We start from the raw sequence: 113026 nt of genomic DNA on the forward strand, positions 1-113026 counted from the left end.
ATTGATGAGCATCGACCTGACAGGCAAAATCGCACTGGTGACCGGTGCCTCGCGCGGCATCGGCTATTTTACGGCGCTTGCGCTTGCAAAAGCCGGCGCGCATGTGATTGCCTGCGCCCGCACGGTGGGCGGTCTCGAGGAACTCGACGACCAGATCCAGGCGGCCGGCGGCACGGCGACGCTCGTTCCCTTCGACCTCACCGACATGCAGGCCATCGACCGGCTCGGTGCCTCGATCTATGAGCGCTGGGGCAAACTCGACATTCTGGTGGCCAATGCCGGCATTCTGGGCGTCATTTCGCCGGTCGGCCATATCGAGGCGAAAGTTTTCGACAAGGTGATGCTGACCAATGTGACGGCCACCTGGCGACTGATCCGCTCGGTCGAACCGCTGCTGCAAAAATCCGATGCCGGACGCGCGCTTCTGCTTTCCTCCGGCGTGGCAACCGATGCCCGCCCCTTCTGGGGCGCCTATGCCGCCTCCAAGGCGGCTGTCGAAATGCTGGGCCGCACCTGGGCCGCCGAAACGCAGCAGACGAGACTGCGCGTCATCAATGTCAATCCGGGTGCGACCCGCACCGCCATGCGGGCTCAGGCGATGCCGGGCGAAGACCCCGCCACCCTGCCGCACCCGTCCGAAGTCGCCGAAAAACTCCTGCCGCTCTGTTCGCCGGAGATGACGGAAACCGGAAGGCTCTATGTCGTGCGGCAGAACCGGTTCGTTGATTACCGCCTGCCGGAATAACAACCGGCCCGTTCAAAGCTTTCCCCATGCGCCTTCGCGATCTTGCTGCCTATCTGTTCCTTGCCATTGCCTGGGGCTTTTCCTTCCTGCTTCTGCTGAAGGTGGTCGCCGCCTTTGGCTGGGTGGGGGCGGTCACCTTCCGCTGTTTCATCGCGGCCGCCATCCTGATCCTGATGGCGCGGCTGACGCGGCGCAGGCTTGCCTTCCCTGCCCGCGTCGCGCCGCTGGCCGTGGTGGGCGCCACCACGGTTGCCGGCCAGCTGATCGGGCTTTCCTATGCGACGCCGCGCATCGGCACGGCAATGGCGGCGATCTTCGTTGCCTCCATCCCGCTGTTTTCCATGGTGATTTCGAGGCTCTGGGGGCTGGAGGCCATCTCACCCGCCCGCGTGCTGGGCCTGATGCTCGGCACGATCGGTCTCGTGATGCTCGTCGGTTTCCCCGCCGTTCCGGTGACGCCGACCTTTCTGCTCGGCTGTGCCGCCATGCTGTTTTCCACCTTCTCCGCCGCCTTCGGCAGCAATTATGCGAGCCGCCACCTCGCCGGCACAGGGCCCTGGGAGGTCACCATCGGCGCATTTCTCTCCGGCGGCATCATTGCCCTGCCGCTGATTGCGGTCGTGCCGGTTCCGGGCGTGCCGCAGGCTGTCGATTACCTTTATCTCGTCGCGCTCGCCGGCCTGATGAGTGCGCTCACCTATGTGCTCTATTTCGGCCTTGTCTCGTCAATCGGTGCAACGCGGGCAATCAGCGTCGAATTTGCCGTCACGGTGGTCGCCGTTCTGGTGGGCGCACTGCTACTGGACGAACCCTTGAGCCTGATGCAGATCGCCGGCGGTGCGGTGATCATCGCCGGCTGCGCGCTGGTGCTGGGGCTGATGCCGGCAAAGGCAAAAATCCCGCTGCAGCCATAGACCTGTTTACCGCCCGTCCGAGGCAGTATGAATATTTCGCCAGCCACCGGATGAGCGAACATTTCGGCCTTGCCCTCCCCTTGACCACATGCCGGTTCGGGGCCATAAGCTTTGCCCCATGAACACGGCCCTCTGCACCATCTGCGGGATCATTATTCGCTAGCATTCGCTGGCCGGCCGTTCTCGTCTCTCGAAAACCACAAGAAGACACAGAACCGGTCCGGCCGGTTCCAGTCCGTTTCGGGAGACGATATCGATGAGCCACACGCTCAAGCTCTACAACACGCTGACCCGCGAAAAGGCGGTGTTCCAGCCGCTCGACCCGAACAATGTGCGCATGTATGTCTGCGGCCCGACCGTCTATGACTATGCCCATATCGGCAATGCGCGCCCCGTCATTGTTTTCGATGTGCTTTTCCGCCTGCTGCGGCATGTCTATGGCGATGCCCATGTCACCTATGCCCGCAACATCACCGACGTGGACGACAAGATCAATGCGCGGGCGCTGCGGGATTTCGGATCCAAGATCGCCGATGGCTCGATGAGCCTGAACGAGGCGATCCGGGCCGTGACCGGCAAGACGGAAAGCCAGTTCCAGGCGGATGTGAAGGCGCTCGGCTGCCTGGAGCCCACGCATCAGCCGCGCGCGACCGACAATATTCCCCAGATGATCGAGATCATCCAGCGCCTGCTGACCCAGGGCCATGCCTATGTGGCATCGGGCCCGGAAGGCCACGAGGTTCTGTTTGCCACCGCTTCCATGGCCGATTACGGCCAGCTCTCCAAGCGCCGACTTGAGGACCAGCAAGCCGGCGCGCGCGTGGCCGTGGAAGCCCACAAGATGAACCCCGGCGATTTCGTGCTGTGGAAACAGTCCGCCGATACCGAACCCGGCTGGGCCGCCAGTTTCGTGTTCGAAGGCAAGAGCTTTGCCATTTATGGCCGGCCGGGCTGGCATATCGAATGCTCGGCCATGTCCAACCGCTATCTGTGGGAAGAGATCAAGGACAGGCTTTCGCCGCAGGGCAAGGCCCGCCCGCACCAGTTCGACATCCATGGCGGCGGCCTCGACCTGATCTTCCCCCACCACGAAAACGAGATCGCTCAGTCCTGCTGCGCCTACGACACCGACGTGATGGCGACGGTGTGGATGCACAACGGCTTCGTGCAGGTGGAAGGCCGCAAGATGTCGAAGTCGGAGGGCAATTTCGTCACCATCAACGAGCTTCTGGAGACCGAGAAGTTCGGCGGCCGGAAATGGCCGGGCGAAGTGCTGCGGCTTGCCATGCTGATGACGCATTACCGCGAGCCGATCGATTTTTCGGTTAAGCGGCTGGAAGAGGCGGAGCGGCTGCTGGCGAAATGGCCGGTGGCCGAGGCTAGTGGCGCTGAACCGGACGAGAGCGTGCTCGAGGCGCTTTCGGACGATCTCAACACGGTCGCCGCCATCCAGGCGCTGCATGCCCTGGCCCAGGCCTCGCACAGCGATCCAGACGCCAAAGCCCGGTTCGCCGCCTCGGCCGATCTGCTTGGCCTCTTGCCGAAGCCCGTGGAGGTGGATGAAGCCATTGCCGCCGGCATCGATGCGCTGGTGGAGATGCGGCTTGAACTGCTCAAAGCCAAAAACTTCGCCGAAGCCGACCGCATCCGCAACGAGTTGGCGGAAAAGGGTATCCAGTTGAAGGACGGCAAGGATCCCGTAACAGGCCAGCGGGTGACGACCTGGGAGTTGAAGCGCTAACATGGCTCTTTCGCCGCGCCATACCCCCCTCTGCCCTGCCGGGCATCTCCCCCTCAAGGGGGGAGATCGGGATGCCGCGCGCGCGCTGCCTCAATCAAGGGCGCATCAGACTGGCGAGCACCTGGCACACGTTTCTGGCTGCTGGCCAACGAAAATGGGGTCGAAATCTCCGAGATTTGTTCGGGGCAAAGCCTCTGCCGTTCTGCCGATCTCCCCCCTTGAGGGGGAGATGTCCGGCAGGACAGAGGAGGGTACCCCACCCACCAACAGGAGGCCCGCATGAGCGAGATCCACACCGGCGGCTGCCAGTGCGGCGCGATCCGTTTTCGCATGGAGGGGGCGCCGAAGGATGTGTCGGTCTGCCACTGTCGCATGTGCCAGAAGGCATTTGGCGCCTACTATGCGCCGCTGGTGGCGGTCGGCACCGCGAAGGTGACGTGGACGCGCGGCGAGCCGAAACGCTTTGCCTCCTCGAATTTCGTCCTGCGCGGTTTCTGCGAGAATTGCGGCACGCCGCTGAGCTATGAGGCGCCGGATGGGCTGTCGCTCGCGGCAGGCGCCTTTGACGATCCGGCCCGCCTGCCGCCGACGATCCAGTTCGGCATCGAATGCAAGCTCGCCTTTGCCGATGACATTCCCTCGCTGCCGGCACGCGCCACGCTGGATGATCTCGACGACGCGCCCTTCCTGCCGGATGTCGTCTCCTACCAGCATCCGGATCACGACACCGCCGACTGGCCAGAGGAGAGGCGGTGATGACGGAGCCCAACCCCAATACGAAGATGCCGAAATGGCTGCTCTACGGCCTGATCGCCAAGGGCGTTCTGGTGGCCGCCATCACCATCGGCATCGTTCTTTACGTCAGCCTGAGATAGGAGAGCGGCATGGACAGCATCATGACCGGCGGATGCCAGTGCGGCGCGGTTCGGTTTCGGGCGGAAAAGCTCGGGCGGCCGTCGATCTGCCATTGCCGCATGTGCCAGAAGGCGTTCGGCAGCTTCTTCGGCGCGCTCGTCTCTGCCGATCAGGCACATCTGACCTGGACACGCGGCCAGCCGAGCCTCTTCCGCTCCTCTGCCAAAGTGAAACGCGGCTTCTGCAACAAATGCGGTACGCCGCTGACCTATCATCATCCGGGCGGCGTGGAACTGGCGATCGGCGCCTTCGATCACCCCGAGCAGTTGGAGCCGCAGGTGCAGGTGAACCATCACCAGCGCCTGCCCTGGATCGACACGCTGTTTCAAAAACCCGCCGTCACCAGCCCGGAGATGGAGGCCTTCTTCGCCGCCGTCGAGAGTTACCAGCATCCCGATCACGATACGGATCAGTGGCCACCGGAGGAAGCATGAGCGCGTTTCTCTCCGGCGGCTGCCAGTGCGGCGCGGTGCGCTATCGCATCCGGGGCGTGCCGGCCAATCCGCATCTCTGCCACTGCCGCATGTGCCAGAAGGCATCCGGCAACTATTTTCTGCCGCTCGGCTGGGTGGCGCGCGCGGATTTTGCCCTGACACGCGGCGAACCCTCCTGGTTCCACTCCTCCGCAATGGTGCGACGGGGCTTCTGCAGCGCCTGCGGCACGCCGCTGTTCTTCGAGCCGCTGGGGGCCGACGGGCTGAATGTGGTGCTTGGCGGACTGGACGAACCGGAACGGGCCAAACCGGCCTTGCAATCCGGCCAGAACTCCCGCCTCTCCTTCTTTCATGCGCTGGCGGACCTGCCTGAAGAGGCGGAAGCGGTTTCAGCGGACTGGCTGGCGGCGGTGGCACAGAAGACCTTCCAGCATCCCGATCACGATACGGCGGAATGGCCGCCCAAGGACGACTGACATGAGCGAACTGCGCAGCTATTATCCCGAGATCGAGCCCTACGAAACGGGCATGCTGGATGTCGGCGACGGCCATAACATCTACTGGGAGCGGGTCGGCACGAAGGGCGCGAAACCCGTCGTTTTCCTGCATGGCGGCCCGGGCGGCGGCTGCAATCCGAACCAGCGCCGCGTCTTCGATCCGGCACTCTATGACGTGCTGCTGTTCGACCAGCGCGGCTGTGGCCGCTCGACGCCGCATGCCTCGCTCGAGGCCAACACCACCTGGCATCTGGTCGATGACATCGAGCGGCTGCGGCAGATGATCGGCGTTGAACGCTGGATGGTGTTCGGCGGCTCCTGGGGGTCGACGCTGGCGCTCGCCTATTCGGAAAGCCATCCAGAGCGCGTCACCGAACTTGTCGTGCGCGGCATCTATACGCTGACGAAAGCGGAACTCGACTGGTATTATCAATTCGGCGTCTCGGAAATGTATCCGGACCGCTGGGAAAAGTTCATCGAACCGGTACCGGAAGCCGAGCGGCACGACATGATGGCCGCCTATCACCGCCGCCTGACCGGCAGCGACGAGGCGGAAAAGCTCAGGTTTGCCAAGGCCTGGAGCCGCTGGGAGGGCTCGACCATCTCGCTCATCCCCGACCTGGCGCAGATCGACAGTTTCGGCGAGGATCATTACGCCATCGCCTTTGCCCGCATCGAAAACCACTATTTCATGCATGCCGGCTGGCTGGAGGAAGGGCAATTGCTGCGCGATGCACACAAGCTTCAAGGCATTCCGGGCGTCATCGTGCATGGTCGCTACGATATGCCCTGCCCGCTCAAATATGCCTGGGAGCTGTCCAAGCACTGGACGGATGCGGAACTGAAGATCGTCGAGGGCGCCGGCCACGCGCTGACCGATCCCGGCATTCTCGACCAGCTGATCCGGGCGACGGACAGGTTTGCGGGAAAGAGCTGAGGACTTGAATACCCCCCTCTGGCCTGCCGGCCATCTCCCCCACAAGGGGGGAGACCGGCAGAACGGCTGCTGCCTCACCCAGCCACGTCTCCTGGATGTGGCCCCTTCAAACTGGGCAGGACAGCGCCGCAATGGGTCTCCCCCCTTGTGGGGGAGATGGCGGCAGCCAGAGGGGGTCTTGCCGTCTGCAATCGCCGTCGGAAGGTGGCGGCAGCCGGGTGAGGGGTATGGAAGGATGACGACATGCCAGGGAGCGGCACGGACATGACACGCGAAAAAATCACACTCTTCGACACCACGTTGCGCGACGGGCAGCAGACGCCCGGCGTGGATTTTTCCGTCGAGGACAAGATTGCCATCACCAAGCTGCTCGACGACTTCGGCATTGATTACATCGAGGGCGGTTATCCCGGCGCCAATCCGACCGACACCGCCTTCTTCGGCCAGAAGCGCACGCGGGCCGCAAAATTCGTGGCCTTCGGCATGACGAAGCGCGCCGGCGTCTCGGCCGCAAACGATCCGGGGCTTGCAGCACTTTTGCAGTCGAAGAGCGACGTGATCTGTCTTGTGGCGAAAAGCTGGGATTATCATGTGCGCGTGGCGCTCGGCTGTTCGAACGAGGAGAATCTCGAATCGATCCGCGACAGCGTCGAGGCGGTGATCGCCGCCGGCCGCGAGGCGATGATCGATTGCGAGCATTTCTTCGACGGCTACAAGGCCAATCCGGACTATGCGCTGGCCTGCGCCAAAGCGGCTTACGAGGCCGGCGCCCGCTGGGTGGTTTTGTGCGACACCAATGGCGGCAGCCAGCCAGCGGAAGTGCGGGAGATCGTCTCCGCCGTCATCGCCGCCGGCATTCCGGGCGATCATCTCGGCATCCATGCACATGACGATACCGGCCAGGCGATTGCCAATTCGCTGGCCGCCGTGGAAGCCGGCGTGCGGCAGATCCAGGGCACGCTGAACGGCATCGGCGAGCGCTGCGGCAATGCCAATCTCGTGACGATCATCCCGACGCTGGCTCTGAAACCCGCCTATAACGAGCGTTTCGAAACGAGCATCGATCGCGAGCGCCTGACCGGGCTGACGGGCCTCTCGCATGCCTTCGATGAATTGCTGAACCGCTCGCCCAACCATCAGAGCCCTTACGTCGGAGCGTCCGCCTTCGCCACCAAGGCCGGCATCCACGCGTCTGCCCTGCTGAAAGACCCGCGCACCTATGAGCATGTGGAACCGGAATCGGTCGGCAACCTGCGCAAGGTCATGGTCTCGGACCAGGGCGGCAAGTCGAATTTCCTCAACGAGTTGAAGCGCCGCGGCATCGAGGTTGCCAAGGATGACCCGCGCCTCGACAAGCTGATCACCATCGTCAAGGAGCGCGAGGCGGAAGGGTATGCCTATGAGGGTGCGGATGCGAGCTTCGAGCTTCTGGCCCGCCGCACGCTCGGCTCCATTCCCTCCTTCTTCGAGATCGACGGTTTTCGCGTCATGGTCGAGCGCCGTTTCGATGCAAACGGGCAGCTGAAGACGGTGTCGGAAGCCGTGGTGCGGCTGGTGATCGATGGCCATCGCATCATGTCGGTGGCCGAAGGCGATGGCCCGGTCAACGCACTCGATCTTGCGCTGCGCAAGGATCTCGGCAAGTTCAACCGGGAGATCGAGGATCTCGAACTGGTGGATTACAAGGTGCGCATCCTCAACGGCGGCACTGAGGCGATCACCCGCGTCCTGATCGAATCCATGGATGGCGACGGCACCCGCTGGTGGACGGTCGGCGTGTCGGAAAACATCATCGACGCCTCCTTCCAGGCGCTGATCGATTCGATCGTCTACAAGCTGATGAAGAACCGTCACATGGCGGGACGTCTGGCAGCGGAATAATCAGAGCATGTCGAAGGAGAGGCCCCAGCCCTCCTCGCCATACCATTCCTGCGTTCCGGGGCTGCCGCCCCAGCGCAGGCTGCGGATTTTTGCGTGCCCTCCGCTGCGGAAGGCACGCATCAGCCCCTCGTGGCGGCCCGGCACCTCGTTGAGCCCCTCGGCCCAGACGAAGCTGACGCCTTGCAGGAAACGGGCCTCGAAACCCGCCGTCCGGCGTTCGATCATCAGCATGCCGGCACGGGCCGTCACGCCGGTGCGGCCGCCTGCGGCATCCATAGCCGGGACGCCGAAGGGAAAGATCAGCCGACCGTTGAGATAGAGGTTTTCCACCCAGCGCGCCGGCGGATGATCGAGCGCGAAGTTGACGTAGATGACGTCCGCCTTCGCCGCAGACCTGGCCGGCGGCCAGTCGAAGGCGCTGCCATGCACCACCTGCACCTGGTCGTAGGGTTTGAGCGCCGCCCGCGCCATCTCGGCCAGTTTCGCGTCATATTCCACCGCCGTCACCTGGCCGGAGGGACCGACGAGTTCGGCAAGGATCGCCGAATAATAGCCGCTGCCGGCCCCCAGATGCACGACATGCTCACCCTCTTGGATACCCGCCTTGTGCAGGAGACAGACATGCAGGGCCGGGCTGCCATTGTTGACGGCGCGCGCCATGTCGAGCCCGACCAGCACATCCTGGTAAAGCACCAGCGGATCGTTGGAGGGCATTGCGCGGTACCCTTCCTGATCACGGATGTACCAGGGCGGCGGACCGGCAAAATCCTCGCGCGGCACGCGGGCAAAGGCGGCCATCAGCCGCTCGTCCCGTTCGACGAAAGCCCGCGCCAGCATCTGCTGGGCATAAAGGCGGCGATGGATGGGGCTGTCGCTCATGTACCTGGCTCCTGGCTCCCGGCTGGGCTTCGAAAACCCCGGCAAGCCTGTCGAATGAACGCCATTGATGCAAGCACCAAACGAATGAATTGGCGACGACCGTTGTTTCGGCCTATGAGGGCGCCGTAACAGGGAAAGGTTCATCCGCATGGCAACTGACACGGCATCGCCCGCACCGCAGCAGACCGGCGACACGCCGCAGGGCTTTGCCTATGCGCTGGCGGCCTATGGAATCTGGGGCTTTCTGCCGCTTTACCTGAAGGCGCTCGGGCACATCTCCCCCTTCGAGGTACTGGCGCACCGGGTGGTCTGGTCTCTGCCCTTTGCCGCGCTGATCCTGCTTGTGACCCGCCGCTTCGGCGATATCCGCGCCGCCCTGCATTCGCCGCGCACCATGGTGATGGCAACCGTGACCGCCAGCCTGATCACCATCAACTGGTGCACCTATGTCTATGCCGTCGGCTCCGGTCATGCGATCGAAGGCGCGCTCGGCTACTTCATCAATCCGCTGTTCAGCATCCTGCTCGGCTCGATCCTGCTGAAGGAACGGCTGGCGCCGGCGCAGATGGCGGCGATCGCGCTTGCCTTCGTTGCCGTCGGCATTCTCACCTGGGATGCCGGGCGCCTGCCCTGGATCTCGCTGACGCTGACGTTCAGCTGGGGCATCTACGCGCTGTTGCGCAAGACGCTGCCGATTGGCCCCAACCAGGGCTTCTTCCTGGAGGTGGCGATCCTCAGCTTCGCCGCCCTGCCCTACATCCTGTGGCTGGAAGCCAGCGGCACCGGCCATTTCACCCACGGTACCAGCACTGATACCTGGCTGCTGGCCGCCGCCGGCATTGCAACGGCAGTGCCGCTGATGATCTATGCCAACGCGGCCAAGCTGCTGCGCCTCTCGACCATCGGCATCATGCAGTACATCACCCCGACGATCATCTTCCTGATCGCCGTCTTCGTGTTCCACGAGCCGATGAACCCGGTGAAACTCTCGGCCTTCGTGCTGATCTGGTCGGCGCTGGCGCTCTACACCCTGTCCATGCTGAGAGCCTATCGCGCCCGCTGAGGCCGCACCCAAGGGACGTTCCCATGCGCATGTCAGATATTCCCTTCGGCACCACCGATTGGGAGGGGATCGAGCGGACCGAACACAGTGGCGAGACCGGCAGCGCCACATGGCGCACGCAGCATTTCGGGGACATCCGTGTTCGCATGGTCGAATATACGCCAGGCTATCTCGCCGACCACTGGTGCGAGAAAGGTCACATCCTGCTCTGCCTGGAGGGAGAACTGCTGACGGAGCTTGCCGATGGCCGCAGCTTTCTGCTGACACCGGGCATGAGTTACCAGGTGGCCGATGGCGCCGAACCGCACCGGTCTTCGACGAAGACCGGTGCAAGACTGTTCATCGTCGATTAAAGCTTGGCGATCACGGCCTCGTTGCCGTCATCGACGGCTTCGTCGCCCCAGGCATCCATGATGGCCGGCACGATGTCCTCCACCCGATCGATGACCAGCGGCTTGACCAGATTGGCGTTGTGGATAAAACCCTGCGCCTTCATGTGGTCGATCAGTTCCAGCATCGGGTTCCAGAAGCCGCCGACATTGGCGAACACCATCGGCTTGCCGTGCCGGCCGAGCTGCGCCCAGGTCATGATCTCGACGATCTCCTCCAGCGTGCCAATGCCGCCGGGCAGCGTCACGAAGGCATCGGCGCGTTCGAACATCTTGTGTTTGCGCTCGTGCATATCCTTGGTGATGATCAGCTCGTTCAACTGTCCGAGAGAATGGCGGGTTGCCTCCATGTCGACAAGAAATTCGGGGATGATGCCGGTCACCTCACCGCCATGAGACAGCACGCCGGAGGCCACGGCGCCCATGATGCCCTTGGTGCCGCCGCCATAAACGAGTCGCAGACCATGGGCGGCGATGGATTTTCCCAGCGTCCGGCCTGCCGCGACATAGGCGGGATCACGGCCGGGTTGCGAGCCGCAGTAAGCACAAATGGATCGAATTGGCACAGGAATCTCCGTATTACAGCATGGGTTCGGGCAAATCAGACGCCCGAGCCGGAAAAGTGACGGGAAATCAAGCCCCGGGCAAGCGCAAAAGGACGGCGAAACCTTGTTAACCGGGTATGAAAGCTGTAATTCCGTAGCATGTGGCGGGTATCCGTCTGGAGAGGGAAAAGAATGAAGAACCGCGCCGTCTGGCTGGCTGTTTCCGTAGTTGCGATCGCGACCCTGCTGATGGTCTTCGTCATCATGCCGCGGCTGTCGACGGATGACCAACCGGTCGGCCAGGCGATCAACAATGCCGGGCGCGAGGTGAAGGAAGCCGTGACGCAGGGCGGTGATGCCGCCCGTGCGCTGGTGGATCCGACCCCGGACAAGGCACCGGCGGCGAGCGCCGCGGGCGACCTTCTGCCGAACACCAAGCCGCCGGCCGCGCCCGCCGAGACCGCCAAAGCAGAGCGCCCCCTGATCATCCCGACCTTCGACGTGCTGCGCGTGGAAACGGACGGCTCCGCGGTGATTGCCGGCCGCGCCGAGCCGGAAGCCCGCCTCGACGTCAATGACCAGACCGAGACCGTCGCCTCGACCGGCGTCGACAAGGCCGGCGAATTCGTCGCCGTGCTGGACAAGCCGCTGGCACCGGGCGACCACCAGCTGCTGCTCAAGGCCACCACCAAGGATGGCCGCACGGTGATCTCGGAAGAAATTGCCACCGTTTCCGTGCCGCAGGCCAAGGGCGGCGAGCTGCTGGCCATGGTCACCAAGCCGGGCGAAGCCAGCCGCCTGATCACCGTTCCGAATATCAACGAGGCCGCCAAGACCGAGCGCGTCGCGCTCTCCGGGGGGGAAAGCCCCGTGCCGCCCCAGCCCTCGGCAACCGGTGCGGCTCCGGCGCCTGCCGACCCGGCCAAGGCCGCGGATGCGCCGGCCGCGCAACAGGTTGCCTCCGCTCCGGCAACTGCAGAAAAGCCCGATGCGACGCAGCCGACGGCAAAGCCCGAGCTGCAGGTCAGCGCCGTCGAGATCGAGGGCGACCGCATCTTCGTCGCCGGCATCAGCCGCGCCGGCGCCCGGCTCAAGGCCTATGCGGACGGCAAGCTGATCGGCGACGGCACGGCGGGTGGCGACGGCCATTTCGTTATCGACGGCATCATGCCCCTGTCGATCGGCGAGCATCGCATCGCCGTCGACCAGCTGGGGGCAGATGGCAAGGTTCTGGTGCGCGTCGAAGTTCCCTTCATCCGCCCGGCGGGCGACCAGGTCGCAGCCGTCGCAACGCCGCAGGCGAGCAGCACCGAGCTGACGCCGATCGATGACGGCGCCTTCGACAAGTTGCGCAACGAGGTGTCGCGCGCCTTCCAGCTGCTGCAGAACCTCTATGCCCATGGCGCGACACCAAGCGACGAACAGGTGGCAGCGGCCCGTTCCGCCACCTCCATTTCGCTGCGCTCGCTTTCCGAATACCGCCTGCCCGCCGATGCGGACGCCAATGCCAAGCTGATCGCGCAGAATACGGTAAAGGACGCCGCCGCCGCGCTGAAGGCGCTCGATGGCCTGCCGCGCGACGTTTCCTCCGTCGGCAAGGGCCTGGGCTCAATCGGCGAGATGATTGCCCGCGCCGTCGGGCCGGTGCTGCCGAACGGCAAGGTGGCGCCGCTGCCGCCTTCCGTTGCCGAGGCACAGCTGGTGCCGGGCGCCCGCACCATTGCCCAGGCGCCGCTGACCCAGAGCGACGCGGCCTCCGTCATCATCCGCCGCGGCGACACGCTCTGGCAGATCTCGCGGCGAGTCTATGGCCAGGGCGTGCGTTACACCACGATCTATCTGGCCAATCAGGACCAGATCGCCAATCCGGACGTGATCCAGCCCGGCCAGATCTTTGGCGTGCCGAAGGATGCCATGCCGGATGTGGAGGCGGAAAAGATCCACCGCGACCACATGCGCAAGAGCGAACAGCCACCCCAGACGATCCGCTGATGCCACGCCGCAGCCCATGCTTTGCATTGCAAAGCGCGGGCGGTCGTCCTATGTGAAGGCCTCCCTCCGGAGGCATCCATGGCACAGAAAAAGAAGACCGTTTCGGCGGATTCGGGCAATCCGCTCGGCACGCTCGTGAACCTCTGGCCCTATATGTGGCCAAGCGGCAGGCCGGACCTGAAGGCCCGTGTCATCTGGGCCACCGTTTTTCTGTTTGTCGCCAAATTCGTGCTGCTGGCCGTGCCCTATTTCTTCAAATGGGCAACGGACGCGCTGAACGGCAAACTGGACATGGCGGGCGTCCTTCCCGCCCTGCTGCTCGGCGCCGTGGCGCTGGTGATTGCCTATAACCTCACCCGCCTCATCCAGCTCGGCCTCAACCAGCTGCGCGATTCGCTGTTTGCCAGCGTCGGTCAGCATGCGGTGCGCCAGCTGGCCTACAAGACCTTCGTGCACATGCACCAGCTGTCGTTGCGTTTCCATCTGGAGCGCAAGACGGGCGGTCTGTCGCGCATCATCGAGCGCGGCACCAAGGGCATCGAAACGATCGTCCGCTTCACGATCCTCAATTCCGTGCCGACGCTGGTCGAGTTCCTGCTGACCGCCATCATCTTCTGGTATTCCTACGGCGTTTCCTATGTGCTGGTGACGGCCGTCACCGTCTGGGCGTATATCTGGTTCACGGTGAAAGCTTCCGACTGGCGCATCGCCATCCGTCGCTCGATGAATGCCAGCGACACCGAGGCCAATACCAAGGCGATCGATTCGCTCCTCAATTTCGAGACGGTCAAATATTTCGGCAACGAGGAGATGGAAGCCAAGCGCTTCGATGCCTCGATGGCGCGCTACGAAAAATCCGCGACCCAGGTCTGGACCTCGCTTGGCTGGCTGAACTTCGGCCAGGGCGTGATCTTCGGGCTGGGCACCACCGTGATGATGGTGATGTCGGCGCTTGCCGTGCAGCGCGGCGAGCAGACGATCGGCGATTTCGTTTTCGTCAACGCGCTTTTGATCCAGCTCTCCGTACCGCTCAACTTCATCGGTTTCGTCTACCGCGAAATCCGCCAGGGCCTGACCGATATCGAGCAGATGTTCGAGCTTCTCGAGGTGGAGGCCGAAGTGGTGGACAGGCCGGACGCCAGACCGCTTGCCATCGAAAACGGCCGCATCACCTTCCGCGACGTGCATTTTGCCTATGACCCAGAACGGCCGATCCTGAAGGGCGTCTCCTTCGAAGTGCCGGCCGGCAAGACGGTGGCAATCGTCGGCCCCTCGGGTGCCGGCAAATCCACCATTTCCCGCCTGCTCTACCGGTTCTACGACATCCAGTCCGGCGCCATCGAGATCGACGGGCAGGATGTGCGCAACGTGACGCAGACGAGCCTGCGCGCCGTGATCGGCATGGTGCCGCAGGATACGGTGCTGTTCAACGACACGATTGCCTACAACATCCGCTACGGTCGTCTGACTGCCACGGATGACGAACTGCTGGCGGCGGCCGATGTGGCGCAGATCGGCCATTTCATCACCAGCCTGCCGGATGGTTTCAAGACCATGGTCGGCGAGCGGGGCTTGAAGCTCTCCGGCGGCGAAAAACAGCGCGTGGCGATTGCCCGTACCATCCTGAAGGCACCGCCGATTCTCATCCTCGACGAAGCGACCTCGGCGCTCGACACGACGACCGAACAGGAGATTCAGGCCGCCCTCGACGTGGTGTCGAAGAACCGCACGACGCTCGTCATCGCCCATCGCCTCTCCACCGTCATCAATGCCGACGAGATCATCGTGCTGCGCGCCGGCGAGATCGCCGAACGCGGCACGCATGCCGCCCTTCTCGAACAGAACGGCCTCTACGCCTCGATGTGGAACCGCCAGCGCGAAGCAACACAGGCGGAAGAAAATCTGCGGAAAGTGCGCGAAAGCGACGATCTGGGCGTGGTGGTCCGCAAGGAACCGGCGGTGTGAGCACCTTGCGCGGGGACGGCGACCTCAGCCGCCCCCGCCGCACCGGGCCAGAATATCGTCGACAACCTCGGCCAGCGGCCGCGTGGCATCGATGACCATGCCTTGCCGGGGAATATCTTCCCCGCTTTCATGCAGGCGCAATACGAAGTCCCGCTCTTCGGGCCTTCCGCCGAACTCATCGTCAGGCCGGTTCTCCAGCCGCTTGCGAAGCGTCTGCCGATCCACCTCGAGAACGAACACCGCATCGAACAGGTGGATGAACTGGTGAGAGTTGCGGGAGCCCCCGCAGAAGAAGGTGGCTTGATGGCTCTTGTCCGCCATCAGCGCGCGGACCTTCTCCACGGGCCACACATGATGCCTGTGCCCGAAGGTGAAGTCTGCCCTACCCTTTATGATGCTCGCCTGATCCAGGGGCTCTCCGGTCTGCGGATCGCCCTTGCAGGCCAGTTCCCGGTCGCCGTGAATGACATGAAAGCCGCGCTTCTGAAGCTCGATTGCAACAGAGGTCTTGCCCGTGCCGGACACGCCTTCGATCAGATAGTTGCTGGTTCCCATCTCGAATTCCCTACCGATCGAGCCGCAGATCGCTGAGGTCTATGGCAGAAGCACTTGTCAGATTTTCGGCGTCGTGATGCGGGCTGCATCCACAAGCCGGCATCTCCGCATTCCCTCCCTCGCCGGAACCGCATTGCTCCCAAATCCGTTTGCCTGTAGTCAGCTAGGTTTGAAACCAACGCTCGGCATCCTGGAGACCTCCCGTTGTCCAACCTGTTCGACACCATCCGCAACACGCTCGTTCCGATCCACAAGGAAGGCTATATCTTCGTCATCGCCTTTTTCGTGGCTTCGCTGGTGCTGGGGCTCATCGCCAAGCCGCTGTTCTGGATCGGGCTCATCCTGACGCTCTGGTGCGCCTATTTCTTCCGCGATCCGGAACGGGTCGTGCCGCAGGATGACGATCTGATCATTTCGCCGGCCGATGGACGCGTATCCTCGGTGCAGATGGTGGTGCCGCCTGCGGAACTGGAACTGGGCAACACGCCGCTGCTGCGCATTTCGGTGTTCATGAACGTGTTCGACTGCCACGTGAACCGTGCGCCGGCCCGCGGCCGCATCTCCAGGATCGTCTATCGCCCCGGCCAGTTCGTGAATGCCGAGCTGGACAAGGCCAGCACCGACAACGAGCGCAACGGTCTCGTGATCGAAACCAAGCATGGAAAGCTCGGCGTGGTGCAGATCGCCGGCCTCGTTGCCCGGCGCATCCTCTGCTTCGTGCACGAAAACGAGCCGGTCGATGCCGGCGAGCGCTTCGGCCTCATCCGTTTCGGTTCGCGCCTCGATATCTATGTGCCTGCGGGCGGTGAGCCGCGCGTCTCGCTCGGCCAACGCTGCGTGTGCGGTGAAACCGTGATCGCCGAATTCGGTTCGACCAAGGGCCCGACGCTCAGCCGCCGCAGCTAAACCAACCCGGAGAACACCATGCAGCCGAACATCAGCCCGGAGCCCAGTGACGACGATGCCGCCCGCGGCCCGCGCCTTCGGGAAATCCCGCTTCGGCTGATGGTGCCGAACCTGATCACGGTGCTGGCGATCTGCGCCGGCCTCACCGGCATCCGTCTTGCCTTCGAGAATCGGTTCGAACTGGCGGTCGCCATGGTGCTGCTCGCCGCCTTTCTGGATGGCATCGACGGTCGCGTGGCGCGCGCCCTGAAGGCCACCTCGAAATTCGGCGTGCAGATGGATTCGCTGGCCGACATCATCAATTTCGGCGTGGCGCCGGCGCTGGTGCTTTACGTCTTCATACTCGATCAGGCCGGCTCCATCGGCTGGATTGCCGCGCTGATCTATGCGATTGCCGCCGGGCTTCGGCTTGCGCGCTTCAACGTGATGGCGGAGCGCGAATACAAGGCGAAATGGCAGAGCGAGTTCTTTGTCGGCGTTCCGGCGCCGATGGGCGCGCTCCTCGTGATGCTGCCGGTCTATCTCGGCTTCCTCGGCCTGGAAAGCGACCGCACCATTGCCTATGGCGCCACCGCCTACACCGTGCTGATCGGCTACCTGCTGGTCAGCCGCCTGCCGGTGTGGTCCGGGAAATCCGAGACCCGCGTGCGCCGCGACCTGATGCTGCCGCTGCTGCTCGGGGTCGTGCTCTATGTCGCGCTGCTGATGAGCTATACGTGGCAGGTGCTGGTGGTGACCACACTCGCCTATCTGTGCATTCTGCCCTTCAGCGCGCGCGCCTGGAAGAAGCGTTACGGCACGCTGACCATCGAAGACGACCACGCCAACGTCTGACGGGCAGGCAGCGGCGCATCGCCGATGCTGCGATACAACAATAGCTTGCAACACAAACGATCTGAGTCTTTTCGACAACAGCGCGGAAATCTGCGCTGCGGATCATGTGGATCCGGCAAAAGCGCCTTGAATTCCGCCGTATTTCCGCCCTGATTTACCCTGAGAGGCGCGTCCACGCCAAATGGCAACGGATTCGCATTCTTGAGGAGATCATCATGAGCCAGGAAAAGCCAGCCCCGCAACCCAAGCAGGAGTTGCATGCCCCTCTGCGCCCGCTCGGCCTGAAGGCCGTTGTCGCGGCAGCCCTGATGCTGAAGCGCAAGACGCTGAAATCCGCCTGAAACGGCGCTGACGCTGCGAGGCGCCCGGCCGGCGGCATCGGAACGGATCAGAACAGCGAAAGCTGGCCGCCCCCTTCAGGCGGCGCAGGTTTCTTCTTTTCCGGCAGAGCCGCCACGGGCGTTACCGGCACCTGCAGGTCCGGCCCCATGTTGGAGACCTTGTTGACGAGGTCGGACACGGGGATGGCCTCGAACAGATCCGGCTCGGCCGGTTTCAGCAGATCGGCAACGTCGCGCGGTTCGCCGACCTTGCAATCCAGCCAGCGCTCGAAATCCTCCGGCGCGATCACCACCGGCATGCGGTCATGGATCGATGCGATGGCCGCATTGGCCCGGGTGGTCAGGATGGCGGCCGTATCGACCTCGGAACCATCGGCGGAGGACCAGGTCTCCATCAGGCCGGCAAAGGCAACGATGCCGCCCCGCTTCGGGCGGATCCAGTAGGCCTGCGCCTTGGCTCCCTCCTCCTTCTGCGGGCGATGCCATTCATAAAAGCCGGAGGCCGGCACCAGCACGCGGCGATGGCGCATGGCGGCGCGGAAGGATGCCTTTTCGGCCGCCGTCTCGGCCCGCGCATTGATCAACAGTGGAAAATCCTTCGGGTCCTTCACCCAGCCGGGCAGAAAGCCCCAGCGGGCCAGCATCGCCTGCTGAACCGGCAGGTTGCTGCCCGGCGCCTGTCTCTCGCCGGCGCTGACGATGAGAATCGGCTGCGTCGGCGCGATGTTGTAGCGCTTCGGAAAATCGTCGATCGAGATGACGCTGAGGAATTCGATAATATCCTCCGGCGTCGCGGTCAGGGCGTAGCGTCCACACATGCGGCTGTGATCGCATTGCCGGCGGACGGGGTCAAGCATCGGAGGGTGTCTCCCGCACCAGCCCGCCGCCCGCAACAGGCCGGAAGCAGGCCGGCGAGGAGCGGCAAAAGGGCTTCGGACTTTTCCGCCACATGCGTTATGCTGGCTGCCATGACCATAGCAGCGACGCCATCCTCCCCGCCTCCCGCTTCCGGCCCCTCATGGCCGCAGGCAGCCTCCTCCGCCATTCTGGAACGCGAGGGACGCCTTCTGCTGATCCGCCGGCGCAACCCGCCTTCAGCCGATCTCTACGCCTTTCCGGGCGGTCGGGCGGAGCCGGGCGAAACGCCGGCGCAAACGGCGCTGCGCGAATTCTGCGAGGAAACCGGCATTGCCGCACGCGACCCGGCGCTTTTCGCCACCTACGATCTCGAAACACGCGATGCGGCCGGCACGCTGCAGAGCCACTTCTTCCTGTCGGTCTTTCTCGTCAGCGCCGATGCGGCAACGCCCGCGATTGCCGCGGATGACGCGGCCGATGCAGGCTGGTTCACGCTGGAGGAGATCCGCCGCCTGCCGGTGCCGCCGAGCGTGCTGGAATGCGCCGAACGACTGATGGCGCAGCGATGAGGCGTGACCCGATGCGGCCGCTGCAGGCCACCTCCCCGGCTGCGCGAAAAAAGACCGGCAACGCCTTGTCCTTTCAGGGCTTTCTTGTCGTCGTCCTGACATTTTGCACAGTGCCCGGCGCACTCGCCCAGAAGGCCGCTGGGCCGAGCGTGCCGACTGCGCCGCAAGCTGCACGGCCGGAGCCGGAAAAGCCTGCACCCTATGATGGCCAGCTTTTGCGACTTGCGGAAATTCTCGGCTCCGTTCAATACCTGCGCTCGCTTTGCGGTGACGATTCGGCCGGCTGGCGTGCCTCAATGCAGGCGCTGCTGGAGGCCGAGGCGGCAAACGAACCGGCACGGCGCGAACGCCTGACGGCCTCCTTCAACCGGGGCTACAGGGCCTTTGCGGCGGTGCATGCGAGCTGCACGCCGGCGGCTCGTATTGCCGAAGAAAACTACCGTAACGAAGGTGCAACACTGGCAGCCGAAATCGCCGCCCGCTACGGAAATTAGAGGTTTATTTACCTCTTTCGCCATGGGGGCGTGTTGTTTTGATAAAAGGCTGCTAGTCTTGTTAACGTGCCGGTAACAACAGGCATCCCTTGAAAGAGGAATACACATGCAGACAGCGCGCAACGACATCGACGACATGATTGTGCACGAGAAGATGCAGGCGGCGCTCGAATATCAGAACGAAGCCTGGGCAGACGGTCGTGCAGACGGCATCGAACCGGAGATCATCGCCGACGCTGCCATCGCACTGGCCATGCGCGAGACAATCCGCATTCATGGCGAGGAAGGCGCGGAAGCCATGCTGGAATCCCTGCGTGCCCGCATGCTGGCCGGCGAGTTTTCGCCGGAACGGACGCTGCAGTAACAAGATCCGGAGCCTTTCATGCTGACGCTTGCGGCGACTGAGGCTCGCCACCGTTCCTTCGCTCGGCTTCTGGCCGCCGGCTGTTTTCTCTTTTCCGCCACCGTGTCCAGCCAGAGCGCCCTTGCGCTCGGCGGTGACGTGACGGCTCCCACTGCCGAGACATCGGGCGAGACAATGCCCGGCCAGACGCTGCCGGCCACCCGCAGCGTCGGTACGCCCGCGCCACTGTTCGGCCAGGCGGCCGAAACGCCGACGGCTCCCGTCACGGCAACCGAGCCCGAGGCTGGCAGCGCTCCTGTCGAGATCATCCGCGACATCAATGCCCTGCCCGAACCGGTGCACGCGATGCGCGAAAAGATCATCGAGGCAGCCAGTTCCGGAGATTTCGAACGCCTGCGACCGCTGCTGAGCTTCGATCCCGACCAGATGCGCCAGCTGGGCATGGCAGGCGACGACACGCTGGAGGCGCTGAAGAGCCTTTCCGGCGATCAGGAAGGTCTCGAAATTCTCGCTATCATGCTGGACCTGCTGCAGACGGGTGCGGCGCGGCTGAACCCCGGCACGCCGGACGAGATCTATGTCTGGCCGTATTTCGTCGGCAAGCCGCTCGACACCCTGACGCCGCCCGAGCGGGTGGAACTGCTGCGCATCATTACCGCCGGCGATCTGATCGCCATGGAAGAGAACAACAACTACAATTTCTACCGCCTCGGCATCAGCCCGGACGGCAAGTGGAAGATGTTCAGCGGCGGGGATTGATCCCCCGCCCCGACTTGCCGCGCTTGCGCCTCAACGGGCCTGCGCCTATGTCTGGGTGCCAAGGAGCATGTCCGGCGAAAACAGAATCACGGAAATGCTCTCTCCTTGTTTTGATGCAGTTCCGGCACGGCCACAACGCGCCCTTGCGGGAATTGCTTTCACCGGACAGCCTGCCATGACCCATGCTCTGCTTGAGAACCGCAGCCTGATCAGGATCGAGGGCGCCGATGCGCAATCCTTCCTTCACGGCATCATCACCACCGATGTGGAGGGCCTGCCGGCCGGCGAGGCACGGCCGGGTGCGCTTCTGACGCCGCAGGGCAAGATCCTGTTCGATTTCCTGATCTGGCGGGACGGCGACGGCTTTCTGATGGAATGCGATGACGATCAGCGCGCAGCGCTGATGAAGCGCCTGACGCTCTACAAGCTGCGCGCCGCCGTGACGCTGGCGGAGGCGGATACGGGCGTGAGCGTAACCTGGGGCGACGAGGCCGCATCGGCCACCGGTATTGTCGACGGCGCCTTCCTGAAGGCAGGGTTCCCGCTCCGGCGCCGCCCGGGCATGGAAGCCGGCGCGACGGGCAACGCCGGCCGGGAGGCCTATGATGCGCTGCGCATCGAGGCCGGGCTCGTCGAGGCGGGCCGGGACTATGCGCTGCAGGATGCCTTCCCGCATGATGTGCTGCTCGATCTCGATGGAGGGCTCTCCTTCCGCAAGGGCTGCTATGTCGGCCAGGAGGTGGTGTCACGCATGCAGCATCGCGGCACGGCACGCCGGCGCGTCGTGCAGGTGTTCGCCGAGACCGCCCTGCCCGCCTCCGGCACGGAAATTTCGGCCGGCAGCAAGCCGGTCGGCACGCTCGGCACGGTGGTCGGCACGCGTGGGCTGGCGATCGTCAGAACCGACCGTGTCGGCGAGGCCATCGCCAGCGGCACGGCCCTGCTTGCCGGCGATTGCCCGGTGACGCTGGCACTGCCGGCCTGGACGGGCCTCTCCTTCCCGACGGGAGCCAGCGAGGCCGAGGCGTGAGCACGCTTGCCTCAAGCCGCGCCTGGCAGCGCATGCTGTCCGGTCGCCGCCTCGACCTTCTCGACCCCTCACCGCTCGATGTGGAAATCACCGATATCGCGCACGGGCTGGCCCGCGTCGCCCGCTGGAACGGCCAGACGCGCGGCGACCATGCCTTTTCCGTGGCGCAGCACTGCCTCGTCGTCGAGGAGATCTTTCGCCTGACGCATCCGTCCGCCTCCGCGACGGAACTCGCCATGACCCTGCTGCATGACGCACCGGAATATGTGATCGGCGACATGATTTCGCCGTTCAAGGCGGTGGTCGGCGGTGGCTACAAGGCGGTGGAGAAGCGGCTGGAGGCGGCGGTGCATCTGCGCTTCGGCCTGCCGCCGCACCCCTCGCGCGAGCTGAAAACCCGCATCAAGAAGGCCGATACGGTGGCTGCCTATTTCGAGGCAACGGAACTGGCCGGCTTCTCGCACGAGGAGGCGAAGAAGTTCTTCGGCCTGCCGCGCGGCATTACGCGCGACATGCTGCCGATGGCGCCCATGGCGGCCATCGAGGCGCAGCGGCTGTTCCTTGCCCGCTTCCATGACCTCGATCGCGCCCGGCAGGAGATCGCCGCGAAATGACCGCCATCCTCGTCTGCCCGCTGGACAAGATCGCCGAGCTTGCCGTGCGCCACCGCGCCCGCGAAATGGTGAGCCTCGTGGCCGACGGCCAGGATTTCCATCGTCCCGGCGTCATCCGCGCCGAGCGGCACCTGATGCTCAGGATGAACGACATCGCCTTTCCCGGCACCGGCAATCTGGTGGCGCCGGGCGAAGAGCATGTGGCCCGCCTGATCGATTTTGCCAGAAGCTGGGATCGCACGGCGCCGCTTCTCATCCACTGCTGGATGGGCGTATCCCGCTCGCCGGCCGCAGCGATCATCGCGGCACTGGCCATCGATCCCGATCAGGACGACGAGGCGCTGGCAATCCGCCTGCGGCAGGTGGCCCCGCATGCCACCCCGAACACCCGCCTCATCGAATTCGGCGACCGGGCGCTGAACCGCAAGGGCCGCCTGATCGCCGCGATCAAGGCGATCGGCCGCGGCGCCGAGGCGGACGGACGGGCAAGCTTCGTGCTGCCATTGGCATTTCCCGCCCCCTCTTGATCCCACCAGCGCCTGCGCCAGTTAGGACCTCCTGAAGAACAGGAAGGAGCCTCGCCCGCATGGAAGATCAGGCGTCGGATTTCGTCGTTGCGACCCAGGCAGCCCTTGCCCAGTTGACGGCGCTGGCCGTGCAATATTCGTTCTCGATCCTCGGCGCTGTCGTGCTGCTTGCCATCGGCTGGTTCGCCTCCGGGCTTCTCAGCCGCTGGGCCAGACAGGGCCTGTCGCGCATTCACGGCATCGATGCGACGCTGGCGCAATTCTTTTCCAATGCCATTCGTTATGCGGTTCTCGTCATCGTGCTGGTCATGGTACTCGGCCAGTTCGGCGTCCAGACGGCTTCGATCCTCGCCGCCCTTGGCGCCATTGGCCTGGCGATCGGTCTGGCGCTGCAGGGCACGCTGCAGAACATCGCCGCCGGCATCATGCTGCTCGTGCTGCGGCCCTTCCGGGTGGGCGAATACATCGATACCGGCAGCGTCAACGGCATCGTGCAGGATATCGGCCTGTTTGCGACCGAACTGAAGACCTATGACGGGCTTTATCGCCTGGCGCCGAATTCGCTGCTGTGGAACGTGCCGGTCACCAATTACAGCCGCCTCTCCACCCGCATGCATGATTTCAAGGTGGGCATTGCCTATGAGGACGATATCGAGAAGGCGATCGCGATCCTGCTCGAGCTTGCCAACAAAGACGAGCGCGTGCTGCAGGATCCCGCCCCTTCCGCCTTCGTCATGGATCTGGGCGACAATGCGGTGATCCTGGCCCTGCGTTATTGGGCGAACAGCAGCGTCTGGTGGATGACCTCGCGCGACATGACGAAACGCACCAAGGAAGCCTTCGATGCGGCGGGCATTTCCATTCCCTTCCCGCAGGTCACCTATCATGCCGCGCCGAAGGAGGATGAGAGCAGAGACCCGCCGCTCAAACTGGTGTGAGCGGCGGCCGGAACGGTGTCTACTGTGCCATCGTCGAGCGATGCGCCCAGCCGGTCATGCGCTTTTCGAGCCAGGCCATCAGGGCGTACATGGCAATGCCCTCGATCGCCAGCATCAGCAGGCCGGCAAACACCAGCGGCACGTTGAACTGGCTCTGCGCCGAACTCATCATGTTGCCGAGGCCATAATTGGACGCGACCGTTTCCGAGACGACCGACCCGACGAAGGCGAGCGTGATCGCCACCTTCAGCGAACCGAAGAAATACGGCATGGAGCGCGGGATGCCGACCTTCAGCATGATGTCCATCTTCTTGGCACCGAGCGCGCGCAAAACATCCTCGGTTTCCGGCTCGATGGTGGCAAGCCCCGTCGCCACGTTCACGACGATCGGGAAGAAGGAGATGAGGAAGGCGGTGAGCACCGCCGGCACCGTGCCGATACCGAACCAGATGACGAGGATCGGCACCAGCGCCACCTTGGGGATGGCGTTGAAGCCGATCATCAGCGGATAAAGCCCGGCATAGATGGTCTTCGACCAGCCGATGAAGAGGCCGATCGCCAGCCCCGCCACCACGGCGATCGCAAAGCCCATGGTGGTGGTGTAGAGCGTCTGCAGCGAGTTCTTCCAGATCGGCGACCAGTATTTGGCAATCGCGGCGAATACGTCGGTCGGCGCGGGCAGGATGGTCGGCGGCATGTCGAGCGCGATCACCAGCAGTTCCCAGAGGGCAAACAGCGCGATCGTATAAAGCCAGGGGGCGGCCTTCACCCAGTTGATGCGGGCCATCAGCGGTTTAGCGGGTGCGGCCGCCGATGTCGCAGTCTCGGTCATCGCGCTCATGCCACCACCCTCGCCTTGGCGATTTCCCCGTGCAGTTCGTGCACCATGTCGTTGAATGTCGATTGATACATGACTTCCAGATCGCGCGGCCGCTCGAACGGCACCCGGTGCTCCTTCAGGATGCGGCCGGGACGCGCGCTCATGACGAAAATCTTGTCGGCGAGGAAAACCGCCTCGCGCAGATCGTGCGTCACGAGGATGATCGTCACGCCTTGGGCTGCGTGCAGGTCGCGAATGACGCACCACAATTCTTCACGGGTAAAGGCATCGAGCGCGCCGAACGGCTCGTCGAGCATCAGAAGATCCGGTTCGTGGATCAGCGCACGACAGAGATTGGCGCGCTGCTGCATGCCGCCAGAGAGCTGCCAGGGGAATTTCGAACCAAACCCCTTCAGCCCGACGATCTCCAGCAGATTTTCCGCCTTCTCGACATATTCCTTCTTGTTGGCACGCAGCCGATGCCGGTGTTTTTCGACGATTTCGAGCGGCAGGAGGATGTTTTCGAGCGTCGTGCGCCAGGGGAGCATGGTGGGGTTCTGGAAGGCCATGCCGACGATGGAGACCGGTTTCGTCACCTGTTCGCCGGCAACGATCACCACACCCGTCTGCGGAATGTGCAGGCCGGTGACCAGCTTCATGAGCGTGGACTTGCCGCAGCCGGACGGCCCGACGACGGCGGCAAACTCGCCCTTGTCGACCCGCATGGTGAGGCCGGAGACAGCAAGCGTGCCCGCGGCACCGCCATAACGCATGTCGACATTGTCGATGGAAACGAGGTGGGACATCGGTTCTCCGTCCGTGATCACGCGAAGGGGCAGCAAGACCCCCTCTGGCCTGCCGGCCATCTCCCCCACAAGGGGGGAGAAGACTTGTGGCACCCGCATAACCAGATCAACATGACTGGGCGCCAGCTATGTGCGAGGCCGTGCTGCGGGTTAAGCCCCTCCCCCTTGTGGTGAGGGGTTGGGGAGGGGTCTTGCCGTTACGGCAGCATGCGCTCCGCCTTCGGCGGCAGGTAGCTGGCGTCGAACACCTGATCGGCCTTCACCGCGCCCTTCAGGCCCATGGAGATCTTCAGCGTATCGATGGAGGCGCCGAGACGGGTCATGTCGACGCCGCCGAAGCCGTTTTCGACCACGTAGGGCGTCTTGATGTTCATGGCGTTGGCCATCTTCAGGCGCTCGAGTTCGATGGCGCTGTCCAGCGTCTCGTTGCGCTTCAGAACAGCGGCGACGCCCTCTTCCGGCTTGGCGACGGCATCGGCAAAGCCCTTGGCCAGCGCCTTGACGAAACCCTTGACCGCAGCCGGGTTCTTCTCGGCGAAATCCTTATTCACCAGCACGGCATTGCCATAGAGGTTCAGGCCATGCTCGGCCATCAGGATGGTGGCGATGTCCTCGTCCTTGATGCCCTGCTTCTTGAGGTTCAGGATGACCGAGAAGGCAAAGCCGAAGACCGCATCCACATCGCCCTTGGCGAGCATGGGTTCACGCACCGGAAAACCGATCGATTCGATCTTGATCTTGCTGTCGTCGATCTTCGCGACCTGCTTGAAGGCCTTCCACTGGGCAAAGGCGCCATCCGGCGGCGGGGCGCCGAGTTTCTTGCCTTCCAGCGACTTCGGATCGGTGGTGATGCCGAGCGACTTGCGGCCGACGACCGCAAAGGTCGGGCGCTCATAGACCATCATCACGGCCTTGATCTTCTGGCTCGGATCCTCGTCGAGGAACTTGATCACCGAATTGATGTCACCGAAGCCCATCTGATAAGCGCCGGTCGCCACACGCGGAATGGCTTCCACTGAACCGTTGCCGGTGTCGATCGTCACATCCAGGCCCTCGGCCTTGAAGTAACCCTTGTCAAGCGCCAGCAGGAAACCGGCAGCCGGACCTTCGAACTTCCAGTCGAGCGTGAATTTCACAGCCGTATCGGCAAAGGCAGGCGCGGAAAAACCGGTGGCAAGCGCAAGCGCGGCAACAGCCGGAAGCTTGGCGAAGAGGCGACGTGTCAACATGTCTTCTGTTTCCCCCTGGATATTCTTGAGACAAAGCTCATCAAAGCCATTCTTGCCGCCGCTTGCAAGTCGAAATTGCACATTATGTGACCACATATTCGAGATTGCCTACACATTGAGCGAAGGCCTTGTAAAAATGCATGATCTGCCGCGAGTTTCATCACATTCGATCGCCCGCCATCACCAACTTCTGCTCGAGGCGCCGTTTCCTTTGCAGGTCTGGGGCGATATAACCGGGTTCCAAACATCTTGGCGGGGCCTTCATGCTGGAACTCATTCTGATCGCTTTGCTTTTTGCGCTGCTGTTTTGGCAGCTCCAGCTTTCGCAGCGCCTGAGGACGCTGGAAAACGAGGTCAAAGCCCTTAAGAAGACTCTGGCACCGTTCCTCTCCATACCCGCACCGGCGGCGCCTGAACCGGTCATACAAACCCCGATCGAGACAGCGAAAGCTCTGCCATCTGCCGACATCAAGACAGCAGCGCCCCAGAGCATGGAGCCGAAACCGCAGAAAGCGCCCCTCCCCGCAGCGTCACTGCCGAAACCGGCACCAAAACCGACACCAAAACCGACACCAAAACCGATAAGCCACAAACCGGGCGAAAGCTTCGAAAGCCGGCTTGGGGCGCGCTGGACCGTGTGGGTCGGCGGGCTGGCACTGGCACTCGGCGGCGTGTTCCTCGTGCGTTATTCGATCGAAAGCGGCCTGCTTGGCCCTGGCACGCGGCTTGTGCTGGCAGTCCTCTTCGGCCTCCTGCTGGCGGGTGCCGGCGAGATTCTGCGCCGCCGGGCACTGCCGAACCTGCCAGCCATCTATACGAATGCCATGGTGCCGGGCATGCTGACGGCCGCGGCCAGCGTGACGCTGCTGGCCAGTCTTTATACGGCGCATGCTTCCTATGGCTTTATCGGCACGACGCATGTCTTTCTTCTTCTGGCGCTGGTATCTCTTTCAACCATCGCATTATCGCTTCTGCATGGACAGGCGCTGGCCGGGCTTGGCCTCATCGGTTCGCTGATCACGCCGGCGCTGGTCACGTCGGATGCGCCCAATATCGGTGCCCTGTTCGGCTTTCTGTCACTGGTCTGGCTGGCCAGCAATGGCGCCGCCCGCATCCGCCGCTGGTTGCTGGTGCCCGCGCTTGCCAATCTCGGCCTGCTTGTCTGGGTGGTTGCCTATTCGGTGAATGCCGACGTGGTGGATAGCGTGCCGCCCGGCCTGTCGCTGCTTGTCATGCTGGCGAGCACCGCGTTGCTCTGGCCAGGCCGCGCCTTCGAGGACACGGGCGAAGCGCCAAGGACGCCGGCCGGCGCCCTACGACACCTGTTTGGACTTCTCGGACGCCGACCGCGCCGCATCATGATATCGGCCTCGCTGGCAGCTATGCTGAGCGCGCTGACGCTGCTGCTTGTCGATGCACCGGCCCGCACCCATCCGGTCCTGATCTTCGTGGCAGTGACCGGGCTTCTGGCAGGTCTCGGCGCAGGACGCCGCGCCGGCGCCTGGCCGGCACTGCTTGCCAGCACTGCGGCCATCTGGGGTGTGGGGCTGACGGCGCTGTTTGGCGTGTCGGACCTGTCACCGACGCCAGCCGAGACCCAAGGCCTGCTCGCCGCCATGGGGCCGGACGTACTGGGCGCACTGGTTCTTGGCGCCATCTTCACCGCCTGCGGCCTGCTTTTCCTGCGCCGCAAAGGCCAAAACGATCCGGATATGGCCATGCTCTGGGCCATTCTCGCCGCCGCCGTGCCGGTGACGCTGGCCAGCATAACCTTCCTGAATTACGGCACCTTCGGGCGCGACTGGCTGCATGGCACTTATGCTCTGGCGATTGGCGCAGCCCTGCGGTTTGTCGCCTTCCGGCTTGCAAAGGCAGACGAAGATCCTGCCACCCCGAACCTTGTCCGCGACCTGCTGCTCATCGGCTCGTTTGCCGCCTTTACCTTCAGCCTGCACGCGCTGACCCATGGCCTTGCAACGACGATTGGCGTGTCCCTCCTCGGCTTCGCCTATGTGGCGCTGACGCGATCCAGACCCTGGCGGGGCCTGCCCTGGGTGATGGTTGCCGCCACGCTTGTGCTGTTCTTCCGCATCGGGTGGGACCCCACAATCGTCGGACCCGACCGGCTGGGCAAAACACCGTTCTTCAACGCGCTTTTGCCCGGCTATGGCATCCCGGCAGTATTGCTGATTGCCTCTGCCTGGTTGCTGCGCCACTGGCCGGGACGGCGGGTGCTGAATGCATTGCAGGGGCTGGCGGCGCTGATGGGGCTTCTCACCCTTGCCATCCTCGTGCGCCATGCCATGAGCGGCGGCGTGCTGGACGACCGCGCGCTGACGCTTGGCGAACAGTCGATCTATACGCTGCTGACCGTCGGTCTTTCGGGCGTGCTGATGACGCTCGATCTCAAAAGCCCGAGCCCGGTCTTCCGACATGGTTCGATCCTTGCCGGCGTGATCGCCACCATCAATGTGCTGGTGCTGCATCTGGGCAAACTGAACCCTTATTTTTCAGGCGAACTCATCGGCAACTGGCCAATCCTCAACCTGCTCCTGCCGGGCTATCTCCTGCCGGCATTCGCCTATGCAGGCCTTGCCCTGTATGCGCGCAACAAGCGTCCCGGCCCTTACATGATACTGCTGGCGCTGACGGCTGCCCTGCTCGGCTTCGCCTGGGCGACACTTTCAGTGCGCGGCGTCTGGCAGGGCAGTAACATTGCCGATTGGAAGGGCTTCCTGGAGGGTGAAACCTATACCTATTCCGTGGTCTGGCTGGCGATCGGCGTCGGGCTGCTTGCGCTCGGCTCCCGACTCGATGCACGCAGTCTGCGTCTCGCATCCGCGGGACTGGTGCTGATCTCCGTCTGCAAGGTCTTCCTGATCGACATGGCGAACCTGGAAGGCATTCTGCGCGCCCTCTCCTTCATCGGACTTGGCGGCGTGCTGATCGGCATCGGATTGTTTTACCAGCGCATTCTGGCGCGTTCCAACGAGGCGGCACCGCCCGCCGGAGACTGACCGTGACTGATAACGACATCGCCGCCGGCTTTCACCCTTTCGAGGCGCTGGCCGAAACACTTCTGCCGCATGCCGTGGAGGGTGATGACGGGGCGCATGACGTGGCCCACCTGCTGCGCGTCTTCCACAATGCCCAGCGCATCCAGGCGGCAGAAGGCGGGGATGAAAAGGTGATTGCCGCCGCCGTGCTTCTGCATGACTGCGTCTCGCTGCCGAAGAACCATCCGCAGCGGGCGCAATCCTCCGGGCTTGCGGCGGAAAAGGCCTCGGGGATCCTCACCGGGCTCGGCTGGACGGCGGAGACGGTCGAAGCGGTTGCCCATGCCATTCTCACCCACAGCTTTTCCGCCGGGCTTCTGCCGGAGACCCTGGAGGCGAAAATCCTGCAGGATGCCGACCGGCTGGATTCGCTCGGCGCAATCGGCATTGCCCGCACCTTCTACACGGCGGGACGCATGGGATCGAAACTTTGTCATGCGACCGATCCGCAAGCCGCCTCGCGTGACCTTGACGACCGGACCTATGCCATCGATCACTTTGAGGCGAAGCTGCTGAAACTGGCGGACGGCTTCCAGACCGCGACCGGCAGGCAACTTGCCGTCGAACGGCACCGCCGGCTGGCGGAGTTTCGCGACCTGTTTTTTGATGAGCTCTGAGGGATTTTTATGCGCATCGCCGGCCTCAACATCTTTCCCTTGAAAAGTGCGCGCGGCATTGCGCTCAACGAAAGCCCGATCGACGCGATGGGGCTTTCCGGCGACCGGCGCTGGATGCTGACCAATCCGGACGGTTATTTCATCACCCAGCGGGAGATGCCGGCGCTGGCCCGCCTCCTGGTCAACCCGACTGATACGGGACTTTCGCTCTCGATGGACGGCGAGGGTCTGACCGCCGCCTTTCCGGCACCCGACAGCCGCCAGCAGGTGGTGGTGTGGAAGTCCTCCGTCGATGCGGCGCTCGCCGATGATGCGGTCAATGCGACGCTGTCGAAATGGCTGGAGCGGGACGTGCGGCTTGTCTTCTTCGACACACAGGCACGCCGCACGGCGAGCGCCGAATGGGCCGGCAGCGGCTCACCCGTTGCCTTCGGCGACGGTTACCAGGTGCTCGTCACCACCACCGGATCGCTCGCCGCGCTCAATGCCGACATGGCAGCCCATGGCGAGGTGCCGGTCGGCATGGATCGTTTTCGTGCCAACATCGTTCTCGACCACGACGAGGCTTTTGCCGAGGACGGCTGGACTTCCATCTCGATCGGGGACGTCGTGCTCGATCTCGTCAAACCCTGTGCCCGCTGCATCATGACGACGCAGGATCAGGAGACCGGGTCGCGCGAGGGCGCAAACCCGATGCCGGCCATGGGCCGCATCCGCATGTCGGCGGATCGCCGGGTGCCGGGTCCCCTCTTCGGCTGGAATGCGGTGCCGCGTGGTGCTGGCCTGTTGCGGGTCGGCGATGCGGTCCGCGTGCTCGACCGGCGGGAACCCTGGGCGATCAAGCGCCGTTGACGCAGGCTGCCCCGCGCGACCGAACCGGCTGCGGGGCAGCCTTCCCTTCCTTCCTCCATCGCGCCCGGTGGCGGAGCAGCCCCGACAGAGATGTTCATGACCGGAAAAACTCGCGGCCTCGTCTTTGCCCTGTCCGCCGTCACCATTTTTGCCGGGCAGGACGTGATCTCCAAGCACCTCGGGACGCTCTATCCGCCGATCTTCGTCACCATGATCCGCTACTGGGCCTTTGCCATCTCCGTGCTGATGCTGACGGCCCGCACGCGGGGCGGCATTGCCGCAGCGGCAAGAACACGGCGGCCACTGCTGCAGATCGCTCGCGGCATCATCCTGGTGGTGCAGATCGTCATTGCCGTCTACTCCTTTGCGCTGGTCGGCCTGTCACACACCCAGTCGATCTTTGCCGCCACCCCGCTCTTCGTCGCCGCCATGTCCGTGCCGCTGCTCGGCGAAAAAGTCGGCTGGCGGCGCTGGACGGCGATCTGCGTCGGCCTGTTCGGCGTGCTGATGATCATCAACCCGACCACGGCCTCCCTGAAACTGGAACTGCTGCTGCCGATTGCCGGCTCCTCGATCTTCGCGCTCTATGCCATCACCACCCGCCTTGCCAGCCGGGAGGATTCCTCGACAACCAGCTTCTTCTACACCGGCATTGCCGGTGCGATCGCCATCAGCTTCGTCGGTCCCTTCTTCTGGACCGGGCTTGCGCCGCAGGACTGGATCTGGATGGCGGCGCTCTGCTGTACCGGCATGAGCGGCCATTACCTGCTGATCCGGGCCTATGACCTGGTGGATGCCGTCACCGTGCAACAGATCGGTTACGTCCAGGTGGTGTTGGTGTGCATTCTCGGCGTGGTGATCTATGGCGAGGTGGTGACGCTGAACATGATCCTGGGCGCGGCCCTCGTGATCGGCGCCGGCTTCTTCACCATCTGGCGCGAGAGCCGGCTGGCACGGGCCCGGCTTGCACAGGAGTGATGGTGCCGGCCATGCGGCGCCTGCCCCATCCGCCCGCGCCGGAAAACCATATCCTCCGCCAGGACAGTAACTCGCACTACGGGTTTAAGTGACCATTAAGGTTACTTGTGCATCAATATGAACATCACGACGTTATCGTTCCATTAACCTTGTCGCAATGGTCGTTAACATTCTGACTGTTTGCGTACGAGTACAGTAGAGCCCTGGTATGACGAGTATCATCACGAATACAGGTGCCATGGTGGCCCTGAAGACCCTGCGCGACGTCAGCAGGCAGCTGGAGGTAACCCAGGACCGGATGGCAAGCGGCCTGCGGGTCGGGCAGTCGTCGCAGAACGCCGCCTACTGGTCGATCGCCGCCACCATGCGTTCCGACGACAAGGCGCTCGCCGCAGTGCAGGATGCCATGAATCTCGGCGCCGCCACGGCCGATACCGCCTATGCCGGCCTCGATTCCTCGATCGACGTGGTGGACGAGATCAAATCCAAGCTGATCGCCGCCCGCGAGCCCGGCGTTGACAAGGACAAGGTGAACAAGGAAATCGACCAGCTGAAGCAGCAGCTTGTCTCGATCACCGATGCGGCAAGCTTCAACGGCGTCAACTGGCTGAAGATCAGCGACGGCTCCGACACCACCGCCAAGGTCGCCGCCTCCTTCTACCGCAGCGTCGATCGCAGCGTGTTCATGGAAACCATCACGCTCGATCTGGTCTCCAGCGACGGCACGGTGACAGCGCTCGTCGACAACCGCTCCACCAGCACCAATGGCGGCGGCGGAATCTTCACCAGCACGCAGTTCGCCACCAATGTGGGCGCCGCCAGCAATTACGTTCTCGTCGCCAACCAGAGCAATACCAGCGCATCGGCCGTGGAAATCGCCATTGGCGAGGCAACGACGGCCGACCAGCTGGATGACATGATCGCCGTGGTGGACGAGATGCTGCAGATGATGGCCGATGCCGGCGCCAATATCGGTTCGGTGCAGTCGCGCGTCGATCTGCAGCTCGATTACGTCTACAAGCTTCGCGACTGGATGAAGGGCGGCATCAGCACGCTGGTGGATGCCGACATGGACGAGGAAGCCACCCGCCTGAAGGCGCTGACCACACAGGAGCAGCTGGCAACACAGGCGCTTTCCATTGCCAATACCGAGCAGCAGAACATTCTGTCGCTGTTCCGCTAGAAGCGTGCGTCTTCAAGGGCATGAGCAAGGGGGCAGAAGCCCCCCTGCCCGGAGATGCCCTCACCCCGGCCGGTACGTCACGTTCGGCGTCTGGCTGTTGGACGTGAAGACAAGCCCGGTGTCGTCCGCCTGGGTGATCTGATAGGCGCCCGGCTGACGGGCCGACCCCACAAATTTCCCTGCCGAAAGGCGGAAATTGTCGTGACCATTCCGATCGCACTGGTCAGGCGAAGCGTCGATCTCGACGGCATCCCCGTTCTGCACCCGAACACCGCCGTGGTAGAGCGGCGCGACATTGTGATTTCTGAAGCAAATCTGGACCCGAACCATCCTTGGTTCTCCGTTTTGTGTGGGTGGATCCGCCCGCTGTGTTTATGTCATCGACATCAATCATAAAAAGCATAAATTAATACATCTCTTTAAAGTTGCACCCGCCTGTATCCATCAATTTCCCTCATCGATGAAACAGCAAAACGCTCTTGGCTTGCAGGCTGTCCGGGTTATGCTCGCGACACGAACGGGGGAGACGCACCATGTCCGCGAAGACCGCACCAACCATGCCGTGGCTGATCATTACGAGCGGCTCGCTGATCGTTCTGCTGGTTTTCGGGCCCCGCTCAGCCATGGGCTTCTTCCAGTTGCCGATGCTGATGGAAACCGGCTGGGATCGCTCCACCTTCGGGCTCGCCATGGCCCTGCAGAACCTTTTCTGGGGCCTGAGCCAGCCCTTCTTCGGTGCGCTCGCCGACAAATATGGCACCAGCCGGGTGCTGGTCCTGTCCGGCCTGCTCTATGCCGCCGGCCTGTTTCTGATGGCGCATGCCGCAGCGCCGCTCTGGCTGCATGTCGGCGGCGGCCTTCTGGTCGGCATGGCCGTCGGCGCCGGCTCCTTCAGCGTGGTGCTGTCGGCCTTTGCGCGCCACGTGACACCGCAGCAGCGCTCCATGGCCTTCGGCATCGGCACTGCGGCCGGCTCTGCCGGCATGTTTCTCTTCGCACCGATCAGCCAGGCGCTGATCACCCTTTACGGCTGGTCCGACAGTCTGGTCGTCATGGGCGCGATGATGCTGCTCGTGCCGTTGCTGGCCTTTCCGCTGCGCGGCAACGCCGCCTCCGGCACGCAGGCGCAGGGTCAGTTCCAGCAGAGCGTCGGCGCGGCCCTGCGCGAGGCGCTCAGCCACCAAAGCTATCTGCTGCTGACCAGCGGCTTCTTCGTGTGCGGCTTCCAGGTGGCCTTCATCACCGCGCATTTTCCAGCCTATCTCGGCGATATCGGCATCGATGCGCGCTATGCGGTGATTGCCATGGCCTGTATCGGCTTCTTCAACATCATCGGCTCGCTGGCGGCCGGCGTCATCGGCCAGCGCTATTCGAAACCCTATTTCCTGGCACTGATCTATATCGGCCGCTCGATCGCCGTTACCGCCTTCCTGCTTCTTCCGCAGACGCCGGCCTCGGTGATCGCCTTTGCCGTGGTGATGGGCCTGCTGTGGCTCTCCACGGTGCCGCCCACCAATGCGCTCGTCGCCATCATGTTCGGCACGCGCCATCTCGGCATGCTGGGCGGCGTGGTCTTCCTCTCGCACCAGATCGGCTCCTTCCTCGGCGTCTGGATGGGCGGCTATCTCTACGACCATTTCGGAACCTACAATCCCGTCTGGTGGCTGGGCGTCGCGCTGGGCCTGTTTGCCGCCACCGTGCACTGGCCGATCCGGGAGCGCCCGGTGGAGCGGCCGCTCCCCGCCTGAGGTCGGCCCCTTACGAGGACGTCTCTTCTCCCCCTGCGGGGGGCTCCAACCTGTCGAGAGCCTTCAGCGCCGCCTGCACGAAACCGTCGCGGGCGGCGTTTTCGCTGATGCCGCGTGGTTCGTAGACGTGGCGGTTGAGAAAGAAGCCGCTGAGGCGGAAGGCGGCGATCAGCGTGTCGCGATCGAGCCGGCGCGATGTCGGCGCCACCAGAAAGGCCGGCAGCGCCAGCAGCCGGTCGGCATAGGGCGCCCCGGCGGCACGGCAGACGGCGCGACCGCTTTTCGGCGACACATAGATCAGCTCCTCCGACGTTCCCGTCGCGGCGCAGGCAGTGAGATCGAGACCGAAGCCGAGGTCGTTCAGCACGGCAAGTTCGAATCGCACGAAGAGTTCGCCGGCGCCGGCCGGATCGTCCATATGGTCGAGGATGACGTCCAGCGCCTCGAAGAGATGCGGATGCGGATCGCGCTCGGGCAGCAGGCGCAGCAGCGCGCCCATGGCCTGCACGCCATAGACGGAGGTGGCATTCTCCATCAGCCGTGCGGCACGCAGATGCAACGGTTCCAGCCGGAAGTCGCCGAGATGCTCGTCGAGCCGCGCGCGCCAGACGGCCTCCACCCGGTTGCCGGGCTGCAGCAGCGGCTGCATGCTGCGCGAGCGTCCACCGCGCACAAGGCCCATGTGGCGGCCACGCTGGCGCGTCATCAGTTCCGCCACCACGCTGGTTTCGCCGTGGCGCCGCACCCCGATGATGATGCCTTCGTCCTGCCATTGCATGGGCGGATCGTCGTCCTGTCTGCTGCCTGATGCCGGCGGGCCGGCGCGTGAAAGCCATGGGGCGGCACGCCCCGCAAACGCGAGGCGGAGCCGGCAGGCCGCCGCGACTCGCGCCGCTCCTGTTTCTATATCATCCGCAACCGCGCTGGCGATGGAACCGATCCGCCGTCTTGCGGGTTGCTGGGCGCAGAGCCAATTCGGGAGAAGCCATGCGACACGTCCTGCTTGCCACCGCCCTTGCCACCCTGCCCGTCACGGGCCTTGCCGCATCGCCGGCCGCTGCCCAGTCGCCGGAACTGGAGCAGGCCTGCGTGACGGTTGCCCGCAACTTCCTGCTGTCGCCGAACCTCAAGACCGGCGTGGTGCAGTCCTTTCCGGAACTCGATCCGCCCGGCGCGCGTCTGACCTATTCGACCCGGCAGAACCCGGATCCGACCGATTTCACCGACGAGATCGAATGCACCTTCGAAAGCGCCACGCCACCCTTCGGGCTGACGCGCTTCTGCGTGTCCGAGACCTGCTATTCCGCGACGGAGGAGGAACCGGACAATCGCCGTCGCTTCGAGGAGATGAAGGCGCTGCTGGCGCGGCAGAAATAACCGCGTCCCGGCAGCAGCCATCTGCAGCCGGGACTTAGCCCTTGGGGAATTCCAGGCCCATCTCGCGGAACCGCTCGGGATCGTCGCCCCAGTTCTCCCGCACCTTGACGAACAGGAAGAGGTGCACGGGCTGTTCGAGGATCTCCGACAGTTCCTTGCGGGACGCCGTCGAAATGGCCTTGATGGCTTCGCCGCCCTTCCCGAGCGCGATCTTCTTCTGGCTGTCGCGCTCCACATAGATCACCTGTTCGATGCGCACGGAGCCATCCTTGCGCTCCTCCCATTTTTCCGTTTCCACATGGGAGGAATAGGGCAGTTCCTGATGCAGGCGCAGGAACAGTTTTTCGCGGGTGATCTCGGCGGCCAGCTGGCGCATCGGCAGGTCGGAAATCTGATCCTCCGGATAATACCAGGGGCCTTCCGGCAGTTCGGCAGCCAGATAGTCGAGCAGATCGGTGCAGCCGGAGCCGGTGGTCGCCGAAATCATGAAGGTGCGTTCGAAGGCGACCGCCTCGTTTGCCTGCGCGGCAAGCTTCAAGAGATCCTCCGGATTGACCCGGTCGATCTTGTTGAGCACGAGGATCTTCGGCTGGTGAACATCCTTCAGCCCCTCGAGGATCGCTTCTGCATCACCACGGAGGCCGCGCTCGCTGTCGATGAGCAGCATGATGCGGTCGGCATCCTTGGCGCCGCCCCAGGCAGACGTCACCATGGCGCGGTCGAGGCGGCGGCGCGGCTTGAAGATGCCGGGCGTATCCATGAACACGATCTGCGCATTCTGATGGATCGCGATGCCGCGCACGATGGCGCGCGTCGTCTGCACCTTGTGGCTGACGATCGACACCTTGGCGCCCACCAGCCGGTTCACCAGCGTCGATTTGCCGGCATTGGTCGCACCGATCAGGGCCACGAAGCCGGATCGTGTCGCAGATACCGCCTCGGATGCGCCGGCCATGTTGTCGTCTTCAGTCATAAAGGTCCTTCAATCGGCTGCGGGCTTCGGCCACACGCCTTCACGTTCAAGCAGTTTCGTCGCGGCCACCTGTTCGGCGGCGCGCTTGGAGCGATCGACGCCGGTTTCGGGCGCAACCCCTTCCACTTCCACCGTCACGGTGAAGCGCGGGTCGTGGTCGGGGCCGGAGCGGTCATCCACCCGATAGACGGGCGTGGTGCCGAAACGGGCATGCGACCATTCCTGCAGCTCGGTCTTGGCGTCACGGCGGGCTGCATCGGCATGTGTAGCACGCTTTTCCCAATGGCGCAGGATGAAGCGACGCGCGACATCCAGTCCCGCATCGAGATAAAGCGCGGCGATCAGGCTTTCCACCACGTCGGCGCGCACGTTCATCATGCGCTTGCCGGTCAGCTTCTTCACATCGGCGCCGGTGCGGATGAACTGGTGCAGGCCAAGCTCGTCGGCAATGCCGGCGCAGCTTTCGGCGCTGACCAGCTGGTTGAGGCGCACGGAAAGCTCGCCCTCCGTCGCGTTGCGGAAGGTGCTGAACAGCAGCTCGGCCACGCACAGGCCGAGCACCCGATCGCCCAGAAACTCCAGGCGCTCGTAATTGGCATTCTTGGCGCTGCCGGTGCTGGCATGGGTCAGCGCCCTGTCGAGCCACTGCTTGTCCGAGAACACATGCCCGATCACGGCTTCAAGCCGACCGCGCTCGTCTGCGGATAGCGTTGCGGGCTTCATCAGTCGACCACCTTGAACAGGCGATCCCAACGCATGTTGGCCGGCCACTTCCAGATTTCCCGGAAGGAGGTGTCGTTGCCGAGCGAGAAGAAGATCACGCTGGCGCGGCCGACGATGTTTTCCGCCGGCACGTAACCGACGTCGAAACGGCTGTCGAGCGAGTTGTCGCGGTTGTCGCCCATGAAGAAATAATGGCCTTCCGGCACGATGAATTCGCGGGTGTTGTCGCCGCGCGAAACGGGCGACTGGTCCAGCGTGTCATAGGTCTTGCCGTTGTCGAGCGTTTCGCGGAACACCGGCACGTCGGAGCCCGGATCGAGGCGGTAGTCCGAGGTGAAGCTGCCATCGGCAACCTTCGGCACCGGCTGGCCATTGATGTGCAGCACGCCGTCGATCATCTGCACGCGGTCACCCGGCAGGCCGATCAGGCGCTTGATGTAATCGACATCCGGATCGCTCGGCAGGCGGAAGACGATGACATCGCCGCGCTTGGGTTCGGAAAACTCCAGAATGCGGCCGGAAAACAGGTTCGGCGACAGCGGCAGCGAATACTTGGAAAAGCCGTAGGCGAACTTGTTGACGAAGATGTAGTCCCCGACGAGCAGCGTCGGCATCATCGAGCCGGACGGGATGGTGAAGGGCTGGAACAGCACGGTGCGGATGACCATGGCCAGCAGCAGTGCCTGAATGATGACCTTGATGTTTTCCCAGAGGGCATTCGGCTTCTTGTCGACTTGTTCGGACACGTGCACGTCTTTCGTTTCCCGCGTTTTGCGCTTCTCTAAACTCTTCCCCGGACCTCGGCAATGGCCTTAGCCGCCAGCGCCCGCCGGCGCCGGCGCAAGCGGCCGTGCCTCGATGACCACGAAGGCCTGCGCATAGGGGAATTCGTCGGTGATGGTGAGGTGAATGACGGGTTCATGACCTGGCGGCATCAGCATCTTCAGCCGCTCGCCGGCACCGCCGGTCAACACCATGATGGGCTTGCCGCCGGGCAGGTTGACGACACCCATGTCCTTCCAGAACACGCCCTTAGCCAGCCCGGTGCCAAGCGCCTTGGAACAGGCCTCCTTGGCGGCGAAACGCTTGGCATAGGAGGCGGCGCGCATCTTGCGCCCGTCGGACTTGCGCCGCTCGATATCGGTGAAACAGCGATGCGTGAACCGCTCGCCGAAACGCTCGATCGATTTCTCGACCCGCCGGATGTCGATCAGGTCACTGCCCATGCCTATGATCATGCCGTTCCTCTTCGTTGGTCGACACACTCTGTGTCAGACCCGGCTGCCCTTGTCGACCGGCGCGAGGACGGGACGACGCGCCGCCAGCCTCATCTTCCGGGCAGCGCGATATCTCCTGATGCCGACAAACGTGGCGACATAACAGCAAAGGCCGGTCACGATTGCGGGAGGAAGGGCGCCGAGCGTCAGCGGTTCGAACAGCGGATGCCAGAGTTCGGCAACGTGCAGCCCCTCCAGCTGGCGCACCAGGGCTGCGGCGGTCGCGTCGGAATTCGGCGTGCGGCCAAGCATCTGATGGCCGATCTGCCAGGTGATCGGCAGGATGAAGGGAATTGTCAGCGGATTGCTGAAGGCGGTTCCGAGCGTCGCGGCGATCAGGCTGCCGCGCAGCAGAAAGGCGGCAGCAAGCGCAATCGCGATGTGGAAACCGAAAAAGGGCGTCCAGGCGGACATCAGCCCGATGGCAAAACCGATGGCCACCGAATGCGGTGACCCCGTCAGCCTCACGGCCCTTGCCCTCATGTAGCGCAGGGAGCGCGCGGGGCTCCTGCGTCTCCTGTGCCTCAGCCCGCGCCGTGTGGCGGGACGAGCATGTCGTGCGGAAAACAGGCGTGTCAACTCCATGACGGCGACCTACCGGCCTTCCGGCGCGCAGCCGCGCGCAATGCGCGGATGTCTGCGCGGATCAGATGCTCTTGCGGAACAGGCCGCGATCAACCTGGCGCATGCGGTATTCGAGCTCGATGGCATCATGCGATTCATTCAGATAGGCCATTTCACGTTCCTGAAGGGTCGGAGCGCGAAGGGCGCGGGCGATGTTGCGAAGCGGCTTGAACATTGTTGCCTCCTAATGTTGCGATGCACAAGATATAGTGCAGGCAACGTCTCGGCACCAACGCAGGCTTTCCCTGTCAGCTATGCACTGGATGCAAGGCGGCAGAAAAGTTCCCGCCGCCATGCTTAACAAATGTTCAATCGTAGAGGCGCTTGACCGTGGAGATGCAGTCCAGTTCCTTCAGCTGGGCGAGCAGCTGGTTCAGCTGGCGCAGATCCCAGACCTCCACTTCGAGCTGAAGTTCGGAGAAATCGGTCGCCACCCGCCCCATGGTCAGCATGCGGATATTGATGTCGAGGCGGGCAATGGTCTGGGCGACCGTTGCCAGTGTCCCCGGTTCATTGAGGGCATTGATCAGCATCTTGGCGGCAAAGCGGGATTTGTTGGCCTCGTCCAGGTCCCAGCGTACGTCGATCCAGCGTTCCGGCTGGTCGTCGAACTTCTGCAGCGCCGACGCCTGGATCGGATAGATGGTGATGCCCTTGCCCTCTTCCATGATGCCGACGATGCGATCGCCAGGCACCGCGCCGGAGGGCGAGAAGCGCACTTCCAGATTGCTGCTGAGGCCACGGATCGGCAGCGGCTCCGGACCGCCCGTCTCACGGGTCGGCCTCGCAGCCCCCTTCTCGCCGCCCGGCAGGCGGAACATCATGCCGGAGGCGGTCGGCATGTTGAACCAGCCCTGATCGGCGGCCGGCTTGACGGTGGTGCGCTCGTCCTTGAAATCCGGGAAGACGGCCTTCAGCACGTCGAGCGAGGACAACTCGCCCCGGCCGACGGCGGCAATCGCATCCTCGACCTCCTTCTGGCCAAGGCGAAACAGCGCCGGCTTCAGGATATCGCGCGAAAACTCCTTGCCGGCCCGCTCGAAGGTCCGCTCCAGAATGCGGTGGCCAAGGCCGGCATACTGCTTGCGGATCGCCATGCGGGTGGCGCGGCGAATGGCGGCGCGCGCCTTGCCGGTCACGACGATCTCTTCCCAGGCAGCCGGCGGCACCTGCACGCCGGAACGGATGATCTCCACCTCGTCGCCATTGCTGAGCCGGGTGACGAGCGGCATGATCCGCCCGTTGATCTTGGCGCCGACCGTGGTGTCGCCGATATTGGTGTGGACGGCATAGGCGAAATCGATGGGGGTTGCGCCTCTCGGCAGCGCGATCAGCTTGCCCTTCGGCGTGAAGCAGAACACCTGGTCCTGGAACAGTTCGAGCTTGGTATGCTCGAGGAACTCTTCCGGGCTGTCTCCCTCGGCCAGTGCCTCGATGGTGTGGCGCAGCCAGGAATAGGCATTGCTTTCCTTCGACAGCAGCTCGCCACCCTCGCCGTTCTCGCCATCCTTGTAGAGGCTGTGCGCGGCGATCCCGTATTCGGCGATCTCGTGCATGCGCCTCGTGCGGATCTGCAGCTCGATGCGCTGGCGCGACGGGCCGACGATGGTGGTGTGGATCGAACGATAGTCGTTCTGCTTCGGCGTGGAGATGTAGTCCTTGAAGCGGCCCGGCACGACGCGCCAGCGGGTGTGAACGATGCCAAGCGCCCGGTAGCAGGCGGGAATATCGTCGACGATGATGCGGAAGCCGTAGACGTCGGACAGCTGCTCGAAGGAGAGCGACTTCGACTGCATCTTGCGGAAAACGGAATAGGGCTTCTTCTGGCGCCCCTTGACGGCGGCGTTCAGCAGGCCATTGGCCACCAGAAGGTCGCGCAGTTCGTCCTCGATCTTGGTGATCAGGTTCTCGTTGCGCGCCGAAAGCTCCGCCAGCCGCTTGGTGACGGTCTCGTAGGCCTCCGGGTTCATGTAGCGGAAGGACAGATCCTCCAGCTCCTCGCGCATGTCCTGCATGCCCATGCGGCCGGCCAGCGGCGCATAGATTTCCATCGTCTCCTCGGAAATGCGCGCCCGCTTGTCGTCGCGCATGTGCTCGAGGGTGCGCATGTTGTGCAGCCGGTCGGCCAGCTTGACCAGCAGAACCCGCACGTCGTCGGAAATGGCGAGCAGCAGCTTGCGCAGGTTTTCGGCCTGCTTGGCCTTCTTCGAGACGAGATCGAGACGCTTGAGCTTGGTCAGACCCTCGACCAGGCGACCGATATCCTCGCCGAACAGTTCATCGATCTCGGCGCGGGTGGCCGTGGTATCCTCGATCGTATCGTGCAGCAGCGCCACCGCGATGGTCGATTCGTCGAGATGCATTTCGGTGAGGATGGCGGCCACTTCCAGCGGATGGGAAATATAGGGGTCGCCGCTGGCGCGCTTCTGCTGGCCATGCTTCTGCATGGCATAGACATAAGCCTTGTTGAGCAGAGCTTCATTCGCGTCGGGCTTGTACTTCTGAACCCGCTCGACGAGCTCGTATTGCCGCATCATGCTTCCGAAGACCCTTCCAACACCCAGAAAACGAAAAGGAGCGCCAACCCGGAGATTGACGCTGCCGATATATGAGACACAAGGTCTTTAAGAGGAGAGCATTGACGATTGGTAATCGTCAGTAGTCGTCGCTCTTTTCCGGCGGCACCAGACCTTCGATACCGGCCAGCAGTTCCTCTTCCGACATCTGGTCGAATGTGAGGGTTTCCGGCAGGTCGTCCTCGTCGAGAACCTTCTCCGCGCTGGCGGTCGCGCCGGCATTGGCGGCAATCAGCGTCGACGGATCGGGCTCCGGCTCGTCCACTTCCACATGCTTCTGCAGCGAGTGGATCAGGTCTTCCTTCAGGTCGTCGGGCGAAAGCGTCTCGTCGGCGATTTCGCGCAGGGCAACGACGGGGTTCTTGTCGTTATCGCGGTCGACCGTGATCGCGGCACCCTGCGAGATCTGGCGGGCGCGATGGCTGGCAAGCAGGACCAGCTCGAAACGGTTATCGACTTTGTCGATGCAATCTTCTACTGTGACACGGGCCATTGCCTGTCCTTTACGATCGGTATTTCGAGGATTAGAACGCCCGATACAGGCAAAGGGGCGGGAATTCAAGTTTTTCCTCACCCGGCCTTGTCGACGGCGCCCTCTACGACCAATTCTCTAGGGAAAACGCTGCCAAACCGCTTGGAGTTGAATCGATCGTGCATTAAACAGTTAATATATGAATATATGATGAAATACGACAACCTGCCGCATATGCAGGCGGGGTTCCCGGGAGGGGAGGAAACCGGGAAACCACACATTTTCAGAATGGATGGAGGAATCAGTGTTTGATCCACGCGAAAAAATTGCCCTTTTCATTGATGGCGCCAATCTCTACGCCGCATCGAAAAGCCTCGGCTTCGATATCGACTACCGCAAGCTGCTGAAGGCCTTTCAGAAGCGCGGCTACCTGCTGCGCGCCTATTATTATACCGCCCTGATCGAGGATCAGGAATATTCCTCGATCCGGCCGCTGATCGACTGGCTGGACTACAACGGCTACAAGGTCGTGACCAAGCCGGCGAAGGAATTCACCGACTCCATGGGCCGCCGCAAGGTGAAGGGCAACATGGACATCGAACTGGCCATCGACGCGATGGAACAGTCCGAAACGGTGGACCATCTGGTGCTGTTTTCCGGCGACGGCGACTTCACCACGCTGGTGGAAGCCCTGCAGCGCAAGGGTCGCAAGGTTTCCGTCGTCTCCACCATGGCGACCCAGCCGCCGATGATCGCCGACGACCTGCGTCGCCAGTCGGACCATTTCATCGATCTCATCTCGCTGAAGGCGGAAATCGGCCGCGACCCGTCCGAACGCGTCCAGCGCGTGGTCGAGCCGACCCCCGATCCGGCCGAGGCCTGAGACAGGTGCGCGCGGCATCGCCGGGAGGTTGGGAGGCCTTTCGCGGTGCCGCTCGCACAATTCGGGGCGAATGAAATACACGCCCGTTTTTCGGCGCCGTGAGCGGCAGACACGCGCTATGGTCTTCCCATGCTGACCACACGCCCTTCCGACGACACGCTCTATCAGGCCCTTCTCGACCGCGATGCGGCCTATGACGGGTTCGCCTATGTCTGCGTCACCTCGACGCGCATCTTCTGCCGCTTCACCTGTCCGGCGCGCAAGCCGCGCCGGGAGAATTGCCGTTTCGAATCCACCATCGCCGAATGCCTGGAAGCGGGTTACCGCCCCTGCAAGCGCTGCACGCCGATGCTGCGCTATGGCGAGGGCGATGCGACGGTGGCGCCCCTGCTTGCCGCGCTGGAAGCCGAACCGGAGCGGCGCTGGAGCGAACAGCATCTGATTGCCCTCGGCCACGACCCCTCCACCGTGCGGCGCGCCTTCAAGCGCCGTTTCGGCATGAGCTTTCTGGAACTTGCCCGCCAGCGCCGGCTGAGCCAGGCAGTGACGACGCTGCGCGCCGGCGCGCCGGTGATTACGGCCCAGCTCGACGCGGGCTTCGATTCCGGCAGCGGATTTCGCCAGGCCATCACCCAGCGACTCGGCGCAGCCCCGAGGCACCTCAAGGACCAGACCCTGCTTAAGGCGCACTGGATCGAAACTCCGATCGGCCCGATGCTGGCGGTCGTTTGCGACCATGCGTTGCACCTGCTGGAATTTGCCGATCGCCCGGCGCTGCCGACCGAACTCAAGCGCCTGCAGGAGCGCGGACGCTGCGGCATCATCATGGGCCGCACCGGCGTGACGGATACGGTCGAGGCCGAGCTTGCCGGCTATTTCACCGGTCAGTCCGCACAGTTTTCGGTGCGGATCGGCGGCCATGGCACGCCGTTCGAGCGCGCCGTCTGGCAGGCGCTGCGCGCCATTGCGGCCGGGCAAAGCCGCAGCTATTCAAGCCTTGCCCGCGATCTCGGCAAACCGAGCGCCGTGCGGGCGGTGGCGCGTGCCAATGGCGCCAACCAGATCGCCATCGTCATTCCCTGCCACCGCGTGATCGGTGCCGATGGCAGCCTGACAGGCTATGGCGGCGGCCTCTGGCGCAAGCAATGGCTGCTGCGCCATGAGCAACGCCTTTCCGAAGCGACAAAGACCGGTGAATCGCATCAGTCCGACTGATCGATCACATTCAGAACATTCACTGGACGAATAGGGTCTTCTGCGACAGTTTGCCGCCCGCAGCAACAGGCTGCCGTTTCACCCCACCAGCAACCCTCCAACCCCTCGCCGTTTCTCCCCTGCCCTGCCGGCAGCGGAGCGACTTATCTCGTGCCTCTTCGAAAGGACAGGACCATGCGCACGATCGACCAGACCACCGAAACCCTTTCCTCCAACCCCGCGTCCCCCACCCGACGCACGGGTCTTGCCGGACTTCGCTGGATCGTGTCGATCGCCTATCGCCTGTTCGGCAACCGGCGCGGCCACAACCACGCCGCCGATCTGAACGCCCATGGATTGCGCGACATCGGACTGGAGGATTGCGGCCTTCGCCCCGGCGATGACGGCCTTGACAGGGCCTCGCGTCAGGAGGCCAGACTGAGAGAAGCCCGCGCGGTCGCCCTGATGTTTGCCATGGGCATGGGCGGCCGCTGACGGCTCCCATCAACGGGACAGCCGCGACGCGCTCGGCGTTGCGGCTGCGTGTCGGGCGCTGCTTCAGATGACTGTCCGGATCAGCCGGATTTCAGCAGGCGGCTTTTCTGGCGATTCCAGTCGCGCTCCTTCTCGGATTCGCGCTTGTCATGCAGCTTCTTGCCCTTGGCAAGCGCCAGCTCCAGCTTTGCCCGCCCCTTCTCGTTGAAGTAGATCTTCAACGGCACCAGCGTCATGCCCTCGCGGTTGATGCCGGCGCGCAGGCGGTTGATCTCGCGCTTCGACAGCAACAGCTTGCGGCGACGGCGCGGCTCGTGGTTGAACCGGTTGGCCTGCAGATATTCGGGCAGATGCGAATTGATCAGCCAGATCTCGTTATCTTCGTCGGAGGCATAGGATTCGGCGATGTTCGCCTTGCCCTCGCGCAGCGACTTGACCTCGGTGCCGGTCAGCACCATGCCCGCTTCATAGGTATCGATGATTTCATAGTTGAAGCGCGCCTTGCGGTTTTCCGCAACGATCTTGTTCACGACGCGCTGGCTGCCTTTGGGTGCCATGGAAGGTGGTTAGCTCCGCCCTTTGAGGGTTCTTGTTGACAATCCGCCCGCAGGCGACGGTTCGACCACCCTAATGTAGTGTGCGCGATGCCCGAAGGGAAGCGGGGAGCAGAACTGTGCTCCCCGTCGAGCGGGTTCCGGTCAGTTCAGCAGACCCGCATGGCGCAGTGCGGCATCAATGGCGGCCTCGGTCGCCGGCTCCAGCGTGGAGAGCAGCGGCGAGCGGGCGGCACGGTTCATGCCGCGCACGCGGCTCAGGCCATATTTGGCGCCGCAGACGCCAGGCTCCATGAAGATTGCCTTGTGAAGCGGCATCAGGCGATCCTGGTAATCCAGCGCCTTGGCGTAATCGCCGGCAAGCGTTGCCTGCTGGAACTCCGCGCAGAGGCGCGGTGCCACATTGGCGGTGACCGAGATGCAGCCCACGCCGCCATGCGCATTGAAGCCGAGCGCGGTCGCATCCTCGCCCGACAGCTGGATGAAGTCCTTGCCGCAGCTCATGCGCTGCTCGGACACGCGTTCCAGCTTGCCGGTCGCATCCTTGACGCCGACGATGTTCCTGTGCGCCTTCACCAGTGCGCCCATCGTTTCCGGCGACATGTCGATGACCGAACGCGGCGGAATATTGTAGATGATGATCGGCAGGCTGACAGCCTCGGCAATCGCACCGAAATGGGCGATCAGGCCCTTCTGCGTCGGCTTGTTGTAATAGGGCGTCACGACGAGGAGGCCGTCAGCGCCCGCTTTTTCGGCATGCTGGGCAAGCTCGATCGCTTCGCGGGTGTTGTTGGAGCCGGCACCCGCAATCACCGGCACGCGCCCGGCAGCCACCTCGATACAGATCTCGATGACGCGTTTGTGCTCCGCATGCGAAAGAGTGGGCGATTCCCCGGTGGTTCCAACCGGGACCAGGCCCGTCGAACCTTCTGCAATCTGCCATTCCACATGGGCGGCAAATGCCGCCTCATCGACCGCACCCGCATCCGTAAACGGCGTAACCAGCGCGGGCATGGACCCCTTGAACATGCAAACACTCCCGAACGGCCCGCTTCATGCTTCGGCCGCATTCTCTGATACTGTGACGCGCACCATAGAGCGGCCAACTGGCTGAAACAAGCAGGCTCTTTCCGGTTTCGCACCGGATCGTGATCAAAGAAATCGCACTGACACGGGAGCATGGTAAGCTTCCATTAATCATCACACGAGCTAATGACGGAGCAGTCTTAAAGTTGCGGGTTGAGGGATGAAGAAATCGTTCGTGATGGCCAGTCTCGGGCTTTCGCTGGGCGCCGGCGTGCTGTGTGCGGCACCGCTTCCGGACGATGCCGCCCCCGTGCCGCGACCACGCCCTGCAGAACTGGAGCAGGTTTCCATGCCGGTGCCGGAAATCACCGGCGCCATTCCGCGCGTGGCGGGCTCCGATCTGCCGGCTGCGCCCATCGCGCCCCTGAAGGCCGGACTGGACCTTCTCTCCGACAACGATGCCGCCGGTGCGCTGGCCGTGCGCGACCGCCTGCCGCAGGGCTCGCTTGACCGCCATCTGCTGACCTGGGCGATCGTGACCTCCGGCCTGCGCGACGTGCCCTCGGCCGAAATCGCCGCCGCCCAGCACGAGTTGCAGGGCTGGCCGGGCCTTTCGCGGCTGCGGGGCAATTCCGAGCGCGCCCTTTTTCAGGAAAACCCGCCGGCGGCAGAGGTTCTGGCCGCCTTCGGCCGCACAGCGCCGGAAACGCCGCAGGGTGCCATCATCCTGGCGCGCGCACTTGTCGCGGCCGGGCGGGCACCGCAGGCGGCTGCGACGCTTCGCCCGTTCTGGACCGGCCAGTCGCTCGACAGGGATCTTGAGGATCGCATCCTGCAGGAGTTCGGCAGCGTGCTGACGGCGGCGGACCATCGCGCCCGCATGGATTTCCTGATGTATCGCAACCGGGTATCGCAGGCGAAGCGCTTCGGCGATCTCAGCCGCGCCGCACCCCTCTATGCCGCCTGGAGCGCCGTAGCCGGCCGCGCCCAGACGGCCGGCAGCCTGCTGGACAAGGCGGCCGCCGGCTGGGCACGCGACCCGGCCTATCTGTTCGCCCGCATCGAATTCCTGCGTCAGCAGGAGCGCTACAGCGAGGCCGCCGCACTGCTGGCGCGCGCGCCGCAGGACCACGCGGAGCAGGTCAACGCGACGGAATGGTGGAACGAGCGCCGCATCGTGGCGCGCGGACTGGCAGATCAGGGCAATTTCCGCGAGGCCTACCGGCTGGTGGCAAGCCACAACGCCAAGGCAACGGCCGACATCGTCGACGCCGAATTCCATGCCGGATGGTATGCGCTGCGGGCCCTCAACGATCCCGCCACGGCGGAAAAGCATTTCCGGCGCATTCTCGAAGCCTCCTCGCGCCCCCTCTCCGCCGCCCGCGGCTGGTACTGGCTGGGCCGCGCGGCAGAACAGGGCGCCGCCGGCAAGGCGCAGGACTTCTACGCCAGGGCCGCCGCCTTTCCGGCGACCTTCTACGGCCAGCTGGCGGCGGCCCGCCTGAAGCGCAAGACACTCGACGTTTCCTATCCCGCCCCGACCCCGGACGACCGCCGGGACTTTCAGAGCCGCGAGGCCGTGCGCGCCATCGACCGGCTGGATGCCGCCGGCCATCCCGAGCGCGCCGATGCGCTTTACCGGGCACTGGCCGACCAGCTGACAAGCCCGGGCGAGCTTGCCATTCTGGCCGCTCGGGCCGAGCGCAACGGCAACCACGCGCTGTCCCTGCAGATCGGCAAGACCGCCTTCAATCGCGGCATCGACGTGGCGGCGCTGGCCTTTCCGGTGGGCGTCATCCCCTCCAATGCCAATATAGGCGGCTCCGGCAAGGCGCTGGCCTATGCGATTGCACGGCAGGAAAGCGCCTTCAATCCGGCCGCCGTTTCGGCGGCCGATGCCCGCGGCCTGCTGCAGATCCTGCCGGGCACCGCCAAGGGCGTGGCAAGCCGTCACGGCATGCCGTTCATGCCGGCGCGCCTGACCACCGATCCCGGCTACAACGCCACGCTTGGCGCCCATTACCTCGGCGAACAGATCGACAGCTTCGGCGGCTCCTACATCCTCACCTTCATTGCCTACAATGCAGGACCGAAGCGGGTGCCGGAATGGATCGCCCGCTACGGCGATCCGCGCGGCAAGCCGCTTGATGAGGTGATCGACTGGATCGAGCGCATCCCCTTCCCCGAAACACGCAACTATGTGCAGCGTGTGATGGAAAACTACCAGGTCTACAAGATCCGCCTCGGCCAGCAGGCCGATATCGAGGACGATCTGCGGTTCGGCCGCCGCTGAACTGCAGCCTCGCATTTCCCGCTGACGTCTCGCCCAGCCTTCCGATAGGCTGGCGATGAGACAAGGGAGAACCTTCATGGCAAATCATAGCCAGCATTACATGACTGCCGCCGACGGAACACGGCTCGGCTACCGCCTTTACCCGCCGGATGGCGACGGAACGGCAATCGACGGGGCACTGCCGGTCATCTGCCTGCCCGGCCTGACGCGCAATGCCCGCGACTTCCATCCCCTGGCCCTGCGGCTGCTGCACGAATCACCATCGCCCCGGCGAATCGTCTCGATCGATTATCGCGGCCGCGGCGCCTCAGCCTGGGCGGCGGACAAGGGCAGTTACAATGTCCTCGCGGAGGCGCAGGACCTGCTCGCCGTGCTGTCGCATCTGCAGATCGGCCGCGCGCTGTTCATCGGCACCTCACGGGGCGGCCTGATCCTGCATGCTCTGGCCGCCATGGCTCCGGAGCGCCTGGCCGGCATCGTCTTCAACGATATCGGTCCGGAACTGGGCCTCGACGGACTGCGACAGATCCAGGACTATCTGCGTGAACCGGTTGCCCTTGCGAGCTGGGAGGCTGCCTGCGCCGAACTGAAGCGGGTGCATGGCGCAGCGTTTCCGGCCCTGACCGAGGAGGACTGGACCGAGATGGCAAGGGCTATCTACACCACAAGAGAAGGTGCGATCGTCGCCGATTGTGACCCCGCGATCTGTGCAGCCTTCGCCGCGGCCGATCTTGACGCGCCGCTTCCCGCGCTATGGGCGCAGTTCGATCAGTTTCCCGATATTCCGATGCTGGTCGTTCGCGGCGAACATTCGCGGCTTCTGACAGACGAGACCATCGAGGAGATGAAGCGCCGCCGGCCACGGCTGCAGCGGCTGCTGGCGAAGGGACAGGGCCATGCCCCCCTCCTCCACTCCGACGAGATTGCCGGCCCGCTCACTGCCTTTCTGACAGGCCGGGACCTGGCCTGACGCGCGGCCTCCGGCGTTTCTCAGGTCCTTCAACGCAAAAAGGCCCGGCAATGCCGGGCCTTCGAAAGAGAGTTCGATCGAATTAGAACGAACGCTGCAGGCGGAAGAAGCCGTTCCAGAAGCCGTCACCGTTGTTGGTGTCGTCACGGTCGGTGTACTGAGCCGAAACCTTGGCGGCCAGACCCTTGGTGATTGCGTAGTCGAGCGTCACGCCAGCCTTCCAGCCGTCAGCACCGCTGACCCAACCCAGCTTGTCCCAGTACTGGAAGCCCGGGGTAACGGCGAACTTGTCGTTGACCTTCAGTTCGTAGGAGGTCGCAACAGTCCACTCGCCAGCGCTGTAATAGGCGTTCGCGCCGGAGGAGTAGATACCTGCAACGTTGAGCGAGCCCGGGCCAACCGGAGCGGTTGCGATCAGACGAACGGCGCCTTCGCCGGCATCTGCATCGTAGGAGCCGAGCAGGGCAGCGTTGACGGGGCCGAGAGCAGCCGAAACCTGACCTTCAACACCCCAGGTGTCGTTGTTGGTGAAGGTGGTGTTGTTCAGCTCGTCGATGAACAGGCCGGCCTTGACGGCGCCGAAGGTGTGCTCGTAACCGATCTGGTTGATGCGGTTGGAACCGAGATCGTCGGTTTCGCCGGCGATGTCCGTATCCCAGTAGTTGTAGCCGTAACCAGCGCGGAAGCCGCCGAGGGTCAGGAAGGCTTCGTCGATTTCGAGGTTACCGGAAGACGACGAATCACCCCAGGCGCGAACCGTGATGGTGCTGCCGAGTGCACCGTATTCGGTGTCGGACTTGGTGTCGAACGTGACGAGGCCACGGGTCTTGGCATTCCAGTTGCCGCCGGTGGAGGAAACGTCGCCGTTGATTTCGCTGACGTCAACCTGGAAACGGACGTAGCCGGAGATCTTCAGGCAGGTTTCAGAACCCGGGATATAGAAATATCCGGCGCCGAACGCATCGCAAACGCGGACATATTCCATCGGCTCCGGTTCAGCAGCAACGATGGCGTCGGCTGCATGGGCTGCGGCGCTGAAGGAAAGCGCGGCAACAGAGCTCATTACGACAGCTCTCATGTTCATGTTTTTTTCCTCGGGACTGATCTTGGGACACCTCAGGCAATCAGCACCGCCTGAGTTGTCCAAACTAAACCACCGTTTCGTCCCAGGAGAAAATTAAAAACGCCCGGTTTTTTGTTTGGCGGGAACCTCTATCGTCGCAGTGTTGCGCTTTCGTGACAGAGGCGGCGGCCGGCGCCACATTTGGGCAGGCCGATGCCGTTTTTTTAGGCTAAGCATTTCAAAACCAAGCGCTTTTCAGAAACAATGCAGCAATATTGGGGCACACCTCCCCAACGGGCCTTGGCCGACGGGCACCCATAGCCGGCTACTCGGAGTGAGGCCTTCGGATAATCTGCAGGCCACCTCAAGCCATGATTCGCCCACCCTTGCGCGCACAAGCCATCAGTGGGCGAGCCTCCCGCTAGCCGCTGCCAGCGCCCGGCTGTCGGCCAACAATGTTCGGTCAAGCAATTCGATCTGGCAGACTTACCAAGTCCGGCGCCTCCCACGGGCATCGCTGTCCGGCACAGAACGGCGCATACGAAAAAAGCCCGGCAAAGCCGGGCTTTCTCCCATTCGATCGAGATCGAATTAGAACGAACGCTGAAGGCGGAAGTAACCCGACCAGTAGCCGTCACCGTTGTTGGTGTCGTCGCGGTCGGTGTACTGAGCCGAAACCTTGGCAGCGAAGCCCTTGGTGATGGCGTAGTCAACAGCAACGCCGGCCTTCCAGCCATCAGCGCCGTCAACCCAAGCAAGCTTGTCCCAGTACTGGAAGCCGGGGGTAACCTTGATCTTGTCGTTGATCTTGGCTTCGTAAGCGGCAGCGAATGCCCACTCGGAAGCGCTGTAGTAAGCGTTGTTGCCGCTGGAGTAAACAACAGCGCCTTCCAGGGTGCCCGGGCCAACGGCGACGGAAGCGATAGCGCGAACGGCGCCTTCTTCCTTGTCAACGTCGTAACCGCCGAGCAGGGCAGCCTTGACCGGGCCGAAGGCGCCGGAGATCTGACCTTCAACACCCCAGGTGTCGTTGTTCGTGAAGGTAGCGTTGTTCAGCTCGTCAACGAATACGCCAGCCTTGATTGCGCCGAACGTAGCTTCGTAACCGATCTGGTTGATGCGGTTGGAGCCGAGTTCGTCGGTTTCGCCAACGATGCCGTTATCCCAGTAGTTGTAGCCGTAGCCAGCGCGGAAGCCGCCGAGCGTCAGGAAGGCTTCGTCGATTTCGAGCGACGAAGAAGCGGAGCTGTCGCCCCAGGCGCGAACGGTGATGGTGCTGCCGAGAGCGCCGAGTTCCGTGTCAGACTTCGTTGCGAAGGTGACGAGGCCACGCGTACGGGCGTTCCAGTTGGCAACCGAGTCACGCTCGTCCATGTCAACCTGGAAACGGACGTAACCGCTGATCTTCAGGCAGGTTTCAGAACCCGGGATGTAGAAGTAACCAGCGCCGAAAGCGTCGCAAACGCGAACGTATTCCATCGGTTCCGGCTCAGCGGCAACGATAGCGTCGGCAGCCTGAGCGCCGGATACTGCTGCGAGAGCAGCAGCGGAGCCGAGAAGAAGGCTCTTGATGTTCATAATGACCTCCAGTCAAGTTTCGTAAGGGTCTGGGTTTTTTGGCTGAAGGACAGCATTCCCTGCCCCATCCCCGTCGGTTCTTAGAAGACAGACGATCCACCGCCTCGCTTCTGATGGTGAACATACTAGAGCGGTCCGTTCATGCAATCGTGAACTGGAGCGGTTTCGTTCCGACACACCCGCTTCCCACCCAACCTGTTGCGCAAACAACACAGGCCGTGTGACAGCCGGCGCTAATTTTTACCTTTGGTTAAGAACTACCGGGGGAAGCGGTAACTTAAGCGCGCAGGCGGCAAGTTTGCCGCCGGATGCGCTTCAGTATTGGCCCATCGCAACCGTTTCGGAAACACTCGACGAAACAGTCGAAAATCCTGTGCTTTACTTTTAAGAAGGATCTTTATCAGGGGGATGGCGGAGAGGAAGGGATTCGAACCCTCGATACGCTTTTGACGTATACTCCCTTAGCAGGGGAGCGCCTTCGACCACTCGGCCACCTCTCCGGTGCGGTGGTGATTATTGCGGACAGACGACGATTGCAAGGCATTTTGCGCGCTTTCCCGCATTTCTGCGCGAAAAGGGCGAAAAAGCCGCCCTTTTCGTGGCCCTGGCAACAGGCATCAGGCGAGCAGAAGCTTCAGGTCGGCGGCAGCATCGGCCAGAATCGCCCGCTCCGGCTGGATGCCCAGCTCCAGCAGCTTCTTGCCGGTGACATAGGCCTTGGCATCGTTGACGGCATCCACGGCAATGAAGCGTCCGGCACGGAAATACCAGATCGAGGCGGATCCCTCCCGCGCACCCGGCCGCACCAGCGTTTCGTCATAGCCCTGGTTCAGCCCGGCGATCTGCAGCTTCACATCATACTGGTCGGACCAGAACCAGGGCTTCGGCTGATAGGGCACCGGTGTTCCGAAAATCGCAAGCGCTGCCGATTCGGCCTGGTCGACGGCATTCTGTACCGATTCGAGTCGCACCCGCCCCTCGCCATAGGGCAGCTCCGTGCAGTCTCCGACGGCATAAATCGCCGAATCGGAGGTGCGTCCGAAGGCGTCAACGCTCACACCGTTCGCCACCTCAAGACCGGCGGCCTTGGCCAACTGGTCGTTGGCCACGACACCTATACCGACGATGACGAGGTCAATCTCGATCGTGCTGCCGTCGGAAAGCTCGGCGCCGCAGACATGGCCGTCGCGACCGATGAGCCGGACAAGGCCCATCGATTCGCGGATGCTCACCCCATGCGCCTGATGAACGCCACGCAGGATATCGGCGGTCTGCGCCGAAGCGACCCGCTTCAGGATCCGGTCAGCCATTTCGATGAGGGTGACATCCAGCCCCTTGTGGCGGGCGACGGCGGCCGCCTCCAGCCCGATATAGCCGCCGCCGATGATCAGCACCCGCCGCCCGGCCTGCAATTCGCCGGAAAGATGATCGGCATCGCGCTTGTCGCGCATCACATGCACGCCGGAAAGATCGCCACCCAGCGCGGCCGGCAGGTTTCGGGGCGCAGCACCGGTTGCCAGCACCAGCGTGCCATAGGAAAGCCGTGTGCCATCCTGCAGGCGCACGATGCGGGCGGCGCAGTCGATCTCTTCCGCGAAGGTGGCAAGGCGCAGGTCCACGCCATTTTCGTCATACCAGGCCTGCGGGCGCAGCAGCAGGCGGGAGAAGTCCATCTCGCCCAGCAGATATTTCTTCGACAAGGGCGGGCGCTGGTAGGGCGGCACGGCTTCCGCGCTCACCAGCGTGATCGGCCGCGCATCCTTCAAGGCCCGCAGCTTGGCGGCCAGCGAGAAGGCGGCCTGCCCGCCACCGATGATCACGATATTGTCCGACACGCGCGCCACTCCTTATAAGACGGGGACACGACGACGGCCCGACCTCGCCCGGCAGGCCTTGTCCCCCGTCCCTGTGGGTAGCGCTGCCGCAGAAGCGGGTCAACCATGCCGCCGCATCGGCGCAAGGCTCCCGACATGCGACAAAATCGCTGGAATTGCGCGCATTTTATCCTTCGCCTTCAGGATGCGTCATATCTATACGGTCAGGATGGGTGTGCAAGCATCCATGGGAGGGTTCGATGCCCTTGAACATTGTGAGAGAGACCAAAGCAAACATCCCTCATGATGAGGTGTTCGAAAAATTCGAGATCGATCGGCCGGGCAAGATCATCTTCGTCGGCCGCCATCTCAGCACCAAGAACCAGATGCGCTGCCTGGTGCGCCGCATGTCGCTCTATGGGGCCGAACTGGACGTCAGCCCGCATCTGCCGGTGCCGAATCACTTCTTTCTGGAGATCCTCGGCGTGCGCGACGAAATCGGCTGCACGCTGATCCGCCGGCAGAAGGAAAAGGTAACGGTCGGCTTCAACATGCTGATCGATGCGGACTTCCTGCATCACGTCATCCGGCTGAGCTTCGATACCAGCCACTGACGGGCGCGGCGCTGCACAGGCCAGCCGCCCGCAGCGCGGACGGCTGGGCGCACTGACGGGCGAGAACGGTAGCAGGAACAACCGGCCTTGCGCGGGCGGCAAAGCCCCCTATGGTGAGCGGAATTTTCCTGCCGCCGGACAGACTGCATGACCACGTTTTCACGCTTTACCCCTCTCCTCAGCCAGTTGCCCGCCACCGTGCCTTTCGTCGGGCCGGAAGCCATAGAGCGCAATCGCGGCCTTGCCGTGAAGGCGCGCATTGGCGCCAATGAAAGCGGCTTCGGCCCGGCCCCCTCGGTAATCAGGGCGATTGCTGAGGCTGCAGGCGACACCTGGAAGTATTCAGACCCGGAAAACTTCGAGCTGAAGCAGGCGCTGGCAGCCCATCTCGGCTGCCAGCCGGAGAATCTCGCCATCGGCGAGGGCATCGATTCGCTGCTCGGCCACATCGCCCGCATGGTGATTGAACCCGGCACGCCGGTCGTCACCTCGCTCGGCGCCTATCCGACCTTCAACTTCCACGTGGTCGGCCATGGCGGGCGGCTGGTGACCACGCCCTATGTGAATGACCGCGAGGATCTCGACGGCCTCCTGGACCTCGTGCGGCGGGAGAATGCGCCGCTCGTCTATTTCGCCAATCCGGACAATCCGATGGGGAGTTGGTGGGATGCGGACAGCGTTGTCGCCTTCGCCCGGGCGCTCCCCGCCAGCTGCCTGCTGATTCTGGACGAGGCCTATTGCGAAACGGCACCGGCTGGCACGACCCCGCCGATCGCAGCCCTTCTCGATCTGCCGAACGTGATGCGGACGCGCACCTTCTCCAAGGCCTATGGCCTGGCAGGGGCGCGCGTCGGCTACGTCATCACCTCGGAAGGCAATGCCCGGGCCTTCGACAAGATCCGCCATCATTTCGGCATGGCGCGGGTGAGCGTGGCGGCGGCGCTGGCAGCCCTCAAGGATCAGGCCTACCTCGCCGAAGCCATCGCGGCGATCGGCCGGTCGCGCGCCGAAATCGCTGCGACTGCCGCGGCGAACGGCCTTGCGGCCCTGCCCTCCGCCACCAATTTCGTCGCAGTGGATTGCGGCCGCGACGGCACCTATTCCCGCGCCATCGTCGACGGACTGATGGAGCACGGCGTCTTCATCCGCATGCCGGGGGTCGCGCCCCTCAACCGCTGCATCCGCATCAGCGCCGGCCGCGAGGCCGACATGGCGCTGCTCGCCGAGGCCCTGCCGCAGGTGCTGCAACGCCTCGGCTGATCACGGCACGAAAAAGCCGCGCCGGTGACGAGACCGGGCGCGGCTTTTTTCCGCATTCATGACGGCACGGCTTCAGTGCGTCGTCATCCAGTCGCGGGCGGCGCGCAGAGCCTCCGCCAGCTGCATCTTGGTCATCGACTTCGACAGATCCGCCCGCAGTTCCGCCGCACGGTCGCAGCCCCGGATCGCCGCGATGTTGAGCCACTTGTGCGCCGCAACCAGATCGACCGGGCAGCCGCGGCCCGTCGCATATTTCAGGCCCATGTCACAGAAGGTATCTGCCCGGACCTCGCCGCCCATGCCGGCCATTTCAGAACTGTTCATGTCAAAGCGTGCCATCGAGAAGATCCCTGTCTAGACCCTGTTGCCGGTATTCCCTGTTTTCATCGGCCCTCACGGGGCACCGGGCGGTTCGCACCATCTTCAGGCGGTGTTGTCCGATCCGTCCGGCCGGCAGGTTTTCCCTGCTCGTTCGATGGCCTCACTATGCCGACGCGCCTTCAAAATTCGCCTAAAATGCATGCTTAATTTGCTGAAAACAAAGTCTAAACGGGTCGTAAACCGCATATTTCGTTAAGCATCGGAAGGCCCGGAAATTAAGGATTTTCGCGGCCGCTTCAGCTTTCGTTCACCATGCGGCCTTTACGCTTCATTCACCCTGTTCTTCACACGGCGATGCAAGGCCGGGGCATTTCGGGACCGGACGGCTGCCGCGCCGGATACGGGCGAACACCGCAAATCCTGTTTACCTTTACGTGCGCGTAAGCTAGATTTCGTCAGGGCATTTCGCCCGTTCCGGGGGAGCGGACGGGCTGAGGACGGATGCCGGCTCGGATGGAGGAGTAAGGAATGACGATCAGGATCATGCTGCTGGCGGCACTGCTGATGGGCTCGACGGGACTTGCCCATGCGGCGGAGCCCATCGAGGGCAACTGGAAGACGGCGAGCGGCGAGACGGCGGCCATTGCCAGATGCGGCCCCGCCTTCTGCGTGACGCTGAAAACCGGCAAATATGCCGGACGCCAGATCGGCAAGATGAGCGGCGAGGCCGGCACCTACGAGGGCGAGATCACCGATCCGGCCGCCGACAAGACCTATAGCGGCTCCGGAACCGTGACCGGCAATTCCCTCAGGATGAAGGGCTGCGTTCTGAGCATCTTCTGCAAGAGCCAGACCTGGAGCCGCCTCTGAGCGACCGCGGCGGCCGTCACGCAACTGTGTGACGAGAGAGCAGGGACAAGGACGCCGACAGGGACACCGGCGGAGCAGTAACCCTGCCTGCGCCCGGCATCGGCCGGCCCCTGCGGGGCCGGTGCGGCGGGCCTTTTCCGCGGCCGAACGCCTTGCGCCCGGCTGAACGGAGAATGAATGGCGGCATCAGCACGCATTCAGTCTCCCCGTGCCAATCTGCGTGGCAGACGAGAAGGAGAGAGTTCATGCCTTACCTTGCCCGCCGATTTGCCCTGATGACCGCCATCATGGCGATTTTCGCGCTGTCCTTTGCCATGCTGGTACAGGAGATGCGCAGGGTGCCTCTCATGCATGCCAGCGTCGAGATGATGCCCCGCTATCGCTGAGCATCGAGGGAGCGAAAGCCTCTCCCGGCGGAAAAGTTGCAAAGCCGGCGCCGCCCGTAATTGGCTTGTTAAGAAGAGCGCATTATGATGCGCCATGAGCAAACGAATCCATTCCCCCACCCTTTCCGCCTGCATCAGCCCCGAGCCGTTCGCGCCGCAAAGCTTCGACGACCCCGTCCAGGCGGTCGATGCGCTGACGGCGCTTTACGAGCGCAACACGGCCTTCCTGATCAGTCAGTTCGAGGAACTGGCAAGGGGTGCCCCGGTAAGCGGACGCTACCGCGCCTGCTATCCGCAGGTCGGCATCGAGACCACCAGCTTCGGTCACATCGATTCGCGCCTCTCCTATGGCCACGTGACGGCGCCGGGCGTCTATACCACGACGATCACCCGGCCGCGTCTGTTCCGGCATTATCTCAAGGAGCAGCTGGGATTGCTGATGCGCAATCACCGGGTTCCGGTAACGGTGTCCGAATCGGCAACCCCCATTCCGCTGCACTTTGCCTTCGGCGAGGGCGCGCATGTGGAAGCCTCGGCCTCGACGGTGCTCTCCGACATGCCGCTGCGCGATCTGTTCGATACGCCGGACCTCAACATCACCGACGACCTGATCGCCAATGGCGAATATGATCAGGTGCCGGGCGAGCCTGCGCCGCTTGCCCCCTTCACGGCCCAGCGCATCGACTATTCGCTGGCGCGACTCAGCCACTACACGGCCACCAGCGCCGACCATTTCCAGAATTTCGTGCTGTTCACCAATTACCAGTTCTACATCGATGAATTCGCCGCCTGGGCGCGCGAACTGATGGCGAATGGCGGGGAAGGCTATACGGCCTTTGTGGAGCCCGGCAATATCATCACGCCGGCCGGTTCCGAACGTGCGTCGGAACAGGTGGGGAGGCTGCCGCAGATGCCGGCCTATCACCTGAAAAAGAAGGGCCATGCCGGCATCACGCTCGTCAACATCGGCGTAGGCCCCTCGAATGCCAAGACGATCACCGACCATATCGCGGTGCTTCGTCCGCATGCCTGGCTGATGGTCGGCCATTGCGCCGGCCTGCGCAACAGCCAGCGACTGGGCGATTACGTGCTGGCGCATGCCTATATGCGCGAGGATCACGTGCTGGACGACGACCTGCCGGTCTGGGTGCCGATTCCGGCGCTCGCCGAGGTGCAGAAGGCGCTGGAGGACGCGGTCGAGGAAATCACCGGGCTCGAAGGCTTCGAGCTGAAGCGCATCATGCGCACCGGCACCGTCGCGACCATCGACAACCGCAACTGGGAACTGCGCGACCAGCGCGGGCCGGTGAAACGGCTCTCCCAGGCACGCGCCATCGCACTCGACATGGAATCGGCAACGATCGCCGCCAACGGCTTCCGTTTCCGCGTTCCCTACGGCACGCTGCTCTGCGTCTCCGACAAGCCGCTGCATGGCGAATTGAAGCTGCCGGGCATGGCGACCGAATTCTACCGCACGCAGGTTCGCCAGCACCTGAAGATCGGCATCCGCGCCGTGCAGAAGCTCGCCGCCATGCCGACGGAAACGCTTCACTCTCGCAAACTGCGCAGCTTCTACGAGACGGCGTTTCAGTAAGGGCGCGGCAGCCGGCGGGACGCCTTACCGCTTCCGGTTGGGCGCCAGGAAGAGCGACAGCCCGGCGCCGGTGAAGGCGGACAGCAGGATGAGCAGGTGGGCGTTGACCGCGGCCGCCGCCAGTCTGACCATGGACTGCCCCGAGGCATCGGCGCCGAAGGAAATCGCGCCGGCCACGATGCCGGCCGGATAGGTGCCGACGCCGCCCGGCGCGTGGAATGGCAGCACCGACGACAGTTCGCCGCCCAGCGCCCCGCCGAAGGCGGCCGCGACCGGAAAGACGCCCATCACCGCGAGCGCCCAGGCGAGCACCACCACCTTGATGCCCCAATTGACCAGCGTGGCGGCAAAAGCCCTCAGAAAGGCGGGATGGTGTTCCGGCAGGCCGAGCATGATTTCGTCGAGCAGGCGGGAAAGCCTGGCCGGACCACGCCCCGCCAAATGGCGCATGAGCGGTCGCTTGGCGGCAAAGGCGAGGAAAGGCAGGCAGACGAACAGCAGCCACAGGGCGATCGCCCAGGCCGCCCACCCCTTTTCCATCACCAGCCCGACACCGGCCGCCGCCAGCAGCGCATGCAGGTCGAGCGCCCGCATGACAAGGAGCGCCGCCGTGCCGCGCGCCAGCGGCATGCCGAATTCGGCGCGCATCAACAATGGGAAGCTGGTTTCGCCGGTGCGCATCGGCAGCATGACGTTGAGCAGGTTGTGGACAAGCGTCACCCGCAGCAGCCGGGCGAACTGGCCGCGCGTCTCGTTCGGAAAGTAATCATGGATGCGCCAGCAGCGGATGACATAGGTTGTCGTCAGCGCGGCCAGGGCCAGAGCCAACGAGGAAAAGCCGATTTCGGCGAAGCGTGCCACCAACTGAGGCCAGCCGATGCTCCACTGCAGGAAGGCCGCATAGGCAAGAATGACACCCATGGTGACAAGCGCCATGCGATTGCGCACGATCCACCGGGGACGGCTGGCATACTCACTGGAATTCATATAGTCGTGACGCCCAAGTTCTCCATGGGCCGACCTGTAGCACAGTTCCTTTTGCCTTTGCCATCGGAGTGGACCGGAGACTTTGCACGATGCAAGGTGTGACAGATGACGACAAAGCCTCCATCCCGTCTGTCGAGGTCCGTCACGATGCGGAAACCGGGCTATGAAGAACGCTGAACACAGTCACAGGGCAGCTCGAACCTCTGCCGCGCAAACTCCTTGCAGCCGGTCCTTGCGCGCCTCTGCGCAGTGCAGGATCCCAGACAGTTCTTCCGGTGATCAAAGAGCATGATGTTCAAGACGATTGCAGAGGCGCTGGCGCGAAAGCCCGAGCGACTTTTATGGTGCTTTGCCGCCTATTATGTGGCCCAGATCGCCGTTCGCCTGCTGATGCCGCACGGTTTGCGGATCGACGAGGCGCAGCAGGTTTACCTCTCCCAGTGGCTGCTTGCGGGCTATGATGCACAGCCGCCCCTTTACAACTGGGCGCAATACGCCGTCTTTGCCGTGACGGGGAACTATCTCTTCGGCCTCGCGGCGCTGAAGGCGGTGATGCTGTTCAGCATCATGGCAAGCTATTACGTGCTGGGGCGCATGGTGCTCGGTTCCGGCGCCTATGCGGCGCTTGCCTGTCTCGGCCTGTTCCTGACGCCACAGGTTTTCTGGCAGGCACAGCGGGATCTGACCCACACCACCGCGACCATGCTGCTCGTAAACCTGCTGATGATTGCGGTGGTGCAAACGATCCGCAAGCCGGGCCTGCCGACCTATCTGGCACTCGGGGCCGCGATCGGCTTCGGCATGCTGACGAAGTACAACTTCGCCATCCTCCTTCCCGGCCTTGCCCTTACGGTCCTTGCCCTGCCGGATGACCGCAGCCGTCTGTTTGACTGGCGGATCCTGCTGACGGCCGCCGTCGCGCTGATCATCGTTGCGCCGCACCTTCAGTGGCTTGTCTACAATGTCGAGGTTGCCTCGGAGGTGACGGCCCGAAGGATGGCCGAGGATTCCGAACATGTGGGACGCCTGGTCGAAATCCTGATCGGAACGTCGAGCCTGCTGGCCAATTCGGCCCTGATCATCGCACCTGCCGCCGTGCTGATGCTGGCTGCCGTCGGGCCGCGCTTCCTGCAGGCGCTGAAAAGCCGCGATCCCTGGTCCGATTTCTTCCTGCGGCTGACGGTCGGCATCCTGCTCACGCTGTTTGCCATGATCCTGGCCGTGACCTTCACCACCTTGCGCGACAGATGGCTGATGCCACTGCTGCAGCTTGTCCCCCTGCTCCTGTGCCTGAAGCTGCGGGCCGCCTCTCTTGACGGGCGGGCGGCCCTCGCGCGCATCGCACCGGCCGCCCTGCTGGTGATGGCGTTGCTGTTGCCGGGCACCTATGCCGCCACGCGGTTCGACGCCACCTCTCGCTATCGGCAGCCGTTCGACGCCTTCGCGGAGACGTTTCGGCGCCAGACGGGCATCGAGACCGCGGGTCTGATCGTGACGGTCAACTGGTACAACGCCGGAAATCTGAAGATGCAGTTTCCGGACAGTCCTGTGGTGACCACCGATTTCGACAATCTGCGCCTGCCCTATGAATGGCCGGGCGAACATCCGATCGTCCTGATCTGGCGTGGCAAACCGAAGATCCCGGATGCGCTCGCCCAGTGGCTTGCTGACGAGACCGGGCTTGATGCCGCCACCCTCGGCACGGAAACCGTCCACCTGCCCTATACGGGCTTCCCGAACAGGATGGCGGAGGCCTTCCAGTACATCGTCGTCCGGCCGAACCGGGCTCTGACACAGAACCAGCCACGCCCAGCCCCTGCCGCCGAAGCCGATGTCTGGTCTTCGCTGCAACAGCAGGCCGCTGCGATGTTCGGCCGGCTTGCCAGCGTCCCGCTTGCCGCTGGCAAGCCGCGGCATCTTGCTATAACAGAGGCCACGGATTGGCCGTGCACGGAAAGCCTCCGCGCGCGCGTTTGAAACCGGTACCGCCGCCCAGGCGATGCCGAGGCAGGAGTTATGCAAGGTGCAGTCAGTTGGAAAGCCGGTCGAAGACGTGCCGGAGGCCGTACCCATGGAATTGTCGCTGGTCGTGCCCATCTTCAACGAGGAAGAGAGCGTCGGCCCGCTGATCGCGCGGGTCGAGGAGGCCATGGCGGGCTATCGGAACCGCTGGGAGTTGATCCTGGTGGATGACGGCAGCACGGATGCCACGCTGTCGCAGGCACGTGCCGCCATCGGCAAGGCCGGCCTTGACCTGCACGTGGTGGCGCTGCAGCGCAATTTCGGCCAGACGGCCGCCATGCAGGCCGGCATCACCCAGGCCCGCGGCCGGCTGATCGCGACGCTCGACGGCGACCTGCAGAACGATCCGCGCGACATTCCCGCCATGGTCAGCGAACTGGAGCGGCGCGAACTCGACCTTCTGGTCGGCTGGCGCAAGAACCGGCAGGACGGGCTTCTGCTGCGCAAGGTTCCGTCCTGGATCGCCAACCGGCTGATCGGCCGCATCACCGGCGTGCGGCTGCACGATTACGGCTGCAGCCTGAAGATCTACCGCGCCTCCGTCATCAAGCAGGTGAAGCTGATGGGCGAGATGCACCGCTTCATCCCGGCCTGGGTGGCCGGCGTCGTGCCGAGCTCCCGCATCGGCGAAATGCCCGTCACGCACCATGCCCGCCAGCACGGTGTCTCCAAATATGGCATTTCGCGCACGTTCCGGGTCATCCTCGATCTGCTGTCGGTGATGTTCTTCATGCGATTCAAGGCGCGGCCGGGCCATTTCTTCGGCTCGCTCGGCCTCGGCCTCGGTGCCTTTTCCGGGCTGATCCTCGCCTATCTCTTCGTCGACAAGTTCATTCTCGGCAATGACATCGGCACGCGCCCGCTCTTCCTCATCGGCGTCATGCTGTTCCTGTCCGCCGTACAGCTGATCACCACCGGCATCCTGGCCGAAATGCTGGCACGCACCTATTACCGGGACGACAGTTCCGTCAGCTACATTGTCAGAGAAGTGTACAGCGGTGAGCAATCGAACGCGTAACCTACTGGTCCGCCGGCCGGAAATCGTCATCTGGCTGGTGCTCGGCTATTTCGTTCTGTCGGTGCTGTTGCGCGTCATCCGCTCCGACAGCCTGCAGAACGACGAGGCCGAGCAGGTTTTCCAGGCACAGTTCCTGCTGCTGGGCTATGGCCGTCAGCCGCCCTTCTACAACTGGCTGCAGATCGGCACCTTTCATCTGTTCGGCATTTCGGTGGCAACCGTTTCGCTGCTGAAGAACGCGCTGCTGTTTCTCTGTTGTCTGTTCTACTGGATGGCGGCGCGCATGCTGATCGATGATCGGCGCCTGCCCTTCGCCGCCATGCTGGGAGTGCTGGCCGTGCCGTCCGTCACGGTGCTGGCCCAGCGCGACCTGACCCATGCGGTGGCCACGCTCTGTCTCGTGTCCATCTTCCTCTGTCTTTTCATCCGCACCCTGAAGAGCCCGAGCCTTGCCGGCTACCTGCTGCTCGGGGTGTCGATCGGCATCGGCGCTATCACCAAGTACAATTTCGTCATCATTCCGCTCGCAGCCGCGCTGGCGGTATTGCCGGAACCGGATCTGCGCAAGCGGCTGTTCGACTGGCGCATCCTTCCGGCCGGCGCCATTGCGGCGGCCATTGTGCTGCCCAATTTTCTCTGGGTCCTCTGGCATCTGGACGCGGCCACCAGCGGCACGGTGGATGCCATGCGGATGGGCTCCTCCGGCGATGCCGCCAAGGACACGATCCGCGGCCTGACATCGATCATGATCTCGACGATCGAGGGCACCGCCGCCGTGCTGATCGTCTTCGCCGCCGTCTTCTTCCGGGATATCGGCGCAGCCATGCGGGCCGAAAGCGTCTGGACCCGGATCATCGGCCGGATGATCATCGTCTGTCTGATCATCGTCGCGCTGATCGGCATCGGTTTTGGCGCGTCGAGCATCCGCGAAAAATGGCTGTCGCCCTTCCTTCTGCTGCTGCCGCTCTATCTCACCTTGAAGCTCGCCGCAGCCGAGATCGACAGTCGCAGGAGCATTGCCCGCATGGCGCCGCCGGTGCTCGGCATCGTGACCGCCTTCATCGTGTATCTGGCGATCAGCATCGTCATCGGGCCGTTCATCGGCCAGTATGGCAAGGAGCACGTGCCCTACCGCAGCATGCTGGAGGAGGTGATCGGCGCACGGGGCGAACGCCCCGCCTATATCATCAGCAGCGACCAGATGCTGGCCGGCAATGCGCGGCTGAACCTGCCGACGGTTCCGACCCTGCTGCCGGGCTTCGTGCAGCCGGTGCCCCTCGATGCCGTCCGCAGGCGCGGACCGGGCCTTGTCGTCTGGCCAGCCGGCGATGACGACGCGAGCGTGCCGGAAGCGCTTGCCAACCTGCTTGGCGCGCATGGCATCCAGCCGCAAACCCTTGCCATCCAGTGGATCAGCGTGCCCTACAAGTTCGCCCGGGGCGGCGAGGCCATGCGGTTCGGCTATCTGTGGCTTGATCCGTTGCCGGAGACGCAGCGCTGAGGCCCGGCGCGGCAAGCACCGCCTGCGCCACGCGGCCCGGATGCGGTCACGCCGCCTTCGTGTCGCGAAGGTGGTTAAGGCCCTTGCGCAGCGTCTCGACCATCTGATCCACTTCGGCCCGGCTGATAACGAGTGCCGGCGAAGCGAGCATGCGGTCGCCGGTGGCGCGCATGACAAGGCCGTTCTCCAGGCAGTGATTGCGCACCGCCATGCCGGCATCGTCCGGCTTGGCAAAGCGGCGGCGAGTGGCCTTGTCGGCAGCTAGCTGCACGCCGGCGATCAGCCCGACCGCATCCACCTGGCCGACGATTTCGTGATCCTCCAGGCTCTTGAGGGCGGCAGCGAAATACGGGCCGATATCGGAGCGTACCCGCTCCACAAGCCCCTCCTCCTCAATGATGCGCAGGTTTTCCAGCGCGGCTGCCGCACAGACCGGATGGCCGGAATAAGTATAGCCGTGGTTGAAATCGCCGGCCTCCTCGATCATCACCTTGGCCACGCGATCGCTGACCAGCACGGCGCCGATCGGCAGATAACCGGAGGACAGGCCCTTGGCGACGGGGGCAAGATCCGGCTTAAAACCAAAATGCTGATGGCCGAACCAGGTGCCGAGCCGGCCGAAACCGCAGATCACCTCGTCGGCAACGAGCAGGATATTGCGCGCCTTGCAGATGCGCTCGATCTCCGGCCAGTAGGTGTCCGGCGGTACGATGACGCCGCCCGCGCCCTGGATCGGTTCGGCAACGAAAGCGGCGACATTCTCCTCGCCCAGTTCGTCGATCTTCGCCTCCAGTTCGCGGGCCATCTTCAGGCCGAATTCGGCAGGCGTCAGATCGCCGCCATCGGCATACCAGTAGGGCTGGCCGATATGTGAAATCCCCTCGATCGGCAGGTTGCCCTGCTCATGCATGTGCTTCATGCCGCCAAGGGATGCGCCGGCGACCGTCGAGCCGTGATAACCGTTGCGGCGTGCGATCACATGCGTCTTCGTCGGGTGGCCGAGCGCCTTCCAGTAGACGCGGACCATGCGGAACCAGGTATCGGTCGCCTCCGAGCCGGAGTTGGTGAAAAAGACATGGTTCAGAAGACCGGCTGTATGGGCAGTGATCTTCTGCGAGAGCAGCGTGGTCGGCGGCGTCGTGGTGCCAAAGAAGGTGTTGTAATAGGGCAGTTCGTTCATCTGCCGCTGCACGGCTTCTGCGATTTCCGTGCGGCCATAGCCGATATTGACGCACCAGAGACCGGCGAAACCGTCGAGATATTTCCTGCCCTGCGCATCGAAGATGTAGACGCCTTCGCCACGCGCGATGATGCGGGTGCCCTTCTCGTTCAGCTGCTTCATATCGGAGAAAGGGTGCAGGTGATGGGCGGCATCAATGGCCGCGAGATTGGAGAGAGGCATCGGCTGGTTCACGGTATTCCCCCGCATGGATCGGCACCGGACGGCGCCTCGCCATGGCTGATTGTAAGGCGGTTTCTGATCGGCTACGAACATGGACCAACGGGAACAGGTTTGGCAAGCAGCCGCAAACGGCGCGGGTCCGACCGCATGAGGACGGGCATTGATGACGGACGAGACGATCAGCAAGGCAGGCGACGGCACATCGACAGCGCCGCGCATCGAGGTTCTGCTGGTCGGCATGAATGGCGATCTGCGCGGCAAGATGATTCCGCTGAGCGCCGAAGACAAGGTGTGGAAGAACACCGTTCGCCTGCCCTCCTCCACCCAGTCTCTCGACATCTGGGGCGACGACAATGACGACATTACCGGCATTTCGCTGACGCTCGGCGATCCGGACGGCATCTGCATGCCGGACAAAAGCTCGCTGACCACGCTGCCCTGGGGGCCGACAGGCTCGAAACAGGTGATGGCCACCATGCACACGCTCTCGGGCGAACCGCATTACATCTGCCCGCGCGCGATTCTGGCGAGAGTCTTGCAGAACTATGCCGAGCGCGGGCTGACGCCTGTGGTGGCGACCGAACTCGAATTTTACCTGGTTGAGCCGGATTTCCGCAAAACCGGCAAACCGACGCCGCCAAATGCGCTGGTGATGAATGGCGAGGTGGAAGGTTTCCAGCTCTACGACATGCGGGCGACGGCCGCGCTGGAAGATTATCTCGATACCGTGCGCCGCTACTGCGACGACATGGGCCTGCCGGCGGATGCGACGACCGCCGAATTCGGCCCCGGCCAGTTCGAGGTGAACCTGCTGCACAAACCGAATGCCATGGCGGCCGCCGATGATTGCATCTATCTGAAACGCGTCGTGGATTTTGCCGCCCGCCGGCATGGGCTGAAAGCCACCTGCATGGCCAAACCCTATGGCGACCAGGCTGGCTCCGGCCTGCATGTGCATGCCAGTATCCTCGACCGCGACGGCAACAACATTCTCGACGCCAAAGGCGGCGATTCGGTGCGGCTGAAATCGGTCACCGCCGGCATGCTGAAGACCATGCAGGAGGCGCAGCTGATCTTTGCGCCCTTCGCCAATTCCTACCGCCGCTTCCAGCCGGGATCCTTTGCGCCCGACAAGATCGACTGGGGGTTCGGCCATCGCGGCACGGCCGTGCGCATCCCCGACAGCAGTGGCCCGGCCGCCCGCATCGAACACCGTGTGGCGGGCGCCGACGCCAATCCGCACCTGCTGCTCGCGGCGATCCTCGGCGGCATGCTGCTCGGCCTCGACGAGACATTGGACCCCGGCCCCGTGACCACCCCCGACAGCGCACCGGACAAGCAACAGATCCTGACCCATGATTTCCTGACGGCGGTCGACCGCTTCTGCGCCTCCGCCTTCATCCGCGACACGTTCGGGGCCGAGTACCAGCGCATCTACGGCGAAACCAAGCGCAAGGAGGCCATCACCTATCTGCGCACCGTTTCCAGTTTCGACTACCAGACCTATCTGCCGCGGATCTGACAGCCGTTACAAGGCTGCGGGCTGTTCGCTGACACCCTCCTGTGCCTGGACCTGAGCCAGCGGCGCCTGCGGCTGGCGGACGAGCACCTTCAGTTCGCCGGCATGGATTTTCAAGGTCACGTCGCGGTCCATCGGCAGAAGTTCGCCATCGATGACGCAGCGGATATCCTTGCGCTCACGCGGAAAATGCAGCTCCACCTCGGTGGCGGTCATGGCACTGACGGCCTCGTTCTCCTTCAGCCGGCCGCGCAGGATGTCGATGGCGAGTGCGGCCACGCCTGGGGGCGACAGAGCATCGGCCACGTAAAATCCGAGATGGCCGCCGGTGGCGGTGTCGGCATAGAGCAGGCCGTCGCTGCCGAATTCATTGTTGGAGACGGAGATGGCCGAGACCTTGCGCAGTTCCTTGCGCCCCTCGACCGTAAACTCCACCTCGAAGACCGGCGGATTGAAGACGACGCCCAGCGCGGCGCGGGTGCTGGCCCGCATCTTGCCGAGCCGCGAGGCATAACTCATCTGGTTGCGATAGCGCACCATGCGCGCGTGCAGGCCGGCGGAAAACTGATGCACGAAGCTGCGGCCATTGGCGCTGGCGATGTCGACCGCCTCCACCTCTCCCTTCGCCAGAACCTCCAGCACCTGCCAGATGTCGAGCGGCAGCTTCAGCGTGCGGGCAAACAGGTTCATGGTGCCGGCCGGCACGATGCCCAGCGCAAGGCCGCTCTTCCAGGCAATCGAGGCCGCGGCCGATATGGTGCCGTCGCCGCCGCCGGCAATCAGCCCGTCCACGCCGGGCGTGGCGGCCACCGCCTCCATCGCCTCCACCACATCGGATCCTGCCACGATGCGGCACTCGATCGCATGCCCTTCGGTGCGAAAAGCCTGCTCGGCGCGCCGGCAATAGGCCTCCATGTCCGTCGTCTTGAAGGTGCCGCCGTCGCGGTTGAAGATGGCGATGAGATTCATGGGATCAGGGTTCCAGAGACGCAGTGCGCGAGAAAACGGTTGAAGCCTGCAAATGGTTGCCTCTGCCCGCGCCAGCAAGACCCGGGGCGCCCTCCCCCGGCAGGAATATTTTGCGGCGGTGCACTTATCCTCTCCCGCACCGCAAAATAGTATGGTAGCCTTATCATCGATCCACCATAATGACCTCCTCCCAAAACTCCAGGCCAGCGCCCCTTGCGGCAAAGGCCTTTCTTTGCGAACGCCATGACCAATGCCCCCGCTTCCCTTGCGCACGATTGTCCTGACGGGCAGGCGTTGCGCCTTACGCCCCTTTCCGTTGCCCTGATCGAACTGGCGCTCGCCGTCGGCGGTTTCGGCATAGGCACCGGCGAATTCGCCATCATGGGCCTGCTGCCCAATGTGGCGGCAACGTATGATGTCAGCATTCCCCAGGCGGGCCACGTCATCAGCGCCTATGCGCTCGGCGTGGTCATCGGCGCGCCGATCATTGCGGCGCTCGCCGCCAAGCTGCCGCGCAAGACGCTGCTTCTGCTGCTGATGTCGCTGTTTGCGCTCGGCAATGCCCTGAGCGCGCTTGCCCCGCAATTCGGCAGTTTCACCCTGCTGCGTTTCATCACCGGCCTGCCGCACGGCGCCTATTTCGGCGTGGCCGCGCTGGTCGCCGCCTCCATGGCGCCGCCGCATCGGCGGGCGCGTGCCGTGGGTCGCGTCATGCTGGGCCTGACGATCGCCACACTGGTCGGCACGCCGATTGCGACCTTCCTCGGGCAGATCATGAGCTGGCGGGCCGCCTTCCTGATGGTGGCCGGCGTCGGTGCGCTCACGGTGGCCCTCATCGCCATCTATCTGCCGAAGGACAAGGTGGCGGAGGGCGCCAGCATTCGCCGCGAACTGAGCGCCTTTGCAAGGCTGCAGGTCTGGCTGTCCTTTGCCGTCGCCGCCATCGGCTTTGGCGGCATGTTTTCGATCTTCAGCTATATCGCCAAGACGACGACGGATACCGCCGGCCTTCCCGTCAGCATGGTGGCCGTGGTGCTGACCCTGTTCGGCATCGGCATGAATGTCGGCAATGTCGTGGGTTCGCGCATGGCGGACTATTCGCTGAAGGGCACGATCGGCGGCATGCTGGCCTTCAATGTGGCGATGATGACGGTCTTTTCGCTGACCGCCCACAATCCGGTGATGCTGTGCGTCTGCGTGTTCCTGACCGGTTGCGGTTTTGCCGCCTGCCCGGCCGTTCAGACGCGCCTGATGGACGTGGCGGCCGATGCGCAGACGCTGGCCGCTGCCACCAACCATTCCGCCTTCAACATTGCCAACGCACTGGGTGCCTGGCTGGGCGGTCTGGTGATCGCAGGCGGCTACGGCTACGGTGCAACCGGCTATGTCGGTGCGGTGCTCTCCGCGCTCGGACTGGCGGTCTTCCTCGTTTCGGTTGCCTTGGAGCAACGCGACCGCCGCTGACGCACAGCCTTGCGTCAACGCATCTTCCCGCAGACCTGAAACTCTATTAGAATTCCCTCATTCGATCAGAGGGGGAATTCTCATGGCCATTGCAGACAATGACCGCCTGCCGTCACGGCTGGATATCTTCGGCACGAACTGGTTCGGCTATCTGGCCCGAACCGCGCTGACCTTCATGTTCTGGGGCAGCGGGCTGTCGAAGCTGCTCGACTTCCAGGGCGGGATGGCGGAGATGGCGCATTTCGGCCTGGAACCCGCCGTGGCCTTCAATATCGCCGTCATCATCACCCAGCTCGGCGGCTCGGCGCTGATCATCCTCAACCGTCACGCATGGCTCGGGGCCGGCGCGCTCGCCGTCTTCACCCTGCTCACCATTCCGATCGCACATAACTTCTGGGCGATGGAAGAGCCGATGAAGACGTTCGAGTTCTACGTGGTCACCGAACATCTCAGCATCGTGGGCGCGCTGATGCTGGTGGCGTGGAAGTGCCGCTGAGCCGCGGCACGCCCGCCCGCGTCAGGCCTTCGCGGTTTCCTGAATGACCACTACCCGATCGCCGACCTTGACGCGCGCATAAAGGTCGATCACGTCGTGGTTCATCATGCGGACACAGCCGCTCGACATGGCATGGCCGATCGATTCCGGCTGGTTGGTGCCGTGGATGCGGAAATGCGTGTCGTTGCCGCCGCGATAGAGATACATGGCACGGGCGCCCAGCGGATTGTTGGGGCCGCCCGGCATGCCGGCGGCATACTTGCGGTTCTTCTCCGGCTCCCGGCGGATCATGTTGGCTGTCGGCGTCCAGCTCGGCCATTCGGCCTTGCGCCCGACATAGGCATTGCCGCGGAAGGCAAGACCCGTGCGCCCGACGCCGACGCCGTAGCGCATCGCCCGACCGTTCTCCAGCACGTAATAGAGCCGGCGTGCCGGTGTGTCGACCACCACGGTGCCCGGCTTGTGCGTGGTTTCGTAGGCCACCTCGGTGCGGCGCAGTTCGGGCTTGATCCTGTCGATCGGCACCTGCTTCAACGGGAATTTCTCCTCCGGCAGCGCCGCATAGTCCAGTTGCGGGTTGAGCGTGACGGAGGAGCAGCCGGCGAGGAAAAGCGGCAGGCCGAAGATCAGGCCGCGGCGCGAAATCGACATGAATGTGTCCTTGTTGCGGTCGTTTCTGGATAGTCGCAACTTAAGGAATTCATGGTTAACGGATGTCTAAAGCGTGTCGCACCTATTGCGCTTCATATCCTGCTGCGAGGAAGAAGTTTCTGCATTCAGTGACGTGGAAGAGGTTGATAATGTAACCGAGCGCTTGGTCAATGGCAATGACGAAACTGGCGGCGCGAAGGGCGACTTGGGGAGAGGCCGCGCCTGTAAGTCTCCATCACGGCAGCCATTGCGGCCAGTCGCCTACACCGGATTTTCGCCTCGGTCGGGTAGCCCGGTTCGAAAACCAGCCTTGTGTGAATAGGATGGGTTCATATTTCCCCTCATACTCCTCTCAATCTGCGAAGGCGCTTCTTCCACTTTTGCCAGCGGGTCCTGGGCGGCGCATGAGTCTCGGTACCTCTGCCATTGATCAGAGCGCAATCAATGAAAAGCCGACCGCCACGCCGACGCACCGCCTCATTAAAGGCCACATGCTCGCAAACCTCATGGCCATCATCGCCAAGCCCCAAATAACGGCACCCGGAAATCGCGGAAAGCCGATAAAGGCCCAATCCGCCGAAGGCACTTTCGACCTCCACACGCCCTTGATCTGGCGGTAGCGAAAAGGAGATCGCTGTGACGAAGCGCGCAACGGCGTCCTCCCGGCTCATGTCCTTGGGGCGCTCGCGCACCTTCCTCCAGACATCGTAGGAACAGAGCCTAGCATGGCGTAAGGCCCACAGATCGTAATAGTTGTCCGCTTGATTGGCGAAGAGGCCGGCCCAGTCGCCGGTGTCATTTTCGACAAGATTCACCAGATAATCAACGCTGACGGTGGAATTAACGTCATCAAGGTCGAGCAGCAATAGAAAAGCATGCTGAGGATCCGCGACACAGACTTCGGCTCGCTCCAGAACGGCATTGCGCAGATAGGCCAATCGAGCCGTACGCTTGCGGTAAGTCCGGCCAATTCCGTCCAAGCTTTCAAAGTAACAAGAAGGATGCTGTCTAGCGAAAGCTTTCAAAACCTCCTTTGTCCGATCGAGGGAATCGTTTTCGAGAAAGATGAAATGACTACGGGAAAAACGTTCGGCCAGTTCCTCCAGCACCGGAAGCAGCCGCGGCAGCGAGTGCCCGCAATCACGAGCGAGACCGGCGATTACAATCTCCTTGTCGATCCGGCCTACTTGCAAAGATGTGCCATCCGGCAATGCCTGCTCAAGCTGCAAGTTCATGGCACCGTCACTCAATTGACATTCTGGCTGGAAAACGCGGCCATGGCTTGCTCCATCAGCATTTTGTAACCGAACCCGACATTTCCTATATGGGCGGCCTATCCGCTCCCGATTGACGGCAGAATAGCCGGATTCCGGCCCAACCGGAAGGCGGAATGCCGTTGCCACAGCCTTCGCCGCAGCACAATGACCACCTCAACCGCCGTGGTGGTCTCCTGCCACGCGGTTCCAGCCCCCTTTGCAACGTGGCGGGCGCTTTTCGCCTGTCGCGCCACCCGCTCGAGCGATTGCCAGGCGTAAAGGAACTGCTCGCGGAGAGCGGATATGATGCCGATTGGTTTCGCAACGCTCTGAAAGACAAGGCAATCTCCGCCTGTATCCCACCCCGCGCCAAACGAAAGAATCCGGCCAACTACGAAAAGGACCTCTATCGACCGCACTATCGTATCGACAATATGTTCGGTAGGATTAAGACTGGAGACGCGTCGCAGCCCGGTAAGACCGATGCGCCCACACATCCCTTTCCGCGATCTTCATCGCCGCGACATGTTGCTATTGGCTCGACCGTAAGGCACGCGCCTGCGCGTCAAGCTTTCCTTTACCCGGTCTGGCTGCGGGTGGATCGAGGCGCGTCAGTCATCCTCGCAGGGCCAGGTGGCGGGTATGGTCAGGTCCGGCGGCAGCCTGGTTCGCGAATCACCGCAGGCCAGTGCGACCTGGTCCTGCTTCAGCCCCTGCGCATGCGAAAGATCGGTGCCTTCGATACGGGCGAGGAAGAGGAAGGCATCGCTGAAATCCGCCGTGCCGGCAAAGGTCACGTTGTGCAGGATGGCACGCGACAGGTTGGCCTTGCCGAAGCGGACATTCTCGAACTGCGCCTTGAAGAAGATCGCCCGGCCGAGCTCCGCCTTGGTGAAATCGGCGCCCTTGAGGTCGGCATTGCCGAAGGTGGCGCGCTGCAGTTCCGCCGCGACGAAGGAGGCGCCTTCCGCCTTTGCCGAACTGAAATCGCTGCGATAGCCTTCGGCCTTGTCGAAGATGGCGCCGCTGAGGTCCGAATGGGCGAAGGAGGCCCGCACCAGCGTGGCCTTGCTCAGATTGGCGCCCTTGAGGCTGCTGCGGCTGAGATCGGTCATGCTGAAATCGGCGTCGTTCAGGTTGGCACCGTCCAGATTGCTGCCATTCAGCATCAGCAGGCGTTTCGGGCAGTCGCTCCAGTCGACGGAGGGGCCGGCATCCTGCCGGCACTTGCCGATGGCACTGGTGGGCTTGGCCGGAACGAGAACCAACAGGCCGGCGGCAACGGCCAGCACGGGAATGAAGGCACGCAGCCGGCTCTGGCGCACATGCACCACTGCATGCCGCAAGTTGATCCTCCGTAGCCTCTTACCCGCCGCTTTTCTCACGCCACTCCTGCTTTCCTGCTGGCCGATGGGAAAACCCTACCCCCCTTTGACGAAATGCGGAAGACAGTTTTCCGCAAGCGGGCGGCGCGCTTCACAGGCACGCAAGCCCTACATGCTGGGATAGACAGGCCCCTCCCCGCCCTGCGGCGGCACCCAGTTGATGTTCTGGTTCGGGTCCTTGATATCGCAGGTCTTGCAGTGCACGCAGTTCTGCGCGTTGATGACAAAGACCTCCTCGCCATCCTTCTCCACCCATTCATAGACGCCGGCGGGACAGTAACGGGCCGAGGGGCCGCCATAAACGCCGAATTCCGAGCGCTTCTGCAGATCCATGTCCTTCACCTGCAGGTGAACCGGCTGGTCCTCCTCGTGATTGGTGTTGGACAGGAAGACGGAGGACAGGCGGTCGAAGGTCAGCACGCCGTCCGGCTTGGGATAATCGATCTTCCTGTGCTTGGCGGCGGGTTCCAGAGAAGCGGCATCGGTTTTGCCATGCTTCAGTGTGAAGGGCGAGGAGCCGAAGATCTGGTTGATCCACATGTCGATGCCGCCGAGCGCCACGCCGACGGCCGTGCCGAACTTGGACCACAGCGGCTTGACGTTGCGCACCCGCTTCAGATCCTTGCCGATGGCGGTGGAGCGCCATTCGTTCTCGATCTCCACCGGCTCGTCATTGGCGCGACCGGCGCCTATTGCCTCGGCGATCTTTTCCGCCGCCAGCATGCCCGACAGCACGGCATTGTGGCTTCCCTTGATGCGCGGCACGTTGACGAAGCCTGCCGAACAGCCGATCAGCGCGCCGCCGGGGAAGGAGAGCTTCGGCACCGACTGCCAGCCGCCTTCGGTAATGGCACGTGCGCCGTAGGAAATGCGCTTGGCCCCCTCGAAGGTGTCGCGAATGGCCGGATGCGTCTTGAACCGCTGGAACTCCTCGAAGGGGAACAGCCACGGGTTCTTGTAGTTCAGATGCACCACGAAGCCGACGGCAACCAGATTGTCGTGCAGGTGATAGAGGAAGGAGCCACCGCCCGTCTTCATGTCCAGCGGCCAGCCGAAGGAATGCTGCACGAGGCCTGCCTTGTGCTTCTCCGGCTTCACCTCCCACAGTTCCTTGAAGCCGATGCCGTATTTCTGCGGCTCGCGCCCCGCATCCAGCTTGAATTTCGCAATAAGCTGCTTGGCCAGCGAGCCGCGCACGCCCTCGCCGATCAGCACATATTTGCCGAGAAGCGCCATGCCGCGGGTATAGTTCGGGCCGGGCTCGCCATTCTTCTCGATGCCCATGTCGCCGGTCGCCACGCCGATCACGGCGCCCTCGTCGCTGTAGAGCACTTCGGTGGCGGCAAAGCCCGGATAGATCTCGACGCCGAGTTCTTCCGCCTTGGTCGCCAGCCAGCGACAGACGAGGCCGAGCGAGACGATGTAGTTGCCGTGATTGTTCATCAGCGGCGGCATGAAGGCGTTCGGCAGGCGGATGGAGCCGGCCGGCCCCAGGAAGAGGAAATGATCGTCCGTCACCGGAGTGGTGAAGGGATGCCCCTCCTCCTCGCGCCAGTTCGGCAAAAGCCGGTCGATGCCGATCGGATCGACCACCGCGCCGGAAAGGATGTGCGCTCCCACCTCCGCGCCCTTTTCCAGAACGACGACCGACAGTTCCGGATTGACCTGCTTCAGGCGAATGGCGGCCGAAAGCCCCGCAGGCCCGGCCCCGACGATCACCACGTCGAATTCCATGCTCTCGCGTTCCGGCAGTTCCATCTGTTCGTTCATGCATTCTCTCCCGCTCGGACGGTTCCCCTGATGGCTTCCTCCTTGACAAAAGCCATGGCCCTTGTCGAGCCGCGCTGCGACACCCGCTGGCGTGAAATTTCGGGAACGCCCATTGACGACAAAGAATATATGACGTGCACGTAAACGTCAATCACACCGCGCGCCTGCCGCAACCGGCAAAAACGCCGCCCGATTGCGAACCGGACGGCGTCAGACAGCACGATTGTCCTTGCAGGCGATATCAGAAGCGCAGGCCGAGCGTTCCGGAAACCTGGTGGTCGCGATCGCTGCCGCTGAACGACCCGGAATAGCCGAGGGAGAAGCTGGCGTCCCGTGCCAGTTCGAAGCTCACGCCGGCATCGACGAGAAGCGCATCCCGGTCGGTTGCCGCCGATGTCACCCGGAAGCTGCTGCCGGTGGCAAAGGACTGCGTGGCAGTGGAGCTGACATCGCCGAACACATGGCGCCAGCCGGCACCGGCATAAAGCTTGCCGAGCGTTCCGGAGACGGCGATGTCGTAATCGATGCGGGCGCCGAGGGTCGTCTGCACCTGGTCCTCCTGGGCACCGCTCACCGAGAGCGCTGCAGCACCACCCGTTTCTCGGAAGGCATCCCGGTCGACGCGGACATAGGCGACATTGGCGTAGGGCTCGACATGCACCAGATCGTGGTCGATGCGCCAGGCGGCCTCGCCGAAGACCTGATAGGTATTGGCGTCGTAATCCGCGCTCAGCTGATCGGTGAAACCGGAAAAACCGACACTGCGATGCGAGGATATGGCCGAGCGGCTATAGGCGGCACCGAAGCGCAGGCCAAGCGGGCCGAGCTGCTGCCCGCCATAGATGGCCAGATGGTAATTGTCGGAATCTGCACGCGCATCGACACCCGAGGTTTCGACGCGGTCGGCGCCGTAACCGGCGGCCACGCCGAAGCGCCAGCCATCTTCGAACAGGCGATCGGCCCCCACCAGGAAACCGCCACCCCGCACATCCGAATCCGCCGCGGTGGCGCCGCCATCGGCATGGCTCCAGCGCCCGAAGCCGTTCATCCAGAAGGTCGTCGGACGTTCATCAATCGAGAAGGTTGCGAAGGGATCGAGCCCATCCTCGCCATAGGCGGTGACTGTCGAACCGGCGGATCGGCTGGCCACGCCGCCAAACGCCGACTGGATGCGGTTTCCGATGGTGCCGCGCGTCATGCCGCTGCGCGCCAGCATGGCATTGTCGAGCGCCGTGTGCACCTCGCCGGACAACTGGTCGAAGGCATTGCCGGGAGCACCGACCGGCAGAATGAGCACGGCATCGTAGAGATCACCGCTACCTTGCGCATCGATCACCGAGGCGACGGCCTTCTGATTGCCCGTCACGGCCAGATCGGCGAAGACCACAAGCTTCTCGCGCGACAGCGTGAGATAGGCATTCGACGCATCGTAGCTGAGCGCTGCCGACAGATAGGCGAAGTTCTCATCGATCGAGGAGAATGTGCCCGTCAGTCCGCTGGAGGTCAGGATGGTGTAGGTGGTGTTGGCGCGATAGGTGGAACCGTCATCCGTTCCATTTTCGGCCCGGACCTCCACGGAAGCCCCGTTCTCGATCGTTGCCGTTCCGGAGACGCTCACCGTATCCGACTGCCCGGCCGCATTGGTTTCCACCTGATAGACCGAACCGGAGGCAAGCGTCAGGTTGCCGGAGACGGAAAGCGTGCCGATGGAGTGACCGGGGGCAAGTGTTGCAGCGCTGCCAATGGTGGTGGAGCCCACCGTGCCGGTGCCCTTCAGCACCGCATCGCTGCCGCTTACCACCAGCGTGGAGCCGGCAAGCGAAACATCATCGAGATCAAGAACGGCACTGGTGACAGTGGTGGCACCGGAAAAACTGCTGGTTCCGCTGAGGGTCCACACCGAGCCCGCCGTGAAGTCGAGCGTTTCAAAGCCTTGATAGGTGGCGGTATCGCCGAGAAGCGAAAGATCGAAACTGCCGGTACCGGAACCAAGGCGCAGCGTATCGCTGCCGCCATCGCCCATCACTGCGCCGGTCACGGACGAGCCTGCCTGATAGACGAAGAGATCATCACCATTGCCCATGGAAACCGCATAGGTGGTGCCGGTGATCGTGCCGTAGTTGATTATGGTATTCGAGTAACCGGCATCGTTGACGATACGAATGCCGTAGCCGTTCAGTCCTTCGATGGTGCCGTAATTGGTAATGGTCAAGGCACCGAAAATGCTGCCGCTATTGCTGTCATCGGCGAGAATGCCGTTATTGGCACCGGAAATGCCCGCCGTGCGGACCGTTGCGGACCCGTTGGTGATGGTGCCGCCGCCAATCGCAATGCCTTCGCTGGTGCTGGGGTTCGTCTCGCCGGGTTTCGTTCCCTTGGAGCCCAGCGCCTGGATGGTACCGTAATTGGTAATGGTGCCGATGTGATCGATGTCGATACCGTCGCCATCGCCGAAGCTTGCGGCATCATCATATTGCCCGGTGATGGTGCCGTAATTGGTCACGGTGCCGGTACCGTTGGAATTCACGCCCGAACCGTTGCGCCCTTCAATCGTGCCCCAGTTGTTGACCGTGATGTCATCGGAGAGGCCAGAGGCTTTGACGCCGTGATAGGAGCCGGAAATCGAAGCGCCTGCGTAATTGTTGACGGTGCCGGATGCGCCGTCGAACTTCACGCCGTCGTAATTCTGGTCGTCAGCAGAGGTGCTCGTATAGTTGGCGGTGATCTGTCCGTAATTCTCCACCGTGGTGTTCATGCCCGCCTTGATGGCGTCATTGTCGGAGGCGGAAATCACGCCCGTTGCCCGGTTGGTGATGGTGATGGCGAGGTTGGTCGAAACGAGGTCGCCAAGGTCCACGGCCTGCCCGTCGCCCGTCGACGAGAGGGTGCCGGCATTGTCGATGGAGATCACGGCAGCGGAGGTGCTGGTCGAATTTCCAGCAATCTTGATGCCATCGCCAAGCGCGGTGATCGTACCGCCCGACTGGTTGGTGATGGTGAGGGAGACAAGGTTTTCCAGCGTTGCGGCTGTATCGAACTTGATGGCGCGGCTGCCGGACGACGTGCTCTGGATCGTTCCGGAATTGGTCAGGCTGATCGTGCCGCCGCCGAGGCGCACCGCATCGGTGGCCGAAGCCTCGATCGTGCCCGAATTGGCAATCGTGATGGAAGCCGTGGTGCTGGTTGCCTTGTCGAAATCCAGCGCCTGCCCCGTCGAAGAGGAAATCGTCCCGGTATTGGTCAGCGTCAGCGTGCCGTTCGCCAGAGAATTGTTGATACGGAAGGCATCGTTCGAGGAAGTAATCCTGCCGGTATTGGTGACGGTGATCACACCCGTCGCGCTGCTGGTATCGATGGCTCTGCCGCCGGTTGAGGTGATCGTGCCGTCGTTGGTCAAAGTGGTGCCAGACCCCGTGGCCGCACCCAGCGTCACCGCGGTCCCGCTGTTCGAGAGCGTGCCGCCGGAGGCAACTGTTCCGGTCTGCGTGCCCGAAAGGCTCTGCGCCGTCGTGAGGGAATTGCCGCTGGCAACGGAAAAATCCGCAGCCCGCACGGGCGTCAGCGAACAGGCGGCCATCGCAAACACCAGACCAAGCGCGCTCGTGCAATACAATTTCTTCATCAAATCCCCCCGTCAAAATACCGCGACTCACCTGCAATCCTGCAGGTTCTCGTCATGAAACCTGAGCCTTGGTCACTAAGCTTTGCGTATGACAGTTTTGTTTCAGATCTTCATTTTCGGGAATCTTTGACGCCATCGCCGCCGGCCCGGACATTTGTGCAACGCGCCCCTTCTTCTTGAATGATAAAAGGAATTACTCTGGATAGAGCGCAGCCGATCGCAAGCGCCATGGTGGAAAAGCGGCGATGCGCCGGCCGGCTGCGATGCCTGCCCTTCGCGCCGCAGCGCACCGATCCCCCTTTCGCCGGCATGCCTGCCTCAGTAAGGTCGCGGTCAGCAGACTTTGCATCAGGAAGGAAGACACCATGGATTTCGGCATATCCGACAAGCGGGCACTCGTGCTCGCCTCCTCGCGCGGCCTCGGGCTCGGCATTGCGACGGCGCTCGCGGCAGAAGGGGCAAGCGTGCTTCTCTGCGGCCGAAGCGGCGAGACGCTGGCGGAGAATTGCCGGAGGATCAATGCGGCGGGCAAGGGCAAGGCGGACTGGGTCTGGGCGGACCTCGCCGAAGAGGATGCGGTGGCCAACCTGGTCAGGTCCGTCGAGGGAAAATTCGGTGGCCTCGACATTCTCGTCAACAATACCGGCGGCCCGACGCCGGGCACTGCCGAGGAAATGACCGTGGAAAAGCTCGACAGCTTTTTCCAGACCATGGTCCTGCGGGTGATCACGCTGACCAACGCTTTCCTGCCGGGCATGAAGGCGCAAGGCTTTGGCCGCATCCTGACGGTTGCCTCCTCCGGCGTCATCGAGCCGATCCCCAACCTCGCCCTGTCCAACACGTTGCGTGGCGCGCTGGTCGGCTGGAACAAGACGCTCGCGACGGAAGTCGCGCCGTTCGGCATCACCGCGAACATGATCCTGCCCGGACGCATCCACACCGACCGCATCGATGAACTGGACGGCGCCAATGCCAGACGCCAGGGGAAAAGCCTGGAGGAGGTGCGCGCCGCCTCCATCAGCACGATTCCCGCCGGTCGGCTCGGCACGGTGGAAGAGTTCGGCGCGGTCGGTGCCTTCCTCTGCTCCGGCCCGGCCGCTTACGTCACCGGCAGCATGATCCGCGTCGATGGCGGCGCCGCCCGCTCGCTCTAAGAGTTGATCGGCCATCCGGATTGCCGGATGCCGGCCGCGTGCTATGGTGCGCTGCCGGCTGCACAAGGCGGTCCGGCGCCCTCCGTAGGGCCGCAGGCAGAGGCGCGCTCCGGACGGCGCGCCTTGTCCATCGCCTGTGCCTCCGCGTCGCCGGCGAGACAACATGTAAGGGGGCAATGCCCTCGGGAGATTGAAGCATGCGCGCTGCCCGCCTCGCCTTGAAGGTGCTTGCCTGTCTCTGCCTGCTGATCGGCCTTGTCTGGATGGGACAGGGCAGCGGCTACTTTCCCTATCCGGCCTCCAGCTTCATGATCGACCAGACCCCCTGGATAATCTATGGCGGGCTGGTGTGTGTGGCAGGTCTTGCACTGCTGTTTGTCTCGCGCTCGCGCAGCTGACGAGGTCGCGTCCGGGAGGCAGACTTCACGTCTTCGCGAGCCGCGACATTTTGCACCACATTACCGAAGTTTAAGGTGATTTTTGCAGGCCGCGGGCGTTTCTTGATCGCATCGCCATATTGCACTGCAGCAACGGGCGATCCCCTTTCACTCGACGCTTTCGGGCCCCGCTCATGAAAAAGCTCTGGACCTCTCTCGGCATTATCGCCATCGGCGTCGGTGGCGCCTGGTATTATCGCGATTCCCTGCCCGCCGCCCTGCAAATTCCAAGCCTGCGCCAGCTCGCCGCAGCCGCCGGCCTCGGTGAAACCGTTCCTACCAGGGGCGATGGTGAGCGCCACGCCGCAGCCGCTGACGAGGGAGCGGGCACCGGCCAGCACCGCCAGGGCCAGGGCGGCGGACAGCAGGCCGCCGGTCAGGGCCAGGGTCCGGGTCAGGGGCGCCGCAACGGCGGCCCGATGACGGTGCGCACCATGGCCGCTACCGAAGGCACGCTGCCCATGGATGTTGCCGCCAACGGCTTTGCCGAAGCCGCCGACTCCACCACCATTGCCGCCCTGCAACAGGGCCTCGTTCTGTCCATCGCAGCAAAGGACGGCCAGGAGGTGAAGGCCGGCGACCTGATTGCCAAGCTGGACGACCGAACGGCGCTTGCCGCGGTCAACAAGGACAAGGCCAACATTGCCAGCGACGAGGCAACCCTTGCCGAAGCGATTGCCGCCTTCCAGCGCGCCGAAAGCCTGATGAAGCAGAACGCGCAGTCGCAGCAGAGTTTCGAGCAGGCCAAGGCCGCACGCGATACCGCCGCCGCCAAGCTGGAAGCAGACAAGGCGACGCTCGCCTCCGACCAGGTGACGCTCGAACACACCGATATCCGCGCCCCCTATGACGGGCGCCTCGGCGACATCACCGTCAGCCCCGGCGCCTATGTGAGCGCCGGTGCCACCATCGTCACGATCACCCGCTACGATCCCATCTCCGTCGCCTTCCGCCTGCCGCAGCGCTATCTGCCGGATCTGCATCGAGGCCTCACCGATGCGATTGCCGTGGATGCCGACCCGGCCGCGACCGGTGGCGTGGACGATCGCGGCATTCTGTCCTTCTTCGACAACACGGTCGACGAAAGCTCGGGCACGGTTCTCGCCAAGGCGGAATTCAAGAACGACAAGGGCACGCTCTGGCCGGGTCAGAACGTCAATGTAACGGTGCATTTCCAGCCGAGCGGCCGATCCGTCATCGTGCCAACGGTTGCCGTGCGCCCCGGCGCCGAAGGCTCGTTCGTCTATACGGTCGATGAGGCCGGCCGGGTGCATGCGACGAAGGTGACGGTTGCACGCGCCAATGGCGACCAGACGGCCATCACCTCCGGTCTTGCGCAGGGCGATCATGTGGTGGTGGAAGGCCAGGTGCAACTGGCTGATGGCCAGCACGTGCTCGAACAGTTCGCCGGTGACAGGCCGCTGCCGGTTGCCGATGCCACCGCCGTGACGGGAGCCGTCCAGCCATGATCCCAGCCTTCTGTATAAACAGGCCGGTTGCCACCACACTGCTGGCCATCGGTCTCGTGCTTGCCGGTCTGGCCGGCTATCGGCAGCTGCCGGTGGCCGCCCTGCCGAAGGTCGACTTCCCGACCATCAACGTCTCGGCCTCGCTGTCGGGCGCATCGCCGGAGACCATGGCAACCTCGGTTGCCACGCCGCTGATCAAGAAGTTCGAGACCATTCCGGGCGTCAGCGAAATCAGCGCGACGAACTCGCTCGGCAATACCTCGATCGTCCTGCAGTTCGACCTCAACCGCAACATCGATGCGGCGGCGGCCGACGTGCAGGCCGCCATCTCGCAGGCCACTCGCCAGCTTCCCAGCAACATGACGACGGCGCCGAGCTATCGCAAGACCAATCCGGCGGATGCGCCGATCCTGCTTCTGGCGATCAATTCGGACGAACTTCCCCGCTCGAAGGTGGACGAGATCGCCGAGGATGTCGTCTCGCCGCTGCTCTCAACCCTGCCCGGCGTGGCGGAGGTCAGCATCTACGGCTCGCAGACCTATGCGGTGCGCATCGGCCTCGATCCGACGGCCCTGCAGGCCCGCAGCCTGGGCGTCGACACCGTCACCTCGGCCATTGCGAATGCCAACAACCAGACGCCGGTCGGCACGCTGCAGACGGCAGAACAGCGGCTGACGATCGACGCCAAGACCCAGCGCACCAATGCCGACGAGTTCCGCTCTCTGGTGATTGCCACCAAGAACGGTGCGCCGATCCATCTCGGCGATGTCGCTCGGGTGGAGGACAGCGTCGAGAACCTCGATGCGGGCAGCTGGTACGACGGCAAGCGGTCGATCATCCTCGCGGTCCAGCGCCAGCCGGATGCCAATACCGTCGACGTGGTGGACGAGATCCGCGCGAAACTGCCGGCGCTTGAAGCGCAACTGCCGCCGTCGGTGAAGCTCAACGTGATGAACGATGCCTCCATCGCCATCAAGGATGCCATCAAGGACGTGCAGTTCACGCTGATCCTGACGATCGGCCTCGTGGTGCTGGTGATCTACCTGTTCACCGGCCACCTGATGGCGACGGTCATTCCGGGCCTGGCGGTGCCGCTGTCGCTGATTACCACCTTCGGCGCGATGTATGTGATGGGCTACAGCATCGATAATATCTCGCTGCTCGGCCTCACCCTTTCCGTCGGCCTGGTGGTGGACGATGCCATCGTGATGCTGGAGAACATCCTGCGCCTGCACGAGGAAGGGCTGCCGATGCGCGAGGCGGCACTGAAGGGGGCCGCCGAAGTCAGCTACACGATCCTGTCCATGTCGATCTCGCTGGTCGCCGTCTTCATCCCCATCCTGCTGATGGGCGGCGTGGTCGGACGCCTGTTCAACGAGTTCGGCATGGTGGTGACCCTCGCCATCATGGCCTCGGCGCTCGTCTCGCTGACGGTGACGCCGATGCTCGGCTCGCGCCTATCCTCGCATTCGGGGCGCCCGCCGCTGATCATCCGCTGGTTCGAGGCCGGCTTCGGCTACACGCTGAAGGGCTATGACCGCTCGGTCTCCTGGTGTCTGAGGCATCGCGGCGTGGTGATGCTGAGCTTCCTCGCCTCCATCGCCGCCTCGGCCTGGCTGTTTTTGACGCTGCCCTCCAGCTTCTTCCCGCAGGAGGATATCGGTCGCCTGTCGATCTCCACCCGTGCCCGCGAGGACATTTCCTATCCGGCCATGCGCGACCTGCAGGCGCAGGTGGCGGAGATCGTCGGCAAAAATCCGGCGGTGCAGCATGTCACCTCCATTGTCGGCGGCAATTCCCGCAGTCCGCTGAACAACGGCACCATGTTCGTCGAACTGAAGGACAAGGAGCATCGGCCGCCGCTCTCCCAGACTATCGACGAGTTGCGCAAGGCAACCGCGAGGGTCGCCGGCATCAAGACCTTCATTACGCCACAGCAGAGCCTGCGCTTCGGTGGCCGCAGCACCGCCTCGCAATATCAGTTGGTCATCCAGGCCCTGAACGCCTCGACCACCAATGAATGGGCCGGCAAGATCCAGACCGCGCTGCGCCAGGATCGCCTTTTCACCGATGTCACCTCCGATGCGCAGAACGGCGCCATCGGGGCCGATATCAAGGTGGATACGGAAAAGGCCGCCGCCTACGGCATCACCAACGACCAGCTGCGCAAGACGCTGGAAATGGCCTTTGGCGGCTATACCGCAGCACAGATCCAGTCGACCGGCGACAGCTATGACGTGATCGTCGAATTCGACAGGTCGAAGCCTTGGGACGACGAGTTCCTCCGCGACATCAACGTGCTGTCCTCCAAGTCGGGAGCCCTGGTGCCGCTGTCGAACTTCGCCTCCGTCGAGCGCAAGCAGGCGCCGGTGACGATCAACCAGACCGGTCAGCTGGTCTCGACCACCGTCTCCTTCAACCTGCCGGATGGCGTGTCGCTCAGCCAGGCCACCACCCGCATCGATCAGATCAAGCAGGATCTGAACATGCCGAGCGATGTCTTCACCTCCTATGGCGGCAATGCGGCGATCTTCAAGGAAAGCCAGGGCAATACCGGCCTGCTGATCCTCGCCGCGGTGCTGACGATCTACGTGGTGCTCGGCGTGCTCTACGAAAGCTTCATCCATCCGCTGACCATCCTGTCGGGGCTTCCGGCTGCGGCCTTCGGCGCGCTGATTGCGCTGAAGGTGATGAACTTCGACCTGTCGGTGATCGCCCTCATCGGTCTCCTGATGCTGATCGGCATCGTCAAGAAGAACGCCATCATGATGATCGACGTGGCGGTCGAGTTGATCCGCGACAAGGGCGAAGCCGCCACAGCGGCCATCCACGAGGCATGCGTGCGCCGTTTCCGGCCGATCATGATGACCACCTTCTGCGCCCTGCTCGGTGCTCTGCCGATCGCGCTCGGCTCCGGCGCCAGCTCGGAGCTGCGACAGCCGCTCGGCATCGCCGTCGTCGGCGGCCTGATCGTCTCGCAGATGCTGACGCTGTTCATCACGCCGGTCATCTTCGTCGAGATGGACCGGCTGGGACGCGGCCTACAGCGGTTGTTCTCGCGAGGGTCGCATCAGCCGGCAGCCAATTCGGAGGCGTTCGATATCAAGGTACAGGCTGCGGCCGAGTAAACAGCAGGATTGACAGCGGGACGCCGGGCCAGCCCCGGCGTCTTCGTGTCCGGCGTCTTGAAATCTTCATGCTGCCGTGCGATCAGCGCCACCTCACGATTTCAACGAGGGGCGCACGGTCGCCCTTTTCTTGTTCGGAACGCGGCCAGACGCGATCCGCTTCAGAAACATTGCAGACAGGAAGGACGTTCGGCATGGCACGCGCGCTCGGGCTCGATTTCGGCACGACCAATACCGTTCTGGCGCTGGCCGAAGCCAGCGGCACCACTACGCATTCGCTGCCCTTCACGAGCAGCGCCGGCACCAGCGACAGCATGCGCACCGCGCTCTCCTTCATGAAGGATGCCGCTCTCGGCGTCCAGGCGCTGAAAGTCGAGGCCGGCCAGGCGGCGATCCGCATGTTCATCGACAATCCCGGCGACTGCCGTTTCCTGCAGTCGATCAAGACCTTTGCGGCAAGCGCCGCCTTCCAGGCAACGCTCGTCTTTGCGCGGCGCCAGCAGTTCGAGGACCTTATGGAGGTGTTCCTGCGCCGCCTGAAGGCCTATGCCGGCGAGGAATGGCCCTCGGAGATCTCCCGCCTCATGGTGGGGCGCCCGGTGCGCTTTGCCGGCGCCAATCCGGATGAGGCTCTGGCGCTGACGCGCTATCAGGCTGCCCTCTCCCGCTTCGGCTTTCCGGAAATCCATTACGTCTACGAGCCGGTCGCGGCCGCCTATTACTTCGCCCAGTCGCTGACGCGCGACGCCAATGTACTGGTCGCCGATTTCGGTGGCGGCACCACCGACTATTCGCTGATCCGCTTCGAACGTCATGCGGGCCAGCTGCGCGCCGTGCCGATCGGCCATTCCGGTGTCGGCATTGCCGGCGATCACTTCGATTACCGGCTGATCGACAATCTGGTCTCGCCCGAAATCGGCAAGGGCAGCCATTTCAAGAGTTTTGGCAAGCTTCTGGATGTGCCGGCCGGTTACTATGCGAATTTCGGCCGCTGGAACCAGCTGTCGATCTTCAAGACGACGCGCGAATTCACCGACCTGCAGTCGCTGGTCCGCTCCGCGACCGAGCCGGACAAGCTGGAACTCTTCATCGAACTGATCGAGCATGACGAGGGCTATCCGCTCTACCAGGCGATCTCCGCCACCAAGATGGCACTGTCGCAGGCGGAAGAGGCTGAATTCCGATTCGCGCCACTCGGCAGGGCCGGCCACAAGACGGTGAAACGCAGCGATTTCGAAAGCTGGATCGCCGACGACCTTGCCCGCATCGAGGAGGCGCTCGACGAGGTGCTGACCAGGACCAATACGCCGGCAGGCGCGGTTGACAAGGTGTTCCTGACCGGCGGCACATCCTTCGTACCGGCCGTGCGCAACATCTTCCGCCGGCGTTTCGACGATGGCCGCATCGAAAGCGGCGGCGAGCTCCTGTCGATTGCCCATGGCCTGGCGCTCATCGGCGAAAGCGGCGACGTTCAGCAGTGGGCGGCCTGAAGGAAACGCCCTGCATGGCTTTCTCGTGACGTCGGGATCGGCTAAGGTCAGACCATGACAGCCGCCGAGCCCCTTTCCCCCGCAGCCCTCTCCGCCCTTCTGCATTTCTATGCGGATTGCGGCGTGGAATGGCTGCTGGAGGACGCGCCAGTCGATCGTATTGCCGAATTTTCCGAACAGCAGGCGGCGCGCGCTGCGCAGCGGCGCGAACGGCCGGCGGCCCCGCAGCAGGCGCCGGCCCGGCCAGCAGCTGCCGGCACAGCCGCGCGCGGCACGGCAACACCGGTTCAGCGCTCTTCCGCGCCCGCAGCCGCCATTGCCGTTCCGGACGCGGACGCCGTGGCCGCGGCGCGGCAGGCCGCCCGTGACGCCCGGACGCTGGACGAGCTGAAGCTGGCGCTCGAGGCCTTCGGCGGCTGCAATCTGAAGAACGGCGCCCGCTCCACCGTGTTTGCCACCGGCAGCCCCACCTCCGGCGTGATGGTGCTCGGCCCGATGCCGACCGCCGATGACGACCGCGATGGCCTTCCCTTTTCCGGTCGCCAGGGACAGTTGCTCGACCGCATGCTGGCGGCGATTGGCCTGTCGCGCGAGACGGTGCTACTGTCGACCGTGGTGCCGTGGCGCCCGCCGGGCAACCGGGCTCCCTCGCCCGCCGAGACAGATATCTGCCGCCCCTTCATCGAACGCCAGATCGAACTGGCCGCACCGCGCCACCTGCTGCTGCTCGGCAATTTCACCGCGCGCTTCTTTCTCGGCGAGGAGGGAACCATCTTCAGCCTGCGCGGCAGCTGGCGGGAGATCTCCATCGGCCCCCTCATCCTGCCGGCCCTGGCCAGCCTCCACCCGCAGGACCTGCTGACCGCCCCCGCCAACAAGGCGCTTGCCTGGCAGGATCTTCTGGCCTTCCGCCAGCGGCTTCAGAGCTGAGTGGCGGCGGGAATCGCTCCTCTTAACAATTTATGAAAGAAGCCATGCAACTTGCGCATGGCAGCGGCGCGATCAGCAGCGTTGCATGAACGATGTTGCAGTGCAATATTAGCAATGCGTCTTGGGAGGAACAGATTTAGGAACCAAGGCCATGACCACACGCATTCGTCCCATTCACTCCGGCTTCGAGACCCTGCGTCTCGCCGGTCTTTCGCCGCGCTCGACGCAAGGCTACCACCGTTTCGGCACCGCAACCCACGAGCAGCTGACCGCTCGCGCCAGCGCCCGTCGCGGCATGCTGACGCGCCCGACGGCGATTTTTGCCGATTTCCGTGAACGCTGAGCCGAGAGAGACCGCCATGAACCATTCGATCCGTTATCTGAAGAGCCTGCGCGAGACTGTCGCCAGCATCGGCGCCGCCGTGCGCGCCAGCCGGGAATTCACCCTGTCCGCCGGTACGGCCGAGCGCGCGCAGCATCAGGGCTCGTCCATTCCGCTCTGAACTGTCGATGCCGATCCTTCATGCCGGCGGCGAGGAAGCCTTCCTCGCCGCTTTGCGTTCCAGCCCCAGCTGGTGCTCGCGATAGATGATGAAGATGCCGGCCGAGACGGTGATCGCGGTGCCGATGAGCATCTGGATGGTCGGAATGTCGCCGAACAGGAAATAGGCGATGACGATGCCGAGGATGATCGAGGAATAGTCGAAGGGCGCCACCGTCGAGACATCGGCATGCCGATAGCTTTCCGTCAGGAAGATCTGGCCGAGCCCGCCGAAGAAGCCGGAGGAAACGAGAAAGATCTTCTCCTCCAGCGTCAGCACCGCCCAGCCGAACGGCAGGCTGATCAGCGAGAAAACGGCGGCCGTCAGCGAGAAATAGACGACGATGGTGGAGGTCTTTTCCGTGCGCACCAGTTGCCGCGTCTGCACCATGGCAAGCCCGCCGAGCACCGCCGACATCAGCACGGCAAGCGCCCCCACGGCCGGGCCGCTGTCCATGCCGCCATGGCTGAACAGCGACAGCTTCGGCCAGGAAATGATCATCACACCGAAAATGCCGATGGCCACCGCCGTCCAGCGATAGACACGCACCGTCTCCTTGAGGATCAGCGCCGCAAAGATGACCGCCATCAGCGGCGAGGCATAGCCGATGGCGATCGCATCCGGCAGAGGCAGGTGGATGAGGCCGTAGAAGCCGCAGGCCATGGCCGCAATGCCGAGCGTGCCCCGCTTCAGGTGACCGAGCGGACTGTCTGTGCGAAAGGCGGTGCGCAAGTCGCCGCGCATGGCCAGATAGATGAGGATCGGCACCAGCGCGAAGGCGGAGCGGAAGAAGGTGATCTGGCCTGCCGGAATGCCATCCCCCGCCGCCTTGATGCAGGTCTGCATTCCCAGAAACACGATGACGGACATCACTTTCATCGCAATCCCCCGCAGGGGATTCTGCGCATCGGCACTCATTCGGCAGCTCGCGGCAAAGCCGGCCACGGGCAACCCGGCCGGAACAGGACATGACTCACATCGCAAGAACCTAGCGCAATGCCGACAAATGACACATCACGACTTGTGATGAATTCATCAATCCGGAAAAAACGCACCGCAGGCCTTGGCCCCGACCAGCCTTTTGACTAGGGTTTTAACAATCGTTCAGCTTTGGATGCAATATTCCAGCCCCAATCGCAACCGTCGCACGACAAACGGCGCCATCCGGCAAGTCCAAACCAGGGAACATCATGCGTACAGATACGGGTCAGATCGTCCATCTGGCAGACTACCGCCCCACTGACTTCATCCTGGAACGCGTCGATCTTACCTTCGAACTGGACCCGACAGCAACACGTCTGGAATCCCGGCTGATCTTCCACCGCCGCGACGGTGCGGCCCCTGAGGCAGCGCTGGTGCTTGACGGCGACGATCTGGTGCTTGCCGACCTGCGCCTTGACCAGAACGAGATGCCGGCCGGGCAGTTCGACGCGACGCCGGACAGTCTGGTGATCCGCGACCTGCCGCTGGCCAGCCCCTTCGAGGTCACGGTTGTCACCATCATCAATCCCGAGGCCAACACGCAGCTGATGGGCCTCTACCGCACCAATGGCGTCTACTGCACCCAGTGCGAGGCGGAGGGTTTCCGCCGCATCACCTATTTCCCGGACCGGCCGGACGTGCTGGCGCCCTATACGGTCACCGTCATCGCCGACAAGGCGGCCAATCCCGTCCTGCTGTCGAACGGCAATTTCCTTGGCGGCGGCAATTATGACGAAGGCCGCCACTTCGCCGCCTGGTTCGATCCCTTCCCGAAGCCGAGCTACCTGTTCGCCCTCGTCGCCGGCGATCTCGGAGTCGTGGAAGACACGTTCACCACCATGTCCGGTCGTGAGGTGGCACTGAAGATCTATGTCGAGCACGGCAAGGAACCGCGCGCAGCCTATGCCATGGACGCCCTGAAGCGCTCCATGCGCTGGGACGAGGAACGCTTCGGCCGGGAATATGACCTCGACATCTTCATGATCGTCGCCGTGTCCGACTTCAACATGGGGGCCATGGAGAACAAGGGCCTCAACGTCTTCAACGACAAATACGTGCTGGCCGATCCCGAGACGGCGACCGACCAGGACTATGCCAATATCGAGGCGATCATCGCCCACGAATACTTCCACAACTGGACGGGCAACCGCATCACCTGCCGCGACTGGTTCCAGTTGTGCCTGAAGGAAGGGCTCACCGTCTATCGCGACCACGAGTTCTCCGCCGACCAGCGCTCGCGTGCCGTCAAGCGCATCGCCGAAGTGCGTCACCTGAAGGCCGAACAGTTCCCGGAGGATGCCGGCCCGCTTGCCCATCCGGTGCGGCCGACGACCTATCGCGAGATCAACAACTTCTACACGACGACCGTCTACGAAAAGGGGTCGGAAGTCACCCGCATGATCGCGACCATTCTCGGACGCGATACCTTCAAGCAGGGCATGGACCTCTATTTCGAGCGGCATGACGGGGATGCGGCCACCGTCGAGGATTTCGTCGCCTGCTTTGCGCAGGTGAGCGGCCGCGATCTCGGCCAGTTTTCCCGCTGGTATCACCAGGCCGGCACACCGATGGTCACCGCCTCGGCCACCTATGATGCGACCGGCCGCACCTTTGCCCTGACGCTGGAACAGACCGTGCCGCCGACACCCGGCCAGTCGGCAAAGGAGCCGATGCACATTCCCCTCTCCTTCGCCCTGATCCTCGACAACGGCTCCGTCGCTGAGCCCTCGTCGATCGAAGGCGGCGAAGTGACGGGCGACGTGCTGCATCTGACCGAGCGCCGCCAGACCTTCACCTTCTCCGGCATCGGCGCACGCCCGGTGCTGTCGCTCAACCGCGGCTTCTCCGCGCCCATCAATCTCGACTTCCGCCAGGCGCCGGCGGATCTCGCCCATATTGCCCGCCACGACAGCGATCTCTTCGCGCGCTGGCAGGCGCTGACCGATCTGGCTCTGCCCAATCTCCTGCAGGCGGCGCGGGATGCGCGCGACGGCAGGGAGATCAGCTGCGATCCGGCCTTCCTCGCGGCACTGCTCGAAGTCGCCGGCGACGAGAGCCTGGAGCCCGCCTTCCGGGCGCAGGCGCTTGCCCTGCCCAGCGAGGCCGATATTGCCCGCGAACTCGGCAGCAACAACGATCCGGATGCCATCCATGCCGGGCGCCAGGCAATTCTGGCGCGGCTGGCCGGCGAAGGGGCCGCCATCTTCGAGGCCCTGTTTGCCGACATGCGCATGCAGGGCGCCTTCTCCCCGGATGCGGCGAGCGCCGGCCGGCGCGCATTGCGCAACACGGCCCTTTCCTACCTCTCCTACCTCGAGGGTGGTGTCGCCCGGGCTGCCGACGCCTTTGCCGCGGCCGACAACATGACGGACATGACGCAGGCGCTCACCGTGCTTGCCCACCGTTTCCCCGGCGAGGCTGCCACCGCCAATGCGCTGGGCGCCTTCCTCAAGCGTTTCGACGACAATCCGCTGGTGCTCGACAAGTGGTTCTCCATCCAGGCGACCATTCCCGGCCATGCGACGCTGGCGCGGGTCAAGGCGCTGATGGAGGATCCGCACTTCGTCGCCTCCAATCCGAACCGCATGCGCGCCCTCGTCGGCACCTTCGCCTTTGCCAATCCCACCGGCTTCAACCGCAGGGATGGCGAGGGCTACCGTTTCCTCGCCCGGCAGATTCTCGCAATCGATCCGCGCAATCCGCAGCTGGCAGCCCGCATCCTTACCGCCATGCGCTCCTGGCGATCGCTGGAACCGGTGCGCGCCGGGCAGGCACGCGCCGCACTCGGCGAGATCGCGGAGGCTGCCGGCCTCTCCACGGATGTGCGCGACATCGTCGAGCGGATGATCAAGGACTGATTGAATCCTGGGATTGCCACCACTTCAGGCTTTGCCGTGGCAATCCCTGCAGCCTGTGATTCCGGCCGGCGAAAAAACCCGGCATCATGGTTAACAATTTATGACCGCACGCTCTGGACAAGCCGAATCGGCTTTGATTCACTGTGCATAGTTCGCAAGCGGCATTGCGAATCAGCATGAGGGATCAATCAGAACGATGGCTGACGTGCAGCGGGAAACCGCAGCCGGAGAACGGTTGCGTTTCAAATTTCCGGACTGGCTGGCTTTCCAGCTGAGCACCGGGAACAGCCTGTGCGCGCTCAAGCGCCGGCTCGAAGAGCTTCCGAGCGCCGAACTGTGGCTGAAGCGGTCGATCCCGCTGCTCATCATTGCCTTCCTTGCCGTGATCGCGGCCTCCCGCCTGCTCGGCCTGGTTTCGGAGCGGGCGCGCATGGAAGAAGCGGCGCGCCAGTCGACGGCGCTGCTGGCGGCGGCCAGCGCGGCAGCCTTTGCCGGCCACGAGCAGGCCTTCGCCACCGATGATCGCAAGGCGGCCGAAGAGCGGCTGTCGCTCTTCCTGCCGCAGAACAAGCTGCAGGCCGGCGCCTTCGTCATCCTGGTCGATGCGGGCGGTCGCGTCTTTGGCGGAACGCGTCAGGCAGCGCCCTATCTCGACGCGCAGCTTGCCACCCTTCTGCCGGAAATGGTGGCGCTGCGCCGCTTCAACGGCGATGACGGCGTCATCGAGACCACCTTCAACGGCGTTCCCCACTATGCGGCCATCAAGGCGCTCGGCGGCCCGCAGGGCGGCCTCGTCGTCGCGGCCCATTCGCTGGAAGGCGCCGACCAGTTCTGGCGCCAGCAGGTGTCGCTCAATGTCACGCTGTTCACCGGCATTTCCTCGGTGCTGCTCGTCATTCTCTATGCCTATTACATGCAGGTGAAGCGCGCCCGCGATGCCGACGAGATCTTCCTCGAATCCAACATGCGCGTCGAAACGGCGCTGTCGCGCGGACGCTGCGGCCTGTGGGATTTCGACCTCGCCAACCGCCGGCTGTTCTGGTCGCGCTCCATGTATGAAATGCTCGGCCTGCCGCCGGGCAACAACATGCTGTCCTTCAGCGAGGCGGCCCGGCTGATGCATCCGGCCGATGGCAACCTGTTTGCGCTGGCGCGTGCCGTCGGCCGCGGCAATGCCAAGCAGATCGACCAAGTGTTCCGCATGCGCCATGCTGCTGGCCATTATGTCTGGATGCGCGCCCGCGCCCAGGTGATGAAGTCGAGCAGCGGCCGCACGCATGTCATCGGCATCGCAATGGACGTGACGGAGCAGCACCGCCTCGCCCAGCGTTATGCGGAAGCCGACCAGCGTCTGGCCGATGCGATCGAATGCACCTCGGAAGCCTTCGTGCTGTGGGACAAGAACGACCGGCTGGTGATGTGCAACACCCACTTCCAGCAGGCCTACGGGCTGCCGGACAAGGTTCTGGTGCCGGGCACCGAAAAGAGCGTGGTCACCGCTGCCGCCGCCCGTCCGGTGATCGAGCGGCGCATCGTCGATCCGGATCACAACGGCTTTTCGCGCACCACCGAGGTGCAGCTTGCCGACGAGCGCTGGCTGCAGATCAACGAACGCCGCACGCGCGATGGCGGCATGGTCTCGGTCGGCACCGACATCACCCTTCTCAAGCGCCATCAGGAGCGCCTGCGCGAATCCGAGCGACGCCTGATGGCAACCATCGGCGACCTCTCCGCTTCCCAGAAGAAGCTCGAGCGCCAGAAGGCGGAGCTTTCGATCGCCAATGCCAATTATCAGGCGGAAAAGGAACGCGCCGAGGCCGCCAACAAGGCGAAGTCGGAATTCCTCGCCAATATGAGCCACGAACTGCGCACGCCGCTGAACGCCATTCTCGGCTTCTCGGAAATCCTGGTCAACGGCATGTTCGGCCCGGTCGGCTCGCCGAAATACAGCGAATATGCCCGCGACATCCACGACAGCGGCAAGCACCTGCTCAACGTCATCAACGACATCCTCGACATGTCGAAGATCGAGGCGGGTCACATGAAGATCGTCTGCGAGAACATCGATCTCGCACCGCTGATCGAAGAAAGCATCCGCCTCACCGCCATGCCGGCGGAAGCCAAGCTGATCGCCGTCACCCAGCGCGTTGCCTCTGGCCTGCACATGCATGGCGACCGCCGCGCCATGAAGCAGATCTTCCTCAACATCCTGTCCAATGCGGTGAAGTTCACCAATGAAGGCGGCCGGGTGGAACTGCGCGCCCGCCAGTCGGAGCGCGGCATCTGGCTCACCATCGCCGATACCGGCATCGGCATTCCCAAGGCGGCACTCGGCAAGATCGGCCAGCCCTTCGAGCAGGTGCAGAGCCAGTATGCCAAGAGCAAGGGCGGCTCCGGCCTCGGCCTTGCCATTTCCCGCTCGCTGGTCAGCCTGCATGGCGGCACCATGCGCATCCGCTCTGCGGTGGATCGCGGCACGGTCGTCTCGCTGTTCATTCCTCAGAAGCAGGGCTGCTGCGCGCAGACAGGCATGCCTGCAGGATCGATCGCACGCTCTTCGACAGCCGCTTGACCTCGGCCTCGATCAGCTTGAGGCTCGGCGCATCGCCCGCCGTGCACAGCCGCTCGATCAGCCCGGCCGGGGCATCCTTCGGATCGAACGCGCCCTCGACGCACAGCCGGATGATCTGCGACAGCTCTGTATAGAGCCGGAGCGCCGTCACGCAGGTCTCAAGGTCGTCGGCGCCAAGCCGCCCCGCCGCATGGCGCCTCAGGGCCGCCTCCGTTCCGCTGATCGAGACGGCCGCCTCATCTTCCAGGACCGCAGCCCCGGCCGGTGCGACCAGCCGCAGATATTGCGCGATGAACTCGATGTCGATCAGCCCGCCGGGGATCAGCTTGAAATCCCAGAGATCGCGCGGCGGCTTTTCCTGCTCGATCAGCGCCCGCATCTCGGCGACGTCTGCCGCCGTCTTCTGCCGGTCACGCGGTCTGGCCAGCACGTCCGCCATCACCTGCCCCGCCTCGGCCATCAGACTCTCATCGCCGCAGACGAGACGCGCCCGCGTCAGCGCCATGTGCTCCCAGGTCCAGGCCTCGTCCTCCTGATACTTGCGGAAGGCGTTGATGCGGGTGGCGACCGGGCCCTTGTTGCCGGAGGGTCGGAGTCTCAGATCCACCTCGAAGACGATCCCCTCCGCCGTCGGCGCCGAGAGTGCCGCGATCAGCCGCTGCGTAACGCGGGTGAAATAGCGCATGGCATCGAGCGGCTTTGCCCCGTCCGATTCCTGCACCGCCTCCGGATAGTCATAGAGCAGGATCAGGTCGACGTCGGAGCCGGCCGTCAGCTCGTAGCTGCCGAGCTTGCCCATGCCGAGGATCGCGACGCGGCCGCCGGGATAGGCGCCATGCGCCTGCGCCATTTCGCCAAGCACTGCCTTCAGCGCCTGTTCGATGACAAGGTCGGCGAGATCCGTGAAGGCGCGGCCCGCCTGGGCGCCGGAAATCGTGCCGGTCAGCAGCCGGATGCCGATCAGGAAGCGCTGCTCGGCGGTGAAGATGCGCAAACGGTCGAGCACCTCCTCGTAATGGCGCGCGCCGCCGACAAAGGTCGTCAGCCGCTCGCAGAGATAGTGCCGCGTCGGAATTTCCTGCATCAGGCCGGGATCGAGCATGCCGTCGAACACGTGCGGGCGCGCCGCGATGATGTCGGCGAGCCGCGGTGCCGCCGCCATGATCATCACCAGCAGCGACAGCAGGCCGGGATTGTTGCCGAGCAGCGAAAACAGCTGGATGCCCGCCGGCAGCGCCTTCAGGAAACCGTCGAAGCGCAGCAGCGCCTCGTCCGCCCGCTTGCTGCGGCCGAAGGCGGAGAGAAGTTCCGGCATCAGCTCCGTCAGCCGCTCGCGCGCCTCGACCGACTGGGTTGCCCGGTAGCGCCCGTAATGCCAGGTGCGGATCACCCGCGACATGTCGGCCGGCCGCTCGAAGCCGAGTTTCGACAGCGTGACCAGCGTTTCCGGATCGTCGTTCTGGCCGGTGAAGACCAGATTGCCGTCGCCGGTGGAAAGCTTCGCCTCCTGCTCGAACAGCCGGGCATAGCGCCGTTCCACACGACGCAGCACCTCCTCCAGCCGGGCAGAAAAGCCCGCCGTGTCGGCAAAGCCCAGCATGTAGGCAATGCGCTTCAGCTCGGTCTCGGTTTCCGGCAGGCGGTGCGACTGCTCGTCACGCACCATCTGGATGCGATGCTCCACATCGCGCAGGAACCAGTAGGCCTCCGTCAGTTCGGCGGCGATTTCCGGCGTGATCCAGCGGGATTGGGCAAGCGCCGCAAGGGCTGCCTCCGTGCGTCGCTCGCGGATCGCCGGCACGCGGCCGCCGGCAATCAGCTGCTGCGTCTGGGCAAAGAACTCGATCTCGCGAATGCCGCCCCGCCCGAGCTTCACGTCATGCCCCTTGACCGCGATCACCCCGTGGCCCTTGTGCGCATGGATCTGCCGCTTGATCGAATGGATGTCGGCAATCGCCGCATAATCGAGATACTTGCGGAAGACGAAGGGCGTCATGTCGCGCAGGAAAGCCTCGCCGGCCTTCAGATCCCCGGCCATCGGCCGGGCCTTGATATAGGCGGCGCGTTCCCAGTTCTGGCCGCGCCCCTCGTAATAGATCAGCGCCGCCTCGACGGGCACCGCAAGCGGCGTCGAGCCGGGATCGGGTCTCAGCCGCAGGTCGGTGCGGAACACGTAGCCGTCGCCGGTCCGCTCCTGCAGAATGCGGATCAGCCGGCGCATCATGCGGCCGTAGAACTCGGTCGCCTCCAGCGGATCCGGAAGAATGCCGCTGTCGGGATCGAAGAAGACGACGATGTCGATGTCGGAGGAGTAGTTCAGTTCGCCCGCGCCGAGCTTGCCCATGCCGAGCACGATGAGGCCGGAGCCGTCGCTCGGCCGGGCGGGGTCGGCGAGCCTCAGCTTGCCGGCCTGATGCGACGCCAGCAGCAGGTGGTCGACGGCCGCCGCCACCGCCGCATCGGCAAGCCGCGTCAACCAGGCCGTCGTTTCCCTTGCATGCAGGAGACCGGACAGATCGGCGAGCGCCAGCAGGAAACTCACCTGCCGCTTGGCATCACGCAGCGCGGTCATTACCTCCGCCTCGCCGGGAACGGACCCGTCGGCGCGCGGTCGCCAGCAGTCGCGGGCCGCTGCCACGCAGGCCTCCAGCTGCGGTTCCAGCGGTGCCTCCAGCGCGCGGGCCAGAAGTGCCGGCCGGATCACCGCGATGTCCTTCAGGTAGGGAGAGAGCGACAGGGCGCTGACAAGGAAATCCTTGAGCGGCCCGCCATCAGCCAGAACGGAAGCAATTGTCGGCTCGCGGCTCCCCATCTCCTTCAGAGCTGACAGCGCCGCGCGCGCCTCGGTCTGGTTGAAGGGTTTGAGGTCCCTGCTCACGTCCGCCAGTTGCCGAACCGTCATCGTCATGCATCCTCCCTGTGCTCCTCACCCTCCATTTAGAGCGTCTGGAACGGGAAAACCATGGTGATGGTCAGTCCCGGTTGCGGCGCATCCTCGCCATGGGTGGCGGAAAGCTCAAGCCGACCGCCATGCAGTTCCATCACCGCCTCCACCAGCGACAGGCCAAGGCCGGTTCCGGGCTTGGAGCGGCTTTCGTCGAGGCGCACGAAGCGCTTGGTCACTTCCTTGCGCTTGTCGGCGGGAATGCCCGGCCCGCTGTCTGCGACCGACAGATGCAATCCGTCCGCCTGCTTGCTGAGGATTACCCGGATCGGCGCGGCGCCGTCGCTTCCCGCGGCATATTTGATCGCATTGTCCAGCAGGTTGAAGATCGCCTGCCCGATCAGTTCGCGATTGCCATGCACCGCAAGACCCGGCTCGATCTCGGTCGTGAGGGAAAGCCCCGCCTCCTCCGCCACCGGCTCGTAAAGCTCGGCACTGTCGGCGGAAATGGCGGAGAGATCCACGCTCGTCATCTCGGCGGCGATCGATCCGGCCTCGACGCGGGAAATCATCAAGAGCGCATTGAAGGTGCGGATCAGCTGGTCGGATTCGGCAATGATGCCCTCCAGCGCCGCCCGCCGCACCTCGCCGCGGTCTTCCGCCAGCGCATCGGCGGCCTTGTTGCGCAGCCGGGTCAGCGGCGTCTTCAGGTCATGGGCAATGTTGTCGGAGACCTGCCGCAACCCCTCGTTCAGCTTCTCGATGCGCTCCAGCATGGAATTCAGCGATTCCGACAGGCGGTCGAACTCGTCACCCGATACCCCGACCGGCAGGCGCTGCGACAGATCGCCGGCAATGATCTTGGTGCTGGCAGCCGACATCCGGTCGATGCGCCTCAGCGCGTTGCGGCCGATGCCGAACCAGATGATCAGGGCACCGAGCCCCATGATCGCCAGCGCCACCATCAGCGCACGGCGCACGATGCCGCGGAACCGGCCCGGCTCGCCGAGATCGCGGCCGATCATCACGCGCAGGCCGTTGTCGAGGAAGAATACGTTGGCGGTTGCCACATGCGGGCGCGGCGGTCCCGTCTCGGTGAAGGGCTCGTATCGAAACGGCATGCGCGTCCAGCCCTCGCGGTCCAGCACGCCCGGCTCGACGCTTGCGACATTGCCCGCCAGCATCTCGCCGGTCGGGCTGGCGATCACGTAGAGATTGGCGCCCGGCTGGCGGGCACGCCGCTCCATCGTGCGCAGCAGAAGGTTTACCCCGCCGCGGTCATAGGAGCCACGCACCTCGGAAGTTTCCTGGAGCAGCGCCTCGCGCACCTGCTGGGCCAGCAGCCGCTCGGACATCGCCGTGACATAGACCACCAGAAAGGCGGCACACAGCGCAAACAGCATGATGTAGAGCGCCGACAACCGGACGGTGGTCGAGCGCATCACCAGGCGGAGGCGGCTCATCGAGGGTTTCACGCCTCGTCCTTGATCATGTAGCCGGCACCGCGAATGGTCTTCAGCAGCGGCTTGTCGAAATCCTTCTCGATCTTGGATCTCAGGCGCGACACATGCACGTCGATCACGTTGGTCTGCGGATCGAAGTGGTAGTCCCACACATTTTCCAGAAGCATGGTGCGGGTCACCACCTGGCCGGCATTCTTCATCAGGTATTCCAGCAGGCGGAACTCGCGCGGCTGCAGCAGGATCTCCTTGCCGCCGCGGCGCACCTCGTGCGACAGCCGGTCCAGCTCCAGGTCGCCGACGCGATAGACCATTTCCTGCTCGGGCGCGCCCTTGCGCCGCCCCAGCACCTCGACGCGCGCCAGAAGCTCGCTGAAGGCATAGGGTTTCGGAAGGTAGTCATCGCCGCCGGCCCGCAGGCCGGTCACGCGGTCATCCACCTGGCCGAGCGCAGACAGGATCAGCACCGGCGTGTTGACGCCGCGCTTGCGCAACTCGCTGATCACCGAAATGCCGTCGCGGCGCGGCAGCATGCGGTCGACCACCATCACGTCATAGGCGTTTTCCGAGCCCATGAAGAGCCCGCTTTCGCCATCGCTGGCATGGTCCACCACGATGCCGGCCTCGCGAAAGGCCTTGGTCATGTAGGCGGCGGCTTCCAGATCATCTTCAATGACAAGAATCTTCATGTGCGGGACCATAGCGTCCGCCGCGCCGTCCGTAAAACGGGTTTCGGTTTTTCCATCACTCTGCTGTGGGTTCATCTGCATGGGTGAAAACCTCGTCGAAGGGAACCGGGAAGCCGAATGCAAGGGGGCGCCGAGCCGTGCCTGGCCCGACGCCCCCTGCAATTGCCTTGAGGGCGATCAGCCTTCGTTGATCGGCAGGGCCATGAAGCGGCTGCCGCTCTGCGATTCCACCTGGAACAGGGCCCGGGTGCGGCCATCCTTGCGGGCAGCCTCCAGTGCCTTGGTGATGTCGGCGGCCGACGATACCTGCTGGTTGTTGACCGAGGTGATCTTCTCGCCTTCACGCAGGCCCTTGGCGGCGGCCTCGGAGTCCGGATCCACATCGGTCACCGAAACACCATTGCCGTCATCGGAGGGCGCCACCGTGATGCCGAGCGCTGCCAGTGCCTTCTCGCTGGACGGCTGGCTGTCGTTCGGGCTCTGGCTGTTTTCCGCCTTCACCGCCTCGTCGCTGGCAAGGTTGCCGAGCATCACGGTAACGGACTGTGCCTTGCCATTGCGCCACAGCGAGATTTCCGCCTTCTGGTTCGGACCGATCGCGGCAACCTTCTTGGCCAGGTCGCGGGCATCCTTGATCGGATCGCCATTGACCGCGGTGATCACGTCGCCCTGCTTGATGCCGGCCTTGGCGCCGGGCGAATTGTCCTGCGGGGCAACGACGAGGGCGCCCTTGGCTTCCGCAAGGCCGAGCGATTCGGCAATATCCTGCGTCACCGGCTGGATCTGCACGCCCAGCCAGCCGCGCTCTACCTTGCCGTCCTTCATCAGGTCGGCGATCACGTCCTTGGCAGTGGAAGCGGGAATGGCGAAGGCGATGCCGACATTGCCGCCCGACGGCGAGAAGATCGCGGTGTTGATGCCGACCACTTCGCCTTCGAGATTGAAGGTCGGGCCGCCGGAATTGCCGCGGTTGACGGCGGCATCCACCTGGATGAAATCGTCATAGGGACCGGAACCGATATCGCGGCCACGGGCAGACACGATGCCGGCCGTCACGGTGCCGCCAAGGCCGAAGGGATTGCCGACGGCCACGACCCAGTCGCCCACGCGGGTCTTGGCGTCATCGGCAAATTTCACATAGGTGAACTTGCGCTTGGCATCGACCTTCAGCAGCGCGAGGTCGGTGCGACTGTCCTTGCCGACCAGCTTGGCATCGAGTTCCGTGCCGTCATTCATGACGACCGTATAGGCCGAGCCGTCGGAGACGACGTGATTGTTGGTGACGACATAACCGTCTTCCGAGATGAAGAAGCCGGACCCCTGGGCGACGGGGCGCAGATAATGCGGACGCTTCGGATCGCGCTGGGCGCGGTCCTGGTTGCGGTTGCCCGGTCCCTGGCCCTGCTGGTTGCCGAACTCACGGAAGAAGCGCTTCAGGGGGTGGTCGTCCGGCAGGTCGTCAAAGCCGCGACCGCCGAAGTTGAACGAGAAGCCGTTGCCGCTGTCGTCGGAAACGGGCGTTGCATCCGACTTGACGCGCACCGAGACGACGGCCGGGGACACGGCCGACACCACGTCGGCAAAGCTCGGAACCTGCGGAGCGGCAACCGTGACCGGCTCGGCAAAGGTCTGGTAGACCTGCGCGGGAATACCGGTCGAGAGCATGACGGCCGCGAGGCCCGCCACGGTCGAACCCTTGAGCACGGTTTTCAGGGAGGGACGTCCGATCTTGCTCTTGAACATTGTGCGATACCTTCTTCTTCACATCATTCAGACTGGAGTGCCGGCTGCCCGGCGGCGGTGGATGACGCAAGATATAGGTGTCGGCGTCTTAACTGCACCTGTCCGGCTGGTGAAATGTTCGTAATGTTTCCGAATGTTTCGGATTCCGTTACTCGCCGAGCAAAGCGTCCAGACGGGCCTTTTCCCCGTCGGTGAGCGGTTGCTCGACAACGCTTGCGCGGCGGCGGCGCAGGGTCAGCGCAAGCGCGACGGCGCCAAGCACCAGCAACAGCGCCGGCATGGCCCACAGCAGCATGGTCTTGCCGGAAAGGCGCGGCTTCAGCAGCACGAACTCGCCGTAGCGGGACACGACATAATCGATCACCTGCCTGTCGCTGTCGCCGCGCACGATCCGCTCGCGCACCAGAAGCCGCAGATCCTTGGCAAGTTCCGCATTCGAATCATCGATCGACTGGTTCTGGCAGACCATGCAGCGCAGCTGGCCGGACAGCGCGCGCGCCCGCTCCTCAAGCACCGGGTCCTTCAGAACCTCGTCCGGATTGACGGCGAAGGCGGGCACAGGCGCCAGCAGAAGGAAAAGCCCGAGCACAATTCTGGCAAGCAAGCCGCGCCCTTCGCCCGGCCGCCAGCCTCCTCGTCGGCCACGCGCGAAAAGGGTCACGGAGAAACGGAAATCCCTGGGAAACCCGGTCATTCCGCCGGCTCCATCTGTGCCTTCACCGGCTTCGTCCGGCGGCTCGGCGCACCCACGCGCAATCGTCGATCGGAGAGCGACACGAAACCGCCCAGCATCATAACCAGGGCGCCGCCCCAGATGCACAGGATCCACGGCTTCCACCAGATGCGCACCACGATGCCGCCATCGTCCATCGGGTCACCCAGCGATACGTAAAGCTGGCTGAGACCGAAGCTCAGAATGCCGGCTTCCGTGGTCGGCATGCGCCGCGCCGTGTAGAGACGCTTCGACGACCAGACATCGGCGACCGCCACCCCGCCGCGGCTGATGGTGAAGTGGGCGCGTTCCTCGGTGAAGTTCGGGCCGACCGCCTCGCGCATGCCGTCGAAGACGAGCGTATAGCCACCGGCCTCCGCCGTCTGGCCCTGCTTCATCTCCACCACGGTTTCCGTCTCGAAGGTGGTGACGGCAACAATGCCGAGCACGGTGATGCCAAGCCCCATATGCGCCAGCGCCGTGCCGAAGGCCGAGCGCGGCAGCCCCTTCAGCCGGCGAAAGGCGATGGAGAAGGCGAGCCTGCCGAAATTGGCGCGGTACCACAGATCGGCCAGCGCGCCGAGGATCAGATAGAAGCCGAGCGCCAGACCGAACGCCGCCAGCACGGGCCCGCCATGCTCGGCATAATAGACAGCAAGCCCTGCGCCAAGCGACACACCCGCCACCAGATAGAGCCGCTGCAGGGCACCCAGCAGATCGCCACGCTTCCAGGCGAGCAGCGGACCGAAAGGCACCGCCAGCAGCAGCGGGATCATCAGCAGGCCGAAGGTCAGGTTGAAGAAGGGTGCGCCGACCGAGATCTTTTCGCCGGTCAGCGTCTCCAGCACCAGCGGATAGAGCGTTCCCGTCAGAACCGTGGCGGCAGACACCGTCAGGATCAGGTTGTTGAGCACCAGCGCCCCCTCGCGCGAGATCGGCGCGAACAGGCCACCGCTCTTCAGTTGCGGGGCCCGCCAGGCAAACAGCGTGAAGGCGCCGCCGATGAACAGGCTGAGGATGCAGAGAATGAAGATGCCGCGGGAAGGATCGGTCGCAAAGGCATGCACCGAGGTCAGTACGCCGGAGCGCACCAGGAAGGTGCCCAGCAGCGACAGCGAGAAGGTCATGATCGCCAGCAGCACGGTCCAGATCTTCAGCGCCTCGCGCTTTTCCATCACCAGCGCCGAATGCAGAAGCGCCGTACCGGCCAGCCAGGGCATGAAGGAGGCGTTTTCCACCGGGTCCCAGAACCACCAGCCGCCCCAGCCGAGTTCGTAATAGGCCCAGTAGGAGCCCATGGCGATCCCGGCGGTGAGAAAGGTCCAGGCGGCGAGCGTCCACGGCCGCACCCAGCGTGCCCAGGCCGCGTCGATCCGCCCCTCGATCAGGGCTGCGACAGCAAACGAGAAGCAGACGGAAAAGCCGACATAGCCGAGATAGAGAAGCGGCGGATGCACCGCAAGCCCCGGATCCTGCAGCACGGGATTGAGATCCTGCCCCTCGGCGGGAGCGGGATCGAGCCTGAGAAAGGGATTGGAGGTGAGGAGGATGAACAGCAGGAAGGCCAGGCTGATCCAGGCCTGCACGGCAAGCACGGTTGCCCGCAGCGAATCCGGCAGGTTGCGGCCGAACACCGCCACCATGGCGCTGAACAGCGTCAGGATCAGCAGCCACAGCAGCATGGAGCCCTCGTGATTGCCCCACACGCCGGTCAGCTTGTAGATCAGCGGCATCAGCGAATGGGAATTTTCCCAGACATTGCGCAGGGAAAAGTCGGAGACCGCATAGGCCCAGGTCAGCACCGAAAAGGCAAAGGCGACCAGCGCAAACAGCAGCACGGAGCCGAGCGGCGCCAGCGCCATCAGGGCGGCATCGCCGCGCCGCGCGCCCGCCATCGGCGCGATGGAGAGGATCAGAGCCGTCGCAAGCGCCAGCACCAGCGCATAATGACCGATTTCGATGATCATCGCGTCGCCCCCTCGCCTTCCTTCCACACGCCCTGTTCCTTCAGGCGATCGGCCACTTCCTTCGGCATGTAGTTCTCGTCATGCTTGGCCAGCACGGTGTCGGCACGGAAGTCATGCGCGGTATCGAACACACCCTCGGTCACAACGCCCTGCCCCTCGCGAAACAGGTCCGGCAGAATGCCGGTATAGCGCACCGGCACGCTGGCATGGCCGTCCGTCACCTTGAAGCTGACGGTGGAGCCGGCGCCGCGCACCACGGACCCCGCCTCCACCAGTCCGCCGAGACGGATGCGGGTGCCGGGCGAAACCTTGGCGGCGGAAAGATCACCCGGCATGTAGAAATAGGCGACCGACTGGCTGAAGGCGAACATCACCAGCAGCACCGCCACCATGATGAAACCCATCCCGCCGGCAATCACCGCCAGTCGCTTCTGCTTGCGGGTCATTGTGTCACCCCCTCCACGGACAGACCGATCTCGCGCGCCAGCGCCACCAGGCGCTGCCCGGGCGCCCCGTCGGCGGGGAATGTCTTCAGCCCCGTGCGTAGCGCATCGGCCGCCTTCTCGTCCTGTCCCAGAACCTTATAGGAACGCACCAGCCGCAACCATCCCTCGATATTGCGGGGATCGTCCTGCAGCTTTGCCGCAAGGCTCGCCACCATGCCCTCGATCATCTGGGCGCGATCGCTCGCGCTCATCTCCTGCGCGGCCTCCACGTCGGCCGCATCCGGATTGCCGGGCACCTTGCCGGGTGCATCGCCGGCCTGCGGCGGAACGGATGGCCTTGCCAGCGGCGCGCCGCCGTTGCGGGCGATGTGGTCGTTGACCAGCGCCACCCATGGAGCTCCAGGCGGCGAATCGGCGGCCAGCGCCCTGAACCCGTCGAGCGCCGCCTGCCGGCGACCGGCCTGCTCGTCGGAGAGTGCCATATAGAAGCGGGCGCGCATATTGCTGCGGTCAAGCTCCACCGCCCGCGCGAAGGACTGGCGCGCGTCGGCGGTCACGATGCCCTCATTTGCGGCCACCAGCGTTTCGCCGAGGCCCGCCAGCCGCTCGGAGCTTTCGCCAACCAGCGCGATGGCCCGGCGATAGGCCATTTCGGCATCGCCCAGCCGCTGGCTGCGGAAATAGATCGGCGCCAGCAGGTCCCAGCCGGCGCCATCCTCCGGATTGGCCGCCAGATGGCGTTCGGCCTTGGCCACCAGCAGCGCCATGTTGTTGCCGGGATTGGCAAGTCGCGCCTCCAGCGGCTGTGCCGGAAGACCGGGGCTGCCCAGAAGCACGTAGAGACAGAGGCCGACAAGCGGCAGACAGACAATGATCGAGAAGGTCGCCAGCCGGTGCCGTCCGGCCCCCTTCGAGCCTTCGTCGTGCCCTGTCCGCCTGGATTTCTCCGCCAGCGCCAGAAGCCGGCGGCCGATCTCGGCGCGGGCATATTCGGCCTCTTCGATGCCGATCAGTCCCTGGTGCCGGTCCCGCTCCACCTCGCGCAGCTGGTCGCGATAGACGGCGGCCTCATCCTCATGGCCTTTCCGGCTTTCGGGAACAGGCCGCATCAGCGGCGCGATCAGAACCGCCGCCACCAGGGCCGTGAAACAAGCAAGGACGATCCATAAAACCATGAAGGCCAATTACTTCAAGCTGGCCCTCATTCCAATCGGAAGCCGGGCAATGACACGAATTTGAGGCATCTGGCCGCAATCTCTGGCGCCACCTATGCCGGCCGAGTGTGCGTGTGGCCTTGATTTGCGTCAACCCGAAGCCGGCACTTGCGGCACCACACCGCATCGCGGCCGCCGCATGCTCCTGCCCGGCCCCGACACAGCGCGGGATCACGTCCTTTCCGGCCAAAGCCGGGGCCTGCTACGGGCCCTCAGGTCAGCGGCGTCCAGGAACCGTCCGCATTGCGACAGGCCGCGCCGCGCGCCTTCACCTGTCCGCTGTCGAGGTTCAGCGTGTGGGTGTACTGTCGGCAGTTCTGCGATCCCACCTGATAGGGCGCCGCGGCCACCACCTCACCGCTCACGTCGTGCCCCTTCCACGCCACCGGCTGGCCCACGGCCGCCTGTTCGAGCGCCCGGTATTCCGCCTCCAGCGCCCGCTGCCGGTCACCCTTGCCGATTTCGGCGGGCACGCGGCCGACAATGCCGCCCTGCAGCGCTGCAATGTAATCGACGCCCGGCTTGCGACTCGAAAACAGGCCGCCCGAACCGATCCCTCCGGAGGTCGCGCAGCCGGAGAGAACGCTCGCGGAAACCAGGGCGGACAGGACAAATCTGACAGGGCGCAACGGCATACTTCTCCAACCAATGTCTTCAACCATCATCCCGGACGCGGCAGGCGCAGCCAGCCTTGCCGCGTTCCGCACCAGATCTTTTAGCCTTTTCGTGGGCGAGGTCGAGGCCGAAGCCGTGGCTCGGCCCGAATTCACCCGGCCTCGGCAGAGATATGTTCCCGCCGGCCTCGGAAATCCAGTGTCACGCGGCCTCCCGCGTCAGGCCGGGCAGCTTCAGGCGCGCCCGAAGCCCGCCATGCGTGCCGCGCGAAAGCTCCAGTTCGCCCTGATATTCGCGGGTGATCTCGCCGACGATGGACAGGCCGAGCCCGGTGCCGGGCTTGCTTTCGTCCAGGCGGCGCCCACGCTTCAGCGCTTCCTTGATCTCGTCCGGCTCCAGTCCCGGCCCGTCATCCTCCACGATGATCTCCACCCAGTGGCGGCGTGCGGAATCGGGGCCTTCCGGCGCCTCCGTCTCCTGGGCCGAAAGCCAGACCGCGCCTGCCGCATGACGCGCGGCGTTTTCCAGAAGGTTGCCGACCGTCTCCTCGACATCCTGCTGTTCCATGGCGAGCGCGAGACCGGCCGGCGACACGGCAAGTTCGAAGCTGCGCTCCGGGTTCAGCCGCCGCATCACGCGCACCAGCCGCTCCAGCACCGGTTCCGCCTCGGTGCGCGCCAGCATCGATTCGCGCTGGGCGGCGATGCGGGCACGGTTGAGATAGGATTGCACCTGCCCCTGCATGGCTTCCACCTGCGTGCGCACCACTTCGCCCTGCGCCTTTTCCAGAAGCCGCGCCTCGTTCAGCAGCACCGCGATCGGCGTCTTCAGCGAATGGGCCAGATTTCCCACCTGCATGCGGGCCCGCTCGACGATGCGCCGGTTGCTGTCGATCAGCGCGTTCATCTCCACCGTCAGCGATTGCACCTCGCGCGGAAATTCGCCCTCCAGCCGCTCCACCTCGCCGCGCCGCACCTTTTCCAGGGCGCGGCGCGCCTCGTCGAGCGGCCTGAGGCCGAAGAGAATGGCAAGCCCGTTCACCACGAGGCTGAGCACCCCGAAGATCACCAGCGCGATGTAAAGGTTGCGGGTAAAGGCGTGAATATCCTCCTGCACCACGTTCAGGTTGCCGGACACGCGAAAGCGTGCCGCGCGCCCGTCGGCATCCAGAACCACCTCCGTCTCGGCCACCAGCACGTGGTTTCCATAGGCGTCGGTCGCCGGATAGAAGCGCTCGTAGCGGTTGTTGAAGGGAACGTTGAGGATCGAGGGCACCTGGATGTTCGAGGTGCCGAGCGAGGAGGAGGAAAGCGGTGTGGCGGCAAAGGTGCCGAGCGGCTCGACGATCCAGTACCAGCCGGTTTCCGGCTGCGAGAAGCGCAGGTCTCCGAGCTGCGGATTGCCGGCCAGGCTGTTGTCCTCGCCGATGGTGATCGAGTTGATCACGTTGTAGAGCTGGGCGCGCAAGAGGTCGGTGAAGGCGCGCTCGGCCGATTTGGCATAGAGCGCCGAGATCACCAGGGCAATCGCCACCAGGGCGAGCGCCGACCACGCCGTCGCAAGAGCCAGGACGCGGGCGGTGACCGACCTAACGTACATCGGAAGGAGCTTGCATGCGGTAGCCGAGGCCGCGCACCGTCTCGATCAGGTCCACCCCGATCTTCTTGCGCAGGCGCCCGACGAACACCTCGATGGTGTTGGAATCGCGATCGAAGTCCTGGTCGTACATGTGTTCGATGAGTTCTGTGCGCGACACCACCTGCCCCATGTGGTGCATGAGATAGGAGAGAAGGCGGAACTCGTGCGAGGTGAGTTTCAGCGCCGTGCCGTTGACGGTCGCCTTGGAGGCCTTGGTGTCGAGCTTCACCGGGCCGCAGACGATTTCCGAGGAGGGATGGCCGGCGGCGCGGCGGATCAGCGCCCTGACACGCGCCAGAACCTCTTCCACATGGAAGGGCTTGGCGACGTAATCGTCGGCGCCCGCATCGATGCCCGCCACCTTGTCGCTCCAGCGGTCGCGGGCCGTCAGCATCAGGACCGGCATGCCCTTGCCTGCCGCGCGCCATTTCTCCACCACGGTGATGCCGTCCATTTCCGGCAGGCCGATATCGAGAATCACCGCGTCATAGGGTTCGGTCTCGCCGAGATAATGCCCTTCCTCGCCATCGAAGGCCTGGTCCACCACATAGCCCGCCTCCTTCAGCGCGTCGGCCAGCTGGCGGTTGAGGTTTTCATCGTCTTCGACCACGAGAATGCGCATGGTGACCCTTCGGAATGGCGTGCTGCAGAATGCGTCGGAAGGCTTCTACTACATCGGCACCCGGACCGTCACCTTGCGCGGCCGCTCGCCGCTGCCCTGCACCAGCACGGTAACGACGCAGCTGCGCCCGTCGCTGGAAGGCTGGGCCGAGAGCAGTTGTCCGCCCGTGTCGCGCACCACCTTGGTCGCCGCATCGCCGCAATCACCTGCCACCAGAACGAGATAATCGCGCGCAGTCGCTTGCCCGGCAAGAAGGGTAAAGAGCGCCGCGGCCATCGTCGCGATCATTCTGTTTGCTGCCATGACTACAACTTCCACTCACAGTGACGCACGGGTTCCAGAGCGAACCACTGGGGGAATTATTTAGCAAAGGCGGCTGAATGGCAAATGAATGCGCCGTTCAGCCGCCATTCCATGCCACGGCTGGGGATTAATTCGAGGTAATGCTGGTCTTGGCCGCCAGGCGGCCGTAGACGGAGAGAACGCCGCCGACGGCGCCCGCCAGGGTGGTTGCCGCCTCCGCGAGATCCCCCTCGGCCAGAGGCGAGCCCTGCTGGCCGGTGGCCTGCAGCAGCGCGGCGAGGAGGGCGATCACGCCTCCCCAGATGGTCTTGGACAGGTACCAGGGCTTCGCATTATCCATCATGCATCTCCTTGTCGGTTGAGAACGATATCCGTGATGAGAGGAATGCCGAGCGGCACGGCCCGCCCCAGTTGACGCAGCCGCAGGCGAAAGCCCGCCTGTTCGGCGCCAAAGTCGTCAAGCTCGCTTGCAAGGGGATAGAGGGCGAGCGGCGCGCTCACCTCGATCAGCCGCCGCACCGTCTCGCCGGCGAGGATCTCCAGCCGGTAACGCTCTTCCGGCTCGTCGAGCGCGATGTCGGAGGCCTCCCAGTCATCGGCATCGATGCGCCCCCGCCGCACCCAGCGGAAGGTGACGCCGTCGCCGCCGCGCACCGCGCGGAGATGCCCCGGCGAAAGCGGCGTCTCGGCCCTCGTGCCGCCGGCAAAGGCGAAGGGCCCCGCCTGTCCGCCACCGCTGCCCAGCGCCTCGGCCAGCCAGTTCAGCACCATGCCGCGCTCGGAGGCGGCAAGCCCCAGCGGCGGCACCGCGCCGTTCAGCACCACCGCCGGCGCGCCGGCTGCGGCACCTGCGGCCATGGCATCCTCCGTGCCGGCCAGGCCGCGCAGCAAGCGGCCAAGCCGCCAGTGGCCGGGCGCGGTCTCCTCGGCCTGCGCAAACCCCAGCACCTCCCAGGCGCCGCTGGCGCAAAGCACCGCCAGCCGGTTTTCGCCGTTCAGCACTGCCGTCTCCCCCGCCGAGGCAAGGCCATCGAAGGCAAGGTCAAGCTCCAGCACGCCGTGCCGGTCGAAGCGCCCGGAAAAGCCGGGCGAAAGCGCGGCCGTCAGCACGCCGGTCTGGGCCGGCCGGTCAAGCGTCACCCGGCTGCGATAGCCTTCCGTGGTCGCCGAGGAGGAGATCAGCACCCGCCGCCAGGGTTTGGCATAGAGCGCGATACGGGCAAAGCTCTCCGCCTCGCCCGCCTCGAAACGCGGCAGGTCGAGGAAATGCAGCACGGGGGCGAAGGCGGCGGAGGCGGCGTTTCCGTTCGCGCGCGCCGCCGTCGTTGCAGCCGTGGTCAGAAGTGCCGCCGGCTCGTGACGGCGCGCCTCGATGCGACGCACCGTCCCCTCCTCGATGCGCGTCACCAGATAGATGCCGTCCGGTCCGTCGGCGATACGGATGGCATCGCCCGGCACCGGCGCGATCTCGGCGGGCGAAAGCGGCAGGCTCAGCATGCGCCGTGACAGGTGGTTGTCGCGCAGCAGGTGCTCGGCTGCTGCCTGCGCCGTTTCCTCGGCAAGTGCCGCCACCAGGTCGGCGCTCAGGATGCGGCTGCCGGCGCCGGGAATGCGGCGGGAGCGGACGCTTGCCTGCTCGTAGTCGAGGGCCGGATTGACAAAGCCCAGCACCACCTCGGCGGCAAAATCGCTGTCATGGCCGCGCGTCTCGCTCCAGGCCGCCTCCTCGTCACGCTCGGCCAGCACCGCGATCACCTGCGGCGGCAGGCTGACGCGGCTGCGGGAGCGCAAGCGCAGGCCGGATGGCTCCTCCAGCACGTCGAGAAGGAAGGTTTCCGCAAGCGGCTCGATCAGCGCCCGCGCCGAACTCGTCTCCCCCTGCACATAGCCGGTCAGGTCGCCGCTCACCTGCGACACGTCGAAGCCGGAAAAGCCGTGATCGCGCAGAATGGCGGCAATCGCATCGGCAAGCGTCGTGGCGCCCAGCCGGCCGTTCAGCCAGTGGCCGGTCGTCCAGTTGGCGCCATCGCTCCAGGCATCGGTATCATTGGGAAAGGCGGGATAGGGCCGTGCATCCCAGCACCAGAGGAAGATGTGGTCAGGATCCACCATGCCCGCCGGCGCGCCGTGCCCCTGCCACCAGCCGTGATGCGCCTCGAGCGCGCGTCGCTGCATGCTGTCGGAACGTGCGCCGCTGGAAAAATGCGGGCGACCGCTTTCGGTGGATTTGGCATCGAGGAACAGGTTCGGCTGGTTCGCCGCCTTGTCGATGGCCGAGCAGCCGAGTTCGGTGAACCAGATCGGCTTCGAACCGGGCAGCCAGGCCGTCGGCACCGTACGCTCCGCGCCGCCCACCCGCTCGTAATGGCGATTGCTCCACCAGCCGGCAAGATCCTTGAAGCGGAAGATCCAGGGCTTGCCCGCCAGACCGTCGGTGATCGGCGTGCGCCGGCGCGCCTTGCGGGCCGCGTCATCGGCATAGAACCAGTCGAAGCCCTCGCCGCCGGCAATGCCCGCGACAAGCGCCGCCGGATCGTCGCAAAGGCGCGCCCCGTCCGGATTGGCCGCACCGAGATCGTCGTCGCGCCAGTCGGAGAGCGGCATGTAGTTGTCGATGCCGACCGCATCGATGCCGGCGGATGCCCACAGCGCGTCGAGCGGGAAATAGACATCGCCCGACCCGTCCTGAGGCTGGTAGCCGAAATACTCGCTCCAGTCGGCGGCATAGGTCAGCTTGGTCGCAGCCCCCAGTCGGGTGCGCACGTCGCCCGCCAGTTGCACCAGCTGTTCGACCCCCGGAAAGCGTCCCGCCTCGCCGCGCACCCGCGTCAGCCCCACCAGTTCGGAGGCGAGGATCATGCCGTCGACGCCCCCCGCCTGAAGCGCGAGGTCGGCATAATGCAGCACCATGCGCCGCAGCCCGTCCGTCCGGTTGAAGAAGGCTTCCACCTGCGTGCGGGCCGTGACCGTCCCGTCCGGCGAGCCCGCACGCTCCGGCGCCGGATGGCAGGTGATGCGGCCGCGCCAGGGATGGGCGGCCTGCTCCGCGCCGCCATAGGGGTCCGGCAGGCCGTTTCCGGCCGCAATGTCCATCATCACGAAGGGGTAGAGATAGACCTTCAGGCCGCGCGCCTTGAGATCGGCGATCGCCTGCAGCACGCTGAGATCGGCAGGCGTGCCGCCATAGGCCGGCGCGCC

General features: G+C 64.0%; 101 protein-coding genes, 1 tRNA gene and 1 pseudogene (1 of these 103 only partly in view). 56 read left to right on the top strand and 47 right to left on the bottom strand.

Features of this window, described 5'->3' with window-relative positions; all coding sequences use genetic code 11:
- The first annotated feature begins 4 nt into the window (after positions 1–4).
- The 8 genes from KLP42_RS01155 to cimA all read left to right on the top strand — a co-directional run bounded on the left by KLP42_RS01155 (position 5) and on the right by cimA (position 8064).
- Positions 5–745 (top strand): SDR family NAD(P)-dependent oxidoreductase, encoded by a 741-nt coding sequence (locus KLP42_RS01155; protein ID WP_215564028.1) that lies wholly within the window; start codon positions 5–7, stop codon positions 743–745.
- Positions 746–771: 26 nt separating this feature from the next.
- On the top strand, positions 772–1659 hold the full coding sequence (locus KLP42_RS01160) for a DMT family transporter (RefSeq protein ID WP_215564030.1): 888 nt from the start codon (positions 772–774) through the stop codon (positions 1657–1659).
- 256 nt (positions 1660–1915) lie between these two features.
- A complete protein-coding gene (cysS, locus tag KLP42_RS01165) occupies positions 1916–3400 on the top strand; it encodes a cysteine--tRNA ligase (protein WP_215564032.1) in 1485 nt (494 codons plus the stop codon).
- A gap of 279 nt (positions 3401–3679) precedes the next feature.
- Entirely contained in the window at positions 3680–4156 is a 477-nt protein-coding gene (locus KLP42_RS01170; protein WP_215564034.1) for a GFA family protein, read from the top strand.
- Between the two features lie 128 nt (positions 4157–4284).
- On the top strand, positions 4285–4749 hold the full coding sequence (locus tag KLP42_RS01175) for a GFA family protein (RefSeq protein WP_215564036.1): 465 nt from the start codon (positions 4285–4287) through the stop codon (positions 4747–4749).
- The gene (locus tag KLP42_RS01180; protein WP_215564038.1) at positions 4746–5225 is read left to right on the top strand and encodes a GFA family protein; all 480 of its coding nucleotides are present in this window, start codon (positions 4746–4748) and stop codon (positions 5223–5225) included. Before KLP42_RS01175 ends, KLP42_RS01180 begins: the two co-directional genes overlap by 4 nt.
- A gap of 1 nt (position 5226) precedes the next feature.
- Entirely contained in the window at positions 5227–6183 is a 957-nt protein-coding gene (pip, locus tag KLP42_RS01185) for a prolyl aminopeptidase (RefSeq protein WP_215564040.1), read from the top strand.
- Between the two features lie 264 nt (positions 6184–6447).
- Complete coding sequence (cimA, locus tag KLP42_RS01190; protein ID WP_215564042.1) at positions 6448–8064, top strand: citramalate synthase; 1617 nt, start codon at positions 6448–6450, stop codon at positions 8062–8064.
- Here the strand turns inward: cimA and KLP42_RS01195 are convergent, their stop codons facing one another.
- Entirely contained in the window at positions 8065–8943 is an 879-nt protein-coding gene (locus tag KLP42_RS01195; protein WP_215564043.1) for a protein-L-isoaspartate O-methyltransferase family protein, read from the bottom strand.
- A gap of 148 nt (positions 8944–9091) precedes the next feature.
- Here KLP42_RS01195 and rarD point away from each other — a divergent pair, with 148 nt between their 5' ends.
- Entirely contained in the window at positions 9092–10006 is a 915-nt protein-coding gene (gene rarD, locus KLP42_RS01200) for an EamA family transporter RarD (protein WP_215564045.1), read from the top strand.
- 23 nt (positions 10007–10029) lie between these two features.
- Positions 10030–10359, top strand: a complete 330-nt coding sequence (locus KLP42_RS01205; protein WP_215564047.1) for a DHCW motif cupin fold protein — start codon at positions 10030–10032, stop codon at positions 10357–10359.
- Here KLP42_RS01205 and KLP42_RS01210 read toward each other — a convergent pair.
- Positions 10356–10961: an LOG family protein gene (locus tag KLP42_RS01210; RefSeq protein ID WP_215564049.1), complete on the bottom strand. Its 606-nt coding sequence runs from the start codon at positions 10959–10961 to the stop codon at positions 10356–10358. The two genes, KLP42_RS01205 and KLP42_RS01210, sit on opposite strands and share 4 nt — an antisense overlap.
- Before the next feature lie 171 nt (positions 10962–11132).
- Between KLP42_RS01210 and KLP42_RS01215 the strand changes: the two genes are divergently transcribed.
- A complete protein-coding gene (locus KLP42_RS01215; RefSeq protein ID WP_215564051.1) occupies positions 11133–12932 on the top strand; it encodes a LysM peptidoglycan-binding domain-containing protein in 1800 nt (599 codons plus the stop codon).
- Positions 12933–13010: 78 nt separating this feature from the next.
- Entirely contained in the window at positions 13011–14897 is a 1887-nt protein-coding gene (locus tag KLP42_RS01220) for an ABCB family ABC transporter ATP-binding protein/permease (RefSeq protein WP_215564053.1), read from the top strand.
- 24 nt (positions 14898–14921) lie between these two features.
- On the opposite strand, the gene KLP42_RS01225 is transcribed toward KLP42_RS01220, so the two are convergent.
- Positions 14922–15452, bottom strand: coding sequence for a nucleoside/nucleotide kinase family protein (locus tag KLP42_RS01225; protein WP_215564054.1), 531 nt, complete (start codon positions 15450–15452; stop codon positions 14922–14924).
- A gap of 204 nt (positions 15453–15656) precedes the next feature.
- Here KLP42_RS01225 and KLP42_RS01230 point away from each other — a divergent pair, with 204 nt between their 5' ends.
- From KLP42_RS01230 to KLP42_RS27075, 3 genes are all read left to right on the top strand, one after another.
- The gene (locus KLP42_RS01230) at positions 15657–16358 is read left to right on the top strand and encodes a phosphatidylserine decarboxylase (RefSeq protein WP_215564056.1); all 702 of its coding nucleotides are present in this window, start codon (positions 15657–15659) and stop codon (positions 16356–16358) included.
- An 18-nt stretch (positions 16359–16376) separates the two neighbouring features.
- Entirely contained in the window at positions 16377–17192 is an 816-nt protein-coding gene (pssA, locus tag KLP42_RS01235) for a CDP-diacylglycerol--serine O-phosphatidyltransferase (protein ID WP_215564058.1), read from the top strand.
- 215 nt (positions 17193–17407) lie between these two features.
- Complete coding sequence (locus KLP42_RS27075; RefSeq protein WP_286675423.1) at positions 17408–17533, top strand: hypothetical protein; 126 nt, start codon at positions 17408–17410, stop codon at positions 17531–17533.
- A 47-nt stretch (positions 17534–17580) separates the two neighbouring features.
- Here KLP42_RS27075 and KLP42_RS01240 read toward each other — a convergent pair whose 3' ends face one another.
- A complete protein-coding gene (locus tag KLP42_RS01240; RefSeq protein WP_215564793.1) occupies positions 17581–18351 on the bottom strand; it encodes an SOS response-associated peptidase in 771 nt (256 codons plus the stop codon).
- A 150-nt stretch (positions 18352–18501) separates the two neighbouring features.
- Here KLP42_RS01240 and KLP42_RS01245 point away from each other — a divergent pair, with 150 nt between their 5' ends.
- From KLP42_RS01245 to KLP42_RS01280, 8 genes are all read left to right on the top strand, one after another.
- A complete protein-coding gene (locus KLP42_RS01245) occupies positions 18502–18960 on the top strand; it encodes an NUDIX hydrolase (protein WP_215564059.1) in 459 nt (152 codons plus the stop codon).
- Between the two features lie 11 nt (positions 18961–18971).
- Positions 18972–19454 carry a TIGR02301 family protein gene (locus tag KLP42_RS01250; RefSeq protein ID WP_215564060.1) on the top strand — a complete coding sequence of 161 codons (483 nt, stop codon included), beginning with the start codon at positions 18972–18974 and terminating at the stop codon, positions 19452–19454.
- 106 nt (positions 19455–19560) lie between these two features.
- Complete coding sequence (locus tag KLP42_RS01255) at positions 19561–19818, top strand: hypothetical protein (RefSeq protein WP_215564061.1); 258 nt, start codon at positions 19561–19563, stop codon at positions 19816–19818.
- Between the two features lie 18 nt (positions 19819–19836).
- Positions 19837–20577 carry a hypothetical protein gene (locus KLP42_RS01260; protein ID WP_215564062.1) on the top strand — a complete coding sequence of 247 codons (741 nt, stop codon included), beginning with the start codon at positions 19837–19839 and terminating at the stop codon, positions 20575–20577.
- A gap of 175 nt (positions 20578–20752) precedes the next feature.
- Positions 20753–21607, top strand: a complete 855-nt coding sequence (gene ygfZ, locus KLP42_RS01265; RefSeq protein WP_215564063.1) for a CAF17-like 4Fe-4S cluster assembly/insertion protein YgfZ — start codon at positions 20753–20755, stop codon at positions 21605–21607.
- 32 nt (positions 21608–21639) lie between these two features.
- Positions 21640–22221, top strand: a complete 582-nt coding sequence (locus KLP42_RS01270; protein ID WP_215564794.1) for an HD domain-containing protein — start codon at positions 21640–21642, stop codon at positions 22219–22221.
- Complete coding sequence (locus KLP42_RS01275; protein ID WP_215564064.1) at positions 22218–22748, top strand: tyrosine phosphatase family protein; 531 nt, start codon at positions 22218–22220, stop codon at positions 22746–22748. Before KLP42_RS01270 ends, KLP42_RS01275 begins: the two co-directional genes overlap by 4 nt.
- Positions 22749–22807: 59 nt before the next feature.
- Complete coding sequence (locus KLP42_RS01280) at positions 22808–23686, top strand: mechanosensitive ion channel family protein (RefSeq protein ID WP_215564065.1); 879 nt, start codon at positions 22808–22810, stop codon at positions 23684–23686.
- A gap of 19 nt (positions 23687–23705) precedes the next feature.
- Here the strand turns inward: KLP42_RS01280 and KLP42_RS01285 are convergent, their stop codons facing one another.
- The 3 genes from KLP42_RS01285 to KLP42_RS01295 form a co-directional block, all read right to left on the bottom strand.
- Complete coding sequence (locus KLP42_RS01285; protein WP_442792914.1) at positions 23706–24518, bottom strand: ABC transporter permease; 813 nt, start codon at positions 24516–24518, stop codon at positions 23706–23708.
- Positions 24519–24523: 5 nt separating this feature from the next.
- The gene (locus KLP42_RS01290) at positions 24524–25312 is read right to left on the bottom strand and encodes an ABC transporter ATP-binding protein (RefSeq protein WP_215564069.1); all 789 of its coding nucleotides are present in this window, start codon (positions 25310–25312) and stop codon (positions 24524–24526) included.
- A 197-nt stretch (positions 25313–25509) separates the two neighbouring features.
- The gene (locus KLP42_RS01295) at positions 25510–26541 is read right to left on the bottom strand and encodes an ABC transporter substrate-binding protein (RefSeq protein ID WP_215564071.1); all 1032 of its coding nucleotides are present in this window, start codon (positions 26539–26541) and stop codon (positions 25510–25512) included.
- Between the two features lie 263 nt (positions 26542–26804).
- Between KLP42_RS01295 and KLP42_RS01300 the strand changes: the two genes are divergently transcribed.
- The 5 genes from KLP42_RS01300 (at position 26805) to KLP42_RS01320 (ending at position 33227) form a co-directional block, all read left to right on the top strand.
- The gene (locus tag KLP42_RS01300) at positions 26805–29558 is read left to right on the top strand and encodes a DUF2339 domain-containing protein (RefSeq protein WP_215564073.1); all 2754 of its coding nucleotides are present in this window, start codon (positions 26805–26807) and stop codon (positions 29556–29558) included.
- Between the two features lie 2 nt (positions 29559–29560).
- Positions 29561–30214 carry an HD domain-containing protein gene (locus KLP42_RS01305; protein WP_353844780.1) on the top strand — a complete coding sequence of 218 codons (654 nt, stop codon included), beginning with the start codon at positions 29561–29563 and terminating at the stop codon, positions 30212–30214.
- A 9-nt stretch (positions 30215–30223) separates the two neighbouring features.
- Complete coding sequence (locus KLP42_RS01310; RefSeq protein WP_215564075.1) at positions 30224–31066, top strand: MOSC domain-containing protein; 843 nt, start codon at positions 30224–30226, stop codon at positions 31064–31066.
- 96 nt (positions 31067–31162) lie between these two features.
- Positions 31163–32044 (top strand): DMT family transporter, encoded by an 882-nt coding sequence (locus tag KLP42_RS01315; protein WP_215564076.1) that lies wholly within the window; start codon positions 31163–31165, stop codon positions 32042–32044.
- Positions 32045–32252: 208 nt separating this feature from the next.
- Positions 32253–33227, top strand: a complete 975-nt coding sequence (locus tag KLP42_RS01320) for a flagellin N-terminal helical domain-containing protein (protein WP_215564078.1) — start codon at positions 32253–32255, stop codon at positions 33225–33227.
- 60 nt (positions 33228–33287) lie between these two features.
- Here KLP42_RS01320 and KLP42_RS01325 read toward each other — a convergent pair whose 3' ends face one another.
- Entirely contained in the window at positions 33288–33557 is a 270-nt protein-coding gene (locus KLP42_RS01325) for a hypothetical protein (protein WP_215564080.1), read from the bottom strand.
- 203 nt (positions 33558–33760) lie between these two features.
- Here KLP42_RS01325 and KLP42_RS01330 point away from each other — a divergent pair, with 203 nt between their 5' ends.
- A complete protein-coding gene (locus KLP42_RS01330; RefSeq protein ID WP_215564082.1) occupies positions 33761–34975 on the top strand; it encodes an MFS transporter in 1215 nt (404 codons plus the stop codon).
- Between the two features lie 10 nt (positions 34976–34985).
- Here KLP42_RS01330 and recO read toward each other — a convergent pair whose 3' ends face one another.
- Positions 34986–35753, bottom strand: a complete 768-nt coding sequence (recO, locus tag KLP42_RS01335; protein ID WP_215564084.1) for a DNA repair protein RecO — start codon at positions 35751–35753, stop codon at positions 34986–34988.
- Between the two features lie 209 nt (positions 35754–35962).
- Here recO and KLP42_RS01340 point away from each other — a divergent pair, with 209 nt between their 5' ends.
- Positions 35963–36352, top strand: coding sequence for a hypothetical protein (locus KLP42_RS01340; protein WP_215564086.1), 390 nt, complete (start codon positions 35963–35965; stop codon positions 36350–36352).
- 34 nt (positions 36353–36386) lie between these two features.
- Here the strand turns inward: KLP42_RS01340 and era are convergent, their stop codons facing one another.
- From era to rpoZ, 8 genes are all read right to left on the bottom strand, one after another.
- Positions 36387–37325 (bottom strand): GTPase Era, encoded by a 939-nt coding sequence (gene era / locus KLP42_RS01345; RefSeq protein WP_215564088.1) that lies wholly within the window; start codon positions 37323–37325, stop codon positions 36387–36389.
- A gap of 9 nt (positions 37326–37334) precedes the next feature.
- Complete coding sequence (gene rnc / locus KLP42_RS01350; protein ID WP_215564090.1) at positions 37335–38048, bottom strand: ribonuclease III; 714 nt, start codon at positions 38046–38048, stop codon at positions 37335–37337.
- Positions 38048–38794, bottom strand: a complete 747-nt coding sequence (lepB, locus tag KLP42_RS01355; protein WP_215564094.1) for a signal peptidase I — start codon at positions 38792–38794, stop codon at positions 38048–38050. The genes rnc and lepB overlap by 1 nt, the downstream gene beginning before the upstream one ends.
- A 66-nt stretch (positions 38795–38860) precedes the next feature.
- Positions 38861–39286 (bottom strand): holo-ACP synthase, encoded by a 426-nt coding sequence (gene acpS, locus KLP42_RS01360; protein WP_215564097.1) that lies wholly within the window; start codon positions 39284–39286, stop codon positions 38861–38863.
- A gap of 33 nt (positions 39287–39319) precedes the next feature.
- Positions 39320–39793, bottom strand: a complete 474-nt coding sequence (locus KLP42_RS01365; protein WP_215564099.1) for a DUF2062 domain-containing protein — start codon at positions 39791–39793, stop codon at positions 39320–39322.
- Positions 39794–39971: 178 nt separating this feature from the next.
- Positions 39972–40124, bottom strand: coding sequence for a DUF3563 family protein (locus KLP42_RS01370; protein WP_215564103.1), 153 nt, complete (start codon positions 40122–40124; stop codon positions 39972–39974).
- A gap of 133 nt (positions 40125–40257) precedes the next feature.
- Complete coding sequence (locus KLP42_RS01375; protein WP_215564105.1) at positions 40258–42486, bottom strand: RelA/SpoT family protein; 2229 nt, start codon at positions 42484–42486, stop codon at positions 40258–40260.
- Between the two features lie 118 nt (positions 42487–42604).
- Entirely contained in the window at positions 42605–43018 is a 414-nt protein-coding gene (gene rpoZ, locus KLP42_RS01380) for a DNA-directed RNA polymerase subunit omega (protein WP_215564107.1), read from the bottom strand.
- 283 nt (positions 43019–43301) lie between these two features.
- On the opposite strand from rpoZ, the gene KLP42_RS01385 reads away from it, so the two are divergent.
- From KLP42_RS01385 to KLP42_RS01395, 3 genes are all read left to right on the top strand, one after another.
- Positions 43302–43880, top strand: coding sequence for a LabA-like NYN domain-containing protein (locus tag KLP42_RS01385; RefSeq protein WP_215564109.1), 579 nt, complete (start codon positions 43302–43304; stop codon positions 43878–43880).
- Positions 43881–44009: 129 nt separating this feature from the next.
- The gene (locus KLP42_RS01390; protein WP_215564111.1) at positions 44010–45095 is read left to right on the top strand and encodes a bifunctional transcriptional activator/DNA repair enzyme AdaA; all 1086 of its coding nucleotides are present in this window, start codon (positions 44010–44012) and stop codon (positions 45093–45095) included.
- 174 nt (positions 45096–45269) lie between these two features.
- Positions 45270–45569 (top strand): hypothetical protein, encoded by a 300-nt coding sequence (locus tag KLP42_RS01395; protein ID WP_215564113.1) that lies wholly within the window; start codon positions 45270–45272, stop codon positions 45567–45569.
- A gap of 80 nt (positions 45570–45649) precedes the next feature.
- On the opposite strand, the gene smpB is transcribed toward KLP42_RS01395, so the two are convergent.
- Both smpB and dapA read right to left on the bottom strand, forming a co-directional pair.
- Entirely contained in the window at positions 45650–46126 is a 477-nt protein-coding gene (smpB, locus tag KLP42_RS01400) for an SsrA-binding protein SmpB (protein ID WP_143125277.1), read from the bottom strand.
- Positions 46127–46267: 141 nt separating this feature from the next.
- On the bottom strand, positions 46268–47152 hold the full coding sequence (dapA, locus tag KLP42_RS01405) for a 4-hydroxy-tetrahydrodipicolinate synthase (RefSeq protein WP_215564115.1): 885 nt from the start codon (positions 47150–47152) through the stop codon (positions 46268–46270).
- A gap of 217 nt (positions 47153–47369) precedes the next feature.
- Between dapA and KLP42_RS01410 the strand changes: the two genes are divergently transcribed.
- Both KLP42_RS01410 and KLP42_RS01415 read left to right on the top strand, forming a co-directional pair.
- The gene (locus KLP42_RS01410) at positions 47370–49442 is read left to right on the top strand and encodes a lytic transglycosylase domain-containing protein (protein WP_215564117.1); all 2073 of its coding nucleotides are present in this window, start codon (positions 47370–47372) and stop codon (positions 49440–49442) included.
- Between the two features lie 76 nt (positions 49443–49518).
- On the top strand, positions 49519–50412 hold the full coding sequence (locus KLP42_RS01415; RefSeq protein WP_215564119.1) for an alpha/beta fold hydrolase: 894 nt from the start codon (positions 49519–49521) through the stop codon (positions 50410–50412).
- A gap of 82 nt (positions 50413–50494) precedes the next feature.
- Here the strand turns inward: KLP42_RS01415 and KLP42_RS01420 are convergent, their stop codons facing one another.
- The 4 genes from KLP42_RS01420 to KLP42_RS01435 all read right to left on the bottom strand — a co-directional run bounded on the left by KLP42_RS01420 (position 50495) and on the right by KLP42_RS01435 (position 54888).
- Complete coding sequence (locus KLP42_RS01420) at positions 50495–51496, bottom strand: porin (RefSeq protein WP_215564121.1); 1002 nt, start codon at positions 51494–51496, stop codon at positions 50495–50497.
- Between the two features lie 570 nt (positions 51497–52066).
- On the bottom strand, positions 52067–53053 hold the full coding sequence (locus KLP42_RS01425) for a porin (protein ID WP_215564123.1): 987 nt from the start codon (positions 53051–53053) through the stop codon (positions 52067–52069).
- Positions 53054–53462: 409 nt separating this feature from the next.
- A tRNA-Ser gene (locus KLP42_RS01430) sits at positions 53463–53553 on the bottom strand.
- Positions 53554–53670: 117 nt separating this feature from the next.
- Entirely contained in the window at positions 53671–54888 is a 1218-nt protein-coding gene (locus KLP42_RS01435; RefSeq protein WP_215564125.1) for an NAD(P)/FAD-dependent oxidoreductase, read from the bottom strand.
- 239 nt (positions 54889–55127) lie between these two features.
- Here KLP42_RS01435 and KLP42_RS01440 point away from each other — a divergent pair, with 239 nt between their 5' ends.
- Together KLP42_RS01440 and KLP42_RS01445 are read left to right on the top strand one after the other, a co-directional pair.
- Complete coding sequence (locus KLP42_RS01440) at positions 55128–55481, top strand: hypothetical protein (RefSeq protein WP_215564127.1); 354 nt, start codon at positions 55128–55130, stop codon at positions 55479–55481.
- Positions 55482–55628: 147 nt separating this feature from the next.
- Complete coding sequence (locus KLP42_RS01445) at positions 55629–56741, top strand: pyridoxal phosphate-dependent aminotransferase (RefSeq protein WP_215564128.1); 1113 nt, start codon at positions 55629–55631, stop codon at positions 56739–56741.
- Between the two features lie 72 nt (positions 56742–56813).
- Here KLP42_RS01445 and KLP42_RS01450 read toward each other — a convergent pair whose 3' ends face one another.
- The gene (locus KLP42_RS01450; protein ID WP_215564130.1) at positions 56814–57080 is read right to left on the bottom strand and encodes a sel1 repeat family protein; all 267 of its coding nucleotides are present in this window, start codon (positions 57078–57080) and stop codon (positions 56814–56816) included.
- Positions 57081–57590: 510 nt separating this feature from the next.
- Between KLP42_RS01450 and KLP42_RS01455 the strand changes: the two genes are divergently transcribed.
- The 3 genes from KLP42_RS01455 (at position 57591) to amn (ending at position 59912) form a co-directional block, all read left to right on the top strand.
- Positions 57591–57932, top strand: coding sequence for a DUF2147 domain-containing protein (locus tag KLP42_RS01455; RefSeq protein ID WP_215564132.1), 342 nt, complete (start codon positions 57591–57593; stop codon positions 57930–57932).
- A gap of 245 nt (positions 57933–58177) precedes the next feature.
- Positions 58178–58318 carry a hypothetical protein gene (locus KLP42_RS01460; protein WP_215564134.1) on the top strand — a complete coding sequence of 47 codons (141 nt, stop codon included), beginning with the start codon at positions 58178–58180 and terminating at the stop codon, positions 58316–58318.
- A gap of 94 nt (positions 58319–58412) precedes the next feature.
- A complete protein-coding gene (gene amn / locus KLP42_RS01465; protein WP_215564136.1) occupies positions 58413–59912 on the top strand; it encodes an AMP nucleosidase in 1500 nt (499 codons plus the stop codon).
- 24 nt (positions 59913–59936) lie between these two features.
- On the opposite strand, the gene KLP42_RS01470 is transcribed toward amn, so the two are convergent.
- Positions 59937–60899, bottom strand: coding sequence for a lysylphosphatidylglycerol synthase domain-containing protein (locus KLP42_RS01470; RefSeq protein ID WP_215564138.1), 963 nt, complete (start codon positions 60897–60899; stop codon positions 59937–59939).
- Positions 60900–61187: 288 nt separating this feature from the next.
- Here KLP42_RS01470 and KLP42_RS01475 point away from each other — a divergent pair, with 288 nt between their 5' ends.
- The 3 genes from KLP42_RS01475 (at position 61188) to KLP42_RS01485 (ending at position 65440) form a co-directional block, all read left to right on the top strand.
- The gene (locus KLP42_RS01475; RefSeq protein WP_215564140.1) at positions 61188–62876 is read left to right on the top strand and encodes an ArnT family glycosyltransferase; all 1689 of its coding nucleotides are present in this window, start codon (positions 61188–61190) and stop codon (positions 62874–62876) included.
- Positions 62877–62970: 94 nt separating this feature from the next.
- Positions 62971–63939, top strand: coding sequence for a glycosyltransferase family 2 protein (locus KLP42_RS01480; protein WP_215564796.1), 969 nt, complete (start codon positions 62971–62973; stop codon positions 63937–63939).
- Positions 63920–65440, top strand: coding sequence for an ArnT family glycosyltransferase (locus KLP42_RS01485; protein ID WP_215564142.1), 1521 nt, complete (start codon positions 63920–63922; stop codon positions 65438–65440). The genes KLP42_RS01480 and KLP42_RS01485 overlap by 20 nt, the downstream gene beginning before the upstream one ends.
- A gap of 46 nt (positions 65441–65486) precedes the next feature.
- Here the strand turns inward: KLP42_RS01485 and KLP42_RS01490 are convergent, their stop codons facing one another.
- The gene (locus KLP42_RS01490; protein WP_252192731.1) at positions 65487–66842 is read right to left on the bottom strand and encodes an aspartate aminotransferase family protein; all 1356 of its coding nucleotides are present in this window, start codon (positions 66840–66842) and stop codon (positions 65487–65489) included.
- 163 nt (positions 66843–67005) lie between these two features.
- Here KLP42_RS01490 and KLP42_RS01495 point away from each other — a divergent pair, with 163 nt between their 5' ends.
- The gene (locus KLP42_RS01495) at positions 67006–68364 is read left to right on the top strand and encodes a glutamine synthetase family protein (RefSeq protein ID WP_215564146.1); all 1359 of its coding nucleotides are present in this window, start codon (positions 67006–67008) and stop codon (positions 68362–68364) included.
- 6 nt (positions 68365–68370) lie between these two features.
- On the opposite strand, the gene KLP42_RS01500 is transcribed toward KLP42_RS01495, so the two are convergent.
- Positions 68371–69330, bottom strand: a complete 960-nt coding sequence (locus KLP42_RS01500; RefSeq protein ID WP_215564148.1) for a diacylglycerol/lipid kinase family protein — start codon at positions 69328–69330, stop codon at positions 68371–68373.
- A gap of 243 nt (positions 69331–69573) precedes the next feature.
- On the opposite strand from KLP42_RS01500, the gene KLP42_RS01505 reads away from it, so the two are divergent.
- On the top strand, positions 69574–70794 hold the full coding sequence (locus tag KLP42_RS01505; protein ID WP_215564150.1) for an MFS transporter: 1221 nt from the start codon (positions 69574–69576) through the stop codon (positions 70792–70794).
- Between the two features lie 82 nt (positions 70795–70876).
- The gene (locus tag KLP42_RS01510; RefSeq protein WP_215564152.1) at positions 70877–71290 is read left to right on the top strand and encodes a DoxX family protein; all 414 of its coding nucleotides are present in this window, start codon (positions 70877–70879) and stop codon (positions 71288–71290) included.
- Positions 71291–71311: 21 nt separating this feature from the next.
- On the opposite strand, the gene KLP42_RS01515 is transcribed toward KLP42_RS01510, so the two are convergent.
- From KLP42_RS01515 to KLP42_RS01535, 5 genes are all read right to left on the bottom strand, one after another.
- Positions 71312–71941 (bottom strand): L,D-transpeptidase, encoded by a 630-nt coding sequence (locus tag KLP42_RS01515; protein ID WP_215564155.1) that lies wholly within the window; start codon positions 71939–71941, stop codon positions 71312–71314.
- 341 nt (positions 71942–72282) lie between these two features.
- Positions 72283–73176 (bottom strand): hypothetical protein, encoded by an 894-nt coding sequence (locus KLP42_RS01520; RefSeq protein WP_215564157.1) that lies wholly within the window; start codon positions 73174–73176, stop codon positions 72283–72285.
- 632 nt (positions 73177–73808) lie between these two features.
- Entirely contained in the window at positions 73809–74543 is a 735-nt protein-coding gene (locus KLP42_RS27080) for a pentapeptide repeat-containing protein (protein ID WP_286675425.1), read from the bottom strand.
- A 147-nt stretch (positions 74544–74690) separates the two neighbouring features.
- Positions 74691–76352, bottom strand: coding sequence for an electron transfer flavoprotein-ubiquinone oxidoreductase (locus tag KLP42_RS01530; protein WP_215564159.1), 1662 nt, complete (start codon positions 76350–76352; stop codon positions 74691–74693).
- Between the two features lie 241 nt (positions 76353–76593).
- Positions 76594–79974, bottom strand: coding sequence for an autotransporter domain-containing protein (locus KLP42_RS01535; protein ID WP_215564161.1), 3381 nt, complete (start codon positions 79972–79974; stop codon positions 76594–76596).
- Between the two features lie 365 nt (positions 79975–80339).
- Between KLP42_RS01535 and KLP42_RS01540 the strand changes: the two genes are divergently transcribed.
- From KLP42_RS01540 to KLP42_RS01575, 8 genes are all read left to right on the top strand, one after another.
- A complete protein-coding gene (locus KLP42_RS01540; RefSeq protein WP_215564163.1) occupies positions 80340–81128 on the top strand; it encodes an SDR family oxidoreductase in 789 nt (262 codons plus the stop codon).
- A gap of 197 nt (positions 81129–81325) precedes the next feature.
- Positions 81326–81526: a hypothetical protein gene (locus tag KLP42_RS01545; RefSeq protein ID WP_215564165.1), complete on the top strand. Its 201-nt coding sequence runs from the start codon at positions 81326–81328 to the stop codon at positions 81524–81526.
- Positions 81527–81699: 173 nt separating this feature from the next.
- Positions 81700–83034: an efflux RND transporter periplasmic adaptor subunit gene (locus KLP42_RS01550; protein ID WP_215564167.1), complete on the top strand. Its 1335-nt coding sequence runs from the start codon at positions 81700–81702 to the stop codon at positions 83032–83034.
- Entirely contained in the window at positions 83031–86162 is a 3132-nt protein-coding gene (locus tag KLP42_RS01555) for an efflux RND transporter permease subunit (protein WP_215564168.1), read from the top strand. Before KLP42_RS01550 ends, KLP42_RS01555 begins: the two co-directional genes overlap by 4 nt.
- A gap of 194 nt (positions 86163–86356) precedes the next feature.
- Complete coding sequence (locus KLP42_RS01560; RefSeq protein ID WP_215564170.1) at positions 86357–87652, top strand: Hsp70 family protein; 1296 nt, start codon at positions 86357–86359, stop codon at positions 87650–87652.
- 54 nt (positions 87653–87706) lie between these two features.
- Entirely contained in the window at positions 87707–88582 is an 876-nt protein-coding gene (locus KLP42_RS01565) for a uracil-DNA glycosylase (RefSeq protein ID WP_215564172.1), read from the top strand.
- 151 nt (positions 88583–88733) lie between these two features.
- Positions 88734–88925, top strand: a complete 192-nt coding sequence (locus KLP42_RS01570) for a hypothetical protein (RefSeq protein ID WP_143126489.1) — start codon at positions 88734–88736, stop codon at positions 88923–88925.
- Between the two features lie 16 nt (positions 88926–88941).
- Positions 88942–89085, top strand: coding sequence for a hypothetical protein (locus KLP42_RS01575; RefSeq protein WP_215564174.1), 144 nt, complete (start codon positions 88942–88944; stop codon positions 89083–89085).
- An 18-nt stretch (positions 89086–89103) separates the two neighbouring features.
- On the opposite strand, the gene KLP42_RS01580 is transcribed toward KLP42_RS01575, so the two are convergent.
- Positions 89104–90042, bottom strand: coding sequence for a DMT family transporter (locus KLP42_RS01580; protein WP_215564176.1), 939 nt, complete (start codon positions 90040–90042; stop codon positions 89104–89106).
- A gap of 272 nt (positions 90043–90314) precedes the next feature.
- Between KLP42_RS01580 and pepN the strand changes: the two genes are divergently transcribed.
- Together pepN and KLP42_RS01590 are read left to right on the top strand one after the other, a co-directional pair.
- Positions 90315–92963 carry an aminopeptidase N gene (gene pepN / locus KLP42_RS01585; protein ID WP_215564178.1) on the top strand — a complete coding sequence of 883 codons (2649 nt, stop codon included), beginning with the start codon at positions 90315–90317 and terminating at the stop codon, positions 92961–92963.
- Positions 92964–93159: 196 nt separating this feature from the next.
- A pseudogene (locus KLP42_RS01590) lies at positions 93160–95463 on the top strand (PAS domain-containing sensor histidine kinase); the annotation flags it as partial.
- Here KLP42_RS01590 and KLP42_RS01595 read toward each other — a convergent pair.
- The 14 genes from KLP42_RS01595 to KLP42_RS01660 all read right to left on the bottom strand — a co-directional run.
- Positions 95456–98443, bottom strand: a complete 2988-nt coding sequence (locus KLP42_RS01595) for a bifunctional [glutamine synthetase] adenylyltransferase/[glutamine synthetase]-adenylyl-L-tyrosine phosphorylase (RefSeq protein WP_215564182.1) — start codon at positions 98441–98443, stop codon at positions 95456–95458. The pseudogene KLP42_RS01590 and the gene KLP42_RS01595 overlap by 8 nt on opposite strands.
- 29 nt (positions 98444–98472) lie before the next feature.
- Complete coding sequence (locus tag KLP42_RS01600) at positions 98473–99882, bottom strand: sensor histidine kinase (RefSeq protein ID WP_215564184.1); 1410 nt, start codon at positions 99880–99882, stop codon at positions 98473–98475.
- Positions 99883–99890: 8 nt separating this feature from the next.
- Complete coding sequence (locus tag KLP42_RS01605) at positions 99891–100643, bottom strand: response regulator transcription factor (protein WP_502941260.1); 753 nt, start codon at positions 100641–100643, stop codon at positions 99891–99893.
- Between the two features lie 102 nt (positions 100644–100745).
- The gene (locus KLP42_RS01610; protein ID WP_215564188.1) at positions 100746–102311 is read right to left on the bottom strand and encodes a Do family serine endopeptidase; all 1566 of its coding nucleotides are present in this window, start codon (positions 102309–102311) and stop codon (positions 100746–100748) included.
- 148 nt (positions 102312–102459) lie between these two features.
- Positions 102460–102915, bottom strand: coding sequence for a cytochrome c-type biogenesis protein (locus KLP42_RS01615; protein WP_252192686.1), 456 nt, complete (start codon positions 102913–102915; stop codon positions 102460–102462).
- Positions 102916–103001: 86 nt separating this feature from the next.
- The gene (locus tag KLP42_RS01620) at positions 103002–104990 is read right to left on the bottom strand and encodes a heme lyase CcmF/NrfE family subunit (RefSeq protein ID WP_215564192.1); all 1989 of its coding nucleotides are present in this window, start codon (positions 104988–104990) and stop codon (positions 103002–103004) included.
- Complete coding sequence (gene ccmE, locus KLP42_RS01625; protein WP_215564194.1) at positions 104987–105436, bottom strand: cytochrome c maturation protein CcmE; 450 nt, start codon at positions 105434–105436, stop codon at positions 104987–104989. The genes KLP42_RS01620 and ccmE overlap by 4 nt, the downstream gene beginning before the upstream one ends.
- On the bottom strand, positions 105433–106611 hold the full coding sequence (ccmI, locus tag KLP42_RS01630; protein WP_215564195.1) for a c-type cytochrome biogenesis protein CcmI: 1179 nt from the start codon (positions 106609–106611) through the stop codon (positions 105433–105435). The genes ccmE and ccmI overlap by 4 nt, the downstream gene beginning before the upstream one ends.
- Before the next feature lie 251 nt (positions 106612–106862).
- Entirely contained in the window at positions 106863–107285 is a 423-nt protein-coding gene (locus tag KLP42_RS01635; RefSeq protein WP_215564197.1) for an RT0821/Lpp0805 family surface protein, read from the bottom strand.
- Positions 107286–107466: 181 nt separating this feature from the next.
- The gene (locus KLP42_RS01640; protein WP_215564199.1) at positions 107467–108864 is read right to left on the bottom strand and encodes an ATP-binding protein; all 1398 of its coding nucleotides are present in this window, start codon (positions 108862–108864) and stop codon (positions 107467–107469) included.
- Positions 108854–109525: a response regulator transcription factor gene (locus tag KLP42_RS01645; RefSeq protein WP_215564201.1), complete on the bottom strand. Its 672-nt coding sequence runs from the start codon at positions 109523–109525 to the stop codon at positions 108854–108856. Before KLP42_RS01645 ends, KLP42_RS01640 begins: the two co-directional genes overlap by 11 nt.
- Before the next feature lie 48 nt (positions 109526–109573).
- Entirely contained in the window at positions 109574–109828 is a 255-nt protein-coding gene (locus KLP42_RS01650) for a hypothetical protein (protein ID WP_215564203.1), read from the bottom strand.
- A 127-nt stretch (positions 109829–109955) separates the two neighbouring features.
- Positions 109956–110171: a hypothetical protein gene (locus KLP42_RS01655; protein ID WP_252192687.1), complete on the bottom strand. Its 216-nt coding sequence runs from the start codon at positions 110169–110171 to the stop codon at positions 109956–109958.
- Positions 110168–113026: the 3' portion of a baseplate multidomain protein megatron gene (locus KLP42_RS01660; RefSeq protein WP_215564205.1), read on the bottom strand. Its footprint extends 954 nt past the window's final position; the window shows 2859 of its 3813 coding nt (coding positions 955–3813); its start codon lies off the right edge, out of view; the stop codon is at positions 110168–110170. The genes KLP42_RS01655 and KLP42_RS01660 overlap by 4 nt, the downstream gene beginning before the upstream one ends.

The sequence above is a fragment of the Rhizobium sp. CSW-27 genome (assembly GCF_018760785.1).
Classification (GTDB): domain Bacteria; phylum Pseudomonadota; class Alphaproteobacteria; order Rhizobiales; family Rhizobiaceae; genus Neorhizobium.

What these genes read in the sequence shown, in the direction of transcription:
- acpS (WP_215564097.1), bottom strand. Translation starts at nt 39,286, where the DNA reads ATGATCATAGGCATGGGCAGTGACCTGATCGACATCCGGCGGGTCGAG.
- KLP42_RS27075 (WP_286675423.1), top strand. Translation starts at nt 17,408, where the DNA reads ATGAGCCAGGAAAAGCCAGCCCCGCAACCCAAGCAGGAGTTGCATGCC.
- KLP42_RS01240 (WP_215564793.1), bottom strand. Translation starts at nt 18,351, where the DNA reads ATGTGTGGACGCTACGCCCTGACCGCGACGCCGGAGGATATTATCGAA.
- KLP42_RS01155 (WP_215564028.1), top strand. Translation starts at nt 5, where the DNA reads ATGAGCATCGACCTGACAGGCAAAATCGCACTGGTGACCGGTGCCTCG.
- KLP42_RS01245 (WP_215564059.1), top strand. Translation starts at nt 18,502, where the DNA reads ATGACCATAGCAGCGACGCCATCCTCCCCGCCTCCCGCTTCCGGCCCC.
- era (WP_215564088.1), bottom strand. Translation starts at nt 37,325, where the DNA reads ATGACTGAAGACGACAACATGGCCGGCGCATCCGAGGCGGTATCTGCG.
- KLP42_RS01290 (WP_215564069.1), bottom strand. Translation starts at nt 25,312, where the DNA reads ATGTCCCACCTCGTTTCCATCGACAATGTCGACATGCGTTATGGCGGT.
- KLP42_RS01295 (WP_215564071.1), bottom strand. Translation starts at nt 26,541, where the DNA reads ATGTTGACACGTCGCCTCTTCGCCAAGCTTCCGGCTGTTGCCGCGCTT.
- KLP42_RS01250 (WP_215564060.1), top strand. Translation starts at nt 18,972, where the DNA reads ATGCGGCCGCTGCAGGCCACCTCCCCGGCTGCGCGAAAAAAGACCGGC.
- pip (WP_215564040.1), top strand. Translation starts at nt 5,227, where the DNA reads ATGAGCGAACTGCGCAGCTATTATCCCGAGATCGAGCCCTACGAAACG.
- ccmE (WP_215564194.1), bottom strand. Translation starts at nt 105,436, where the DNA reads ATGACCCGCAAGCAGAAGCGACTGGCGGTGATTGCCGGCGGGATGGGT.
- rarD (WP_215564045.1), top strand. Translation starts at nt 9,092, where the DNA reads ATGGCAACTGACACGGCATCGCCCGCACCGCAGCAGACCGGCGACACG.
- KLP42_RS01600 (WP_215564184.1), bottom strand. Translation starts at nt 99,882, where the DNA reads ATGAGCCGCCTCCGCCTGGTGATGCGCTCGACCACCGTCCGGTTGTCG.
- KLP42_RS01450 (WP_215564130.1), bottom strand. Translation starts at nt 57,080, where the DNA reads ATGGCACGCTTTGACATGAACAGTTCTGAAATGGCCGGCATGGGCGGC.
- KLP42_RS01340 (WP_215564086.1), top strand. Translation starts at nt 35,963, where the DNA reads ATGCGACACGTCCTGCTTGCCACCGCCCTTGCCACCCTGCCCGTCACG.
- KLP42_RS01595 (WP_215564182.1), bottom strand. Translation starts at nt 98,443, where the DNA reads ATGACGATGACGGTTCGGCAACTGGCGGACGTGAGCAGGGACCTCAAA.
- KLP42_RS01330 (WP_215564082.1), top strand. Translation starts at nt 33,761, where the DNA reads ATGTCCGCGAAGACCGCACCAACCATGCCGTGGCTGATCATTACGAGC.
- KLP42_RS01495 (WP_215564146.1), top strand. Translation starts at nt 67,006, where the DNA reads ATGACGGACGAGACGATCAGCAAGGCAGGCGACGGCACATCGACAGCG.
- recO (WP_215564084.1), bottom strand. Translation starts at nt 35,753, where the DNA reads ATGCAATGGCAGGACGAAGGCATCATCATCGGGGTGCGGCGCCACGGC.
- KLP42_RS01440 (WP_215564127.1), top strand. Translation starts at nt 55,128, where the DNA reads ATGCCCTTGAACATTGTGAGAGAGACCAAAGCAAACATCCCTCATGAT.
- KLP42_RS01500 (WP_215564148.1), bottom strand. Translation starts at nt 69,330, where the DNA reads ATGAATCTCATCGCCATCTTCAACCGCGACGGCGGCACCTTCAAGACG.
- cysS (WP_215564032.1), top strand. Translation starts at nt 1,916, where the DNA reads ATGAGCCACACGCTCAAGCTCTACAACACGCTGACCCGCGAAAAGGCG.
- KLP42_RS01160 (WP_215564030.1), top strand. Translation starts at nt 772, where the DNA reads ATGCGCCTTCGCGATCTTGCTGCCTATCTGTTCCTTGCCATTGCCTGG.
- KLP42_RS01535 (WP_215564161.1), bottom strand. Translation starts at nt 79,974, where the DNA reads ATGAAGAAATTGTATTGCACGAGCGCGCTTGGTCTGGTGTTTGCGATG.
- KLP42_RS01395 (WP_215564113.1), top strand. Translation starts at nt 45,270, where the DNA reads ATGCGCACGATCGACCAGACCACCGAAACCCTTTCCTCCAACCCCGCG.
- KLP42_RS01320 (WP_215564078.1), top strand. Translation starts at nt 32,253, where the DNA reads ATGACGAGTATCATCACGAATACAGGTGCCATGGTGGCCCTGAAGACC.
- KLP42_RS01475 (WP_215564140.1), top strand. Translation starts at nt 61,188, where the DNA reads ATGATGTTCAAGACGATTGCAGAGGCGCTGGCGCGAAAGCCCGAGCGA.
- KLP42_RS01480 (WP_215564796.1), top strand. Translation starts at nt 62,971, where the DNA reads ATGGAATTGTCGCTGGTCGTGCCCATCTTCAACGAGGAAGAGAGCGTC.
- KLP42_RS01300 (WP_215564073.1), top strand. Translation starts at nt 26,805, where the DNA reads ATGCTGGAACTCATTCTGATCGCTTTGCTTTTTGCGCTGCTGTTTTGG.
- KLP42_RS01555 (WP_215564168.1), top strand. Translation starts at nt 83,031, where the DNA reads ATGATCCCAGCCTTCTGTATAAACAGGCCGGTTGCCACCACACTGCTG.
- amn (WP_215564136.1), top strand. Translation starts at nt 58,413, where the DNA reads ATGAGCAAACGAATCCATTCCCCCACCCTTTCCGCCTGCATCAGCCCC.
- KLP42_RS01375 (WP_215564105.1), bottom strand. Translation starts at nt 42,486, where the DNA reads ATGATGCGGCAATACGAGCTCGTCGAGCGGGTTCAGAAGTACAAGCCC.
- KLP42_RS01180 (WP_215564038.1), top strand. Translation starts at nt 4,746, where the DNA reads ATGAGCGCGTTTCTCTCCGGCGGCTGCCAGTGCGGCGCGGTGCGCTAT.
- KLP42_RS01285 (WP_442792914.1), bottom strand. Translation starts at nt 24,518, where the DNA reads ATGACCGAGACTGCGACATCGGCGGCCGCACCCGCTAAACCGCTGATG.
- KLP42_RS01195 (WP_215564043.1), bottom strand. Translation starts at nt 8,943, where the DNA reads ATGAGCGACAGCCCCATCCATCGCCGCCTTTATGCCCAGCAGATGCTG.
- KLP42_RS01425 (WP_215564123.1), bottom strand. Translation starts at nt 53,053, where the DNA reads ATGAACATCAAGAGCCTTCTTCTCGGCTCCGCTGCTGCTCTCGCAGCA.
- KLP42_RS01640 (WP_215564199.1), bottom strand. Translation starts at nt 108,864, where the DNA reads ATGTACGTTAGGTCGGTCACCGCCCGCGTCCTGGCTCTTGCGACGGCG.
- KLP42_RS01635 (WP_215564197.1), bottom strand. Translation starts at nt 107,285, where the DNA reads ATGCCGTTGCGCCCTGTCAGATTTGTCCTGTCCGCCCTGGTTTCCGCG.
- KLP42_RS01520 (WP_215564157.1), bottom strand. Translation starts at nt 73,176, where the DNA reads ATGAACTTGCAGCTTGAGCAGGCATTGCCGGATGGCACATCTTTGCAA.
- KLP42_RS01515 (WP_215564155.1), bottom strand. Translation starts at nt 71,941, where the DNA reads ATGTCGATTTCGCGCCGCGGCCTGATCTTCGGCCTGCCGCTTTTCCTC.
- rpoZ (WP_215564107.1), bottom strand. Translation starts at nt 43,018, where the DNA reads ATGGCCCGTGTCACAGTAGAAGATTGCATCGACAAAGTCGATAACCGT.
- KLP42_RS01605 (WP_502941260.1), bottom strand. Translation starts at nt 100,643, where the DNA reads ATGAACCCACAGCAGAGTGATGGAAAAACCGAAACCCGTTTTACGGAC.
- cimA (WP_215564042.1), top strand. Translation starts at nt 6,448, where the DNA reads ATGACACGCGAAAAAATCACACTCTTCGACACCACGTTGCGCGACGGG.
- KLP42_RS01260 (WP_215564062.1), top strand. Translation starts at nt 19,837, where the DNA reads ATGCTGACGCTTGCGGCGACTGAGGCTCGCCACCGTTCCTTCGCTCGG.
- KLP42_RS01315 (WP_215564076.1), top strand. Translation starts at nt 31,163, where the DNA reads ATGACCGGAAAAACTCGCGGCCTCGTCTTTGCCCTGTCCGCCGTCACC.
- KLP42_RS01470 (WP_215564138.1), bottom strand. Translation starts at nt 60,899, where the DNA reads ATGAATTCCAGTGAGTATGCCAGCCGTCCCCGGTGGATCGTGCGCAAT.
- KLP42_RS01420 (WP_215564121.1), bottom strand. Translation starts at nt 51,496, where the DNA reads ATGAACATGAGAGCTGTCGTAATGAGCTCTGTTGCCGCGCTTTCCTTC.
- KLP42_RS01650 (WP_215564203.1), bottom strand. Translation starts at nt 109,828, where the DNA reads ATGGCAGCAAACAGAATGATCGCGACGATGGCCGCGGCGCTCTTTACC.
- KLP42_RS01370 (WP_215564103.1), bottom strand. Translation starts at nt 40,124, where the DNA reads ATGTTCAAGCCGCTTCGCAACATCGCCCGCGCCCTTCGCGCTCCGACC.
- KLP42_RS01270 (WP_215564794.1), top strand. Translation starts at nt 21,640, where the DNA reads ATGCTGTCCGGTCGCCGCCTCGACCTTCTCGACCCCTCACCGCTCGAT.
- ygfZ (WP_215564063.1), top strand. Translation starts at nt 20,753, where the DNA reads ATGACCCATGCTCTGCTTGAGAACCGCAGCCTGATCAGGATCGAGGGC.
- KLP42_RS01175 (WP_215564036.1), top strand. Translation starts at nt 4,285, where the DNA reads ATGGACAGCATCATGACCGGCGGATGCCAGTGCGGCGCGGTTCGGTTT.
- KLP42_RS01655 (WP_252192687.1), bottom strand. Translation starts at nt 110,171, where the DNA reads ATGATGGATAATGCGAAGCCCTGGTACCTGTCCAAGACCATCTGGGGA.
- KLP42_RS01510 (WP_215564152.1), top strand. Translation starts at nt 70,877, where the DNA reads ATGGCCATTGCAGACAATGACCGCCTGCCGTCACGGCTGGATATCTTC.
- ccmI (WP_215564195.1), bottom strand. Translation starts at nt 106,611, where the DNA reads ATGGTTTTATGGATCGTCCTTGCTTGTTTCACGGCCCTGGTGGCGGCG.
- KLP42_RS01410 (WP_215564117.1), top strand. Translation starts at nt 47,370, where the DNA reads ATGAAGAAATCGTTCGTGATGGCCAGTCTCGGGCTTTCGCTGGGCGCC.
- KLP42_RS01580 (WP_215564176.1), bottom strand. Translation starts at nt 90,042, where the DNA reads ATGAGTGCCGATGCGCAGAATCCCCTGCGGGGGATTGCGATGAAAGTG.
- KLP42_RS01255 (WP_215564061.1), top strand. Translation starts at nt 19,561, where the DNA reads ATGCAGACAGCGCGCAACGACATCGACGACATGATTGTGCACGAGAAG.
- KLP42_RS01560 (WP_215564170.1), top strand. Translation starts at nt 86,357, where the DNA reads ATGGCACGCGCGCTCGGGCTCGATTTCGGCACGACCAATACCGTTCTG.
- KLP42_RS01415 (WP_215564119.1), top strand. Translation starts at nt 49,519, where the DNA reads ATGGCAAATCATAGCCAGCATTACATGACTGCCGCCGACGGAACACGG.
- KLP42_RS01215 (WP_215564051.1), top strand. Translation starts at nt 11,133, where the DNA reads ATGAAGAACCGCGCCGTCTGGCTGGCTGTTTCCGTAGTTGCGATCGCG.
- KLP42_RS01310 (WP_215564075.1), top strand. Translation starts at nt 30,224, where the DNA reads ATGCGCATCGCCGGCCTCAACATCTTTCCCTTGAAAAGTGCGCGCGGC.
- KLP42_RS01220 (WP_215564053.1), top strand. Translation starts at nt 13,011, where the DNA reads ATGGCACAGAAAAAGAAGACCGTTTCGGCGGATTCGGGCAATCCGCTC.
- KLP42_RS01550 (WP_215564167.1), top strand. Translation starts at nt 81,700, where the DNA reads ATGAAAAAGCTCTGGACCTCTCTCGGCATTATCGCCATCGGCGTCGGT.
- KLP42_RS01460 (WP_215564134.1), top strand. Translation starts at nt 58,178, where the DNA reads ATGCCTTACCTTGCCCGCCGATTTGCCCTGATGACCGCCATCATGGCG.
- KLP42_RS01545 (WP_215564165.1), top strand. Translation starts at nt 81,326, where the DNA reads ATGCGCGCTGCCCGCCTCGCCTTGAAGGTGCTTGCCTGTCTCTGCCTG.
- pepN (WP_215564178.1), top strand. Translation starts at nt 90,315, where the DNA reads ATGCGTACAGATACGGGTCAGATCGTCCATCTGGCAGACTACCGCCCC.
- KLP42_RS01325 (WP_215564080.1), bottom strand. Translation starts at nt 33,557, where the DNA reads ATGGTTCGGGTCCAGATTTGCTTCAGAAATCACAATGTCGCGCCGCTC.
- KLP42_RS01620 (WP_215564192.1), bottom strand. Translation starts at nt 104,990, where the DNA reads ATGATCATCGAAATCGGTCATTATGCGCTGGTGCTGGCGCTTGCGACG.
- pssA (WP_215564058.1), top strand. Translation starts at nt 16,377, where the DNA reads ATGCAGCCGAACATCAGCCCGGAGCCCAGTGACGACGATGCCGCCCGC.
- KLP42_RS01570 (WP_143126489.1), top strand. Translation starts at nt 88,734, where the DNA reads ATGACCACACGCATTCGTCCCATTCACTCCGGCTTCGAGACCCTGCGT.
- KLP42_RS01575 (WP_215564174.1), top strand. Translation starts at nt 88,942, where the DNA reads ATGAACCATTCGATCCGTTATCTGAAGAGCCTGCGCGAGACTGTCGCC.
- KLP42_RS01275 (WP_215564064.1), top strand. Translation starts at nt 22,218, where the DNA reads ATGACCGCCATCCTCGTCTGCCCGCTGGACAAGATCGCCGAGCTTGCC.
- rnc (WP_215564090.1), bottom strand. Translation starts at nt 38,048, where the DNA reads ATGAAGCCCGCAACGCTATCCGCAGACGAGCGCGGTCGGCTTGAAGCC.
- KLP42_RS01645 (WP_215564201.1), bottom strand. Translation starts at nt 109,525, where the DNA reads ATGCGCATTCTCGTGGTCGAAGACGATGAAAACCTCAACCGCCAGCTG.
- KLP42_RS01225 (WP_215564054.1), bottom strand. Translation starts at nt 15,452, where the DNA reads ATGGGAACCAGCAACTATCTGATCGAAGGCGTGTCCGGCACGGGCAAG.
- KLP42_RS01280 (WP_215564065.1), top strand. Translation starts at nt 22,808, where the DNA reads ATGGAAGATCAGGCGTCGGATTTCGTCGTTGCGACCCAGGCAGCCCTT.
- KLP42_RS01170 (WP_215564034.1), top strand. Translation starts at nt 3,680, where the DNA reads ATGAGCGAGATCCACACCGGCGGCTGCCAGTGCGGCGCGATCCGTTTT.
- KLP42_RS01455 (WP_215564132.1), top strand. Translation starts at nt 57,591, where the DNA reads ATGACGATCAGGATCATGCTGCTGGCGGCACTGCTGATGGGCTCGACG.
- KLP42_RS01445 (WP_215564128.1), top strand. Translation starts at nt 55,629, where the DNA reads ATGACCACGTTTTCACGCTTTACCCCTCTCCTCAGCCAGTTGCCCGCC.
- KLP42_RS01390 (WP_215564111.1), top strand. Translation starts at nt 44,010, where the DNA reads ATGCTGACCACACGCCCTTCCGACGACACGCTCTATCAGGCCCTTCTC.
- KLP42_RS01490 (WP_252192731.1), bottom strand. Translation starts at nt 66,842, where the DNA reads ATGCCTCTCTCCAATCTCGCGGCCATTGATGCCGCCCATCACCTGCAC.
- KLP42_RS01565 (WP_215564172.1), top strand. Translation starts at nt 87,707, where the DNA reads ATGACAGCCGCCGAGCCCCTTTCCCCCGCAGCCCTCTCCGCCCTTCTG.
- KLP42_RS01530 (WP_215564159.1), bottom strand. Translation starts at nt 76,352, where the DNA reads ATGAACGAACAGATGGAACTGCCGGAACGCGAGAGCATGGAATTCGAC.
- KLP42_RS01540 (WP_215564163.1), top strand. Translation starts at nt 80,340, where the DNA reads ATGGATTTCGGCATATCCGACAAGCGGGCACTCGTGCTCGCCTCCTCG.
- smpB (WP_143125277.1), bottom strand. Translation starts at nt 46,126, where the DNA reads ATGGCACCCAAAGGCAGCCAGCGCGTCGTGAACAAGATCGTTGCGGAA.
- KLP42_RS01505 (WP_215564150.1), top strand. Translation starts at nt 69,574, where the DNA reads ATGACCAATGCCCCCGCTTCCCTTGCGCACGATTGTCCTGACGGGCAG.
- KLP42_RS01610 (WP_215564188.1), bottom strand. Translation starts at nt 102,311, where the DNA reads ATGTTCAAGAGCAAGATCGGACGTCCCTCCCTGAAAACCGTGCTCAAG.
- KLP42_RS01205 (WP_215564047.1), top strand. Translation starts at nt 10,030, where the DNA reads ATGCGCATGTCAGATATTCCCTTCGGCACCACCGATTGGGAGGGGATC.
- dapA (WP_215564115.1), bottom strand. Translation starts at nt 47,152, where the DNA reads ATGTTCAAGGGGTCCATGCCCGCGCTGGTTACGCCGTTTACGGATGCG.